Annotated in this window: 77 protein-coding genes (1 of these 77 cut by a window edge); 30 read left to right on the forward strand and 47 right to left on the reverse strand. The window is 68.0% G+C overall.

The annotated features are described in order from the left end of the window. A protein-coding gene (locus D6T64_RS14965) for a proton-conducting transporter transmembrane domain-containing protein (RefSeq protein WP_119975481.1) crosses the window boundary here: on the forward strand, positions 1 to 696 show its 3' portion. Its footprint begins 837 nt before the window's first position; the window shows 696 of its 1,533 coding nt (coding positions 838-1,533); its start codon lies off the left edge, out of view; the stop codon is at positions 694 to 696. Continuing rightward, a complete protein-coding gene (locus D6T64_RS14970) occupies positions 696 to 2,255 on the forward strand; it encodes a hydrogenase large subunit (protein WP_119975482.1) in 1,560 nt (519 codons plus the stop codon). The genes D6T64_RS14965 and D6T64_RS14970 overlap by 1 nt, the downstream gene beginning before the upstream one ends. A gap of 986 nt (positions 2,256 to 3,241) precedes the next feature. Here the strand turns inward: D6T64_RS14970 and D6T64_RS14975 are convergent. The 3 genes from D6T64_RS14975 to D6T64_RS14985 form a co-directional block, all read right to left on the reverse strand. After that, positions 3,242 to 3,583, reverse strand: coding sequence for an ArsR/SmtB family transcription factor (locus tag D6T64_RS14975; protein ID WP_119975483.1), 342 nt, complete (start codon positions 3,581 to 3,583; stop codon positions 3,242 to 3,244). Positions 3,584 to 3,685: 102 nt separating this feature from the next. After that, on the reverse strand, positions 3,686 to 4,594 hold the full coding sequence (locus tag D6T64_RS14980) for a GDSL-type esterase/lipase family protein (protein ID WP_119975484.1): 909 nt from the start codon (positions 4,592 to 4,594) through the stop codon (positions 3,686 to 3,688). A 141-nt stretch (positions 4,595 to 4,735) separates the two neighbouring features. Further along, positions 4,736 to 7,024, reverse strand: coding sequence for a polyribonucleotide nucleotidyltransferase (locus D6T64_RS14985; protein WP_119975485.1), 2,289 nt, complete (start codon positions 7,022 to 7,024; stop codon positions 4,736 to 4,738). 242 nt (positions 7,025 to 7,266) lie between these two features. On the opposite strand from D6T64_RS14985, the gene D6T64_RS14990 reads away from it, so the two are divergent. Then, positions 7,267 to 9,024, forward strand: a complete 1,758-nt coding sequence (locus tag D6T64_RS14990) for a glycoside hydrolase family 13 protein (RefSeq protein WP_119975486.1) — start codon at positions 7,267 to 7,269, stop codon at positions 9,022 to 9,024. 126 nt (positions 9,025 to 9,150) lie between these two features. Further along, positions 9,151 to 9,873, forward strand: coding sequence for an SGNH/GDSL hydrolase family protein (locus tag D6T64_RS14995; protein WP_119975487.1), 723 nt, complete (start codon positions 9,151 to 9,153; stop codon positions 9,871 to 9,873). Here D6T64_RS14995 and D6T64_RS15000 read toward each other — a convergent pair. The 4 genes from D6T64_RS15000 to D6T64_RS15015 form a co-directional block, all read right to left on the reverse strand. Further along, positions 9,845 to 11,422 (reverse strand): amino acid permease, encoded by a 1,578-nt coding sequence (locus D6T64_RS15000; RefSeq protein WP_119975488.1) that lies wholly within the window; start codon positions 11,420 to 11,422, stop codon positions 9,845 to 9,847. The genes D6T64_RS14995 and D6T64_RS15000 overlap by 29 nt on opposite strands. Positions 11,423 to 11,571: 149 nt before the next feature. Further along, positions 11,572 to 12,645, reverse strand: a complete 1,074-nt coding sequence (locus D6T64_RS15005) for an LLM class flavin-dependent oxidoreductase (protein WP_119975489.1) — start codon at positions 12,643 to 12,645, stop codon at positions 11,572 to 11,574. Positions 12,646 to 12,777: 132 nt separating this feature from the next. Next, on the reverse strand, positions 12,778 to 13,047 hold the full coding sequence (gene rpsO / locus D6T64_RS15010) for a 30S ribosomal protein S15 (protein WP_119975490.1): 270 nt from the start codon (positions 13,045 to 13,047) through the stop codon (positions 12,778 to 12,780). Positions 13,048 to 13,185: 138 nt separating this feature from the next. After that, positions 13,186 to 13,527: a hypothetical protein gene (locus D6T64_RS15015; protein ID WP_119975491.1), complete on the reverse strand. Its 342-nt coding sequence runs from the start codon at positions 13,525 to 13,527 to the stop codon at positions 13,186 to 13,188. Positions 13,528 to 13,740: 213 nt separating this feature from the next. Here D6T64_RS15015 and D6T64_RS22315 point away from each other — a divergent pair, with 213 nt between their 5' ends. The 5 genes from D6T64_RS22315 (at position 13,741) to D6T64_RS15035 (ending at position 22,513) form a co-directional block, all read left to right on the forward strand. After that, the gene (locus D6T64_RS22315) at positions 13,741 to 13,920 is read left to right on the forward strand and encodes a hypothetical protein (protein WP_147364582.1); all 180 of its coding nucleotides are present in this window, start codon (positions 13,741 to 13,743) and stop codon (positions 13,918 to 13,920) included. A 75-nt stretch (positions 13,921 to 13,995) separates the two neighbouring features. Beyond that, positions 13,996 to 14,349, forward strand: a complete 354-nt coding sequence (locus tag D6T64_RS15020) for a DUF7882 family protein (RefSeq protein WP_119975492.1) — start codon at positions 13,996 to 13,998, stop codon at positions 14,347 to 14,349. Beyond that, positions 14,346 to 15,311, forward strand: a complete 966-nt coding sequence (locus tag D6T64_RS15025; protein ID WP_158594898.1) for a bacteriorhodopsin — start codon at positions 14,346 to 14,348, stop codon at positions 15,309 to 15,311. Before D6T64_RS15020 ends, D6T64_RS15025 begins: the two co-directional genes overlap by 4 nt. Positions 15,312 to 15,386: 75 nt before the next feature. Then, positions 15,387 to 21,311: a DUF4011 domain-containing protein gene (locus D6T64_RS15030; RefSeq protein WP_119975494.1), complete on the forward strand. Its 5,925-nt coding sequence runs from the start codon at positions 15,387 to 15,389 to the stop codon at positions 21,309 to 21,311. Positions 21,312 to 21,457: 146 nt separating this feature from the next. Next, the gene (locus tag D6T64_RS15035) at positions 21,458 to 22,513 is read left to right on the forward strand and encodes a 2,3-butanediol dehydrogenase (protein WP_119975495.1); all 1,056 of its coding nucleotides are present in this window, start codon (positions 21,458 to 21,460) and stop codon (positions 22,511 to 22,513) included. 184 nt (positions 22,514 to 22,697) lie between these two features. On the opposite strand, the gene dhaK is transcribed toward D6T64_RS15035, so the two are convergent. The 5 genes from dhaK to D6T64_RS15060 all read right to left on the reverse strand — a co-directional run bounded on the left by dhaK (position 22,698) and on the right by D6T64_RS15060 (position 27,345). Then, positions 22,698 to 23,693 carry a dihydroxyacetone kinase subunit DhaK gene (gene dhaK / locus D6T64_RS15040; RefSeq protein WP_119975496.1) on the reverse strand — a complete coding sequence of 332 codons (996 nt, stop codon included), beginning with the start codon at positions 23,691 to 23,693 and terminating at the stop codon, positions 22,698 to 22,700. Between the two features lie 64 nt (positions 23,694 to 23,757). Further along, positions 23,758 to 24,396, reverse strand: a complete 639-nt coding sequence (gene dhaL / locus D6T64_RS15045; protein ID WP_119975497.1) for a dihydroxyacetone kinase subunit DhaL — start codon at positions 24,394 to 24,396, stop codon at positions 23,758 to 23,760. Next, positions 24,396 to 25,277: an HAD-IA family hydrolase gene (locus D6T64_RS15050; RefSeq protein ID WP_119975498.1), complete on the reverse strand. Its 882-nt coding sequence runs from the start codon at positions 25,275 to 25,277 to the stop codon at positions 24,396 to 24,398. Before D6T64_RS15050 ends, dhaL begins: the two co-directional genes overlap by 1 nt. Before the next feature lies 1 nt (position 25,278). Beyond that, complete coding sequence (locus tag D6T64_RS15055; protein WP_119975499.1) at positions 25,279 to 26,136, reverse strand: class II fructose-bisphosphate aldolase; 858 nt, start codon at positions 26,134 to 26,136, stop codon at positions 25,279 to 25,281. A gap of 99 nt (positions 26,137 to 26,235) precedes the next feature. Next, positions 26,236 to 27,345, reverse strand: coding sequence for an AI-2E family transporter (locus tag D6T64_RS15060; protein ID WP_119975500.1), 1,110 nt, complete (start codon positions 27,343 to 27,345; stop codon positions 26,236 to 26,238). Between the two features lie 170 nt (positions 27,346 to 27,515). On the opposite strand from D6T64_RS15060, the gene fdhA reads away from it, so the two are divergent. Continuing rightward, positions 27,516 to 28,739, forward strand: coding sequence for a formaldehyde dehydrogenase, glutathione-independent (fdhA, locus tag D6T64_RS15065; RefSeq protein WP_119975501.1), 1,224 nt, complete (start codon positions 27,516 to 27,518; stop codon positions 28,737 to 28,739). A 79-nt stretch (positions 28,740 to 28,818) separates the two neighbouring features. On the opposite strand, the gene D6T64_RS15070 is transcribed toward fdhA, so the two are convergent. Then, on the reverse strand, positions 28,819 to 29,748 hold the full coding sequence (locus tag D6T64_RS15070) for an LLM class flavin-dependent oxidoreductase (protein ID WP_119975502.1): 930 nt from the start codon (positions 29,746 to 29,748) through the stop codon (positions 28,819 to 28,821). A 75-nt stretch (positions 29,749 to 29,823) separates the two neighbouring features. On the opposite strand from D6T64_RS15070, the gene D6T64_RS15075 reads away from it, so the two are divergent. Continuing rightward, a complete protein-coding gene (locus tag D6T64_RS15075) occupies positions 29,824 to 30,939 on the forward strand; it encodes a M4 family metallopeptidase (protein WP_119975503.1) in 1,116 nt (371 codons plus the stop codon). Continuing rightward, entirely contained in the window at positions 30,936 to 31,205 is a 270-nt protein-coding gene (locus D6T64_RS15080) for a protealysin inhibitor emfourin (protein WP_147364584.1), read from the forward strand. Before D6T64_RS15075 ends, D6T64_RS15080 begins: the two co-directional genes overlap by 4 nt. Before the next feature lie 92 nt (positions 31,206 to 31,297). Here the strand turns inward: D6T64_RS15080 and D6T64_RS15085 are convergent, their stop codons facing one another. From D6T64_RS15085 to D6T64_RS15100, 4 genes are all read right to left on the reverse strand, one after another. Continuing rightward, on the reverse strand, positions 31,298 to 32,599 hold the full coding sequence (locus D6T64_RS15085) for a dihydrolipoamide acetyltransferase family protein (protein WP_119975505.1): 1,302 nt from the start codon (positions 32,597 to 32,599) through the stop codon (positions 31,298 to 31,300). A gap of 8 nt (positions 32,600 to 32,607) precedes the next feature. Beyond that, positions 32,608 to 33,639: an alpha-ketoacid dehydrogenase subunit beta gene (locus tag D6T64_RS15090; protein WP_119975506.1), complete on the reverse strand. Its 1,032-nt coding sequence runs from the start codon at positions 33,637 to 33,639 to the stop codon at positions 32,608 to 32,610. After that, complete coding sequence (gene pdhA / locus D6T64_RS15095; protein WP_119975507.1) at positions 33,636 to 34,712, reverse strand: pyruvate dehydrogenase (acetyl-transferring) E1 component subunit alpha; 1,077 nt, start codon at positions 34,710 to 34,712, stop codon at positions 33,636 to 33,638. Before pdhA ends, D6T64_RS15090 begins: the two co-directional genes overlap by 4 nt. A 178-nt stretch (positions 34,713 to 34,890) precedes the next feature. Then, positions 34,891 to 36,690, reverse strand: a complete 1,800-nt coding sequence (locus tag D6T64_RS15100) for a BCCT family transporter (protein ID WP_119975508.1) — start codon at positions 36,688 to 36,690, stop codon at positions 34,891 to 34,893. Positions 36,691 to 36,834: 144 nt separating this feature from the next. Between D6T64_RS15100 and D6T64_RS15105 the strand changes: the two genes are divergently transcribed. Continuing rightward, on the forward strand, positions 36,835 to 37,275 hold the full coding sequence (locus D6T64_RS15105) for a pyridoxamine 5'-phosphate oxidase family protein (protein ID WP_119975509.1): 441 nt from the start codon (positions 36,835 to 36,837) through the stop codon (positions 37,273 to 37,275). Between the two features lie 9 nt (positions 37,276 to 37,284). On the opposite strand, the gene D6T64_RS15110 is transcribed toward D6T64_RS15105, so the two are convergent. Then, a complete protein-coding gene (locus tag D6T64_RS15110) occupies positions 37,285 to 37,701 on the reverse strand; it encodes a hypothetical protein (protein ID WP_119975510.1) in 417 nt (138 codons plus the stop codon). A gap of 117 nt (positions 37,702 to 37,818) precedes the next feature. On the opposite strand from D6T64_RS15110, the gene D6T64_RS15115 reads away from it, so the two are divergent. Then, positions 37,819 to 38,037 (forward strand): DUF167 domain-containing protein, encoded by a 219-nt coding sequence (locus D6T64_RS15115; protein ID WP_119975511.1) that lies wholly within the window; start codon positions 37,819 to 37,821, stop codon positions 38,035 to 38,037. Positions 38,038 to 38,079: 42 nt separating this feature from the next. Here D6T64_RS15115 and D6T64_RS15120 read toward each other — a convergent pair whose 3' ends face one another. Further along, positions 38,080 to 38,451, reverse strand: a complete 372-nt coding sequence (locus D6T64_RS15120; RefSeq protein WP_119975512.1) for an FKBP-type peptidyl-prolyl cis-trans isomerase — start codon at positions 38,449 to 38,451, stop codon at positions 38,080 to 38,082. A gap of 45 nt (positions 38,452 to 38,496) precedes the next feature. Continuing rightward, entirely contained in the window at positions 38,497 to 39,981 is a 1,485-nt protein-coding gene (locus D6T64_RS15125) for an FAD-binding oxidoreductase (protein WP_119975513.1), read from the reverse strand. Positions 39,982 to 40,113: 132 nt separating this feature from the next. Here D6T64_RS15125 and D6T64_RS15130 point away from each other — a divergent pair, with 132 nt between their 5' ends. Next, positions 40,114 to 41,718, forward strand: a complete 1,605-nt coding sequence (locus D6T64_RS15130; RefSeq protein WP_119975514.1) for a DNA-3-methyladenine glycosylase 2 family protein — start codon at positions 40,114 to 40,116, stop codon at positions 41,716 to 41,718. 62 nt (positions 41,719 to 41,780) lie between these two features. After that, positions 41,781 to 42,656 (forward strand): fumarylacetoacetate hydrolase family protein, encoded by an 876-nt coding sequence (locus D6T64_RS15135; protein ID WP_233551218.1) that lies wholly within the window; start codon positions 41,781 to 41,783, stop codon positions 42,654 to 42,656. Between the two features lie 119 nt (positions 42,657 to 42,775). Here D6T64_RS15135 and D6T64_RS15140 read toward each other — a convergent pair whose 3' ends face one another. Next, positions 42,776 to 44,341 (reverse strand): amino acid permease, encoded by a 1,566-nt coding sequence (locus D6T64_RS15140; RefSeq protein WP_119975515.1) that lies wholly within the window; start codon positions 44,339 to 44,341, stop codon positions 42,776 to 42,778. A 163-nt stretch (positions 44,342 to 44,504) separates the two neighbouring features. Here D6T64_RS15140 and D6T64_RS15145 point away from each other — a divergent pair, with 163 nt between their 5' ends. From D6T64_RS15145 to D6T64_RS15160, 4 genes are all read left to right on the forward strand, one after another. Further along, a complete protein-coding gene (locus D6T64_RS15145) occupies positions 44,505 to 45,911 on the forward strand; it encodes a glutamine synthetase family protein (protein WP_119975559.1) in 1,407 nt (468 codons plus the stop codon). Further along, positions 45,898 to 46,719: a gamma-glutamyl-gamma-aminobutyrate hydrolase family protein gene (locus D6T64_RS15150; protein WP_199719180.1), complete on the forward strand. Its 822-nt coding sequence runs from the start codon at positions 45,898 to 45,900 to the stop codon at positions 46,717 to 46,719. The genes D6T64_RS15145 and D6T64_RS15150 overlap by 14 nt, the downstream gene beginning before the upstream one ends. Continuing rightward, a complete protein-coding gene (locus D6T64_RS15155; RefSeq protein ID WP_119975516.1) occupies positions 46,716 to 47,504 on the forward strand; it encodes a 3-oxoacyl-ACP reductase in 789 nt (262 codons plus the stop codon). The genes D6T64_RS15150 and D6T64_RS15155 overlap by 4 nt, the downstream gene beginning before the upstream one ends. A 144-nt stretch (positions 47,505 to 47,648) precedes the next feature. Next, positions 47,649 to 48,569, forward strand: coding sequence for a DUF559 domain-containing protein (locus D6T64_RS15160; protein ID WP_119975517.1), 921 nt, complete (start codon positions 47,649 to 47,651; stop codon positions 48,567 to 48,569). A gap of 56 nt (positions 48,570 to 48,625) precedes the next feature. Here the strand turns inward: D6T64_RS15160 and D6T64_RS15165 are convergent, their stop codons facing one another. Both D6T64_RS15165 and D6T64_RS15170 read right to left on the reverse strand, forming a co-directional pair. Further along, a complete protein-coding gene (locus tag D6T64_RS15165) occupies positions 48,626 to 49,963 on the reverse strand; it encodes an NCS2 family permease (RefSeq protein ID WP_233551224.1) in 1,338 nt (445 codons plus the stop codon). A gap of 325 nt (positions 49,964 to 50,288) precedes the next feature. Beyond that, complete coding sequence (locus tag D6T64_RS15170) at positions 50,289 to 51,839, reverse strand: carboxylesterase/lipase family protein (protein ID WP_199719181.1); 1,551 nt, start codon at positions 51,837 to 51,839, stop codon at positions 50,289 to 50,291. Between the two features lie 121 nt (positions 51,840 to 51,960). On the opposite strand from D6T64_RS15170, the gene D6T64_RS15175 reads away from it, so the two are divergent. From D6T64_RS15175 to D6T64_RS15185, 3 genes are read left to right on the forward strand one after another with little or no spacing between them, the layout of a single operon-like run. Next, positions 51,961 to 53,301, forward strand: a complete 1,341-nt coding sequence (locus tag D6T64_RS15175) for a uracil-xanthine permease family protein (RefSeq protein ID WP_119975519.1) — start codon at positions 51,961 to 51,963, stop codon at positions 53,299 to 53,301. Positions 53,302 to 53,333: 32 nt separating this feature from the next. Beyond that, complete coding sequence (locus D6T64_RS15180; protein ID WP_119975520.1) at positions 53,334 to 54,155, forward strand: alpha/beta fold hydrolase; 822 nt, start codon at positions 53,334 to 53,336, stop codon at positions 54,153 to 54,155. Next, a complete protein-coding gene (locus D6T64_RS15185; RefSeq protein WP_119975521.1) occupies positions 54,152 to 55,600 on the forward strand; it encodes a diguanylate cyclase domain-containing protein in 1,449 nt (482 codons plus the stop codon). Before D6T64_RS15180 ends, D6T64_RS15185 begins: the two co-directional genes overlap by 4 nt. A 26-nt stretch (positions 55,601 to 55,626) precedes the next feature. Here the strand turns inward: D6T64_RS15185 and D6T64_RS15190 are convergent, their stop codons facing one another. After that, positions 55,627 to 56,112, reverse strand: a complete 486-nt coding sequence (locus D6T64_RS15190; RefSeq protein WP_119975522.1) for an 8-oxo-dGTP diphosphatase — start codon at positions 56,110 to 56,112, stop codon at positions 55,627 to 55,629. Between the two features lie 91 nt (positions 56,113 to 56,203). Here D6T64_RS15190 and D6T64_RS15195 point away from each other — a divergent pair, with 91 nt between their 5' ends. Beyond that, positions 56,204 to 56,458, forward strand: a complete 255-nt coding sequence (locus tag D6T64_RS15195; protein ID WP_119975523.1) for a mycoredoxin — start codon at positions 56,204 to 56,206, stop codon at positions 56,456 to 56,458. A gap of 507 nt (positions 56,459 to 56,965) precedes the next feature. On the opposite strand, the gene D6T64_RS15200 is transcribed toward D6T64_RS15195, so the two are convergent. The 10 genes from D6T64_RS15200 to D6T64_RS15245 all read right to left on the reverse strand — a co-directional run bounded on the left by D6T64_RS15200 (position 56,966) and on the right by D6T64_RS15245 (position 70,485). Continuing rightward, positions 56,966 to 57,994 carry a 6-phosphofructokinase gene (locus tag D6T64_RS15200; protein ID WP_119975524.1) on the reverse strand — a complete coding sequence of 343 codons (1,029 nt, stop codon included), beginning with the start codon at positions 57,992 to 57,994 and terminating at the stop codon, positions 56,966 to 56,968. Between the two features lie 100 nt (positions 57,995 to 58,094). Next, positions 58,095 to 60,260 (reverse strand): DEAD/DEAH box helicase, encoded by a 2,166-nt coding sequence (locus D6T64_RS15205; protein WP_119975525.1) that lies wholly within the window; start codon positions 60,258 to 60,260, stop codon positions 58,095 to 58,097. A gap of 261 nt (positions 60,261 to 60,521) precedes the next feature. Beyond that, entirely contained in the window at positions 60,522 to 60,863 is a 342-nt protein-coding gene (locus tag D6T64_RS15210) for a DUF6804 family protein (RefSeq protein WP_119975526.1), read from the reverse strand. Further along, on the reverse strand, positions 60,863 to 62,728 hold the full coding sequence (locus D6T64_RS15215) for a DUF2207 domain-containing protein (RefSeq protein WP_119975527.1): 1,866 nt from the start codon (positions 62,726 to 62,728) through the stop codon (positions 60,863 to 60,865). The genes D6T64_RS15210 and D6T64_RS15215 overlap by 1 nt, the downstream gene beginning before the upstream one ends. Positions 62,729 to 62,813: 85 nt before the next feature. Then, a complete protein-coding gene (locus D6T64_RS15220) occupies positions 62,814 to 63,374 on the reverse strand; it encodes a GDSL-type esterase/lipase family protein (RefSeq protein ID WP_119975528.1) in 561 nt (186 codons plus the stop codon). Between the two features lie 67 nt (positions 63,375 to 63,441). Then, entirely contained in the window at positions 63,442 to 64,926 is a 1,485-nt protein-coding gene (locus D6T64_RS15225; RefSeq protein ID WP_119975529.1) for an SDR family oxidoreductase, read from the reverse strand. Between the two features lie 79 nt (positions 64,927 to 65,005). Then, on the reverse strand, positions 65,006 to 66,388 hold the full coding sequence (locus D6T64_RS15230) for an ABC transporter substrate-binding protein (protein WP_119975530.1): 1,383 nt from the start codon (positions 66,386 to 66,388) through the stop codon (positions 65,006 to 65,008). Next, entirely contained in the window at positions 66,385 to 67,221 is an 837-nt protein-coding gene (locus tag D6T64_RS15235) for a carbohydrate ABC transporter permease (RefSeq protein WP_119975561.1), read from the reverse strand. The genes D6T64_RS15230 and D6T64_RS15235 overlap by 4 nt, the downstream gene beginning before the upstream one ends. Positions 67,222 to 67,358: 137 nt before the next feature. Beyond that, positions 67,359 to 68,303: a carbohydrate ABC transporter permease gene (locus tag D6T64_RS15240; RefSeq protein ID WP_119975531.1), complete on the reverse strand. Its 945-nt coding sequence runs from the start codon at positions 68,301 to 68,303 to the stop codon at positions 67,359 to 67,361. Position 68,304: 1 nt separating this feature from the next. Further along, positions 68,305 to 70,485, reverse strand: coding sequence for an alpha-galactosidase (locus D6T64_RS15245; RefSeq protein WP_119975532.1), 2,181 nt, complete (start codon positions 70,483 to 70,485; stop codon positions 68,305 to 68,307). A gap of 221 nt (positions 70,486 to 70,706) precedes the next feature. Between D6T64_RS15245 and D6T64_RS15250 the strand changes: the two genes are divergently transcribed. Then, positions 70,707 to 71,852, forward strand: coding sequence for an ROK family transcriptional regulator (locus D6T64_RS15250; protein WP_158594899.1), 1,146 nt, complete (start codon positions 70,707 to 70,709; stop codon positions 71,850 to 71,852). 605 nt (positions 71,853 to 72,457) lie between these two features. On the opposite strand, the gene D6T64_RS15260 is transcribed toward D6T64_RS15250, so the two are convergent. The 4 genes from D6T64_RS15260 to D6T64_RS15275 all read right to left on the reverse strand — a co-directional run bounded on the left by D6T64_RS15260 (position 72,458) and on the right by D6T64_RS15275 (position 76,960). After that, entirely contained in the window at positions 72,458 to 73,312 is an 855-nt protein-coding gene (locus D6T64_RS15260; protein ID WP_119975535.1) for an aldehyde dehydrogenase family protein, read from the reverse strand. Beyond that, positions 73,309 to 74,865: an aldehyde dehydrogenase family protein gene (locus D6T64_RS15265; RefSeq protein WP_119975536.1), complete on the reverse strand. Its 1,557-nt coding sequence runs from the start codon at positions 74,863 to 74,865 to the stop codon at positions 73,309 to 73,311. The genes D6T64_RS15260 and D6T64_RS15265 overlap by 4 nt, the downstream gene beginning before the upstream one ends. 9 nt (positions 74,866 to 74,874) lie before the next feature. After that, complete coding sequence (gene deoC / locus D6T64_RS15270) at positions 74,875 to 75,900, reverse strand: deoxyribose-phosphate aldolase (protein WP_119975537.1); 1,026 nt, start codon at positions 75,898 to 75,900, stop codon at positions 74,875 to 74,877. An 85-nt stretch (positions 75,901 to 75,985) separates the two neighbouring features. Continuing rightward, positions 75,986 to 76,960 carry a sugar-binding transcriptional regulator gene (locus D6T64_RS15275; RefSeq protein ID WP_119975538.1) on the reverse strand — a complete coding sequence of 325 codons (975 nt, stop codon included), beginning with the start codon at positions 76,958 to 76,960 and terminating at the stop codon, positions 75,986 to 75,988. 144 nt (positions 76,961 to 77,104) lie between these two features. Between D6T64_RS15275 and D6T64_RS15280 the strand changes: the two genes are divergently transcribed. Next, the gene (locus D6T64_RS15280) at positions 77,105 to 78,037 is read left to right on the forward strand and encodes an ROK family protein (RefSeq protein WP_119975539.1); all 933 of its coding nucleotides are present in this window, start codon (positions 77,105 to 77,107) and stop codon (positions 78,035 to 78,037) included. Positions 78,038 to 78,058: 21 nt separating this feature from the next. Here D6T64_RS15280 and D6T64_RS15285 read toward each other — a convergent pair whose 3' ends face one another. After that, on the reverse strand, positions 78,059 to 79,282 hold the full coding sequence (locus D6T64_RS15285; protein WP_119975540.1) for an MFS transporter: 1,224 nt from the start codon (positions 79,280 to 79,282) through the stop codon (positions 78,059 to 78,061). A gap of 9 nt (positions 79,283 to 79,291) precedes the next feature. Next, complete coding sequence (locus tag D6T64_RS15290; protein ID WP_119975541.1) at positions 79,292 to 79,951, reverse strand: ScbR family autoregulator-binding transcription factor; 660 nt, start codon at positions 79,949 to 79,951, stop codon at positions 79,292 to 79,294. A 143-nt stretch (positions 79,952 to 80,094) separates the two neighbouring features. On the opposite strand from D6T64_RS15290, the gene D6T64_RS15295 reads away from it, so the two are divergent. Continuing rightward, the gene (locus tag D6T64_RS15295) at positions 80,095 to 80,316 is read left to right on the forward strand and encodes a hypothetical protein (protein WP_119975542.1); all 222 of its coding nucleotides are present in this window, start codon (positions 80,095 to 80,097) and stop codon (positions 80,314 to 80,316) included. On the opposite strand, the gene D6T64_RS15300 is transcribed toward D6T64_RS15295, so the two are convergent. Genes D6T64_RS15300 through truB form a run of 4 tightly spaced genes read right to left on the reverse strand, consistent with a single transcriptional unit; the run spans position 80,313 to position 83,287 of the window. Next, the gene (locus tag D6T64_RS15300) at positions 80,313 to 81,269 is read right to left on the reverse strand and encodes a bifunctional riboflavin kinase/FAD synthetase (RefSeq protein ID WP_119975562.1); all 957 of its coding nucleotides are present in this window, start codon (positions 81,267 to 81,269) and stop codon (positions 80,313 to 80,315) included. The genes D6T64_RS15295 and D6T64_RS15300 overlap by 4 nt on opposite strands. 14 nt (positions 81,270 to 81,283) lie before the next feature. Continuing rightward, positions 81,284 to 81,772, reverse strand: coding sequence for a hypothetical protein (locus D6T64_RS15305; RefSeq protein ID WP_233551220.1), 489 nt, complete (start codon positions 81,770 to 81,772; stop codon positions 81,284 to 81,286). A 58-nt stretch (positions 81,773 to 81,830) separates the two neighbouring features. Next, positions 81,831 to 82,199 carry a hypothetical protein gene (locus tag D6T64_RS15310; protein ID WP_119975543.1) on the reverse strand — a complete coding sequence of 123 codons (369 nt, stop codon included), beginning with the start codon at positions 82,197 to 82,199 and terminating at the stop codon, positions 81,831 to 81,833. After that, positions 82,196 to 83,287 (reverse strand): tRNA pseudouridine(55) synthase TruB, encoded by a 1,092-nt coding sequence (truB, locus tag D6T64_RS15315; RefSeq protein ID WP_199719182.1) that lies wholly within the window; start codon positions 83,285 to 83,287, stop codon positions 82,196 to 82,198. Before truB ends, D6T64_RS15310 begins: the two co-directional genes overlap by 4 nt. Before the next feature lie 228 nt (positions 83,288 to 83,515). Here truB and D6T64_RS15320 point away from each other — a divergent pair, with 228 nt between their 5' ends. Continuing rightward, positions 83,516 to 84,520, forward strand: a complete 1,005-nt coding sequence (locus tag D6T64_RS15320) for a ketopantoate reductase family protein (RefSeq protein ID WP_119975544.1) — start codon at positions 83,516 to 83,518, stop codon at positions 84,518 to 84,520. Between the two features lie 92 nt (positions 84,521 to 84,612). On the opposite strand, the gene D6T64_RS15325 is transcribed toward D6T64_RS15320, so the two are convergent. Then, positions 84,613 to 85,215, reverse strand: a complete 603-nt coding sequence (locus D6T64_RS15325; protein WP_119975545.1) for a nucleoside/nucleotide kinase family protein — start codon at positions 85,213 to 85,215, stop codon at positions 84,613 to 84,615. A gap of 52 nt (positions 85,216 to 85,267) precedes the next feature. Here D6T64_RS15325 and D6T64_RS15330 point away from each other — a divergent pair, with 52 nt between their 5' ends. Continuing rightward, positions 85,268 to 86,179, forward strand: coding sequence for an HhH-GPD family protein (locus D6T64_RS15330; protein WP_119975546.1), 912 nt, complete (start codon positions 85,268 to 85,270; stop codon positions 86,177 to 86,179). A gap of 62 nt (positions 86,180 to 86,241) precedes the next feature. Beyond that, positions 86,242 to 87,513 (forward strand): FAD-binding protein, encoded by a 1,272-nt coding sequence (locus D6T64_RS15335; RefSeq protein WP_158594900.1) that lies wholly within the window; start codon positions 86,242 to 86,244, stop codon positions 87,511 to 87,513. Positions 87,514 to 87,596: 83 nt separating this feature from the next. Here D6T64_RS15335 and rbfA read toward each other — a convergent pair whose 3' ends face one another. Then, a complete protein-coding gene (gene rbfA / locus D6T64_RS15340; protein ID WP_119975547.1) occupies positions 87,597 to 88,154 on the reverse strand; it encodes a 30S ribosome-binding factor RbfA in 558 nt (185 codons plus the stop codon). Between the two features lie 119 nt (positions 88,155 to 88,273). Continuing rightward, a partial coding sequence (gene infB, locus D6T64_RS15345; protein ID WP_119975566.1) for a translation initiation factor IF-2 occupies positions 88,274 to 90,305 on the reverse strand: 2,032 nt, incomplete at its 5' end.

Here is a 90,305-nt window from a genome sequence, read left to right on the forward strand (position 1 = left end):
TCGCTCGCGATCGCGGCCTCACTGCTCATCCGCCAGGTCGATTACAAGCGGATGCTGGCCTACTCCAGCATCGAACACATGGGCCTGATGGCCCTCGGCGTGGCCATCGGCCCCGCCGCGCTCCCCGCCGTGCTGCTGTACATGCTCGGTCACGGCCTGATCAAGGCGACCCTGTTCGTGATCTCCGGCCGCATCCTGCACATCGAGGGCACCCCGGTGATCGCCAACGTGCGGGCCCTCCTGGCCCGACGGCCGGGACTCGCGGTGCCGTGGCTCGTGGCGATGGCCGCCCTCGTCGGGTTTCCGCCGTTCAGCATCTTCTTCTCCGAGGTCGGCATCATCATGGCCGGCTGGGCCGAAGGCATGGGCCTCGTCGTCATGATCGCCCTGTTCCTGCTGCTCGTCATCTTCGCCGGCCTCACCCGACTGACCATGGGCATGGTGCTCGGCTCCCCGGCGCCGGTTGCCGAGGTCGCTTCCGCGACCGGTTCGATCCCCTCCGGGTCGACCCAGTCGATCACGACCATCCGGACCGGTTCGGGTGATGAGACCCTGCTGGTGCGGGATTTCTCCACCCACGGCCCGATCCTGCCGATCATTCTCGCCCTCGCTGTCACCGCGAGCGTCGCCTTTATCGCCCACCCGATCGGGGACCTCCTCGAACGTGCCGTCGCCGTTCTGGGAGGGACGAACTGATGCCCGAATCTCTGACCACGCCGCCGGCCCCGCCGGCTCCCCTGGTGGACCGCCGCTCGGTCAGCCGCGACGACCTCAGCGCCGCGGCATCCGGTCTGCTGAACGGCACGACGCCGGAAGACAGCTACCGCCTGGCACTCGTGGCCTGCCACGACGACGATGCCGAGTTCCGCATCGTCTACGTCTTCGCGGCCACCGCCCGGCTCGTCGAGCTGACCGTGCGCATTCCGAAAGCGGACGCTTGGATCCCCTCGCTCGCTCACCTCTCGCTCGCGGCAGGCAACTTCGAACGCGAGATGCGCGACCTCTTCGGCGTGCGCCCGCACAATCACCCCCAGCCGCACCGCCTCGTGCGCCACGGCCACTGGCCGCGCGGCTGGTACCCGATGCTGGCAGACCCGAACCCAATGCCGGAGTTCGAACCCGACGTCGAGTCGTTTCCGTTTGTGGAGGTCGAAGGCCCCGGCGTATACGAGATCGCCGTCGGGCCGATTCACGCGGGTGTCATCGAACCGGGCCATTTTCGGTTCTCGGTCGTCGGCGAGACGATCGTGCGCATGGAGGCCCGCCAGTACTACCTGCACCGCGGGATGGAGAAGCTGTTCCAGGGGCGCCTGCCCGCCGCCGGCATCGAACTGGCCGAGCAGATCAGCGGCGACACCGCGATCGGGCACTCGCTCGCCTACCTGATGGCCGTCGAGGCCGCGGCCGGCATCGAGGTCTCCGAACCCGACCGGCTCGTGCGCGCCCTGCTGCTCGAGCTGGAGCGCCTGTACAACCACGCGACCGACCTCGGGTCGCTCGCCAACGACACCGGCTTCGCCATCGTCGACGCCCACGCGCAGCAGCTGCGCGAGACGCTGCTGCGCATCAACAAGGCCGTGACCGGCCACCGACTGCTGCGCGGCGCGCTCAGCCTCGGCGGGGTGTCGGTGCACACCCTCCCGGACCCGATCGAATTGCGGCGGATCGCTGCGGCCCTGGCCGAGATCGTCGCCATCACGCTCAGCCACGCAATCGTGCGCGACCGGTTCACCGGCACCGCTGCGCTGCCCACCACGCAGGCCCGCACGATCGGAACCCTCGGCTACGTGGCCCGGGCCTCCGGCCTCGGCGTCGACGCCCGCCAGGACCACCCCTTCGTCGAGCTTGGCGACGCCTTCGCGGTCGTCACCGAGACCGGCGGGGATGTGCTCAGCCGGTACCAGGTGCGGGCGCGCGAGTTCCAGGTGTCGACGGCCGTCATCATCGGGCTCATCTCACGCCTCGATGTGGCGTTCCCCGAAAGCCGGCTCGGCAGCGGCCGCACGGCCGAGGCCGGTGCAGACACCTCGGGCGCCGGAATCCGGTCAGGGCTCGGGCTCGTCGAAGGATGGCGCGGCACGATCGCGCACCGCGTGGAGCTGGCCACCGACGGCACGATCGCCCGCGAAAAGGTCGTCGACCCGTCATTCCTGAACTGGCCATCGCTGCCGATCGCCCTGGCCGTGACGATCGTTCCCGACTTCCCCCTGGCGAACAAGAGCTTCAACCAGTCCTACGCCGGCAACGACCTGTAGCGGCCGCCGAGGTACCACAGGCGCCCGCGACGTTTCCGTTGAGGGACGATCGTGACGGGGACTGTCGTGAGTGGTCGCAAATGGTCCCTTGGCGGTCCATCTCCCGACGTGAGTGGTCGCAAATGGATACCTGCCGCAGAGGAGCCCGTCACCGACCGCAATCAAATCGTCCAATTCGAGAACGGATCCAAGCTCGCACCAGGCGCCAACCGGGGTCACCACCCTCAGGTCCCCGAGGAGCACCAGCGCGGGGCACAGGTCCACCCGGTGGCCGACAACGCCCGCCCCCCGCGGCGCGCGGATGGGTGCCACCACGCTCACATGAACACACGGTTCGGTCTCCAGACTTCTGGGAAGTGGCAGGCCGTGGAGCATGGCTGCCGTGGAATGACTGAAGAACCCAGCCCGGGGCATCCTCGTCTGATACGCCCGACACCGGTCGTGCAGGGTGCGCACCGAGCCCGCTCCGACCACGACTCCGTGAAACGGATGCTCGAGATCGCTCGATCGGAGGCGCTTGTCGCTGAGGCCCGCGGCACGCGCCTCAGCCGCGGTCACGGCGCCGAGCTCAAGGCCGGGAGGGAGCGCGCTGCGTTTGTGCATGGCACATCGTTTCAGAAAGCCGCGGGTGCCTGGGGAGTTATCCACAGGCCCATGTACCTGCGTGGCGGCGCGAGCCCACCTGACCTGCCACGAGTGGGCGCAAATCGCCCCATCAGACGCGCTCTACCCTCACGACTGGGCGCAAATGGCCCCATCAGACTCGTCAAGGGGCTATTTGCGCCCATTCACATCCGCCAAGGGGCGATCTGCGCCCACTCGTGAGGAGGGAGGCTGGAGGCTGGAGGCTGGAGGCGAAGACGCCCACGCGAGACGCCCGACGCCACCCCCGTGCATGGCTGATACTGGCGCCCTTGCCCCTGCCGATCAGGGTGACTCCATGCAGAGCAATACCTCGCTACGCGCAGCACGCAGCCCGCAGCGCGCTACTTCGGGTCCTGCTCCATCGTGCGCAATACCGCGTGGGAATCGGTGAGATTGGCCACGAGCATCCGCTTGGCAGCATCGAGCAGATCGGCGACGTTGCGGTCACGCAGCGTGTAGAAGATGGTGTTGCCTTCGCGCCGGGTGACGACCACGCCCGCGCGGCGAAGCACGCCGAGCTGCTGGGACAGGTTCGACAGCTCACAGCGGAGTTCTTCGGCGAGGCTGCCGACCGACCGCTCACCGTCGACGAGTTCTTCGAGGACCTGCACGCGTAACGGATGCCCGAGCGCCTTGAAAAGGTCGGACTTCAGTTGGGCGACGGGCTGGCCAGGAGATAACACAGTTTTAGCATATCGCTAACTTGCAAATCTTTCAACTAGGTCGCTCGTGGCCGGAGCCCCATTCCGGGCGCCCGGCCACTCTCCCCTGAGGGCGCGACCGCGCTACGGGCGTCGCAGCACGCCGTCGTTCACCAGCGCGCGGTAGTAGCCCAGCGAATTCCCGAGGGCATTCGGGTGGAAGTTCGCCGGCGCCGCAAGATCGGCCGGATTGAAGGCGATGTACGGGATTCGGGAACCGATGCCGTGGTTCCCGAATTCCTGCGTCGCATCGACGTAGACGACCCGTGGGTTCGCCAGGCTCGCGACAGCGCCCTGGATCGCCTGGTTCAGCAGCAACGTTCCCGCGTTGAACTTGTCCCCGAAAACGGATACGCCCGGCTGAAACTGCAGCGGGTAGTTCAGTACCGCGATCCGCGCCGAGGTCAGGGTCTGCGCGACGCCGGCATAGGTCCCGGCCAGCACCGGGACAAGACCCGGAAGGCTCGCAAGACTGGCTGTGATGGCTGCGTCACAGGCGGGCGCCAGGGGGTCGGGGGCACACGCGCCGACGATCACGTTGGATCCGGCGTCGATCCCGCCGATGGTCAGCGTCACAAGCTTCGTGTTCGCGCTCACCCCGACCAGCTGGGCGGGAATATCGCTGGTCCGGGCGCCGGAGCACGCCCGGTTCGCCGTGAGCCGGTAGGGGCTCAGCAGGCCCGTGACGGTCGGGTAGCCGCCGTAGCGACTCACGAGGCAGGCGCCGGATGCGATCGTGTACGGTGGCGCGCCCTGCCCGGACGTGAAGGAGTCGCCGAGGGCGACGTATCCGTTCGATGACGCAGAAGACGCCGACGCCGCCGACGACGCGGGAGCGGATGCCGCGGTCAGGCTGGCCGGTGCGGCCGTAGCCGGAACGGCCCCGACGCCGGCGACCAGGCCGAGAATGAGCAGACCGAGGCCGAGGGCCCCGCGGGCGCCGAAGCGCGATTGAGAATTTCGCGACTGAGAATTCGCTGAGTGTGATTTCATGCCGGCACCCTACTCCCACCCGGCCGGGTCCGAACGGGGTGCGAGCCCGGGGTGCGCAAAAGGCCCGCGCTGCCGAAGCAGTGCGGGCCTTTCGTCTTACCGGCTCACCTGGCGAGAGGTTGGCCGGCAGACCTTATCTGACTACGCTTCGACGGAATCGTCGGCGCCGACGGATGCCGCAGCGCGGCTGTCCGTGTCAGCAGATTCTTCGAGCACCGGGGCGAGCGAGAGCTTGCCACGGTCATCGATCTTGGTGATCTCAACGAGCACCTTCTGGCCGACGCCGAGAACGTCTTCGACGTTCTCAACACGCTTGCCACCAGCAAGCTTACGCACCTCAGAGATGTGCAGCAGACCATCCTTGCCCGGAAGCAGGGAAACGAAGGCTCCAAACGCGGCGATCTTGACGACGGTTCCGAGGAACTGCTCGCCAACCTCGGGGTTGGTCGGGTTCGCGATGGCGTTGACCTGGGCCCGAGCGGCCTCGGCCGACGGTCCGTCGACGGCGCCGATGTACACGGTGCCGTCTTCCTCGATCGAGATGTCGGCACCGGTGGTGTCCTGGATCGAGTTGATCGTCTTGCCCTTCGGGCCGATCAGCTCGCCGATCTTGTCGACCGGGATCTGCACGCTGATGACGCGGGGCGCGGTGGGCGCCATCTCGTCGGGAGCGTCGATCGCGGCGTTCAGCACGGAGAGGATCGTGGTGCGGGCTTCCTTCGCCTGCGTCAGCGCGCCGGCCAACACCTGCGCGGGGATTCCGTCGAGCTTGGTGTCGAGCTGGATCGCGGTGATGAATTCGCTCGTGCCGGCAACCTTGAAGTCCATGTCGCCGAGGGCGTCTTCGGCGCCGAGGATGTCGGTCAGGGCCGCGTAGCGGGTCTGGCCGTCAACGGTGTCGCTGATCAGGCCCATCGCGATGCCGGCGACCGGAGCGCGCAGCGGCACTCCGGCGTTCAGCAGCGAGAGGGTCGACGCGCAGACGGAACCCATCGAGGTGGAGCCGTTGGAGCTGAGCGCCTCGGAGACCTGACGGATGGCGTAGGGGAACTCCTCACGCGTCGGCAGCACGGGAACCAGGGCGCGCTCGGCGAGCGCTCCGTGGCCGATCTCGCGGCGCTTCGGCGTTCCGACGCGGCCGGTTTCACCGGTCGAGTAGGGAGGGAAGTTGTAGTTGTGCATGTAGCGCTTCTTCGTAACCGGGCTCAGCGAGTCGATCGACTGCTCGAGCTTCAGCATGTTCAGCGTGGTGACGCCCAGGATCTGGGTTTCGCCGCGCTGGAAGATGGCCGAACCGTGTACGCGCGGGATGACCGCAACCTCGGCGTCGAGCGGGCGGATGTCGGCAAGTCCCCGACCGTCGATGCGGATGCCTTCGTTGAGCACGCGCGAGCGCACGACGAGCTTGGTGACCGACTTGTACGCCGCGGAGACCTGGTTCAGGGCGCTGGCGTCGAGCGTGCCGGCCTCGACCTGGGCTGCGATGGCGTTCTTGACGGATGCCTTGAGCGCGTCATCGGCGTCCTGGCGGGCGACCTTGTCGGCGATCTGGTAGACGTCCTTCAGGGCGTCATACGACAGGGCGGCAACCGCGTCGTAGGTGGCCGGCTGGTAGGGCGGGAACAGGCTGTAGTTACCGGTGGGCTTGGCGGCCGCGTCGGCGACAACCTGCTGCGCGGCGATGAGCTGCTTGATGAACGGCTTCGAGGCTTCGATGCCGCCGGCGATGACCTCTTCGTTCGGCGCGATGGCGCCGCCCTTGATGAGCGTCCACGCGTTGTCGGTGGCTTCCGCCTCGATCATCATGATCGCGACGTCCTGGCTGCCATCAGCATCCGTCACCACGCGGCCGGCGACGACCATGCTGAAGACGGCATCGGAGAGCTGCGAGTGCTTCGGGAAGGCAACCCACTGGCCGCCACCATTGCTGTCGGGCATGAGTGCGACGCGAACGCCACCGATCGGGCCGGAGAACGGCAGGCCGGCGAGCTGGGTCGACATGGAGGCCGCGTTGATCGCGAGCACGTCGTAGAGTTCGTCGGGCTCGATCGCGAGGACCGTGATGACGACCTGGATCTCGTTGCGGAGGCCGTCGACGAACGACGGGCGCAGCGGCCGGTCGATCAGACGGCAGGTGAGGATCGCCTCGGTGGAGGGGCGACCTTCGCGACGGAAGAAGCTGCCCGGAATGCGGCCGGCAGCGTACATGCGCTCTTCAACGTCGATGGTGAGCGGGAAGAAGTCGAAGTTGTCCTTCGGCTGCTTGCTCGCACTCGTGGCGGAGAGCAGCATCGTCTCTTCGTCGATGTAGGCGGCGGCCGAGCCCTGCGCCTGCTGGGCGAGACGGCCGGTTTCGAATCGGATGGTGCGAGTGCCGAACTTACCGTTGTCGATAATGGTTTCGGCGAATGTGATTTCTGGACCCTCCATGCGGGGGTTCTCTCCTTTTTTTAGACTCGTTTGCCCGTGTGGCGTGCGAGTGGGGCACGGGGACGGGGAGCGGTCACTGCACAGTGCAAGTGGCTCAGTGCAGGTGCTTCCGGCCCGCCCAGGTGCTGCGGCTGGCCCATAATCGGGCCTCCGTAAGCCTAACAGACGCCTACCGAGCGTCTACCGGGACATTCCAGACGGATGCCCGTAGCGTTGAGGCCTGCCCCGGAAAGGACTGGTCCATGACGAACGCCGCCACTGCCGCCGTACACGGAGAGCACGACTCGAATCCCTGGTGGACCCGGGCGGTGGTCTACCAGGTGTACCCGCGCAGCTTCGCGGACTCGAACGGCGATGGCATCGGCGACCTGGGCGGCATCCGGTCGAAGCTCGACTACCTGGCCGAGCTGGGGGTGGATGCGATCTGGCTCTCGCCGGTCTACCCGTCGCCGCAGCACGACAACGGGTACGACATCAAGGACTACCAGGACATCGACCCCGTCTTCGGCAGCCTCGCCGAATTCGATGCCCTACTCACGGCAGCCCACAGCCGGGGCCTCAAAATCATCATGGATCTCGTCGTCAACCACACGAGCGATGAACACCCCTGGTTCGTCGAATCACGCTCCTCGAAGGACAATCCGAAACGAGACTGGTACTGGTGGCGGCCGACGGCCGACGCGTCATCCGCAGGGGCTGTCGGCGGTCCGCCGAACGGCTGGGGCAGCGCCTTCAGCGGCCCGGCATGGACCCTCGACCCGATCACCGATGAGTACTACCTGCACCTGTTCGCCCGCCAGCAGCCCGACCTCAACTGGGAGAACCCCGAGGTGCGCCGTGCCGTGTACACGATGATGAACTGGTGGCTCGACCGCGGCGTCGACGGTTTTCGCATGGACGTCATCAATTTCATCGCCAAGCGCGCCGAACTCGTCAGCGGGCCGCAGGCCAGCCTCGGCGGCGGCTCGCCGATGGGCCCGCAGATCCACGACTACCTGCAGGAGATGCACCGGGAGGTCTTCGCCGGGCGCACCGGCGAGCACCTCACCGTCGGCGAGATGCCCGGCGTCACGGTCGAAGATGCCCGGCTCTTCACCGATCCGGCCCGGGCCGAGGTCGACATGATTTTCCAGTTCGAGCATGTCTCCCTGGACCAGGGGCAAACGAAGTTCCACTTCCTCCCCCGCAGCCTGCCCGCCCTCAAGGCAAGCCTCGGGCGATGGCAGGGCGGGCTCGCCGAAACCGGCTGGAACAGCCTGTACCTGAACAACCACGACCAGCCCCGCCTGGTGTCGCGCTTCGGCAACGACAGCGAATTCCGCTTCGAGTCGGCGACCCTGTGGGCGCTCGTGCTGCACCTGCACCGCGGCACGCCTTACATCTACCAGGGCGAAGAAATCGGCATGACCAACGTGCACTTCGAGAGCATCACCGACTATCGCGACATCGAATCCCTCAACCACTACCGCGAGGCCGTTGCGGAGTTCGACCGCACCGGCCAGTTCGACCAGGCGCCGGCCACGGTGCTCGAGGGCGTGCACACGATGGGCCGGGACAACGCCCGCACCCCGATGCAGTGGGACGACTCCGCCCACGCCGGCTTCACTTCGGGCACGCCCTGGATCGCGGCGAACCCGAACTTCGCCGCGGTGAACGTGGCCGCAGATCGCGCCGCCAAACGGAGCGTCTTCCGCTTCTACCAGCGCCTGATCACGCTGCGGCACACACTGCCGACCGTCGCCCTGGGCGACTTCACGATGCTGGAACCGAACCACGAGGCGCTCTATGCCTTCACCCGCACCCTCGGCTCCGAGACCCTCCTGGTGGTAGCCAACGCAGCGGATGCCCCGCTCACCACGCCGCTTCCGGCCGACCTCTCCGGCGCCGAACTCCTGCTCGGCAACTATCCCGCGGCCGAGCAGACGGGCACCGGTGAAGCACCCCTGCGCGCCTGGGAAGCCCGCCTGTACCGGCTCGCAACGCGTACGGCGAACTCATAGGCCGTTCATAGCCCCCGTACAGAGGCAGAACGGCTGGGCACCCTCTAACTGGTGCCAGCCGCGCACGTTGTGTATGACGACAAACGGTCGTTCTGTCCCTACAGTTGGAGTGAACAGGGGGACGACATGCGCGAAGTTTTACGATTCATCCTGGCACCGCTCATACGTGCCTGGGCAGGGCTGGCCCTGCAAACCCAGGGCACCGTTCCTCGTCCGACCGACCACCCGCACTCGCACGCCACGGGACCCGACCACGACCGCGTACTCGTCTTCGGCAGCGGTCCGGCGACCGGCTGGGGCGTGCGCACCCACGACCTGGCGTTACCCGGGTCGCTTGCGCGGGCCCTGTCCGTGACCACCGGTCGCGGCGCCGATGTGAGCGTCGCGGCCAGCCCGCTCGGCTCGATCCGCCAGGGTTTTCACGACGTCGCCGAAATCGACCTCTCGGCTTACCACGCCGTCGTCGTGGCCCTCGGCGTGAACGACGCTATCGATTTCATCCCGCCCACGGTCTGGCGGTCGGAGCTGGCGCGCATCCTGACCCACATCTCCGAGCACACCGGGCCCCAGACCCACATCTACATGCTCGGGATCCAGCCGATCCGCACGATCCCGGTCTTCGACAATCGGTTATTCGGCGGCCTCGCGAACTGGCACGCCGCCGGGCTGAACCGCGTCACGTCAGACCAGTGCTCCCGCACTCCCCGCACCACGTTTGTGCCGTTGACGGGACGATCCTTCATCGTGGCCGGGCGCTACCGAACCTCAACGGATTACCAGCAGTGGGGCGAGTTCCTGGCCACCGAGATGGCCGACGACCTCACCGCGACGAGTCTGATTCGCCACTGACAACGGAGTCCGGCGCCGCATCACGCTTGCCAGCGGCGAGTATCGCAGCTTCCCGCTCGGCGGCCTCACGCTTGGCGGCCTTCAGCTTGAGGCCGAGCACGGAGTGCCGGCGTCCGTAGAGGAAGTACACGGCGAAGCCGATGATCAGCCACACGCCGAACCGCGCCCAGGTGAGCGTCGTCAGGTTCAGCATCAGCCAGACGCAGAGCACGGCGGACAGGATCGGCAGGAAGGGCGAGAACGGCACCTTGAACGCCCGCGGCAGGTCTGGGCGTTTTTTGCGCAACACGACGACGGCAATGCTGACCAGCACGAAGGCCGACAGGGTACCGATATTGATCATTTCCTCGAGCACACCCACGTCAGTGAGGCCGGCGATGAGGGCCACGGCCAGTCCGGAGATGATCTGGATGCGGGCCGGCGTGCGGCGCTTGTCGGAGGTGACACTGAGCCAGCGCGGCAGCAGTCCGTCGCGGCTCATCGCGAACAGCACCCGCGACAGCCCGAGCAGCAGCACCATGATCACGGTCGTGAGTCCCACGAGGATTCCCACCGAGATGATCTGCGCGGCCCAGCCTGCACCGACCGAGACGAACGCCGTGGCCAGGGACGCGTTCGGGTCGTCGGCGAGCACCGTGTAGGGCACCATCCCGGTCAGCACGAGGCTCACACCGATGTACAGCACGGTCACGATGGCGAGGCCGGCAAAGATGCCGCGCGGCAACGTCTTCTGCGGGTTCTTGACCTCTTCGGCGCTCGTCGCGACGACGTCGAAGCCGATGAAGGCGAAGAACACGAGTGAGGCACCGGCCAGCAGGCCGAACAACCCGTACTGCGCGGGGGCCGCACCGGTCATGAACGAGAAGAGTGACTGCATCCACACGTCACCCTCGCCCTCGGGAGTCGGCACCGATTCGGGGATGAACGGGGTGTAGTTCTCGACCTTGATGAAGAACGCACCGGCCACGATCACGAAGACCACGATCGCGACCTTGATGATCGTGAACACGCTCGCGACGCGGGCGGAGAGCTGGGTTCCGAGCACGAGCAGGGTGGTGAAGATCGCGACGATGACGAACGCGCCCCAGCTCACGTTGAGGCCGACCACGGTGATGGTCGCGGGAACGTCCCAGCCGGCGAGGTCGAAGACCGTGCTGAGGTAGATGCCCCAGTACTTCGCGATCACGGCCGCGGCGGTCAGCATCTCCAGGATCAGGTCCCAGCCGATGATCCAGGCGAGCAGCTCGCCGAGGGTGGCGTAGGTGAACGTGTACGCCGACCCGGCAACCGGAACGGCCGAGGCGAACTCGGCGTAGCACATGATCGCGAGGGCACAGGTGAAGGCGGCCAGCAGAAAGGCGAGGGTGACGGATGGCCCGGCGTAGCTTCCCGCGGCCTTGGCGCCGACCGAGAAGATCCCGGCCCCGACGGCGACCGCGACGCCCATGATCATGAGGTCCCAGGTACCGAGGGTGCGCTTGAGGCTGTGGCCCTTTTCGAGCGAGTCGGCTATCGAATCTTCAATACTCTTGGTGCGCCAGAGACTCATCGCTGCTGCGTCCGTCCGTTTCATTTGTTCCGAAGCCGGGCCGTGCCATCAGTAGCCGTGCCGTCCAGGTCACGCCGTCAGTGGCCGCGCCAAGGACTAATGCTAGCCCCCGCCGCGGTCTACTCCCGCTTCAGTGCGACCCTGCCGCGCTACCCGGCGAGAACCTCGGCGGCCAACAACTCGAGCGCGCGCACCCGGGCGGGGGCGGTGTCGAGGTCGTCGTGGGAATGCTCGGACGCCCCGGGAACGACCATGATCTCGTCGACGCCGAACCGGTCGGCGAGCGCGTGCAGGCGTGTCGCGGCGCCCGCGGGGGTGTCGATGACCCAGCCCCGCACCATCTGCTCGATGATCTCTGCCTGCGCGCCGGTCACGTCGGCGACCGCTGCCTGCTCCACGGTCAAGAGGGCCCCCATCGGCGCCCCGGTGCGCAGCCGGGCCATCAGCTGCAGCTGCGGCGTGGCCAGCGCGAGTGCCTCCTCGGCCGTGTCGGCGACGGACACGTTCACGGTCAGGAACGTGCGCGGTGCGGCGAGGTTCTCTGACGGGGTGAACTCCGTGCGGTACAGGTTCAGGGCATCCGTCGTACCGTCACCGGAGAAGTGATTGGCGAAGACGTAGGGCAGGCCGAGGCGCGCGGCGAGGTGCGCCGAGAACGAGCTTGATCCGAGCATCCAGACGACGGCGGAACCGGTCGCGGCGGGCGTCGCCCGCAAGACATAGTCCTGGCCCGAGGTGAGCCGCAGCGCGGCACCGTCGGGGTGCAGCAGGGCACCGATGTCCGCCACGTTGTGTTCGAAGGCGTCCACGTCGCTCACGGCGCCGCTGGAGCGCAGGTACGACGAGATGACGGGGTCACTGCCGGGCGCGCGGCCGAAGCCCACGTCGATGCGGCCGGGGAACGCCGCCTCGAGAATGCCGAGCTGCTCGGCGATGACCAGCGGCGAATGGTTGGGCAGCATGATGCCGCCCGATCCCACCCGGATCCGCTCGGTGCGCGCGGCGAGGATCCCCATCAGCACGGGCGGGTTGGTCGAGGCGACCGCCTGCATATTGTGGTGCTCGGCGACCCAGTAGCGCGTAAATCCCAGCCGATCGGCCATCTGGGCGAGTGCGACGGATGCCGCGAGCGCGTTGCCCGAGGTCTGCCCGCTGCGCACGGGAATCAGGTCGAGAACGGAGAGCGCGAGCGGGCGGTTCTGGTGTGTCTTTACAGGTGTCATCACTGGAGCGAACCGTCCGGCGTGCCGCGGTATTCCGGGGCGCGATGCCGCGCCGGGTATTCCACGCCGGGCGCCGGGGACGCAAAACGGGCCGCCACCCGAAGGTGACGGCCCGTTCTCAAGAAGTTCGCGTTATCGACGAAGTCCGAGCTGTTCGATCAGCTTGCGGTAACGACTGATGTCGATGTCCGAGAGGTAACCGAGCAGGCGGCGACGCTGACCAACCATGAGGAGCAGGCCACGACGCGAGTGGTGGTCGTGCTTGTGCTCCTTGAGGTGCTCCGTGAGGTCGAGAATACGTGCGGTGAGCATCGCAATCTGGACTTCGGGGGACCCGGTGTCACCAGGATGGGTAGCGTACTTTTCGATGATCGCCTTCTTAGCGGTGGGCTCGAGTGCCATAGATGGGATCCCCTTTCTCTCACTGCGCGGTGCCCTTGGCAGAATGCCTGAGCTCTCTTTGTCCGCGGCCGTTGAACGGCAACCTCAATACTTTAGCAGAATCTCGCGCCGGGCAGAATCTCGGGCCTGGGCAGAGCCTCAGCGCCGGGGCGGTGCGGCCGCGATGTTGAGGCGGCGCAACGGCTTCGCCGAGAGCGCGGCGACCGCTTCAGCCAGGCTCGGAAAGTTGCTGAACTCGATCTGGGAACCACCGATCCTGGTGACCTCGTAGTTCCCGGCGGTCAGTTGGATGAAGCCGAGGATAGCCGAGGACGTGCCGATGGCGGTGGTCGCGTCGGAGACCATCCACTCGGTCGGCGACAGGGCGGTCGCGCCGTCTGGGCTCCGGGTGGGCGGGGTGACGGGGGCGGTGCGCGTCGCACGCGCCGGGCGGGAATTCGGGCTGGAAACAGTGCGAATGGTCAGTCCGTGAAGAGGCATGAACAACTCCGATCTGCAGGTGAGAAATTGACATCCGCTGATGAGGACAGACTAGCCGAACGTCCCCGCCGCCGACATCTCGGAACCACCCCCCAAAATCCCGACTCGAATGGGGGGTCCACCGACCGGTGTCAACCCATACCGCTCCATGGAAAATCTCTGCATACTGAAATCCTTCTCACACAAGAGATCCTCATCAAAGGAGAACAATTCGTGCTGATGACCTGCCCGCACTGCAACGCCGCTGCCAAGCTCGCCCCGAACCCCGCCCGGGTCGGCTTCACATCCGCACCGCGTTACCGTCTGACCTGCTCGGGCTGCGCCGAGACCACCGTGGGGGATGCCGCGAACGCCGAGCGGAGCATCCGCTCGAATATTCTCACGGCGGCCTAACAGACAGGCCGGCATCGGGCTCGCCCCCCGCTGAGGCCCCCGCTCCCGATAAGGTGAGGCAACACTGGGGGCACGATGGGCACGCTGCTATACGGCAATTCGGGAATCGTCATCAGCTTCGACGATCGTGCGCTCATGCACCTGCAGATCGTGATCAGCGCCAAACTGCGCCGCCGGGAGAGCTTCGTGTTCTCGTGGATCGATGCGGCCGACGCCAACAGCGGGCGCAGCGCGATCTGGATCGACCCGGCCAGCACCCTCTACTATCGCTATTTCGGCAGCCGGGTTCCCACGATCAACCGCGAATGGATCGACGCCCTGATGCTGTCCGCCAACAGCGCCGGCGGGCTCGTCTTCATGACCGAGCCGGTGCCGACTCCGCCCGGCGTCGGCGCCCAGCATGCCACTCCGGGACCATCCATCCGATGAACACGACGATTGTGGCACCGTGGACGGCGACGCTCACCGAGTCCCAGTACATGCTCACGCAATATTTCCTCGTCATCGCCGCCCTGGCCTTGTTCGCCGGATTCGTGCGAACCTGGACGACCCGCGGCGAGGTCGGCGCCCGGTACCGGCCGGCCGTGGTCGCCCGGCTTTCCCTGATGGGCGTCGCCTTCCTCGGCTACGTCTATATGGTGATCAACTTTCGCTACGGGTACGACCTCACCGCAGCCGGGTACGTTCCCAACGAACTGGCCATCAACGCGATGGCGACGCGGTACATGGACTGGTCGCTGACCGTTCCCCTCCTGACCGTGGAGCTGCTGGCCGTCTGCACCGTCGTCGGCGCCGCGGCCAGGCGCGTTCGAATCTGGGCGGTGGCCGGCGCGTTCCTGATGATCTTCACCGGCTACCTCGGGGCGGTCGTGATCGGCGGCGGCACCAGCCTGCTGGCCCTGGTCGTCTGGGGCGGCATCAGCTGTGCGTTCTGGATCGCCACCATGCTCCTGCTGATCCGCGAGGTGCGGCGCTCTCTGCCCGAATTGACGACCGAATCCGCAACACTGCTACGGTCAGCCACATTCGTTCTGCTCGGCGGCTGGTTCATCTACCCCGTGATGTTCATGATCCCGCTGCTCGGTTCGGGCGGGGCCTTCACCACCGCCATGCAGATCGGTTATTGCATCGCCGACATCTTTGTCAAGGTGGTCTTCTGCGGGCTCATCCACCGGGTCGCCAAACTGCGCACCGCAGAAGACGTTCGATCGGGACTCGACGTGCACCACGAAGCGATTTGGATTTCTTCGGTCAAGCAGTCCGACGCCGGCCTGCCCCGTGAGGTTTACCTCGACGACGGCTCGACCGTGCACCACCGGCGCCCGCAACCGCCACTGAGTTCGGCGGTTCCCACCGCCCCCACGAAGATGCCCGGCTACATCGAACCCTGACGCTCCGGTCGCGAAAATCGCGCGGGCCCGTAGCGTCGCAGGGTGCGGAGCCGGTCGAAGTGGTTTCATTGAGGGATGCAGACTCGCCCGTTCGATCTTCACCTCGTCGCCACCCCGATCCTGAGTTATGCCCTCGCGCACAACCGCCAGAGCGTGGTCACGAGCGTCACGGTCGATAACACGGGGCCGGCCGTGCGGGCTGCCGTGCTGCGTATCAGTGTGGAGAGCGCCGGACAGCCCTTGGCGGCGGCCTGCGAGATCCTGGTGGACCTCGCGGCCGAACGTCCGGTCACTCTGACCGACCTGACCCTGCGCGGCGACCCCGCCGTCATGCTCACGGTCGAAGAGCAGCGCCCGGCCACCATCCGGGCAACATTGACCGTCGGCGGCGACGTCGTCGCCGAAGCCCGCCACGAGATCCAGCTGCTCGCTGCCCGGCAGTGGATCGCCCGTCCCGTCGAACTCGGCCTTGAGATGCTGTCCGCCCACGTGCTGCCGAACGACCCGGCCATCACGACCCTGCTGGGCGAGGCCGCCGACCTGCTCGAGAAGAGCACCGGCAGCGGCTCCCTGCAGGGCTACCAGACCGGGGACACACGCGTCGACCAGGTCGTCGAGTCGGTCTTCGCCGCGATGCGGGCCCGCGACATCCGGTACAGCACCCCGCCCGCGAGCTGGGACGTGGAGGGCCAGAAGATTCGCACCCCCGGCGAGGTGCTCGATGGGCGGGCCGGCACCTGCCTCGACACGACCGTGGTGATGGCGGCCGCCCTCGAACAGGCCGGCCTCCACCCCCTCATCTTCGTCGTCACCGGCCACGCGTTCCTCGGCTACTGGCGTGACGAGCAGACGCTCGGCTCCCCCGCGATCACCGACCTGGGCGACGTGATCAACCTCATCGACCTCGGCCTGATCTCACTCGTGGAGACGACGGCCGTGACGACCGACCGTTCCGGGCTCTCCTTCGCCGACGCGCAGCGAGCCCCCTACCTCGCGCACCTCGCCGGTGATCTTTCGGCCGTCGTCGGCGTCGCCGATGTCGTGCAGGCCAGGCTGGGCGGCATCATTCCGTTGCCGGCGCGCACGACGGATGCGGCCGGCACGGTCGTCGTGACCGAATACCGCCCGGCTTCCGCCGCCGTTCCCACAGTGGATCGCCCGGCCCGGCCCGGCCCGCTGACCGGCATACCCGGCGCCGCCGAGACCGATCCCGTTCCGCCACGGGTCGAGCAGTGGAAGAACGCGCTGCTCGACCTCAGCCTGCGCAACCGACTGATCAACTTCACCGATCGCGGCAGACTCGCCCTCACCGTTCCCGACCGGTCGCTCGGCGCGATCGAAGACCAGGTCAACGCCGGCACCGGTCTCACCCTGGTGCCGAGCGACCGGGTGTCGCAGATCGACCGGGAGCGGGGCATCCGCTTCGGCCGAGACCTGCCGCAGGAACAGCTCAGCTCGCTGCTGCAGGACAAACGGTCCGTCGTCGCCGACGTCACCGAGGCCGCCTACGACACCCGGCTGCGCGGCCTCGCCTACAAGGCCCGCACGATCGTGCAGGAGACCGGCGCGAACAACCTGTATCTCGCCTTCGGCACCCTGGTGTGGACCGTGGCCGACCGGGAGCTGCGCTCACCGCTCGTGCTCGTGCCGGTCGTGCTCGAACCCACCCGCGGGGGTTACTATATCGCGCTCGACGAGTCCGGTCAGTCCACCCCCAACTACTGCCTGCTCGAAAAACTGCGCCAGCTGCACGGCCTGCACATCCCGGGCCTCGAAACGCCGTCGGGCGACGAATCCGGCCTGGATCTCGAAGCCGCGTTCCGCGCCACCCGCGAGGCGCTGCACGGCGCAGGCCTCCCGTACCGAGTGGACGAGACCCTCGACCTGTCGATTCTTCAGTTCGCGAAGTTCCGGCTGTGGAAGGACCTCGACGACAACTGGCAGACCCTCGCCGAGAATTCGCTCGTCAGTCACCTCATCCACTCGCCGACCCTGCCGTTCGTCGACCCGGTTGTGGCCCCGCCCGCGCCCGACCTCGACGCCCTCGGTGCGGAGTGCCCGGTGCCGGGTGACTCGTCCCAGCTGGCGGCGGTCGCCGAGGCCGTGGCCGGCCGCACCTTCGTGCTCGAAGGCCCGCCCGGCACGGGCAAGAGCCAGACGATCACGAACCTGCTCACCCGCGCCGTCGCGGACGGCAAAAAGGTGCTTTTTGTCGCCGAGAAGCGGGCCGCGCTCCAGGTCGTGCAGAAACGCCTCGAGGAGGTCGGTATGGGTGCCTTCGCCCTCGACCTGCACGACAAAGCCAGCAAACCGCAACAGGCACGCGCCCAGATTCGGCGAGCGCTCGAACACCGCGTCGAGGTCGACGCGCAGGGCCTGAAAAGTGATCTCGACCAACTCGGCACCGCCCGCCGCAGCCTCGCCCGGTACGCCGAGCACCTGCACGAGCCCAACGCCGCCGGCCTGTCGTTCTACTCCGCGCGCACCCAGGCGCTGGCCGCCGCCGATGTGCCGTCCCTGCCGGTGCCGATCAGCCTGCCCGCCTCGGTGAGCGCCGAACAGCTCGCCGAGCTGCGGCTGACCCTGCGCGACCTGCCCGACGTGTCGGAGCCCGCGAACCCTCGCCGCGATCATGCCTGGGGCTTCATCGGGACGCGTTCCATCACAGCGGATGCCCTCGCCGCCGTCGATGCTGACACCGTCGCCGCCGTCGCGGCGGAACTTGATGCGGCCTGCGCCGCCCTCTGGGCGGCAGTGCCGACCGGTGATCCGGCCGCGGCGGTCGTGCAGACGCTGTCGAGTCCGGACCAGTTCGCGGCCCTCGGAGCCCTCGCGGGGTCCCCGCGTCCGCCGGTGGAGATACTGGACGCGACCCGCAGTCCGGAGTGGATCCGCGCGCACGCGGCCGCGACGCAGGCGGTGGATGCTTTCGCGGCGACCGCGCACCCCGCGCTGTTGCAGTGCACCCCGGCTGCGCTGCTGCTCGACGTGCACGCGATTCATGCTGCGGCGTTCGACGCGGATTCCTCGGGTTTTTTCGGGCGCAAGAAGCGCCGTCAGGCGGTGTTTGCCGAGCTGCAGGCGACGCTGCGGCCGGGCGCCGAGGTCAGCCTGCGGCACCTCTCGGTTCTCACCGGGCAACTGGCCGAAACCCGCGTTGAGCTCGATGCCCTGCGCGGCCAGGTGGCGGCCCTGCCCGGCGTGCGGCTCGCAGCCGACTGGAATCCGCTCATCGCGGCCGACGGAACCTCCTTGGCGATGCAGCTGGCCTGGCTTGTCTGGGCCGGGGGCGTCGTTGCGCCGTACGCCGAATCACAGGCCGCGACCGCTCGCGAAGACTTCGTGGTGGCCCTGCGCTCCTACCTCGCCGCGAACCCGGCGAGTGACGCAGAGTTCGGTGCGGCCGTCACCCGGGTCGCGAACGCCTGGCAACCCCTGGCCACCGCTACGAGCGCGAGCTCCGCGGACCTGTCGCGCTGGGCCGGGCGGGCCGGGCTGCTCGCCGCCTGGACGGCTGCCGGCTCCGAGCGGGCCATTGCCGCTCCCGGCGTTCCTTCACTGCGGCGGTGGCTGGCCCTGCTCGCGCAGCTGCAGCCGCTCAGCGCCCTCGGTCTCACCGAGGCCCGCACCATCATCCTGGAGGGCACCATCGATCCCGGCGACGCGACCCTCGCGTTCGAGAAGGGACTGGCCCGCGCTGCCCTCGACGAGCGCGGCGCGGCAACGGCCCTCGACCGGTTCGACACGGAGGCGCAGAACCGGGCGATCACTCGGTTCACCGGGGCATCCGCTGCCGTGCGGGCACACCTGCCGACCTTCATTCCCTCCACGGTGCTCGAGCAACGCACCTGCGGCGACGCCGTGAACACCGGCCAGATCGGGCTGCTGAAACGGCAGCTCGACCGCCAGCGCGGCGGCATGGGCGTGCGCGAACTCATGAGCACCTTCGGTGAGCTGATCACCGAGATCATGCCGTGCATGCTGATGAGCCCGGAGTCCGTGGCGCGATTCTTTCCCGCGCATGCTGAACTCTTCGACATCGTGGTGTTCGACGAGGCTTCCCAGGTGCGGGTGGCGGATGCCGTCGGCGCGATGGGCCGCGCACGCTCGGTCGTCGTCGTCGGGGACAGCAAACAGATGCCGCCGACCGCGTTCGCGGAGTCGAGCATCAGCTCGCTCGACGACGAAGCGGTGAACGTCGACTTCGTGCGTGACGAGGAGTCGGTCCTGTCGGAGTGCGTGCAGGCCCAGGTACCGAGCCGGTGGCTCTCGTGGCACTACCGCAGCCAGGACGAATCACTGATCGCGTTCAGCAACCGTGAGTATTACCGCGGCACCCTGTCGTCGTTCCCTGCACCTCGCCGCAGCGGCGGCACCGCCGAGACCGGCGACTCCCCGACCGGCGACTACGGCGTCAGCCTGCGCAGGGTCGACGGCACGTTCCTGCGCGGTGGTCTCGGCAAGGCGCTGCGCACCAACCCGGTCGAGGCCCACGCCGTGGTCGACGAGATCGTCCGGCGTTTCGCCGTCTCCCCGGTCGAGAGTCCCTCCATCGGGGTCGTCACCTTCAACCTGCAGCAGCGTGCCCTCATCGAGGGGCTGCTGCGCGACGGCGGAGACGACCGCATCACGACTGCCCTCGACGTGGACACCGACGGCCTGTTCGTGAAGAACCTCGAGAACGTGCAGGGCGACGAACGCGACACCATTCTGTTCTCGACCGCGTTCAGCGCCGATAAGACCGGCCGGCTGCCGCTCAACTTCGGCCCGCTCAACCTGCCGGGCGGGGAACGCCGACTCAACGTGGCCGTCACCCGGGCGCGCCGCCAGATCATCGTGTTCAGCAGCTTCGCCCCGACCGACCTGCGCAGCGAGGAGACGGTCTCGCTCGGCATCAAGCACCTGCGCAGGTACCTGGATATGGCGGCCCTCGCCGGCACCGATGCGTCGCAGCAGGAGGCCCGTCGCGGCACCGCCATCGACCGGCACCGCGAGGAGATCGCGACGGCCCTGCGCGCACGTGACCTCGTCGTGGCGACGGATGTCGGACTCAGCGACTTTCGCATCGACCTCAGCGTCGCCGCTCCCGGTGACCCGCAGCGGCCGCTCATGGCCGTGCTGCTCGACGGTCCGGCCTGGGCCGCTCGCCGCACGGTCTCCGATCGAGACGGCCTGCCCGTCGACGTGCTGTCACATCTGTTGGGCTGGCCGGCCGTGGAACGGGTCTGGATGCCCGCCTGGCTGGAGAACAGTACGGCCGTTCTCGACCACCTCACGGCCGCTCTTGACGCGGTTGCCGGAGCGGAGGCACCCGCACCGGCTCCGCCGGCCAGCGCGAGCTCGAGCGCGAGTGCCAGCCAGGCTCCGACCATCGCTGGTCTGCGGTCCGGCGGCGCAGCATCCGTCACCGCGGACGCGACGCGCCCCGCGCCGCGCCGCGCCGCCCTCGAGCGCGATTTCGAGCCCTGGCCCGAGCGTGCCCTGGGGCCGATCTCGGTGCTGGATGCCTTGCCCGGCCGCCGGTCGTCCGACGCGGTCGCGGTCGCCCTGCGCGAGATCGTCGAGGCCGAGGGACCGATCCACACCACCCGCCTCGCCAAACTGCTCGCGTCGGGTTTCGGGCTCGCCAAACTCAGCGCGGCGCGGTCCGCGTCCATCCTCGGGCAGCTGCCGAGCGACCTTGTCGGCGCGGATTCCTTCGCCTGGCCGAGCCAGCTCGATCCCGCACAGTGGCGCGGCTACCGGCGCACCCTGGCCGGCACGACCCGCCCGCTCGATCAGGTCAGCCCGCGCGAAATCGTCAACGCCATGGTCGAACTCGCCCATGTGTCCGCGGGAATGAACGAGGACGAACTGAAACGCGAGGCCCTCAGCGTGTTCGGCGGCACCCGAATGACGGCGGGCATCGTCTCCGTGCTCTCCAACGCCCTGCAGCAGGGCCTCGCCGAGAGTCGCCTCGAGATGACGCCCGCCGGGGTCATCGTCGCCGCCCCCGAATAGCCCTACCCTTCCGAAAACAGCGACCGCGAGATAAGCGCTGCGCTGAGAGTAGGCTGAAAGTACGCCGAGACGCCGCAGTTCGTGTCATTCGGACACGACGGTTGCAACACGTTTCGTCGCAGGAGAACACCATGCAGGCACCACTCATGAAGGCCGCGCGTTTTCACGGTCCGCACGACATCCGCATCGAAAATATCCCTGTCCCCGTATTGCGAGCGGGAGCCGTCGCCATCGACGTCGCCTGGTGCGGCATCTGCGGCACCGACCTGCACGAGTACCTCGACGGGCCGATCTTCATCCCGGCGGCCGGCCACCCGCATCCGCTCTCGCACGAAGAAGAACCGGTCACGCTCGGGCACGAATTCTCCGGAACGATCACCGCCCTCGGTGAAGGCGTGACCGGACTCACCGTCGGCGAGAACGTCGTCGTCGAACCCTACTTCGTCTGTGGCGAATGCGCCCAGTGTCTCGCCGGCAACTACCACCTCTGCGTCAAGATGGGCTTTATCGGCCTCGCCGGCGGTGGCGGCGGCCTGAGCGAGAAGGTCGTCATCGACCAGCGCTGGGTGCACCCCGTCGGCCAGATTCCCCTCGACCAGGCGGCCCTCATCGAACCGCTCTCCGTCGCCCACCACGCGTTCGTGCGCAGCGGCGCCAAGGCCGGAGATGTCGCCCTGATCGGCGGCGCCGGCCCCATCGGCCTGCTCGTCGCCGCGGTACTCAAGGCCAAGGGCGTCACGGTGATCATCTCCGAGCTGAGCGAGGCCCGTAAGGCGAAAGCCCTCGCCACCGGTGTCGCCGACTACGTGCTCGATCCGCGCGAAGCGGATGTCGCCACCCGCGTTCGCGAACTGACCAACGGCGTCGGCGCCGACGTCTGCTTCGAGTGCTCGAGCGTCAACGTGGTGCTCGACACCCTGTTCGACGCCGTGCGCCCGGCCGGGGTCATCGTCAACGTGTCGATCTGGGGCAAGCCGGCGAGCCTCGATATGCAGAAGCTCGTGCTCAAGGAGGTCGACCTGCGGGGCACCATCGCGTACGTGCGCGACCACCCGGCCACGATCAAGCTCGTGCAGGACGGATTGGTCGACCTCGCCCCGTTCATCACCGGCCGCATCGCCCTCGACGACCTGATCTCCGAAGGCTTCGACACGCTGATCAACCACAACGACACCGCGGTGAAGATCATCGTGCACCCGTAACACCTGCTCCTACGCTCGCAGGTCGGCCCGCCGGTTCTATCGGGGCCCTACCGTAGTGTGAAGGTCGACTCGCCTGGTTTCGACCGCTCCTTCGTCGCGGCTCAACCGGCGGGTTCCTCCGCTGGTTGAGCCGGCGCGCGAAGCGCGCCGGTCGAAACCCGGCGAGACGACCTACTGGGCCGCGCTAGAAGACGCGGGCGGCGATCTCGGCGGGGGCTTCCAGCAGGCGTTCGATCTCATCGTCGAGCTTGACCAGGGTCAGGCTCGCGCCGGCCATGTCGAGCGAGGTGCAGTACTCCCCCACATAACTGCGCCCCACGTCGATGCCGCGCTGCCGCAGCTGTTCGTGGGCCCGCCCGTACAGAATGTACAGCTCGCTGATCGGGGTGCCGCCGAGCCCATTGATCATCAGGGCGACCCGGTCGCCCGCCCGATACGGCAGGTCGCCCACGACCGCGTCGAGCAGCTCGTCGGTCATCTCGTCGGCGGTGGTCAGCTTCGCCCGGCGCCTGCCCGGTTCCCCGTGGATGCCCACGCCCACCTCGATCTCGTCGTCCCCGATCTCGAACAGCGGCGACCCCTTCGCCGGCGGGGTGCAGGAGGTCAGCGCGATGCCCATGGTGCGGGTGACGCTGTCGACCTTCTCGCCGATGCGAATCAGCTCGTCCAGATCTGCCCCGGCCTCCGACGCCGCACCGACCGCTTTCATCACGAAAAAGTTGCCGGCCACGCCCCGGCGGCCGACCGTGTAGGTCGAGTCCTGCACGGCGACATCATCGTCGATGAAGAGCGTTTTCACGTTGATGCCCTCGGCCGCGCTCATCTCCTGCGCCATCTCGAAGGCCATCCGGTCACCGGTGTAGTTGTTCACGAGCAGCAGCACGCCTTTCGGCGAGGCCATCAGCTTGGTGGTCTCGTAGACGTAGTCCATCGGCGGCGCGGCAAAGACATCGCCCGGACAGGCGGCATCGAGCATGCCCCGCCCGACCGTCATCACGTGCGCCGGTTCGTGACCGGAACCGGAGCCCTGGATGATGGAGACCTTGTTCGGGTTGGGGCCGTCGGCCCGCATGATCAGGTTGTACTCGGGTACATACCGCAGCTTGTCGGGGTTGGCCAGGGCGATGCCCTTGAGCATTTCGGGAACGTACTGCTTCGGGTCGTTCACAAACTTCTTCATCGTCCTGTTCCACCGTTTCCGTGTGCGTGTTCACCCGGGCCGGTCGGTCCGGGATCAGTGCCCCCTAGCTCAGCGACCATTCCGCGGCGAGCCGCTCGAGGATCACCGCGACGGCGACCGCTCCAGGGTCGGGAGATCCGATGCTGCGCTCGCCCGTGTAGCTGGCCCGACCCCGCCGGGCCTGCATCGACGTCGTCGCGTCGGCGCTCGCCCGCGCCACCACGGCCGCTCGCTCCAGCGCGGTCTGGGCATCCGTGCCGGCGATCAGCTCCGCCTCGAGGGCGTCGGTGGCCGGCACGAGCGCGTCGAGCAGGGTCTTGTCGCCCAGGTCGGACTTGCCGCGGGCTTTGATTCCCTCGATTGCGGCCCGCAGCATCGCGACGACATCGGCCCCGGTCAGCTGCTCCTTGTCTTTCACCGCCGCTGCCGCCCGCAGAAAGGCTGTGCCCCAGATCGGCCCCGAGGTGCCGCCGATGCGGCCCGCGATGACGAGGGCAACCTTCTGCAGGAACACCGACGGGGTAGTGCGGTCGAGCGCGTCCCATTCCTGTAGCACGATCTCGAAACCCCGCGCGAGGGAGAACCCGAAGTCACCGTCACCGACGACGGCATCGAGGTCGCCGAACTCTCTTTCCTTGTCGACCGCGGTCTGCGCGATGCTGTGCACCACGAACGCGGTGATCGTCACACTCGAACTGATCATCAGATCTCCACCTCACTGGCATGGTCATGGTCACGGCCCGGGTCATCTGGGGCGTGCGGGTCGGGGCTCGGGTCGGTCCTCGGGGTGCGGGCCAGAATCGCCTCGAGCACCCCGAGGTCCACCACGGCTCCGGGCTGGAGCCGAAACGGATCCGCGAGGGTGATTGTCTCCAACACGTCGGGGTCACCGAGCGAGGACACGACCAGCGCGGCCCCGGCAAAGTCATCGGCCACGGTGTATCCACTGACCGTGATGAGGGTGCGCAGGCCTGCGCCGAGGGCGGCCCGAAGCCCATTCGCGCTGTCTTCCACGACGACCACGCTGTCGGGATTGAGACCGCCGTTGTCCGCTCCGAGCGCATCGAGCGCATAGCGGTAGATGTCGGGGGCGGGCTTCTTCGCGGCCACGATGTCCCCCGCGAACACCGCGAACCGCGCCGCGAGGTCGCCTCCCACGGCGTGCTGCAGCACCGCGCGAACGGATGCCTCCGCCGATGTCGACGCGACGGCCAACCGCCACCCCGCCGCCGCCGCTTCACTGGCCAGTCGCAGCACACCCGGGCGCGCGGGAAGGTCCCCCGCCGCGACCCGCTCAGTGTAGATCTGCGTCTTGCGCTGGTGCCAGCGGGCGATCATGGCCGCCCGGGCGGCCGTGAAGTGCGGACTCATCGGGTCGAGCCCGAGCCGGTGGCAGAGGTCCGGGGTGAGGACGCTGAGCATCCGCTCTTTGCCGCCTCCGATCAGCAGCTTTTCGGCGTAGTCCGCATCGCTCCACTGCACGGGAACCGAAAACTCGACGAAGGTCTGGTTGAATGCGGGCAGGTGCCCAAAACGTTCGGTATCGGAGAGCACCCCGTCGCAGTCGAAGATCAGTGCCGGCATGTCAGGCCTTCCCGGCGCTGCCGAACTGCCGGGCCAGGTCCCGAGTGAGGGCGGCCACATCCGTGTGCACGTGCGCAAAGAGTGCCGGCGGATCCCACCTGTCTTTCGCCTCCGCCTCTTCGAGAAAGGCGAGGCTCGATTTCATGAAGGTGATCTTGAGGGCCGTTGAGATATTGACCTTGGCGCAGCCCCGGCGAATCAGGTCGGAGAACTGGGCCTGGGTCATGCCACTGCCCCCGTGCAGGGCGATCGGAATCGGGTGTTCGTCGACGATGTCGCTGACCCGTTGAAAGTCGAGAACGGGCTCGTGCCGGTAGACGCCGTGGGCGTTTCCGATGGCGGGTGCGAAGACGTCCACCCCGGTTTCCTCGATGAAGCGCAGGGCCACGTCGAGGTTCTGCCTGGCCGACTCGGTGTCGGAGCCGATGCCGTCCTCCACGCCGGTGATCGCTTCGATCTCCCCCTCCACGTGGGCGCCATGGGCCCGGGCTTCCCGTACGACCTCGATGGTCTGGCGCTGGTTCTCCTCCACGGGAAGCACCGACGCGTCGAAGAGCACCGAATTCCAGCCCCGGTCGAGGCACTCGGTGATCACCGCCCGGTCGGGACAGTGGTCGAGGTGCAGCACGACGGGCACCTCGATACCCGCCGTCATCGAGGTCCACATGCTGGCCAGAACGTTCGAGCCGAGCGCCTTCACGGTCTTCACCGACGTCTGCACGATCACCGGCGAGCGCGCCTCGACGGCCCCGGCCAGCACGGCCTCCATGGTCAGGTCGTTGACGATATTGATGGCCGGCACACCGTAACGCTCGGCGAAGGCCCGATCAACGACTTCCTTCAGGGTGGATACGGGCATCTCCAGCCTCCTTGCGCAGTTGCCGGACATCGTAGGCTCAAGCCACCTACTCGACAATGCCTTGAGACCGGGCGCGCGCGCCGGCGCCGCCGCCGGACGCTACTTCTTGCGGGGACGGCGCGGCGCCCTCACTGGGAGGGGCGCGGCTTCGCCGTTCCAGACCTTAGCGATCGCCCAGGCGACGGCCGCGATCGGCACCGCGACGACGGCACCGACGATGCCTCCGACAATAGTTCCGCCGGTCAGTGCCACCAGGATGACGAGCGGATGCAGGTTGAGCGACTGTGCCATCACCACCGGCTGCAGGAAGTTGCCCTCGAGCTGGTTGACCGCAACGACGATGATGATCACGATCAGGGCGGTGATCGGGCCGCTCGCCACCAGGGCCACGAGTGCGGCGAGGATCCCCGCGGCGGTGGCACCGATGAGCGGGATGAAGGCGCCGAGGAAGACGATGACAGCCAGCGGCAGCGCGAGGGGAACCTGCAGGATGGCCAGGCCGATGCCGATGAAGAGCGCGTCGACGAAGGCGATGATCGCGGTGCCGCGCACGTACCCGCCGAGCACTCCGACCGAGGTGGTGCCGATGCGGCGACCGCGGGCGAGGCGCTCGCCGTGGAAGGGCTTGAGGAAGAAGGCCCAGATCTTGTCGCCGTCTTTGAGGAAGAAGAAAAGGATCACGATCAGCAGCACGGCGGAGGTGATGATCTCGATGACGGCCGTGGCGCCGGCGAGGGCGCCGGTGCCGAACTGGCTGCTCGTGACGAAGTCCACGACCGCGTCGCGCACGCCGTTGATCTGCTCTTCATTGATCGGGATCGGCCCCTGCATCACGAAGTCGATGAGCTTGTCGATGCCGTCGGTGGCAGCCACGGCGAGCTCGTCGAATTGGTCCTGCACGGCGAAGACGATGAGGGTGATGATGCCGCCGAGGATACCGATGACGGCGAGCAGCGTGATCCACGTCGCCAGGATCGCTGCCATGCCGCGCCGCCGAAGCACGTTGACGATCGGGCTGAGGGCCGCAGCGAGAATGATGGCGAGCAGCACCGGGATGACGACGAGCTTGAGCTGCACCATGCCGTAGATGACCACGGCCGCGAGCGCGATGACGAGCAGAATCTGCCCGCTGCGCAGGCCCAACCAGCCCAGGTTGTCGGTGAGGGTCGTGCGCGGGACCGCCGGAGTCGTGGGTTCTTTTGCTCGCATCCCCCCAGCCTAGACACCTCCTGTGAGCCCCTTGTCAAGATCGAGGGTCAGGGGTCAAATGAACGTATCCCTCCCACCACGTTTCGTGCGCACCCGCGCGCAGTGCTGTGCACCAACGATGTCCTGCTCCAACGATGTCCTGCTCCAACGATGTATCTAGGAGGATACAAATGACAGGAAACATTGCAGTCGCTTACAAGGGTCCGGGCAAGGTCGAGGTCATCGACATCGACTACCCGAGCTTCGAATTGAAGGACGGACCGGGTGTCAACCCGGCGAACATCGGCCGGAAGGTGCCGCACGGCGTCATCCTGAAGACCGTGACCACCAACATCTGCGGATCTGACCAGCACATGGTTCGCGGTCGCACCACTGCCCCGAAAGACCTCGTGCTCGGGCACGAGATCACCGGCGAAGTCGTCGAGGTCGGCCCCGACGTGGAGTTCATCAAGGTCGGCGACATCGTCTCGGTGCCGTTCAACATCTCCTGCGGTCGCTGTCGTAACTGCAAGGAAGGCAAGACCGGCATCTGTCTCAACGTCAACCCCGACCGCCCCGGCAGCGCCTACGGTTACGTCGACATGGGCGGCTGGGTCGGCGGGCAGTCCCAGTTCGTGCTGGTGCCCTACGCCGACTGGAACCTGCTGAAGTTTCCCGACCGCGACCAGGCCCTCGAGAAGATCATGGACCTCACCATGCTCTCCGATATCTTCCCGACCGGGTTCCACGGCGCCGTGTCGGCCGGAGTCGGCGTCGGCTCGACGGTGTACATCGCGGGAGCCGGGCCGGTTGGCCTCGCGGCCGCGGCATCCGCTCAGCTGCTCGGAGCCGCCGTGGTCATCGTGGGCGACCTCAACGAAGATCGCCTCGCCCAGGCCCGCAGCTTCGGCTGCCAGACCGTCAACCTGACCCGCGGCGAGCCGCAAGACCAGATCGAGCAGATTCTCGGTGTTCCGGAGGTCGACGCTGCCGTCGACGCCGTGGGCTTCGAGGCTCACGGTCACGGCAAGAACTCGGGGACGGAGCAGCCCGCCGCCGTGCTCAACTCCCTGATGTCGATCACCGCGGCCGGTGGCGCGATGGGTATCCCCGGCCTGTACGTGACCGGCGACCCGGGAGCGAAGGACAAGGCAGCCCAGGAGGGCTCGCTGTCGCTGCGGCTGGGCCTCGGCTGGGCGAAGTCGCTCTCGTTCACGACCGGCCAGTGCCCCGTCATGCGCTACAACCGCAAGCTCATGATGGCGATCCTGAACGACAAGGTTCAGATCGCGCAGGCCGTCAACGCGAAGGCCATTCCGATCGAGGACGCTCCGCGGGGCTACGCCGAGTTTGATGCCGGCGCGGCCACCAAGTACGTGCTCGATCCGAACGGCTACGTGCTGAACCAGAAGTAGGTTGCCACCACGCCGACAGTGAGCCGGTCGACGGGCCGACCCGGGGCATCGCCCCTGGTCGGCCCGTTTTCCTGCGCGCCTATTCGGGCGTGGGTGGATCGGTGAGGCCGTAGACCAGGCTGCGGTTCGGCGTGACGAAGCGGGCGGCGACCTCGTCGAGAACGTCGTCGCTGCCGGCATGGATTCCCCCAGCGCGCGGCCAGTGGCTGATCACGTCACTGAATCCGAGCTCGGCGGCGCGTCCCACCGCGTCGTCGAAGGCAGCCAGGCTCTGCAACGAGTAGCTGCCGCCGCTGTCGAGGGACAGGTACCGGTCGATGCTGGCCAGCGTGCGCCCGTCGGCACCGGCGACATCTTCCAGTCGCCGCAGCAGGTCGCGCACGCTCGACCACCACTCGTCGCCGGTGACGCCGTCGCGCCCCGTGGTCACCCAGCCCTGGCCGAAGGTGCTGGCCAGGCGCAGGCCCTTCGGTCCGTTCGCGGCGATCACGAACGGCAGGCGCGGTGCCTGCGACGGGTGCCCGACCATGCGCGCGTTGACCGCGGTGAACCAGTCACCGGTGAAACTCATGCCGCCGGACCCCGCTTCCTCGAAACGCAGCAGCTTGTCGAGGCCGGTCACGAATTCCGCGAAGCGGGCGTGACGCTCGGCGGAGGTGTAGCCCGGCTGGCCGAGCACCGACGCGTCGAACCCGGTGCCCCCGGAGCCGACGCCGAGCAGAAACCGGCCCCCGGACACGTCATCGATCGTCGCGATGTCCTTGGCAAACGGCACGGGATGTCGAAAATTGGGCGATGCGACAAAGGTTCCCAGACGAATGTGCCGCGTGACCGCGGCAGCGGCCGTGAGGGTTGGCACGGTCGCCTGCCAAGGCTCGTCGGCGAGAGTTCGCCACGACAGGTGGTCGTAGGTCCAGGCGTGGGCGAACCCATATTCTTCGGCACGCTGCCACGTCGCGCGGGCGTCCTGCCAGGCGTCCTGGGGCAGGATGACAATTCCATAGCGCATGACGCGAGTCTACGAGCCGGTGCCCGGCCCGAAAAGTTCTGGTGCTGTGTCGGTGGTTGCTGGCAGACTCTGGCCATGACTGGCACAGGCTCCCCCTCCCCGGAATTTCGACCCCACCGCTGCGGCATCGTGCCGCCGTATCTGCTGCAACGGCTGGCCCAACTCGATGATCCCCGGTTCGCCGCCGCGACCGAGGCCGCCCGTCACTCTCTGCTGCAGGACACGCCTGTGCGCGAGCATCGTGCCCTGCTGGGCGAGGCGGTCAAGCCCCCGGTGCGCGCGGCTGCCGGTCGAGTGCCCGGGACCCCACACCGCACCATCTCCGATGCCGCACGGCTGACCCGACTGCCCGGGCGCCGGGTGCGCACCGAGGGCCAACCCGCGCTGACGGATGTCGCGGCCAACGAAGCGTACGACGGCCTCGGCCAGACCCAGGCCCTGTTCTGGACGGTTTTCGGCCGGGACTCCATCAACGGCGTCGGCCTGCCCCTCGATGCCACCGTGCACTACGGCCGGCAGTACGACAACGCGTTCTGGGACGGGGAGCGCATGGTGTTCGGCGATGGTGACGGCCAGGTCTTCACCCGTTTCACCGTGTCACTCTCGGTGATCGCGCACGAGCTCACCCACGGTGTCACGGAGTTCACGGCCGCCCTCGCGTACGAGGGCCAGTCCGGGGCGCTCAACGAGTCCGTGTCCGACGTGTTTGGCTGCCTCGTCGAGCAACACACGCGTGGGCAGAATGTGACCGAGGCGAGCTGGCTGGTCGGCGAGGGCCTCTTCACCGACCAGGTGCAGGGCCTGGCCCTGCGTTCGCTGCGCGCCCCGGGCACAGCGTACGACGATGACGTGCTGGGCGAAGACCCGCAACCCGACCATATGTCGGGCTTCATCGTCACCGACGACGACAACGGGGGCGTGCACCTCAACTCAGGAATCCCGAACCGTGCGTTCTACCTCGTTGCGGAGGCCCTCGGGGGTTATGCCTGGGAGCGGGCCGGCCGGATCTGGTTCGATACCCTCACGGGCGGGCTGCTGCGCCGCCACACGGATTTCGTCAGCTTCGCCGAAGCCACCCTCACGTGTGCCGCAGATCGGTACGGCTCCGACTCCGCCGAGTGGGCCGGGGTGCAGTCGGCCTGGAACCGGGTTGGGGTGGAGACCGCTGCGGGGGGTAACATCGCTGCATGAAAGTGATCGTCTCCCGGAGCGGCGGAACCGCCGGCATCCGTCTCACCTGGGAGGTACGTGTCGACGAGCAGGCCGACGCGCTCAACTGGGCCGATTTTCTCGGCTCGCTGCCGTGGAACGACGTGACCGACAGCGAGCCCGTGCCCGACCGGTACCTCTACCGCATCCGCTGCGCCCCACACGAAGTGGTACTCGCCGAACCCGAAGTCAACGGCCCCTGGCGGGACCTGATCGACCGCGTGCAGGCGGCCAACGGCCGCATGTAGCGCGGGTTAACCTCCGCGAGAGCGGGTGAATCGTCGGTTGGCCGGTGCCAGAACGACGTTTCACCCGCTCTCGCGGCAATTCAGGTCGTGCTTTAGATGACGATGCGCAGCGGTTCTTCGAGCAGCTTCGTCAGGTCGCGCAGGAACCCCGCGGCCACGGCCCCGTCGAGAACACGGTGGTCCACGGTGAGGGTGATCTTGACCTTGGGCACGGCCACCAGCACGCCGTCCCGAATGACGGGCACGTCGGTCGCCGCGCCGATGGCCAGAATCGCGGCCTCCGGCGGGTTGAGCACGGCCGTGAACGAGTCGATGCCGAACATTCCCAGGTTGCTGATCGAGAAGGTGCCGCCGGTCATGTCGGCCAGCCCGAGCGATCCGGTGCGCGCCTTGCCGGCCAGCGCCACACTCTCACCGGCGATCGTCGCGAGCGACTTGGTGTCGGTGTCGCGGATCACAGGAACCAACAGCCCGTCATCGGTCGCCACGGCGATGCCCACATTGACGTGCGGGTGACGCAGGATCGCGTCGCCACCCCAGGACGCGTTGACCTCGGGGTGCTGGCGCAGCGTGACGGCCGCGGCCCGCACGAACAGGTCGTTGATGCTGACCTTCTGACCGAGGGCCGCGAGCGAAACGTTGACCTCGGCGCGGAAGGCGACGAGACGTTCCACGTCGACCACACTGGTGAGGAAGAAGTGCGGAACGGCCTGGCTCTCGGTGAGGCGGCGCGCGGTGACCTTGCGAATCCGGCTGATGGCCACCACCTCGTCATCGGCTCCGGGGGTGATGACGGCCGCTGCCGGGGCAGCGGGAGCGACGACGGATGCGGCGGGTGCGGCAGGCTCAGCGGCCGTCCCGGCCTCGAGCTCCGTGATGCGCGCTTCGACGTCGGCGCGGGCGATCCGGCCCTGCGGGCCGGTCCCGGTGAGCGTTGCGATGTCGATGTTGTGCTCTTTGGCGATCTTGCGCGCGAGCGGCGAGGTGCGCAGATCCTTCGGAGCGACCGGAGCAGCGGCAGCCGGGACCGCCTCGGGCGCAGCGGGCGTCGCCGGGGCTTCCGCGGCCTTCTTCGTCGCCGGGGCGATCTTCGCGGGCGCCTCAGCGGCCGGAGCCTCGGCGGCGGGGGCTGCGGGGGCATCCGCTTCGACGATGTGGGTGCCATCTCCGATCACCGCGACGGCCTGGCCGATCGGCACGAGCGCGCCGGCCGGAACCAGCAACTGCTCGAGGATTCCGTCGTCGAAGGACTCCAGGTCCATCGTGGCCTTGTCGGTTTCGATTTCGGCGAGAACGTCACCCTTGTGGATGGTGTCGCCAACGTTCTTCAACCAGCGGCTGAGTTCGCCCTCTTCCATGGTGTCGGAGAGGCGGGGCATGATGACTTCAGGCATGAACGTTCCTACTTCTCGAGCGGTGCGACATTAAGGACCTCACGCACGACCTTGGCGAGTTCGGCGGCGTGGGGCAGCGCGGCGAGCTCAAGGGTCTTGGCGTAGGGCAGGGGAACCTCGGCGGCGGCGACACGGCGCACGGGGGCGTCGAGGAAGTCGAAGACACCCTCCCCGATCGTGGCCGAAATTTCGGCGCCGATTCCGTAGCTGAGCCAGTCGTCTTCGAAAACGACCGCGTGACCGGTCTTGCGCACGGAGGCGCAGATCGTTTCGCGGTCGAGCGGACGGAGGCTGCGCAGGTCGACGACCTCGATCGAGAGACCCTCCGCCTCGAGCTTGTGGGCAACCTCGAGGGCGGTCGTGGTGCCGCGGGAGTAGCTGACGATCGTGAGATCGGTGCCCTCCTTGACGACGGCGGCCTTGCCGATCTCGGCGATCTGTTCGCCGTCGGGCACCTCACCCTTGGAGCTGTACAGCGACAGGTTCTCGATGAAGATCACCGGGTCGTCGTCGCGGATCGCGGCGGTGAGCAGCGCCTTCGCGTCGGCCGGCGTCGACGGCGCGAGCACCTTGAGACCGGGGATGTGCGCGAACCAGACCTCGAGGTTCTGCGAGTGCGTTGCAGCGAGCTGCTGGCCGCCGCCACCGGGCATGCGGATGACCATCGGCACGGCGACCTGGCCGCCGAACATGGAACGCATCTTGGCGGCGTGGTTCACGATCTGGTCGATCGCGATCAGGCTGAAGTTGATCGTCATGATCTCGACGACCGGGCGCATGCCGATCATCGCGGCGCCGAGCGCGGCGCCGACGAATCCTTCTTCGGCGATCGGGGCGTCGACAACGCGGTCCGGGCCGAATTCGGTGAGCAATCCCGCGGTGATCTTGTAGGAGCCTTCGAAGACTCCGATTTCCTCGCCGATCAGAAAGACGTTCTCGTCGTGCAGAAGTTCGGCGCGCAGGGTCTCGTTGAGGGCCTGGCGGTAGGTGATGACGCGGGTGGCGGGCGGGTCAGTGACCGGCGCGGCTTCGATACTCATAGTGCTTCCATAACGGGGTCGCCGGGCAGAGCGGATGGCGCATTGGCCACGGGAGTCGCATACACGTACGCGAACAGGTCGGCAGGGTCGGGGTCGGGGCTCGCGTCACCGAACTCGACGGCGGCGTCGACGATGGCGTCGATCTCGGCGTCGATGGCGTCGGCCGCAGCATCGTCCAGGATGCCGGCCGCGATCAGCTGCGCACGGAAAACGGGCACCGGGTCGGACTTCTGGGCGATCGTGGTGTCCTCAGGCGAGCGGTAGCGCGCCGGGTCGACGACCGAGTGCCCGCGCAGGCGGTAACACATCAGCTCGAGCAGCACGGGCTGGCGTTCGGTGCGGGCACGCTCGAGGGCGGCAGCCGCCGCGTCACGAACCGCGAGCACGTCATCGCCGTCGACCCGGATGCCGGGGATGCGGTACGACGCGCCGCGCTTGTACAGGTCGGGTTCGGCCGAGGCGGCTTCGACGGTGGTGCCCATGCCGAGGCGGTTGTTGACGATCACGTAGACGATCGGCAGGTTCCACAGTCCGGCGAGGTTGAGCGCTTCGTGGAAGGCGCCGATGTTCGTCGTGCCGTCGCCGAGCAGGCACATGACCGCGTCGGAGTCCGGTCCGGATGCCTGCTTCTGCTTGATCGCCAGGGCGACGCCGGTGGCCGGGGGAATCTGCCCGCCGACGATGCCGTAGCCGCCGAAAAGGCGCGCCTGGCTGTCGAACATGTGCATCGAACCGCCGCGACCGCCGGACACGCCGGTGGTCTTGCCGAACAGCTCGGCCATGACCCGTCCGGGTTCGAGGTCGCGCATCAGCGCGTAGCCGTGATCCCGGTAGCCGGTGAAGAGGTAGTCGCCCGTGTTAATGGCGGCCATCAGGCCGACCACGGTCGCTTCCTCTCCCAGATTCAGGTGGCAGTAGCCGCCGATCTTCGCTCGCGCGTACATCTCACTCGATCGCAACTCGAAGTTGCGAATGAGCGACATGCTTCGGTAATACCCTCGCAGAACATCCGCGGGAGTATCGCCCGGGAATGCCTGCACTTCAGCTGTTCGTGCACGGGTTTTGGCCGCCATGAATCCGCCTCGCTTCCGACATAATGTCTCCGAAAAGCTTACGCCGAATACTTGCCTAACAAGTACACGCGTTGCATGCGCAGAGCGTCAACGCAAGCCGACGATGGCGAACCACGAGGAAAAGGGCCGAGCCGCGGGTGCGACTCAGCCCTGATCATCCGCTGTGAGGCGGTTGAACCTAGACCTGCGGGGGCTGCTTGCGACCGAGGCGCCAGCGTTTTTTCGCGTCGTCTGCCGTGCCGTCGGACAGTGCTGCGTCGGACAGCGTTGCATCGGCGAGGGCCGCATTGATGCGGTCATCGACCTGGTCACCGAAGTGCTCGTCGAAGTTCTCCTCGAGGTGCTCGGTGACCTTCTCGCCGATGCGGCGCGAGAGCTCGTTCTTGCGGGCACGACGTTCGGCCCGCACGAGAACCTGGTGTTCGGCGTTGAGCGCCTTGTACGTGGCGATACACATGCCGATCATGACGATGCTCACGGGGATGGCAGTGAGGATCGCGCCGGTCTGCAGCGCGGCCAGGCCGCCGGCCAGCAGCAGCGCGATCGCGACGAGTCCGCCGAGGCTCGCCCACATGATGCGGCTCCACTTGGGCGGGTTGGTGTCGCCACCGGAGGCGAGCATGTCGATCACGAGCGAGCCGGAGTCGGCCGAGGTGATGAAGAAGATCGCCACCACCAGCACCGCGAGCACCGAAAGGATCGCGCCGAAGGGCAGGCTGCCGAGGAAGTTGAACAGCACGTTTTCGGGGATGATGCCGACCTCGGGGTCGAAGAGTCCGCCGCCGTCACCCTCCCAGGCCTGGCGGATGGCGCTGCCACCCATGACCGCAAACCACACGAAGGTGACCAGGGTCGGAACGAGCAGCACGCCGGCGATGAACTGGCGCACCGTACGGCCGCGGGAGATGCGCGCGATGAACACGCCCACGAACGGGGCCCAGGAGATCCACCAGCCCCAGTAGAAGACCGTCCAGGCACCCTGGAAGTCGAGTCCCGCATCGCCGGTGAACGCTCCGGTGTCAAAGGTGAGTCCGACGACGTTCTGGAAGTACCCGCCGATCGACTGCACGAGCAGGCGCAGCAGGTACATCGTGGGGCCGAGCAACAGCACGGCGACGAGCAACAGGCCGGCCATGCCGAGGTTGATGTTGGAGAGCCACTTGATGCCCTTGCCGACACCACTGACCACCGAGGCGGTTGCGATGATGGTGATGACGACGATGAGAATCACGAGCAGGGTGTTGGTGACCTCGCCGACAACGCCGAGGTAGCTGAGTCCGGCGGCGATCTGCTTGACGCCGAGGCCGAGGGAGGTGGCGACACCGAACAGCGTGCCGACGATCGCGATGACGTCGATCGCATCGCCCAGGCGACCCTTGACGCGGCGGGTGCCGAGCAGCGGCTCGAGGGCCCAGCGGATGGACACCGGCCGGCCCTTGCGGTGGATGGAGTAGGCGAGGGCCAGGCCGACGACGGCGTAGATGGCCCACGCGTGGAAGCCCCAGTGCAGGAACGTCTGCGACATTGCCGCGGATGCGAGATCGGCGGAGTCTCCCTCGACACCGGGCTTCGGGGTGACGAAGAAGGTCAGGGGCTCGGAGGCTCCCCAAAAGACGAGGCCGATGCCCATTCCGGCAGCGAAAAGCATGGCGAACCAGCTCATGATGCCGAACTCGGGTTCGTCGTCGTCTTTGCCGAGTTTGATGTCGCCGAAGCGACTCAGGCCCATCCAGATGGCGAAGACCACAAAGGCGGCGACGATCACGACGTAGTACGGGCCGAGGCCGGCAACGACCCAGCCCTGGAGCAGGGCCAGCACGCTGCCGGTGCGCACCGGGAAGGCGATGGCGACGATGACCACGGCGAGGATGATGCCGAGGGCCGGGTAGAAGACCCGCGGTGCGGGCACGGCGAACCGTTTACGGGGTGCGGGAGGGTCGGATTCGACCGCCGGCAACGCGTCGGGAAGAGCGCTCATAGTGGAGCTTTCTGGTAGAGCGGGAGCGCAACAGACCCGAATCGGCCAGCTAGATGGCTGCACGTCCAATGGGCAAAGGACTAGTGTACCCCAAGCTAGGGGCAATCACGGGCTCAGGCCTCTGGGACGTGCAACGATGAAGCCATGAACATCGACGGCACGGGTCATGAGAACGACGCCCAGATCCACATTCTGACCGAAGACGAGTGTTGGGAGGCGCTCCTCTCCAGCAGCCTGGGCCGCCTCGCGGTGAGCGTGGGCGGCAACCCCGAGATCTTCCCGGTCAACTTCATCGCGGTCGACCGTCGCTTGCTGTTCCGCACCTCCCCCGGCACCAAGCTGGTCGAACTGACGGTCAACAACCGGGTGGCCTTCGAGACCGATGGCGTGGGTCGTGACGAGGCCTGGAGCGTGGTGATCAAGGGCGTCGCGTCGATTCTCGAACGCCAGCTGGACATCGACACGGCCGACATGCTGCCGCTCCGCCCGCTCATCCCCACGGTGAAGCACATCTACGTCGAGATCAAGCCCACGGAGCTGACCGGCCGACGTTTCCACCTCGGTCCGGAGCCGCTGCACTCCTAGAAAGCGCTGCTACACATCGGCGGTCTGCAGGCGCAGGACATGCAGCAGGGCCGTCGCGTAGGCATCCACTGCGCTGGATGCGGTGAATTCGGTGCGCCTGCCGCTCAGGTCGAGCTCGACCCGGTACCCGACCGGAGTGACGCGTTTCAGGCCATGGAAGGCCTCACCCAACAGGGTGCGCAGCTGGTCTTCCCTCGGCAGCCAGAGCGCGTGTTCGACGGCGAGCGAGTCGAGAGCCCACTCGGTTGTACCGTTGAAGCCGAGAATCGTACCGGTGTCGAATTCGTGGGGCTCGATCGTCATGTCGCTGACGTGGAACACGTCGCTATCGAGGTCGGGGCGTTCGATGCGGAAGGCGTCACCGGAGACTGGGCGCCACGCCAGTCCGGCCGAACGCAGGGACCGGGCAATATCGGTGGTGATCATGGATCATTATCTGCGCGAGAGTACCGTGGTAGCCAGAGCCACTGCGGAATATCCGCGACAATTCAGGCGGATCGTCGAGTCGACCAGAAAGTTGGGTGAGCCACGCTCAATCTCACGGTGCACGTCAAACCCGGCAGCCGCAAGGGTCCGCTCGTCGTCAACGACGAAGACGCGGATGATTCGGTGACCGTTTTTCTGCAGCAGCGCGCCGTTGAGGGCGCCGCCAACGATGCCCTGGTCAAGATCCTCGCCCAGCATTTCGGTGTGGCCAAGAGGGACGTCGACATCGTTCGCGGGCACGCGTCGCGCATCAAACACGTGAGGATCGACCGCTGAGCGCGGCCGATCCTCACGTGTGGCGCGTGCCTGTCCGGGTGGTTAGCTGACGCCGCGCAGGTCGATGATGAAGACCAGGGTCTGGCCGGAGAGGCGGTGGCCCGAACCGGCGGGGCCGTAAGCCAGGTGCGGCGGCACGACGAGCTTGCGACGGCCGCCGACCTTCATGCCGGGAATGCCCTGCTGCCAACCGGCGATGAGGGACGTGAGCGGAAAGTTGATGGTCTGGCCGCGGCTCCAGGAGGAGTCGAATTCCTCACCGGACTCATACTCGACACCGAGGTAGTGCACGTCGACGGTCGCGCCGGCGAGGGCTTCGGCGCCGTCACCTTCGACAATGTCGACGATTTCCAGCTGTTCGGGCGCGGGGCCCTCCGGGAAGTCGATTTCGGGCTTGGCATTGAGATCTGTCATCCCCCTATCCAAGCGGATTTCGCGCGTTCGCGCAGCCGTGATCGCTCAGGGCGTGATCGTGTGTGTGGCGATGATGCGCTCGATGACGTCGAACATCGTGCCCGGATTGAGCAGGCCATGGGGGTCGAAGACCGCTTTGAGACGGCGCTGCAGGTCGATGTTCGTCTCGCCGAGCTCGTCACGGAGCCAGCGGCGTTTGAGCACGCCCACCCCGTGCTCCCCCGTCAGCGTGCCGCCGAGGCGCAGGGCCGCCCGGAACATCTCGTCGGCGGCGGCCCACACCTCCTCCGGGATCGTGGGGTCCGGTTCGGCCGCACCATCGGCATCCGTTTCGACGCGGTGCGAAACGATGAAGTTGGGGTGCAGGTTGCCGTCGCCGGCGTGCGCCACCGTCGGGATGGCGATTCCGGTGCGGGCCGAGATCTCCGCGATGACGTCGAACATCTCCGCCATCCGGGAGCGTGGAACGCAGATGTCTTCGATCAGCACGGTTCCGTGCGCGGCCAGGGCGGGGTGCATCGCCCGGCGAATGGCGAGCAGGCGATCGGCCGCCAGCGGGTCGGACTCCATCCGCGCGTCACCGCCGGCGGCGCGCAGCACCGCGAGAGCCTGCTCCGCCTCGGTCAGTGCCGCCGGACGATCCGTTTGCAGCAGCAGGAACGCGCCGCCCGTGGGCAGCCCGGCCGTTGCCTCCGCGCCGAGGTAGCGGCGAATGAAACCGAGGGCGACGGGGTCGAGCAGTTCCATGACTGCGGGACGCAGCCGGCCGGCGGTGATGAGAGCGGATGCCGCCGCACCGGCCGCGACAGAGGGAAAGATCGCGCCAATGGTCACGGTCTGCCCCGTCATGATCGGCCGAACCTTCACGACCGCCTCGACGATCACGCCGAGGGTACCCTCCGAGCCGGTCAACAGCGCCGTGAGATCGTAGCCGGTCACGCCCTTCACCGTTCGCCGGCCGGTGCGCAGCAGGCTGCCGTCGGCCAGAACGACGGTCAGCCCGAGCACGGCTTCGCGGGTGACCCCGTATTTCGCACAGAGCAGGCCGCCGGCGTTCGTGGCGATGTTGCCGCCGATCGTCGAGATCGCCTTGCTGGCCGGATCGGGTGCGAACCACAGGCCGTGCGCGGCGAGGGCATCGTTCAGGTGCTGGTTGATGACGCCCGGCTCAACGACGGCGAGTTCGTCGTCGGGGTTGATTTCGAGGATGCGGTCCATCGCCGCCAGGCCCAGCACGATCGACCCGTCGGTGCCGCAGGCGCCGCCGGCGAGGCCGGTGCCGGCACCGCGCGTGACGACCGGCACCCGGAATTCGGTGGCGATGCGCAGGGCCACCTGCACGTCGGCCACCGAGCGCGCAGTCACGACGGCAAGCGGCACGCCCGGCGCCTGCCATCCCGATTTGTCGAAGCGGGCCGCGGCGAGCGCGGCCGCATCGACCGTGACCGCGGCGCCCAGCTCGGCGTGCAGGCGGCGCAGGGCCTGGTCTGCGGAGGCTGGATGGGTATCGGCCGGTGACGATGCTGTCATGGCTTCCACACTACTGAGCGCGGCCCTGCCCGGCACCGGGCGGCTACACTCGGCACCGCACGGCCTCGTCCGGCACCGCACGGTGTCCGATTTCCGCTACCCGCGGGCGGCGGCCCGTGGCAGGCTGGGACGATGCCCCCCACCCGTTCGACCTCGTCCGACCCCGCCGCGGATCCCGACTTCGCCGAACGATACCGCGCGATGTCCTCGCGGGATACCCGTTTCGATGGGCAGTTCATCACCGGTGTGCATTCGACCGGCATCTACTGCCGGCCAAGCTGCCCGGCGACGACCCCGAAGGCCGCGAATGTCTCGTTCTATCTGACGAGCGCCGCCGCCCACGAGGCTGGGCTGCGCGCCTGCAAACGCTGTCTCCCCGATGCGGTTCCCGGGTCGCCGGCCTGGAACCTACGCGATGACCTCGCCGGCCGTGCGATGCGCCTCATCGGCGACGGTCTCGTCGAGCGCGATGGTGTCGCCGGGCTCGCCGCCCGCCTCGGCTACACGCCCCGCCACCTCACCCGGGTGCTCGTCGCCGAACTCGGCGCCGGCCCCCTCGCCCTCGCCCGCGCCAATCGCGCCCAGACCGCCAGGATGCTGCTGGTGAACACCGAACTGCCCATCACCGACGTGGCCTTCGCCGCCGGGTTTGGCAGCGTGCGCCAGTTCAACGACACCATCACGGCCGTCTACGAACGCACGCCGACGGCGTTGCGACAGGGCGTGCGGCATCCGCTGCCCGCAGGCGCCGGCGGCCTGCGGGCCGGCGGTGATGAGACCGGCGGCACCGACACCGGCGGCACCCGCCTGACGATTCAGCTGCCCGTCCGAGGCCCGTTCGACGGCCTCGGCCTGTTGCGCTTTCTCGCGGCACGAGCGCTGCCCGGCATCGAGACCATCGAGCACACGGCGACGGATGCCGCCGCCCCCGTGACCGGCTACGGCCGCACGCTGCGCCTGCCGCACGGCCCGGCAACCATCGACCTGACGCTTGTTCCCGTCGGCGGTGGCACGGCCACCGCCCCGGGCGTGACCTGCTCCGTCTGGGTCAGCAGCCTGGCCGACCTGGCTCCGCTGGTCAGCCGGGTGCGTCGCCTGCTCGATCTCGACGCCGATGCGCTTGCCATTGACCGGGCGCTCGCGCAGGACCCGCTGCTGGCCCCGTTCGTCGCCCGCACCCCGGGCATCCGGGTTCCGGGCAGCACCGACCCGGAGGAGACGCTGTTTCGAGCGCTGATCGGCCAGCAGGTGTCGGTCGCGGCCGCCCGCACCGCGCTCTCCCGGCTGTCGGCCGAGCTCGGCGAGGATCTCCCGGCCCCCGCGCACCGCGCCGGGTCCGGTGCCGGCCCCGGCCTGGTGCGCCTGTTTCCGACGGCGACGGCGATCGCCGACCACGGGCGCGCGGTGCTGCGTGGCCCCGCCGCGCGGGTGGCCACGATCCTGCAGACGGCCGAGGCCCTCCGAACCGGAGAACTCGAGCTTTCGCCCGGCGACACCCGCGAAGACCTGTCGAAAAAGCTGCAGGCCCGGGCCGGAATCGGGCCGTGGACCGCCGGCTATGTCGCGATGCGGGTGCTCGGCAGCCCGGACATTCTGCTCACGAGCGACCTGGCCCTGCGCCAGGGCGCCGGGCGTATCGGCCTGCCGATCACGCCCGCTGCGCTCGCCGCCCACGGTGCCGCCTGGGCGCCGTGGCGCAGTTACGCCGGCATGCACCTGTGGAACGCCTACAAGTAGTAGGCCTCGCAGCTGTCGGGTTTCCACAGGTAACCACGTCGGGGGCCGGATAGCCTAGGTAAGTGAAGTTTGCGCACCTGAAAGTCGAAGGCCAGTCCGCACCGAGGTTGGCGGTGACGATCGGGGACGCAGCACTGTTCCTCGACGACGTCATGCAGAACGCCCCTCGCGACCTGCAAGACCTGCTCGAAAAGGGCAGCCCCGAATACGAACGGGTGCAGACCAGCACCGCCGCCGCGATCAACCGCGGTGCCGCCCTGACGCCGATCGACGAGCTGCGCCACGCCTCGGCCGTGTTACGTCCGCCGCAGATCATTGCGATCGGCGCGAACTACGCCGCCCACTCCTCCGAGCTGAGCCTGCGCCTCGAAACGGCGGCCACCGTGTTCTCGCTCTGGCCGAACTCGCTCACCGGGCACGGGGCCACCACGACCTGGCCCGCCGACCGCACCGGGCAGGTCGACTACGAGGCCGAACTCGGCGTCATCATCGGCCGCCCGGCACACCGTGTGTCGGTGGCGGATGCCCTCGACTACGTCTTCGGCTACACCGTCGTGAACGACATCACCGCGCGCGACCTGCAGTTCTCCGAAGCGCAGTGGTCCCGCTGCAAGTCCTTCGACGGGTTCACCCCCACCGGACCGATCGTCGTCACCGCCGACGAGATCGGCGACCCGCAGAACCTGTGGCTGACCACGCACGTCGACGGACGCCTGCTGCAGGACGCATCGAGCGGTGACATGGTGCGTACCGTCGCCGAGATCATCTCCTACCTCTCCCAGACGGCGACGCTGCTGCCCGGCACGCTCATCTCGACCGGCAGCCCGGGAGGCGCCGGGTACAGCCGCAAGCCCCCGGTTTTTCTGCGTGAGGGTTCCACCGTCACGGTGGCGATCGACAAGATCGGCCTCCTCACCACCCACTGCCGCGAAATCTAGCCCGCCCTCACTTCGCACCCTCCGTTTCTTGAGTGAGCAGATTTCGCGAGTGAGCAGTTTATGCACTTCCCGCGCTCGGGAAGTGCATAAACCGCTCACTCGCGAGAGTGTCAGCGCGCTCAGTCGCGATCGTCGGGGGCGCGGAAGACCTCTTTCTCCATCGCGTCGTACCCTTCGGCCTGCGGGTCGCGGTGTGCGCCGCCCGAAAGCGCGTACTCCTCCTCCGGGGAGAGCACCAGTCGGGTGCGCCCGAACAGGGCGAACAGGCCGAGTCCGATCACGTAGACCACGGCGATCGCCACGATCGCGGGGCGGAAGATGTCGTTGAGCAGAAAACCGAGGAAGATCGCGGCCGCGATCACCCCCGCGACGATGGCGCCCCAGACGCCGGTCGGGCTGCGGTACGGGCGCGGGGCATCCGCTAGATTGCGACGCAGCAGCACGAACGACACCATCTGCAGCAGGTAGGCGAGCACCGCGCCCCACACCGCGATGTTGAGCACGATCGCGCCGCCCGAGCCGGCCGCCCCGCCGGTGAACTGCACGACGAGCAGGGCGACGAATCCGATGAGCGCCCCGACCAGCAGCGCGACCCACGGGGTCTGCCGGGCACCGGTCAACGAGAGAACCTTGGGGTAGTACCCGGCGCGACTGAGCGAGTACATGTTGCGGCCGTAGGCGAACATGATGCCCTGAAGCGACGCGAGCAGCCCGATCAGAGCGAAGGCGCTGAGCACCGCGGCGAGCCCCTCGGGCAACACGGCACGAAATCCGTCGAGCAACGGTTCACCGGAGGTGCCGAGCGCAGCCGAACCGGTGAGCCCCGGATTCAGCACGAGCACCACCGCGCCGCAGGCCACGAGGGTGACCATGCCGAGCACGCCGGCGCGCGGAATGTCTCGGCTCGGATCGTGGGCCTCTTCGGCCGCGAGCGGTAACTCTTCAATGCCGAGGAAGAACCACATCGCAAACGGCAGGGCGAACAGGATCGGCAGCACGCCGTGCGGCAGAAACTCGCTCTGGCCGGGGTCCGGTGGAATATCGTACAGGTTCGCGACGCTCCACTGCCCCGAGAATACGGCGATGACGGCGAAGATTGCCAAGATGCCGATGGAGAGGAACGACACGATGATCGCAAAGCGGAACGACACGGATGCCCCGGCGGTGTTGAGCAGAATGAAGATCGCATAGAGCACAATCCACCACACCCACTCCGGCAGCACAAAGTTGAACAGCACCTCGGTGATGCCGTTGGCATAGGAGGCCGAGAAGAACACGATCACGGCGGTCGTGGCCACGTATTCGATGGTTTCGGCGAGGCCGGTCACGAAACCGCCCCACGGTCCCATCGCCGCGCGGGCGAAGGAGTACGCGCCGCCGGTGTGCGGCATCGCGGCGGACATCTCACCAATCGAGAACAGCATGGTGAAGTACATCACCACCACGATCACGAAGGCGATGAGCATGCCGCCGAACCCGGCGGAGTCGAGGCCGAAGTTCCAGCCCGAGAAATCGCCGGAGATGACCGCGGCGATGCCGATGCCCCAGATGCCCCAGAAGCCGGCCGTGCGCTTCAGGCTGCGCTTGTCGAAGTAGCCTGCCTCGGCCGGCCGGTAGCTGACACCCGACACGCTGCGCCCGGGGCGCGGTGTTCGGGCGGATTCCTCGGACGCTGGTGTGGACATGGAGTTCCTCACTGAAAGTCGGCGAGCACGGGGGTAACGGCCAAACCTGTTCTGCCCTTTCCTGCCGCCGAGTGTACGACGATCAGCCCGTCGCCGCGCGAATTCCTGTGCTGTAATGGTCGCGTTCCCGCCGTGCACCCGACTGCATTCCGAGGAGAAAATCATGCTGGATCCGCGTTCCGTCCCGGCCTATCGTGGCGAGGCCACGACCCGGCCGGGCTACCTCGGCCTCGACGCCCTGACCGACCTGGTCGCCGCCGGCACGATCGACACCGTGATCGTCGCCTTCACCGACATGCAGGGCCGGCTGGTCGGAAAACGCGTCTCGGCGCGGTTGTTCCTCGAGGAAGTGCGCGAACACGGCGCCGAATGCTGCAATTACCTGCTCGCCGTCGACGTGGACATGAACACCGTCGACGGCTACGCGATGTCCAGTTGGTCGCGCGGCTACGGCGACATGGCGATGATCCCCGACCTCACGACGCTGCGCCTGGCTCCCTGGCTCCCGGGCACGGCCCTCGTCACCGCCGACCTGCAGTGGCAGGACGCCCGGCCCGTCGTTGCCAGCCCGCGGCAGATCCTGCAGAAGCAGCTGGCCCGGCTGCACAGTCGCGGCCTGACCGCCCTGGTCGGCACGGAGCTCGAGTTCCTCGTTTTCGACGACGACTACCGCACGGCCTGGCGTAAGGGCTACCGCGACCTCACTCCCGGCAGCGACTACAACGTGGACTACGCCCTGCTCGCGTCGACGCGGATGGAACCACTGTTGCGGGACATCCGCCTCGCCATGGACGGCGCGGGAATGTACTGCGAGGGGGTGAAGGGCGAGTGCAATCTCGGCCAGCAGGAGATCGCGTTCCGCTACGCGGATGCCCTCACCACCTGCGACAACCACTCAATCTATAAAAATGGGGCAAAAGAGATCGCCGCTGAACACGGCAAGAGCCTCACCTTCATGGCCAAGTTCAACGAGCGCGAGGGCAACAGCTGTCACATCCACATCAGCCTGCGCGACGAGGACGGTTCACCGATTTTCGCTCAGGCGGATGCCGAACACGGCATGTCAACGCTGTTCCGGCAGTTTGTGGCCGGCCAGCTCGCCGCCATGCGCGAGCTCACCCTGTTCTCAGCCCCCAACATCAACTCGTACAAACGCTATGTCGACGGCAGCTTCGCGCCGACGGCGATCGTGTGGGGCCTCGACAATCGAACCTGCGCCCTGCGCGTGGTGGGCCACGGGGCGAGCCTGCGCGTGGAAAACCGGGTGCCGGGCGGCGACGTGAACCAGTACCTCGCGGTCAGCGCCCTCATCGCGGCCGGCCTGTACGGCATCGAGAACGAACTCGAGCTGGAGCCGGCGTTCCCCGGCAACGCATATTCGAGCGCGGCCGACCGCGTGCCGTCTACGCTGCGGGCCGCCGTCGGAGCCTTCGCCACCTCGACGGTGGCCCGGGAAGCGTTTGGCGATGAGGTCGTCGAGCACTACCTGAACAATGCCCGGGTGGAGCTGGCCGCCTTCGATGCGGCCGTGACGGACTGGGAGCGGGTGCGCGGTTTTGAACGGCTCTGAGCGGCGCCTCACTGAGGACGACACGCCGCTGATCGGCGTGACGACCTACCGCGAAATCGCGAGCACCGGGGTCTGGACCGTGCCGGCCGCCTTTCTGCCCGCCAGCTACCTCGATTCGGTCACCCGCGCGGGCGGCGTGGCGGTGCTGCTGCCGCCTCAGCCGACCTCCCCCGCAATCGTCGCCCGGGTGCTCGAGGGCCTCGATGGCCTGGTCTGTACCGGCGGTCGGGACATCGACCCGGCCCGCTACGGCAAGGTGAGGCATCCGCAGACCGACAGCCCGCGGCACGACCGCGACGCCTGGGAGGCTGAGCTGCTCAGCCAGGCCATCGCGCGCGACCTGCCCTTCCTCGGCATCTGCCGCGGCGCCCAGCTGCTCAACGTCGTGTGCCGCGGCACCCTGCACCAGCACGTGCCCGACATCGTCGGCACCGAGAGCTACCGGACCGGCGACGGGGTCTACGGCAGCGTGTCGGTCGACGTCGCCCCGGGCTCCCGGCTGCACGCCCTGATCGGAACGGATGCCGCACTTCCCACACCGGCGCAGGTTGCCGTCTACCATCACCAGGCCATCGACGAGCTTGGCGCCGACCTCACCGTCACCGCCCGCGCCGCTGACGGAATCGTGCAGGCGATCGAGCTGGCCGGAGCGACGTTTGGGATCGCGGTGCAGTGGCATCCCGAGGAACAGGCGGACGACATCCGCCTGTTCGTGGGCCTCGTGACGGCGGCTGCGACGTACCGGGCCCGGAAAGAGACGAATCAGGCACCGAATCAGGCACCGCTGACAGGCAGGAGTACACCATGAGCCCCTCCGCGAGCGATCTCACCCAGCGGCTGCGTGGCCGCATCGCCGTGATCACCGGCGGTGCCGGCGGAATCGGGCTCGCGACCGCGCGCCGGTTCGCGGCCGAAGGCGCCACCGTGGTGATCGGCGACGTCGACGAGACGGCCGGGCTGCGCGCCGCCGACCAGGTCAACGGGTTGTTCGTAAAGGTCGACGTGACCAGTCAGGACGAGGTCGACGCCCTGTTCGACACCACCTACCTGCTCTACGGAGCGGTGGACGTGGCGTTCAACAATGCCGGCATCTCCCCCACCGACGACGCCTCGATCGAGTCGACGGAGCTGCCGGCCTGGCAACGCGTGCAGGACGTCAATCTCACCTCGGTGTACCTCTGCTCCCGGGCGGCGCTGCGCTACATGACCCGGCAGGGTCGCGGATCGATCATCAACACCGCGAGTTTCGTGGCCGTGATGGGGTCAGCCACGAGCCAGATCTCCTACACGGCATCCAAGGGTGGAGTGCTCGCCCTCAGTCGCGAGCTCGGTGTGCAGTTCGCGCGCCGGGGCATCCGGGTGAATGCCCTCTGCCCGGGACCGGTGAATACGCCGCTGCTGCAGGAGTTGTTCGCGAAGGACCCCCAGGCGGCCGCCCGCCGCCTGGTGCACGTGCCGATGGGCCGCTTCGCCGAGCCAGAGGAGGTCGCCGCCGCCGTCGCATTCCTCGCAAGCGATGACAGCTCCTTCATCACGGCCAGCACCTTCTTGGTCGACGGCGGCATCAGTTCCGCGTACACCACCCCGTTCTAGAACGTCGTCCCAGTCTCGCGAGTGAGCAATAAATGCACTTCCCGTGCCCGGGAAGTGCATTTATTGCTCACTCGCGAAGTGGAGGCTCAGGTTGGGCTGTGGAGAACCGTCGTCGAACCGCCGCGCGGGGGCACTGTGGGTGGCATGCCTCGACTCGTTCCGCTCCCCGACGACTTTCGTTCGCGACCGTTCTCGACGCGGGAAGCGCGTGCACGCGGGGTTTCCCTCGGGCGGCTGCGCAGCGCCGACCTGCTCAAGCCCTTTCCGGCCGTTCGAGAGGTTCGGACACCGACGCCCTCGATCGATACCGCCTGCGCGAGCTACGGCGAGCGGATGCCGCCAAGCCAATCGTTCAGCCACGCCACGGCCGCACGGTTGCACGGCCTGCCGCTGCCGCGGCGGGTGCAGGCCGCGGGCGTGATCGAGGTGAGTGTGGAGCTACCGGGCCAGTGTCCGCGGGTCGTGGGGGTTCGCGGGCATCGGGTCACGGCGGGCAGCGTCAGAACGGTGCTGGTGCGGGGGTTCCGGGTGGCCGCGCCGGTGGACACGTGGTGCCAGCTCGCATCCGTTCTTTCGCTCGACGAATTGATCGTCGTCGGTGACGCACTCGTCCGGCGCCAGAGCCCGCCCGCCACGCTGCCAGAATTGCGAGCAGCCGTCGCGGACTTCGCCGGGCATCGCGGGGCGAAAAAACTGCGCGAGGCCCTGATCTGGGTGCGCGCCGGGGTGGATTCACCTCGGGAGACCGAGCTGCGCCTGCTGCTCGTGCGCGCAGGGCTGCCCGAACCCGAAATCAACGGCATCATCCGCAACCGGCTCGGCGTCAAGATCGCGACCGGAGACATCGTGTACCGGCGCTACAAAGTACTCGTGGAATATGACGGCGGCCAGCACCGCACCGACGAGGAGCAATATCACTGGGACGTCGACCGTCTCGATGCGATCATGGCCGAGGGGTGGCGGGTGATCCGCATCAACAAGTCCCACCTGCGCACACGCAACCGCGCCGTGTTCAAGGTCGAGAAAGCGCTCACGTCGGCGGGCTGGGTTCATGGCCGCGAGTGAGCAATAAATGCACTTCCCGAGCCCGGGAAGTGCATTTATTGCTCACTCGCGAGAAACTAGCCCGCGAGGAGCAGTTCGATCGGGCCGCGCACGAAGAAGAACACGAAGCCGAGGGCGACGACCCAGAGCAGCGGGCTGACCTCGCGGGCCTTGCCCGAGAAGCTGCGCACGAGAACCCAGGCGATGAAGCCGGCGCCGATGCCGTTGGCGATCGAGTAGGTCAGCGGCATCACGATGATGGTCAGGAACACCGGCAGCACGATCGAGAACTCGCTGAAGTCGATGTGCCGAATCTGCGACACCATGAGCGCACCGACGATGACGAGCGCGGCGGCGGCGACCTCGAGCGGCACGATCATGGTCAGCGGCGTGAAGAACATCGCGGCGATGAACAGCAGGCCGGTCACGACGTTCGCGAATCCGGTGCGCGCTCCTTCACCGATGCCGGCGCCCGATTCGATGAAGACGGTGTTCGACGAAGCGGATGCCGCGCCACCGGCGACCGCGCCGATCCCCTCCACGATGAGGGCGCTCTTCAGGCGCGGGAAATGGCCGTTCTTGTTGGCCAGGCCAGCCTCGGTGGCCAGGCCCGTCATGGTGCCCATGGCGTCGAAGAAGTTGGTGAAGACGAGCGTGAAGACGAGCATCACGCCGGCGAGCAGGCCGATGCGGTCGAAGGCGCCGAAGCTGACCTGGCCGAGCAGGCTGAGGTCGGGCACCGCGACGATCGACGACGGCAGCACGGGGGCGTTGAGGTTCCAGCCGGCCGGGTTGGTGCCGAGCGAGGGGCCGACCTTGAAGATGGCCTCGAGGATCACGGCGATGACGGTCGTGGTGACGATGCCGATCAAGAGCGCGGCCTTGACCTTACGGGCCAGCAGCACGCCGGTGATGATCAGGCCGAGCACGAAGACGGCCGTCGGCAGGGTCGCGACCGAGCCGGCATCGCCAAGCTGCACGGGCGGCGAGGCCGCGCCGCTGGCCCGCACGAATCCGGAGTCGACGAGGCCGATGAAGGCGATGAACAGGCCGATGCCGACGGTGATGGCAATTTTCAGTTGATGCGGGATGGCGTTGAAGATGAGTTCCCGCATGCCGGTCGAGGCCAGCAGCACGATGATGAGGCCGTTGATGACGACGAGTCCCATGGCCTCCGACCAGGTGACCTGGCCGACGACACTCACCGCGAGGAACGAGTTGATGCCGAGGCCGGCGGCGAACCCGAACGGAAGCCGGGCGATGACGCCGAACAGGATCGTCATGACCCCGGCGGTCAGGGCGGTCACCGCAGCAACCTGCGCGTTGGGCAGCCAGTTGCCGTTCACGTCGAGGGCAGCCTGGTCGGCGCTGAAACCGCCGAGGATCAGCGGGTTGAGAATGACGATGTACGCCATCGTGACGAAGGTGACGACGCCGCCGCGGGTTTCCCGGGCCCAGGTCGAGCCCCGACGGGTGATCTCGAAGTAGCGATCGACGCGGGCACGCAGGCCGGTGCGAGTGTCGGGCGCGGCATCCGCTGCAGCGGCGGTGGCATCCGGAGCGTCGGCGGGCAGACCGGTGGTGCTGGTGTTCTCAGAGCGTGAAATGGTGTTCTCCCGTGCCGGTTTCGGCGTGACCGGGTCGAACACGTCGCAGACAGATAAGTTTACGCCGTCCGGCCCCATTCGGGGAACGCATGGCCGGTGTTCGGCAGGCGTTCGAGGTGCTGTCGAGAATCGTTCAGACGTGCGGCACGAAAGCTCCCCACGCGAGGCGCCGCTCGGCCAGCGGGTCGGCCTCGATGCGGTCGACGGCATCGATGATGAGCGTCTCCCGGGAGGCCTCGTCGTAGCGCGGCCAGTCGGCATCCGGCACCCCGGTCGCGGCGAAGTTCAGCCACCAGTACTGCATGCGGGCACCGATCTGCTGGAACGTGCGACGCCCGCCGAGCGAGGTCATCGCCCGCCCGAACCAGCCGTCAAGCCGGTCGAACAGGGGAAACAGCTCGAGGCCGTGGGTGGCATCGAGGCCCATCCGCCGCACCAGCCGCGGAGCCGCGTCGAAGCGGTAGAAGAACACCGGAGCGTAGCGCGAGTGCCGCTCCCCCACCTTCACGCTCGGGTACCAGAACGAGTAGTCGCCGCCGAAATCGAGCGCCGGCCGCAGCGCCGGAATGCCGGGGTACTGCGCTTTCAGCGCCTTGCGGGCCTTCTTCTTGGTCTTCTTGAAAATGGCGCGGATGCGAGGGGGCGTCGTCGCGAGGATGTCGATGCGCCCGCTGAACAGCGAGCCCTCACGGGCATTGGTGCCGATAATCAGGGGCACCCGGTGGGCGCGACCGTCACGGAAGGCGTCAAGGGGGCGCTCGGGGAGAAAAACACCGTCGATGACCGGGCAGAGCGGAATCGTGCCCGGGTAGCGGTCGGGGCTCTGCACCGTGAACCGGGTCGTCAGTTCGGCCAGCCGGGCCGGAGTGGCCCCGAGCAGCAGGGCGGCGGCGGCCGCGGGTTCCCAGTCCCCGTCTTCGCCATCGGCGGCGAGGCTGTCGACGAATTCGCCGGCCCAGACGGCGGTGAGCGCCGGCGGGTAGACCGCGTTCGGCGGGGCGCTCTGCGCGATCGCGCGCTGGAAGAGCCCGGCCGCCGCCGGCACCGTCATGAGGGTCGTCACCGCGTTGCCGCCGGCTGATTCGCCGAACACCGTGACCTGGTTCGGGTCGCCGCCGAATGCGGCAATGTTGCCCTGCACCCACTGCAGCGCCGCGACCTGGTCGCGCACTCCGAGGTTGCTCTCGAACGGCCGTTCCGGCGTGGAATACCGGCTGAAATCGAGGTAGCCGAGCGCCCCCAGCCGATAGTTGAAGCTGACATAGAGGATGCCGCCGCGCCGCACGAGGCCCTCGCCCTGCCTGGGGACTTCCCGCGACGAGCCGACGCTGTATGCGCCGCCGTGGATGAAGACCATGACCGGCCGCAGGGCCCTGCTGGGGGCATCCGGTGCCAGCACGTTGAGGTTCAGGCAGTCTTCGCCCTGCGGGATGCGCGGGTGAGCGCCGATGAACTGCCCCTTGTGGCTCTGCGGGGCGACCGGCCCCCAGTCGCTGGCGTCGCGCACGCCGGGCCACGCCGCGGGCGGCTCCGGCGCCCGAAAGCGCAAGCGGCCGATCGGCGCCGCCGCATAGGGGATACCGCGCCAGGCCCGCACGCCGCGCTCACGGATGCCGCGGACCACCCCGGTTGCCACGGTCACGTCGAGCGGTTCCATGGTGCCCGTGCGGGCGAGTCGGCTCATGCTTCGATCCTATTTGTTCCGGGGATCGCGAAATTGTAACTACGATCGACAAGGATTGCACGAGCACGACGGTGCATGAACCGGCATTGCATCGACAGCGCAGCAAGCGGAACGAGACACCATGGCACGACCCATCCTCCCCTGGACCCTGCACGGCGACGGCAAGACCGTCGGTGAAGATGAGGTCGTCGCCCCCGGCGAACGCCTCAATTGGCCCCTGACCATTGGCATCGGCGCCCAGCACGTCGTCGCCATGTTCGGCGCCACGTTCCTCGTGCCGCTGCTCACCGACTTTCCGCCGAGCACGACGCTGCTGTTCTCCGGCATCGGCACGCTATTGTTCCTCATCATCACCGGCAACCGCCTGCCCAGCTACCTGGGGTCGTCGTTCGCGTTCATCGCCCCGATCACCGCGGCGACGGCATCCGCCGGCATGGGCAGCGCGCTGTTCGGCATTCTGGCCGTGGGCGTGCTGCTCGCCCTCGTCGGCGTGATCGTTCAGCTCACCGGCACCGGGTGGATCGACGCGCTGATGCCGCCGATCGTGTCGGGTGCGATCGTCGCCCTGATCGGCTTCAACCTGGCGCCGGTCGCCAAGGCGAACTTCGACCGCGCGCCCGTCACCGCGCTGATCACCCTGGTCGCGGTCATTCTCTGCACCGTTCTGTTCCGCGGCATTCTCGGCCGGCTGTCGATCTTCCTCGGCGTCATCGTGGGCTACGTGGCCGCGGTCGCGTTCGGCGAGGTCGACTTCAGCAAGGTCACCGATGCGCCGTGGGTCGGCCTGCCGCCGTTCATGCTGCCGACGAACCCACTCACGGACCCCGCCGTCTTCGGCGTGCTGCCGGCCTTCCTGCCTGTCGTGCTCGTATTGATCGCCGAGAACGTCGGCCACATTCGCGGCGTGGCCCAGATGACGGATGCGAAAGTGAACCGGGTCACCGGGCGAGCCCTGCTCGCCGACGGCCTGGCCACCATGCTCGCCGGCTTCAGTGGCGGCAGCGGCACCACCACCTACGGTGAGAACATCGGCGTGATGGCCGCGACCCGCATCTACTCGACGGCCGCCTACTGGGTCGCCGGCATCGTCGCGGTGCTGCTCGGCCTCTCCCCCAAGGTCGGCGCGGTCATCAACACCATTCCGGCCGGCGTGCTCGGCGGCGTGACGACGGCGCTCTACGGACTGATCGGCGTCATCGGCGTGAAGATCTGGCTCGACAACAGGGTCGACTTCACCAAGCCGGTCAACCAGTTCACCGCCGCGACCGCGTTGATCATCGGCATCGCCGACTTCACGCTGAATGCGGGCACGCTCAGCTTCAACGGCATCGCGCTCGGCACCGTCGCAGCCATCTCGATCTACCACCTGATGACGCTCATCACCCGGCTGCGCGCCCCGCGCCCGGGAGCGACCATCGAGCCGCCGGTCGGCACGACCGAGCCGGACCGCGCCGCGGTCTAGCCGCCCGCAACGGCAGAGACTACAGTCAAGAAATGGTCCAGAAAAACGGTTCTACCCCCGCCGGGGTGCGCCTTCGCAACAACGTGCACGTGTCGGGCAACCCCAGCGGGCGGCCGCTGATCTTCGCTCACGGCTTCGGCTGCAGCCAGGAAATGTGGCGTGACGTGGTGCCCGCCTTCGCCGCGGATTACTGCATCGTGCTGTTCGATCATGTCGGCGCCGGTGACTCCGATCTGTCCTCCTACGACTACGGCAAGTACGATTCGCTGCACGGCTACGCCGACGACGTTCTCGAGGTGATGGCGGAACTCGACCTGCACGACGCCGTCTACGTCGGGCACTCCGTGAGCTCCATGATCGGGGTTTTGGCCGCGACCCGCGACCCCGCACGGTTCGGCGCCCTCGCCCTGGTCTGCCCCTCCCCGCGCTATACCAATGTCGACGATTACGTCGGAGGGTTCGAGCAATCCGAAATCGACGGGCTGCTCGACGCCCTCGACTCGAACTACCTCGGCTGGTCGGCCACCATGGCGCCGGTCATGATGGGCAATGCCGACCGCCCCGAGCTCGGCCAGGAACTCACGACGAGCTTCTGCAAGACCGATCCGGACATCGCCAGCCACTTCGCGCACGTCACCTTCCTCTCCGACAATCGAAACGACCTGGGTCGGGTGAGCACTCCGACCCTGATCCTGCAGTCCGAGCACGACGTCATCGCGCCGCTTCCGGTGGGCGAGTACGTGCACGGGATGATCTCCGGCAGCACGTTCGTGGTACTGCCGATCTCGGGTCACTGCCCCAATCTGTCGGCGCCAGGCCTGCTCGCCACGGAAATTCGGGCCTTTCTCGCGTGACCGAGCACCGTTCGGCCGAGTCGCGGGCATCCCACGACGAGTGGTCAGACACACCGGAACAGCGCTACGCCGATGCGCCGTGCGGGTTGCTCACCACGACCCCGGACGGCATCCTGACCGAGGTCAATGACACTTTTCTGCGCTGGACCGGGTATTCCCGCACGAGCGTCATCGGGACCCCGTTCGAACAGCTGCTGACCGTAGGCAGTCACGTGTTCTACGAGACACGCTACCTGCCCGTGCTGCGGCTTGCCGGGGAGGTGCGGGAGCTCTCCCTGACCCTGCGCTGCGCCGGCGGCGGCACCCTGCCCGTGCTCGTGAACGCGACGACACACCTCGGCCCGGATGGTCGTCCCCGCCTGGTACGCACGGCCATCTTCGATTCCACCCAGCGGCATTCTCTGGAGCGCGAACTGCTGGTCGCCCGCCGGGTGGCGGAAGCCTCCGAAGCGCGCGTGCGGGTGCTGCAGGACGCCGGAGCAGCCTTCGGCGCCTGCGACTCGGAAGAAAGCGTGGCCGCGGCACTCGTGGACTGCGCACGCCAGGCCTTTCGCGCGACAGCGGCCGCAGTGGTGCTGATCGAGGAGTCCGGGGACATGCGGCTCGCCGCCGGGGACCATCCGCTCCTCGAAGCCCTCGCGGGCACCGTTGTGCGGCGCCCCGAAGCCGATGCGCTGAGCAATGGTCGAGCCGTCACGATCACGAGCCTCCAGGATGCCACCAGCCGGTTTCCCGACGTCGCCGATGCCTTGCGGGCGACGCGGTTGGAGGCCCTGTCCGTCATTCCGCTGATCGGCGGTGAACGGTCGGTCGGCCTGCTGCTCTGCTTCTATGGGCGTCAGCGCGGCTTCGACGACGACGTTCTCGCATTGCAGGCCGCGCTCGCCCTTCAGGCCGTGCAGGTCTTCGAACGGGTGCGGCTGCACGCCGAGCTCGAGAATCTCGCGCTCTATGACCCGCTCACGGGCCTCGCCAACCGCAAGCTGCTGCAGCACACGCTCGGCGCTGCGCTCGTCTCTGCCGAGCGCAAACACACCCCGATGGCGGTGGTTTTTCTCGACCTCGACGGCTTCAAGGCGGTCAACGACGGCCTGGGCCATCTGGCGGGTGACGCGGTGCTCGAACAGGTCGCCGACCGGCTGCGGGCCGTCGTGCGCGGCAGTGATACGGTCGCCCGGTTCGGCGGGGATGAGTTCGTGGTGGTCTGCGAAGACATCAATGAGCGCGACGCTCGTCAGCTGGCCGATCGCATCCGCCTGGCCGTTCGACGGCCGCTGCCGGGAGTTGCCGGCTCTTTCGCCGTGACAGCGAGCGTCGGCATCGCCCTGCACCGACCGGCCGCTGGCGCGGCAACGACCGTGGCCGATCTGCTTCAGGCGGCCGACTCGTCGATGTACGTGTCGAAGAGCGCCGGCAAGGACGGCATCACGGTCGTGACCGTCTGACCGGTGGCCTGCTGCCTGAGGCCCGCTCAACCGCGGGAGGACACCGAGGCCAGGTCGGCGGCGAAGGTGAACGTCTCCGTCACGGGCGTGCCGGCGAGCACGCCGGGCAGCCAGTGCCGGGCGTCGTCCCACATCTCATCGACCGGCAGCGTCGCCACGTCGAACCAGACCGGGTTGAGCTCGTCCGACTCCCGCGGCGTGCCGCTCCACTCGGTCACCGTGAAGACGTTCGACACCTGGCTCCACGCGGTTCGGTGCGGAAACAGGTAGGTCAGCACGCCCATCGGCACGAGAGCGGATGCCGCCACCACGAGCCCGGATTCCTCCTCGATTTCGCGCACCGCGGCATCCGTCGCCGTCTCGCCGGGTTCGAGCTTGCCGCCGAGGCCCACGATATTTCCCAGGCCGAGGCCTTTCTTCTTGCGGCCGAGGAGCACCTGTCGGTCGCCGGCCGGGGAGGTTCTCATGAGGTAGCAGACGCACACCTGGGGCAGCGCCGGGGAATCAGTCATGCCGAAAGCGTATCCCCCGAGCGGATCCCCCAGCGGATCCCCCAGCGGATCCCCCAGCGGATCCCCCAGCGGCGCAGCCTAAGCTGAGCCCATGGACTTTGTACCGAACACCGGAACCATCACCATGTTCACGACGAACTGGTGCGGCTATTGCAAGCGCCTGAAGGTGCAGCTCGACAAGGCCGGGATCGGCTACACCGAGGTGAACATCGAAGAGGTCGACGGCACGGCAGAGCTCGTGATGAGCCTGAACGACGGCAATCAGACCGTGCCCACGATTCTGTACCCCGACGGTTCCGCCGCAACGAACCCGTCGATCGCGCAGGTGCAGGCCAAACTGGCCTGACCGGGCTGAACGGCCTGCACCATTCGACGGAGTTCGGCTCGAAAAGCACTCTTCTCGGGCTGGCCTGACTGTGTTCTCGCGGTCACTCTCCGTCGAGAGGTGCGGGCCTGCCCGCGGGCAGCGGCGCGGTCGACGGATGTCGCGGCATCCGTCGTCGAATGCGGCGTGCCCGCCCAGCCGAACGCGGTACGGCGCCAGGCAGCGGCGCAACCACTGCGCAGCGGGTTATCTATGACGCGGCGCAACCACCGCGCAGCAGCGCAACTACCGCGCACCGGCCGACATACGACGCGGCGCCGGTGCGGGGCACCGGCGCAAGTACCGCGCAGCTGAGGCCTTTTCTTGCCTGCGGAGGGCGACGAGGGAGGTGCGCGGTAGGTGCGCCGCTACGCCGTTGGCACGCCTACCGCGCTGCGGCGCAGGTACCGCGCAGCGAATCTGAGCCACCGGAGCGGGCTGACCCGCGGCGGGCCGGAACGAAGCAGCGCGCTGGCCGCCCGAGCTCGATCAGCCGAACAGCACCGCGGCCTCGTCGTAGCGGGCCGGGGAGACCTTCTTGAGGCCGATCGTCGCGGCGGCGATGCTGACCACGTCGATCTCGGTGCCGCGCAGCGACACCATCGAGCCCCACTGTGAGTTCTGCACCGCGTCGATCGCGGCCATGCCGAGCCGGGTCGCGAGCACGCGGTCGTACGCCGACGGTGCACCGCCGCGCTGGGTGTGACCGAGCACGGTGGCACGGCTCTCGATGCCGGTGCGCTCCTCGATCATCGGCGCGATGAGTTCGCTGATGCCGCCGAGGCGGGGGCGGTCGAAGGCGTCGAGGCCCTTGTGCGAGTGGGCCTCCTCCATGCCGGCGAGCAGGAAGCCCTCGGAGACCACGATGACCGGGGCACGGCCGCGGTCGCGCACGTGCTCGACCCACTCGCAGATCTGCTCGATCGTCTTGGGCTGCTCGGGAATGAGAATGGCATGGGCTCCGCCGGCCATGCCGGAGTGCAGGGCGATCCAGCCGACGTGGCGGCCCATGACCTCGACGATCATGCAGCGGCCGTGTGACTCTGCGGTCGTGCGCAGCCGGTCGATGGCCTCGGTGGCGATCTCGACGGCGGTGTTGAAGCCGAAGGAGTAGTCGGTGGCCTCGAGGTCGTTGTCGATCGTCTTCGGCACGCCGATGATCTTGAGGCCGGCCTCGGTGAGGCGGTGCGCCGCGGTGAGGGTGCCCTCGCCGCCGATCGCGATGACGGCGTCGATGCCCTGGGCGTCGAGCGTGCGCTGGATGTTCTCCGGCCCGCCGTTCTCGCCCTCGAAGGGGTTGGTGCGGGAGCTGCCGAGGATGGTGCCGCCCTGACGGGAGAGGCCGCGCACGCTGTGCCGGTCGAGTTTCATGAAGTCGCCCTGCACGAGTCCGCGCCAGCCGTTGCGGATGCCGACGAACTCGGCATCGTGCGCGCGCACTCCCTTGAGCACGGCGCCGCGAATGACGGCGTTGAGCCCGGGGCAGTCGCCGCCGCTGGTGAGGATACCGATCTTCATGTGTGGCCGATCTTGTCAACAGCGGCAAACTGCCGCCCCCTAATGATGGGCCGGGGGGCGGCGGGACTCAAATCCGTTGTGTTGCGGGGTCGCCTTCGGGCTACAGGTTACCGTCGAGCGCCTGACCCAGCAGGTAGATCAGGGCGCTGGCCTGCACGGTCTCTTCCGGTCCGACCGGCTCGGTCGATCCGTCGAGCGCGCGGGCCGCGAGGCCCTCCTTGCTGCCGATGAGGTCGGCGATGCGCGCGTCGATTGTGTGGGCGGCGATGATGCGCCAGGCGGTGACGGGTTCGTCCTGCCCGATGCGGTGCACCCGGTCGATGGCCTGCGTCTGTTCGGCCGCAGTCCAGCTCAGCTCGGCGAGCACGACGTTCGAGGATGCCTGCAGGTTGACGCCGACACCGGCAGCGGTCAGCGAGCACACCGCGATGCTGACGTCGGGATCGTTGTTGAACGCGTCGATCGCAGCTTGGCGGGCCAGCGCGGTCTGGTCCCCGCGCAGCGACACCGTCTTCAGGTCACGCTTGGCGAAGATCTCCTCCGCGGCATCCATGACGTCGATGTGCTTGGCGAAGAAGACGACCTTGCCCACGGACCGCGCCAGCTGGGCGGCATAGTCGGCGGCGAGGCCGGCCTTGGCCTGGCCGATCTTGCGCACCATCGTGAAGACGTTCTCCCCGGTGGTCTGGCCCTTGGAATCTTCGAGTTCGGCGAGGGCGACCGCACGAATGTACGCGGTGCGGGTCTCCGCCGGGGACAGCGACGAGTCGCCGCGGTCCTTGCGGGCCGCGATGAGCGCCGTGTAGCGCTTGACCAGGCGGGCGCCGAGTTCACGTTCGGCCTGCCGGATGGAGCGGCCGAGGTCGTCGTCGAGTTCGACGGGAAGGTCGGCGACACGCTTGGCCGGCAGGTCGGTGGCGACGTCGACCTTGCGGCGACGAACGATGCCCATGTCGATGACCGAGGCGCGTGCTTCCGGGTAGAAACCGACATCCGCCGGCGTCAGGCCGGTGTCTTCGAGAGCCTGCAGCAGTTGGGGTGCGGGCTTGTCGCCCTCGATCCAGCCGAGGAACTGCCAGATCGCCCGAAAGTCGTCGACGTCGTTGATGAGCGGGGTTCCGGTGAGGGCCATCAGCAGCGGGTTCGGGGTGCGGCGGCGGATCTGCTCCGCGAGGGCCAGCACGTGCTTCGACCGCTGCGACTGCAGGTTCTTGATGAAGTGGGCTTCGTCGACGACCATGCCCTTGAACCCGAGCGAGCCGAGCCAGGCGAGGTGCCGGTCGAGCACGTCGTAGTTGACGACGACGACGTCGGCGAAGGCGTCGAGGGTGTCGCCGTCGCCGTGGATCACGGTCGCGCGGCGGTTGGGTGTCCACAGTTCGACCTCGCGGGCCCAGTTCATCTTGACGACGTTCGGCACGATGGCCAGCAGCGGGTAGGAATTGGTGACGGATGCCGCGAGCAGGCTCTGCGCGGTCTTGCCCAGTCCCGGCTCGTCGGCGAGCAGATAACTGCGGTGGCCCTGGCGTGCGCTCTCGATGAAACGCGCCTGGTGGCGCATGAGTTCCATTCCGGGGGGCGACAGCCGGTCGAGCCGGGGGGCTTCGGGCATGTCCATGCTCGCGGCCTGGCCACCGGAGCCGTACTCGAAGGATTTGAAGAGCGGGCCAAGCAGTTCCCAGTTGGCGAGCCGGCGGGCGCGGGAGACGGGCGGCGGCGCTGCCGCGCTGAAGTCGGGGGCGAGAAAGGGATTGGCGAGCTGGCGGGCCTTGACCGACTGGGGCACGACCTGGCCGACCGGCATGACCGGTTTGACCTCGGGTTCGCGGCTGATGATGAGTTCGTCGGGGCTGAGTGCGGCGCCGGATTCGAGCAGCCAGTCCCGACGGAAGCGCTGGGCGACCGTCGACACCGAGGCATCCGGTTCGAGCAGGGTGATCAGGCTGGTGTCGCGCGCTGCGGTGCGGGCGAGGATCTGGGCGATTCCGTCGAGGCGTTTCAGCAGTTCGGCGCGGTTGCCGTCGGTCTGGTCGCTGTCGCCCTTGACGCGGGCGCGTTCCTCGCGCATGAGCAGCGCGATGACCTGGAATTTGGTGCGATTGGTGGGGCCGAGCTTGCCGCCGGTCTGCGCCTTCGCCTCGACCTCGCGCACCTTGCGCGCGAGGATCGGGATGATCGGGGCGTCGTCGTCGCGCGAACGCGGACGGGTACGCCGGGGCGCATTGGTCCGGCCGGAGCCGGTGGTCTGGTGGCGAGTCTGGGCCATTGTTCTCCACTTCACAGCAGCACGGCACATGTGGACCGCGCTCGTCGGTGGCGGCGGCCGGGCACGAGGTTCCGTGGACGTCGACGCGATCGACACGCTGAACCCCGGATCGAGCATCGTGACGTCGGATCTGCAGTGACTACATGCGCAGTGACTGCATAAACAACGGCACGGTCGAATTGGTGATCGGGTTCTCCAAGCGCGGTTCCAGTGTACGCCCGCGAGGCGTTCCCGACCGACCGCCAGTCCGGCGGGTCCAGGCTATTTATGGACCGGCACTTTGGTACGCACGCCGACGACGATGAACACGATCGCGCCGGCCATCTGGGCGAAGGCCCACCCGGTTCCCTCCAACGGCAGGATCGCCACCGGGTTCCAGAGCACCGCGATCGGCACCAGGCCGAGGAGCCACCACCACGCTTTGGCCTGGATCACGAAGACACAGAGGATCAGCGCGAGGATGCTCGCCGCGTAGCGGATGACGATAAAGCCCTCGCTCTCGAGCAGGGCGATGCCGGCCAGCAACGCGATCGCTCCGAGCAGGCCGGGGGCCAGCGCTGCGCGGGTGAAGGTCGGTTCGAGGGGGGTTCCCATGCGTGTCATCAGTTACCGCCTCCCCCGCCGCCGCCACCGCCGCCGCCGGCGGATCCCCCGCTCATGCCCGAACTCGACGAGCTCGCCGCACTTCCCGACCAGGCGGCCGTGGTCGTGGCCGAGAATGCGCCGATGCCCGCCGCGAAGTAGAGGGCGTTGAAGCTGCCGCTTCCGACGTACCAGTCGGGCTGCGTCTCAGCGCCCTGATAGTACTCGCCGAGCACGCTCGACCACTCCTTCTCCTGGCCGAAGAGCACCGCGTAGGGCAGCACCCGCTCGTACAGCTTGAGCACCCGACTCGGGTCTGACCCGCCGTCGAAGCCGGGCCGCGGCCGACCCGGGGAGCGCAGCGCTCCCTCGGGACTCTGCAGGACACGAAGTCGATCGACTTCGGCGAGGGCAATATACAACTTGAGGCCTTTCAGGTAGTCGCGCAGTTCCGCGCCGGTCGCGGTGAGCGGGCGCACGGACCCGGCCACCACCACGGTCGTGATCGCGGTGAGGATTCCCACGATGACGGTCACGATCGGCCAGGCTCCACCGATCTCCGTCACCCCGGCGATGAAGCTCGCGATGGCCGCCACCCCGCCGAACACGCAGCCGAGCACGAGCAGCCAGGTGCGCAGGGCACCACCGGGCTGGGTGCGATACCCGGCCGTGAGCATGCCGCGACGCACGAATGCGGTCACCTTGAGCAGCGCCGCGGTGAGCTTCGCGTCCTTTGCCTGCAGGTCACGGCGACCGCCGGGTGCCATCCCGGGAAAGAGCAGGTTCAGGATGCCGCGCTCGGTCTCGTCGATACCGTCACTGCTCCGCAGTTCCAGCGCATAGTGCGGGGTCGCCGAGGCCTTCACTGCTCCGGCCTTCTTCTTGGCACCGGCCTTCGTGCCGATCGGCTCGGTCTCGATCACCCGGAGGTTGCCCCGAACAGCGAGGCTGAGGAACAGCGCGGCCATCGCCTTCGTGGTTCCGCCGGCCACGTCGCTCGCCTGCAGCAGGTTGACTCCGCGGGGCGGCAGGTACTCGGCGATGATCGTCGGGCGGCCCGGCGCGTGCCGCCAGGCTGTGGCGCGCGCGATGATCGCACCGATCATGACGAGCAGCGCGAGCAGCGCCGCCCCGGCTGCGATGCCGGGAAACGGGGTCGCCGTGAAGGAGTCGTCTCGCGGGGTGAAGGTATCCGCCGCGAACTCGGCGACGATCGTGAGGGTTTCGCGGGGGGCCAGGTCGGTCGCGGCGACGGTGACCGACGTGGCGGCATCCGCTTCGGAGAGATCCAGCGTGCCGCATCCCCGGGTGGAGCCCTGCGCGCCGCGATAACAGGCAGTGTTGCCGGTGAACGAGTCGGCGATCTCGTCGTCGAGGGTGACCGTCGCCGAGATCTCAGCGATCGGCTGGGTGAAGCCGGTGCCGTTGACGTCCCAGTAGAACTCCTGCTGGTCTGAATCGTCGGGGTTCAGCACGACGTGGGTCTGGCTGTACGTGATGACATAGGTCTGGGCGCCATGCACGAAGTCGTCGTCGCTGATCACGAGCAGTTCGAGGTCGTCGTCGGCTGACTCGGTCTCGAAGTCGCGGGGGACGCCGTTTTCGTCGGTCACGCTCTCGATCTCGAGACCGGTGGGGTCACCCTCATAGTGCGTGGGGATGGCACGGTTGAGGCCGTGGTTCTGGTCGCTCTCAGGAAAGCGGGCCACGATCGTTTCGACCGTATTCAGGGTGGAATACCCCTCGGCGGTGATCCCGAGCTCGAACTCGGAGTGCCACGAGTCGAAGGTGAAGTCATCAACGTCTGCAGAAGCGGCCGTCGGCACGGCGACGAGAGCGGCGCAGACCAGTGCCACCGCGATGACGAGGCGAATCGGTCGACGCATACCGTAAGTCTACCGAGCGGGTGCCGGTCGGGCCTCCCCCACCGGACGGACCCGGCGTCGCACGCGGGTGCGGATCTGTAGCAGCCTAGGCGTGCTGGATGGGGATCGACGTGGTCGACGGCGGCAGTTCGAAGAGCATCTCGAGTCCGGGACGCAGCTCAGCGACCCAGGCCTCGTAGCCGGCGTCGGTGAGGTGCAGTTGATCCTCGGTGAAGTCGGGGCCCAGCTCGCCGTCGGGCGTGGACAGGGCCGGCCACAGGTCGAGATAGCGCACATATTGGGTCGGGGCGTACTGCCAGATGTGCCGGTTGATGGACCTGATGGTCTCGGCGAAGTCCTTGCCGCGCGGCAGCAGTGATTGCACCAGGATGCGGGTCTCCGGCAGCCGTTTACGCAGGGAATGCATGATGGTCTCGAGGTTGCGCACGACGTACTCGTCGCTCTTGCGCCACCCGAGGTCATTGGTTCCGACGCCGATCACGATCGCGTCGGGTCGAAGCTCGACGACAGCGTCCAGTGCGCCGAGCACATCATCGGTGGTGTTGCCGGCGACCGCCAGATTGAGGATGTCGTACTCGGGAAACCAGTGTTCCCACTGGCCGCCCACGGTTAGTCCGTCGCCTAGAAAAGCAATTGAAACAGTCACAGTAGCCTCCCGATCGCTTCCATCATGCCTCGGAAGAGGGCATGCCCGCCAGTCTTCGCAGCCGATCCTAGGCTCGCAGCACCGGGCTCTCGGCCGCCGCGGTCGCGGTGATGCGATTGGCCATCCCGCTGAAAATCACACCGTGGAACGGCAGTATCGAGAACCAATACAGCCGGCCGCCGAGGCCGCGGGGAAAGAACACCGCGCGCTGACGGTACATCGAACCACCGTCATCCGCCGGCGTCACGGTCATTTCAAGCCAGGCCAGGCCGGGAACGCGCATCTCGGCGCGCAGGCGCAGAAAGCTGCCGTGGTCGATCTGTTCGACCCGCCAGAAATCGAGCACCTCGCCGGTGTGCAGCTCGTCGGGGTGACGGCGACCACGACGGAGACCAACCCCGCCGACGATCTTGTCCATCCAGCCGCGCACCGCCCAGGCCAAGGGGAAGGAGTACCAGCCGTTGTCGCCGCCGATACCCTCGATGACCCGCCAGAGGTCGGCCGGTTTCGCGGGGGTGTGCATCTCGCGCAGGTCGGTGTAGACGATGTGGCCGGCCCAATCGGGGTCGCTCGGCAGCGGGTTGCTCGACGCTCCTTCGATAGAGGAGTTGCGCCAGCTGGTCTCCACGTCGCCGACCTTCATGCGGCCCAGGGCCAGCTTGACCGCCGTGCGATAGCCCGTGAGACCTCCGGGCGGCGGCGGGATGACACCGTCGATGTCGTGTTCGTTCACGACGCAGTCGTACTGCAGCGAGGCGATGATCGGGATGGCCAGGCTGCGCGGGATCGGAGTGACGAGGTTCACCCACTGCGAGGCCAGCCACGGGGTCAGCACCGGCAGCGACGCGATCGCTCGCTGGCGCAGGCCGGCCTCGAGGGCGTAGCCGTTCATCATCTGCCCGTAGCGCAGCACGTCGGGGCCGCCGATGTCGAAGGTGCGGTTGATCTCCGGCGGGAGGCTTGCTGCGCTCAGCAGGTAGTAGAGCACGTCGCGCACGGCGATCGGCTGGATCTTGTTGCGCACCCACTTGGGCGCGGGCATGTAGGGCAACACGTCGGTGAGGTGCCGGATCATCTCGAACGACGTCGAGCCGCTGCCGATGACGACCCCGGCCTGGAACGCGACGGTCGGCACGCCCGAGTCGAGCAGGATACGACCGACCGCGGTGCGGGAGCGGAGGTGTTCGGACAGTTCGGCGGTGTCGGGGTGCAAGCCGCCGAGGTAGACGATGCGCTTCAGACCGGCCTGCCGTGCCGCCGCGGCGACGTTACGGGCGCTCGTCAGTTCAATCTGTTCGAAGTCACCGGCGGCGCCCATGGAGTGCACGAGGTAGTAGAAGACCTCGATACCCACGACCGCCCGGTCGACGGAGGCCCGGTCGGTGAGGTCTCCCTCGAAGATCTCGACCTGGTCGGCCCAGGGCACGTCACGGAGTTTCTCGGGCGTGCGCACGAGCACGCGCACCGTGTGCCCGGCCTCGAGCAGCCGGGGCACGAGGCGCCCGCCGATGTATCCCGTCGCGCCCGTTACCAGTACCGTTTCAGCAGTCATTTTCTTACCCTATCCGGATACCTTACCGAGTTAGCTGAACGCCTCCCGCCAAAGCGGCTCGACCGGCGAGCCCGCTGGACTAGTAGTCGTTGAGGAGCCCGTTCACCCGCTCATTGACCTCCGTCAGGTCCGACGGGTCCAGCCCGAACGACAGCACCCGGTCCATCGCGTTGGTCATGACCGCGTTGATCTCCACGGCAGCACCGGACAGCGGAAAGAGCACGGTCGTCTCATCGTCGATGTGCGTCGTGAAGGCGTCGATGTCGAACCCGGTCTCGGCGAAGGCCGCCTCGGCGTCGTCGCCGACCGAGCTGATCGACGGAAACACGACTCCGGCCTCCGCGACAACCTGCTGGCAGTCGGTCGAGGCCAGGTACTGCACCCATTCCCACGCCGCCGCCTTCTTGGTGGAGGACACGGAGATCGAGTCGGCCAGCGAGTTGAACATGCTCGCCCGCTCACCGTCGACGCCGGCCGGTGTGGCGGCCGTATTCAGGTTCACCCCCTGCAGTTTGTCGAAGGTGTTGATGTTCCATGCCCCGTCGGTGACCATGGCGTAGGAGCCGGCCTGCAACTGCGTGGACAGGCTCGCGCCCACGGTCTGCGCGAGCGGCGGCATGTAACCCTTCTCGATCAGCCCCCGCCACCAGGCGATGGTGTCCTGAAAGCGCTCGTCGTCGTAGTTGAGCGTGCTGCCCCAGGTCGGTTCGTCCATGGAGGTCCAGCCCGTCGTCGCCGCGAGCATCGACCAGCTGAGCTGCCCGTAACCGCCGCCGGAGTCGTCGAGCCCCAGCCCGAACGTCTCGACGCTGGTCTTGTCGAAGCCCGCTTCGTTGCCGCGCACCCCGTTGGTGTCGACGGTGAGGCTCGCGATCACCTGCTCATAGCTGCCGCCGTCGGTGGGGTTCCAGGTCATCGCGGCGAGGTCGGCGGCGCTGATTCCGGCATCCGTCGTCATGTCCTCGTTGTAGAAGATCGCGACGGTGTCCCAGTCCTTGGGCATGCCGTACTGGTTGCCGTCCCGTCCCTGCCAGAGTTCGAGGGTGCCGTCGACGAAGCGGGTCGTGTCGATGTCGGCGGCGTTGATCAGCGGATCGAGGTTCTCGATGAGGCCGCGTTCGGCGTAGTCGCCGTATTTCGAGCTGTGGTCCACGAACACGTCGGGCGCCGAGTTCGCGACGAACGAGGTCATCAGCTTGTTCCAGTAATCGTCGTAGCCGTACTGTTCGATGGCGATGGTGATATCGGGGTGCAGCAGCTCGAAATCATCGGCGCACTGCTGGTAGACGGGCATCTGGTTCGAGTCCCACATCCAGTAGCTCAGTTCGCCGGCCTCACCCCAGGCGCCCTCGGCGGTTCCGGCCTGGGCGCAGCCGGCGAGGGTCACGGTGACGGCAACGGCGATGACGGATGCCGCGGTGCGCCGAAAACGTCGGCGCGGCTGGTGCGTGTGGCTGGTCATTTGATCCCCGAGAATCCGATCGAGTTCACGATCTTTCGGCTGAAGACGATAAAGAGAAGGAGGATGGGCAACGCGGCGAGCAGGGCGGCGGCCATCAGGCCGGCCCAGTCCGGGGTGCCCTGCGGGGTCTGCGAGCGGAACACGCCGAGCGCGACGGTGAGCACGCGCACGCTGCTGTCGCTGCCGACCAGCAGCGGCCAGAAATATTCGTTCCAGGCCTGGATGTACTGCAAAATGGCGAGGGTCGCGAGGGGGCCGGTGCTCATCGGCAGGATGATGCGGAAGAAGATGCGCAGGTGGCCGGCCCCGTCGAGCCGGGCGGCTTCCTCGACCTCGCTGCTGATGCCCAGGAAGAACTGCCGCAGGAAGAAGATCGCGAACGGCGTCATGAAGAAGAAGGGCAGCACGATGCCGGCGTAGGTGTTGATCAGGCCGAGGTCGCGCATCAGCAGGAAGTTGGGCAGCTGGGTGAAGATCGGCGGCACCATCAGTGCGATGAGGAACAGGAAGAACACGGCGTTGCGGCCGGGCCAGCGCAGCCGCGCGAACGCGTAGGCGGCGAGCGCCCCGAAGAAGACCTGGCCGGCAGTGATGATCGTCGCCACGAGGACGGAGTTGAGCAGGTAGCCCCAGAAGTTGAGACTCGCCCCCGAGCCGCCCTGAGCCTGCGCCTCGGCGGTGGTGGCGAGGCCGAGCACCCGTTCGAAGGCTCCCCAGGTGAACTCGACCGGCAGGAGTGAGCCCGGGTCCGTCGCGAGGGCGGCGCCGTTGGACAGTGCCGTGCGCAGCATCCAATAGAAGGGGAAAAGGGTGATGAGCATGAAGGCGCCCATGGCGACCCAGGCGATGATCTTGCCGGTCGGGGGCCGCACGCGGCGGCGTTTGGTGGTGCCGGGTGTGGTGGCCGTGGATGTGGTGGCCGTGGTGGATGTGATGGGAGCGGGATCGGTGGTGGTGGTCACGGTGGGTCCTAGTTCAGGTCTGATTCGCCGGCCCGGGTGAGGCGCAGCTGCACCGCCGCGATCACCCCGAGCACCGCGAGGAGTACGACGGAAATAGCGGAGGCGTAGCCGAAGTCGAGGCGTTGGAAGGCCAGATCGAAGATGTAGTACTGCACGACCCGGGTGGCGTCGCCGGGGCCACCGCTCGTCGTGACGGCCACGGTGTCGAACACCTGGAACGACCCGATCATGGTGATCACGAAGACGAGGGCGAGCACCGGCCGCAGCAGCGGAACGGTGACGCGCCAGAACATCTGCCACTCGCTCGCGCCGTCGGTGCGGGCGGCCTCGTAGACATCCTTCGGAATCATCTGCAGCCCGGCGAAGATCAGCAGCGCCGTGTAGCCGAGGTGACGCCAGGTGTTGACGAGCGCGATCGTCGGGATAGCCCAGGTTTCGTCACCGAAGAAGGCGATGGCGTGGCCGCCGAGAGCCTGGATGCCCTCGTTGACGATGCCGATCTGAAAGTCGAGCATCCAGAACCAGACCAGCGCGACGACGACGTTGGCCACGAGGTAGGGCATCACGACGACGCTGCGGATGAAGGTCGACTGGGTGAGCCGGTGCATCAGCACCGCGAGGGCCAGCGCGAGGACGGTCTGCAGCGCGATGTTGATCGCGACGTACAGCAGCGTTGCCCGCGCGGAGTTGTGGAACGTCTCGTCGGTGAACAGCCGGGCATAGTTGTCGAGCCCCACCCACACCGGCGCCGTGAAGACGTCATAGTCGGTGAAGCTCAGATAGATGCCGCGCACGGTCGGCCAGAAGTAGAACACCGCGAAGCCGAGCAGCGAGGGCGCGATGAACGCGATGGCGACCCAGGTCTGTCGGCGTACCGCGCGCCTGTGGTTGCGTTTCGAATCCGGCCGGGCGGGGGCATCCGTCGTGGTCGGTGTCAGGGTGAGGGTGGACATCTCAGCCCACCCGGGTGACGCGCAGCAACAGCAGCTGTTCGGGGTGCAGGGCGGGCATCTGCAGTCCCGATTCGGCCAGCACCGAGCCGGGCAGGGTGACGCCGCCGTCGCCGAGCCAGGGCAGCGTCGTCGTCGACCGACAGTTTGGGCGGTCGCCGGGGTACTGGGCGGCCACCCGATAGGTGCCGGCCGGCTCGAGGCCCGGCAGCACGACCGGGCCCGAAATGGCGGTCAGCGGCGTGGTCAGCTGCACGAACGCGAACAGGGCGTCGGTCTCGCCCACGACACCGTGCAGCAGAGCGGATGCGTCGGCGTGGTCGGCGCGCACCACCCGGCCGGTGTGCAGCAGGCCACGGAGCTCCTTGTAGAGGGAAACCCAGTCGGCGAGTTCGGCGCGCTCGGCCTGGGTTGCCCGCGAGATGTCCCATTCGATGCCGAAGTGGCCGAAGAGGGCGGTTCCGGCGCGGAAGCTGAGCGCGTGACTGCGGCCGGTGGTGTGGGCCGTCGGCGAGCCGACGTGCGATCCGACGAGTTCGGGCGGCACGAGCTGGCCGGTCCAGCGCTGAATCTGCTGGCGTTCGAGCGGGTCGATCACGTCGCTGGCCCAGATGCGATCGGTGCGTTCGAGAATCCCGAGGTCGGCGCGACCGCCGCCCGACGAACAGGATTCGATCTCGACGCCCGGGTGGCGCTCGCGCAGTTCGTCGAGCAGGCGGTACACGGCGAGGGTCTGCTCGTGCACCCCGGCGGCCCCGGTCGGCGAATGGCCGGCCTCGACGAGGTCGCGGTTGTGGTCCCACTTCAGGTAGCCGATGCGGTTGCGGGTCAGGATCTCGTCGAGACGCTGCAGAATGTGGGCGAAGGCCTCCGGATGGCCGAGGTCGAGCACCTGCTGCTGGCGCGACGCTACCGGAAGCCGCCCGGCGGGGGCGAGCATCCATTCGGGGTGGGCTCGCGCGAGGTCGGAGTCGGGGTTGATCATCTCGGGTTCGACCCAGAGCCCGAATTGCAGGCCGAGGCCGGTCACCCTGTCGATCAGCGGGTCGAGGCCGTCGGGCCAAACCGTTTCATCGACGTACCAGTCGCCGAGGCCGGCGCTGTCGTCGCGGCGGTGGCGGAACCATCCGTCGTCGAGCACGAAGCGTTCGGCGCCCACCTCGGCGGCCGCCTCTGCCAGTTCGGTGAGGCGACCGAGGTCATGGTCGAAGTACACGGCCTCCCATGTGTTCAAGACGACCGGCCGCGGCGACGACGGATGCCCCGGGCGAGACCGCAGGTAATCATGGAACCGTTCGGCGACCTGGTCGAGGCCCCGGCCCCAGGAGGCGTAGACCCAGGGGCTGTCGTAACTGTCGCCGGCGGCCAGGCGCACCTCGCCGGGCAGCAGCAGCTCTCCCCCGCCGAGCACCTGGGTGCCGTTGGAGAGTCGTTCCGCGTATTCGCGGTGGTTGCCGCTCCAGCCCACGTGCAGGGCCCAGACCTCGCCGGCGTTGAACCCGAAGCCGGGGGTCCCGGCGGCGAGGATGAGGGCGGCGTCGGTGCCGGTGCGGCCGCGGCGGCTGTCGCGCAGGTGGGTGCCCACGGCGAACGGCAGACGTTGCGGGGTGCGTTCGTGGCCCCAGCGGCCGGCGAGGTCGAGCAGTTCGCTCGCTCGACGCGGAACGGGCAGGGCCAGCTGCAGGGAATCGAGCACGTACTCGGCTCCGGCGACCCGGGTCACCGTGGCGCGGTGGCGGAACAGGCCCGACGGCAGCAGCTCGAGCCGCAGAACCGTGCGGATGCCGGCTGCGGGGTCGATGGCGGTGGCGGTGAGCGCGACGGCCGTGTCGTCGATGCTGTCGACCGTGGCGGATTCGGCGGTGAACCGCAGGGTCCAGTCGGCCCCCTCCGTGTGACCCTCGATGCCGGGCTGGCCCCGCCAGCCGCCGGACGCGCCGGGCAGTACCTCGACGAGTTCGGGTACGTCGAGGTCGTTGGGAACGACGGCGGGAATACCGGCCCGCACCAGGGCGGCCAGGGAATCGATGCCGAGGTGGCCGAGGTCACCGCCCCAGTAGGCGACGACCGGCAATCGGCCGGCGGTGAGGTCGAGCACGACGCTCACGCCACCGCGGCGCAGGTGCACCACGCCGGTCGCAGGTGCAGTCGTGCCGGTGGGGGCGGGTTCGGTGTTCAGCGGCATTGCTTCTCCTCGACATCACAGCTTTGTGGTGGGCTCCTGATCGGTGAATGATCACGGGAACCCGTGACTTAGTATCACCATGAAACTATGTAGCTGTCAAGTGCACGAGCAGAGTCCGTTTTCGCCCTGGTTTCCCTGATTTTCTGGTAACTTCTTTGAATAGCGGTATTATGTGGCAGGCCCGCCTTCGCTGGCCCAGACGACAGGAATCGAGCGCACGCATGAGCTCACCGGTGACGCCGCCACTGCCGGTGCCGCTTGACGGCATGGCCCACTCGGTCGCCGTGGACGTGCTGCTCAACGGTCCGCTCAGTCGCAAGCAGCTCGCGACCCGACTCCGCATCTCGCCCGGAAGCGTGACCCGCGTCGTGAAGCCACTCGTCGAGTCCGGCCTGCTCGTCGAACTCGCGCCGGTGCCGACGGCGGGCATGGGACGCCCCGAGGAACCCCTCGACACCGAACTGCGCCGCGATTTCTACGTCGGGGTGAAGATCACCGAGACCGCGATCCACGCCGTGGTGACGACCCTGCGGGCGCAGGTTGTGGCCGAGACGACCCATCCGCTGGCGAGCCTTGAACCCGCCGAGGTGGCCCAGGACGTGGCGACGGTCATCGCCGAACTTGCTCAGCGCGGCTATGCGGTGCGCGCCGCCGGCGTGAGCCTCGGCGGCCCGGTTACCGCCGAGGGCTGGGTGTCGGGCGCACCGCTGCTGGGCTGGTATTCGGTGGACTTCGGGGCCCTTCTGCGGCCGCTCCTGAACATTCCCCTCGTCGTGGACAACGACCTTCTCGCGCTCGTGCGCGCCGAGAAATGGTTTGGCGCAGCGAAGTCCTACGACCACTTCGCACTGCTGACCATCGGCTCCGGCGTCGGCTACGGGCTCGTCGTGGGCGGACGCATCCTCGAGGGTCCCGACGCGGGCCTCAGCACGATCGCGCACCTGCCGCTCGACATCGGCGGCGGGGTCTGCGCCCAGGGCCACACCGGCTGCGCCGAAACCATCCTGACCACACCGGCGCTCCTCGGGCGGGCCAGGCTCGCGCTCGGCGATTCCATCACGCACGAGCAACTGCTCGCGCGGGCACCGTCGAACCCGGCGGCCGCAGCCATCGTCGAGACGGCCGCGTTCGCACTCGGCAAGCTCATCGCCTCGATCGCGAGCGTGGCGATGCCGCACAAGATCATTCTCACCGGCGACGGAATCGGCCTGGCCATCGCTGGCGCCGCGGCCCTGCAGCGTGGAATCGAGGCACATCGCGACCAGCGGGCGGCCCCGATCGACCTCGAAGTGCAGGTCATCGGCTTCACGGAGTGGGCGCGCGGCGCCGCCGTCTCGGCCATCGAAACCTTCGTCGTCGGCCGCTGACCCCAGGCTGCCCAGGCCGCCCAGGCCGCCCAGGCCGCCCAGCCCGCGAAGGCGGGTGAGGCGTCGGTCTGAGAACGGCAGACCGACGAGTCAGCCGCTTTCGCGCCTTCCACTGAATCGCCTGCGTTGCCGTGATGGTCGTGATAGTCGTGATGGTCGTGATGGTCGTGATGGTCGTGATGGTCGTGATGGTCGTGATGGTCGTGCGACACATAGTGGCAGCGGCGCAACATCGACACAGGGCCGCCACTCCCCAGTGGCGCGCTGACCGCCACCGCGAGTGGGCGCAAATCGTCCCATGAGGCACGCTGGCCGCACGCGAGTGGGCGCAAATGGCCCCATGACCGCCGGCGAAGGGGCCATTTGCGCCCACTCACATTCGCCAAGGGGCCATTTGCGCCCACTCGTGGCAGCCGCGAGCGCAACACCCGCGCAGCGAACGCCCAGCCCTGCCCCAACCCGCCGATCGGGCACCCCGGCACACCCATGCGCCCGAAAACTGCTCGTGCGCCTGGCAGGCCAGGAGCACGAGCAGTTTGTGGCAGCAGGAGCAGGTTTTCGACGCACGCCAGGTGGTCAGGCACACGCCGTTCCGGCAGTGATGACTAGAGCAGGGACTTGGTGTGCCAGACGGTCTTGGTCTCGGTGAAGGCGAGGATGCGGGCGAGGGAGGGCACGGCATCCGCTTCGGGCGGAAGCACGCGTTTCAGGGTGTCGGCGGCCGCGATCTGCAGGTCGACCCAGTCGAGGGCCCCGGCTCCCAGCAGGTCGAGGGCGTTCACGTCGCCGTGGCTGGCCAGCCACGGCGCGATCTCGGCCGGCGAGCCGGTGAGGATGTTCACCACTCCCCCGGGCACGTCGCTCGTGGCGAGCACCTCGCCCAGGCTGATCGCCGTCAGCGGCGCGGTCTCGTGGGCGATGACGACCACGGTGTTGCCGGCGACGAGGGCCGGGGCGATGGCACTCACGAAGCCGAGCAACGAGCCGCCGGTCTGCGGGGCGACGATGGCGACAACGCCGGTCGGCTCCGGCACCGACAGGTTGAAATACGGGCCCGACACGGGGTTGGCGTTGCCGGCGACCTGCACGTATTTGTCGGCCCAACCGGCGTACCAGACCCAGGCGTCGATCGCGTCGTCGACCTGGGCGGATGCGCCGGCCGCACTGGCCCCTTCGGCCTGCATGATCTCGTCCACGAACTGAGCGCGACGACCCTCGAGCAGTTCGGCGATGCGGTAGAGCACCTGGCCGCGGTTGTACGCGGTCGCCCCTGACCAGCCCTTCAGCGCCGCTCGGGCGGACACGACGGCATCGCGGGCGTCTTTACGAGACCCCTGCGCCGCGTTGGCGAGAAAGTCGCCGGCCGCGCTCGAGACGGCGTAGACGCGGCCGGACTCGCTGCGCGGAAACTTGCCGCCGATGTAGAGCTTGTAGGTCTTGGGAACGGTCAGGCGGGTCATTTGGTGGCCTTCTTTCGGGCGGAGGCGGCCTTGTCGGCGGATACTTTCGCGGTGTCGCCCTTCGCTGCGGCTGCTGCCGTGGTGACGGCGGCCGTCTTCGAGCGGCTGCCGGGGCGCACCGCCGGGGCCAGGTAGGCGGCGAGTCCGTGGCGGCCGCCCTCACGGCCGTAGCCGGATTCCTGGTAGCCGCCGAAGGGGCTGGCCGGGTCGAATTTGTTGAAGGTGTTCGCCCAGATCACCCCGGCGCGCAGCTTGTCGGCGACGGCGAGGATGCGGCTGCCCTTGTCACTCCAAATACCGGCGGACAGGCCGTACGGGGTGTTGTTGGCCTTGGCGATGGCCTCGGCGGGCGTGCGGAAGGTGAGCACCGACAGCACCGGGCCGAAGACCTCATCGCGGGCGATGCGGTGACTCGTCGACACGTTGGTGAAGATAGTGGGAGCGAACCAGAAACCCTCCTGGGGAAGCACGCAGTCGGGGCTCCAGCGTTCGGCGCCCTCCTGCACGCCGATGTCGGAGAGTTCGCGGATGCGCTGCAATTGCTCGGCGCTGTTGATCGCGCCGACGTCGGTGTTCTTGTCGAGCGGATCGCCGACCCGCAGGGTGTTCATGCGGGCCTTCAGCCGGTCGATGACCTCGTCGTGGATGCTCTCCTGCACCAGCAGGCGGCTGCCGGCGCAGCAGACGTGGCCCTGGTTGAAGAAGACACCGCTGATGATGCCCTCGATGGCCTGGTCGATCGGGGCGTCGTCGAAGACGATGTTCGCGCCCTTGCCGCCGAGCTCGAGGGTGAGCTTCTTGTCGGTGCCGGCGACGGACCGGGCGATCATGCGGCCCACGGCGGTCGATCCGGTGAAGGCGACCTTGTTCACGTCGGGGTGATTGACGAGGGCCTGGCCGGTGGCGCCGGCGCCGGTGATGATGTTGACCACACCGTTGGGCAGGTCGGCCTGCTGCAGGATCTCGGCGAACAGCATCGCGGTCAGCGAGGTGGTTTCGGCGGGCTTCAGCACGACGGTGTTGCCGGCGGCGAGGGCCGGTGCGATCTTCCACGCGAGCATCAGCAGCGGGAAGTTCCACGGGATCACCTGGGCGGCGACCCCGAGCGCGGCCGGGTTCGGGCCGACCCCGGCGTAGTCGAGTTTGTCGGCCCAGCCGGCGTAGTAGAAGAACCACGCGGCGGCCAGCGGCACATCGACGTCGCGGCTCTCGGTGATCGGCTTGCCGTTGTCGAGGCTCTCCGCCACGGCGAGTTCGCGGGCGCGCTCCTGCATGAGGCGGGCGATGCGGAAGAGGTACTTGCCCCGGTCGCTGCCGCTCAGGCGCGACCAGGTGCGATCGTAGGCGCGGCGGGCGGCGGCGACGGCGGTGTCGACATCCGCTTCAGTGGCGCTCGCGATCATCGCGATCTGCTTCTCGGTGGCCGGGGAGATGGTCGAAAACGGGGTTCCGTTGCCGAGCTGGAAATCGCCGTTGATGAACAGGCCATAGTCGGGCTTGAGGTTCAGCAGGGCCTGCGACTCGGGGGCGGGAGCGTAGTCAAGAAATTTCATTGTCGTTCCCTAATCGATCGTCACGTAGTCGGGTCCGGAGTAGTGTCCGGTGGTCATCTTTTGGCGCTGCAGCAGCACGTCGTTCAGCAGGCCGGAGGCCCCGAAGCGGAACAGCTGCGGGGTGAGCCATTCCTCCCCGACGGTCTCGGCCACGGTGACGAGGTATTTGATCGCGTCTTTCGAGGTGCGGATGCCGCCGGCCGGCTTCACGCCGATTCTCACGCCGGTGAGGCGGTGCCAGTCCCGCACGACCTCGAGCATCGAGAGGGTCACGGGCAGGGTTGCCGCCGGGGCGACCTTGCCGGTGGAGGTCTTGATGAAGTCGCCACCGGCGAGGATCGCGAGCCAGGAGGCGCGGCGCACGTTGTCGTACGTGTTGAGTTCGCCGGTTTCGAGGATCACCTTGAGGTGGGCGTCGGGGCCGCCCTCGCGGGCGCAGGCGGCCTTCACGGCGACGATCTCGTCGAAGACCTGGCCGTAGCGGCCGGAGAGGAACGCGCCGCGGTCGATGACCATGTCGATCTCGTCGGCGCCGGCGTTCACGGCATCGGCGACATCGGCGAGTTTCACGGCGAGCGAGGCCCGGCCGCTCGGGAACGCGGTGGCGACGGCGGCGACGCGGATGCCGGCATCCGGAGTCTCCGGGGTGCGCGCGGAGTGGGCCGAACCCAGGGCCTCGACGGCGGCACCGACCATATCGCCGTAGACGCAGACGGCGGCGACGCGGGGGCAGTCGGGGCTGCTCGGGTCGGGGGCGACGGCCTTGCCGACCAGGGAGCGCACCTTGCCGGGGGTGTCTGCGCCCTCGAGGGTGGTGAGGTCGATCAGGCTGACGATCTTGTCGATCGCCCAGCGCTTGGAGCTCGTCTTGATCGAGCGGGTGCCGAGGCCGGACGCGCGCTGTTCGAGGCCGACGGCGTCGATCCCCGGGATTCCGTGCAGGTAGCGGCGCAGGTTCGCGTCGGTCGCTTCGCCGCCGAGGATCGTCGTGGTGCGCTCCCGGGTGGCCAGAGCGGCGAATGCCGGTGAAGTCATGGGTTGTCCTTTGGAGTCGAGTCGGTGGCGGTCACGCAGATTACGGGGGAAGGCAAATTGGCGGCAGCCGGTCAGTTGTGGCGGGTCAGGTCTGGTCGAGCAGCTCGAGGGCAGTGTTTTCGTCGGTGATGAGAACCGTGCAGAGGCCGCTCGCGACGACGGTCCGGGCGATCTCGTGTTTCGCCGGCCCGGAGATCACCGCGATCGCCACCGCGGCGGCCCGCAGCTGTGCCAGGCGGATGCCGAGGGTGCGGTCGTCGAGGTCGTCATCGACGACACCGCCACTCGCGTCGATGAAACGGCCGACCACGTCGCCGACCGCGCCGGCCGCGACGAGCGCGGCCATTTCCTCAAGACTCAGGTAGCCGCTGGCCACGTGCACCGAACTCTCGTCGGCCGGCCCGGCGCTGAACAGGTAGGCGGAGGCACCGGCCGCTGCGGCCAAAACCTGCGCAACCGTGCGGTCGGATTCGATCGCCAGCCGGGTCTCCCGGCGCTCGAGGATCGCCGGGCTCGGCAGCAGGGTGGCCGTTCCAGCCCCCTTCTGGGCGATCGTGACCGCGGCCTGGGCGGCCACTCCGGCGCTGCGGGTGAGGCTGACGCTGCCGTTGATCTGCACGACGGAGACGCCGTGCGCCCAGCCCTGGCGCAGCTGCTGGGCGACGGCGTGCACGGTGTGGCCCCAGCTGACGCCAAGGCTGCGGGGAGACGGACGCAACAGGGTGAGGTACTCGGCGGCGGCGTGCGCCGTGCGGGACTGCATTTCGACGGCGGCGGCGGCCTCGCCGTCGAAGGCGTCGAGGCCGGCGGTCGAGACGACGATGGCGTCCTGCAGGCCAAACTTTTCGCGCAGTCGTCGTTCAAGGACGGGGCGGCGCGCACGCGGGTGCACGATTTCGATGCGGATGAAGCCGCTCGCCTTGGCCTGGGCGATCAACCGGCCGACCTTCCACCGGGTGAGGCTCAGGATGAGCCCGATCTCGTCCTGGGTCTTGTTCTCTTCGTAGTAGAGCTCGGCGGCACGAATCGAGAGCAGTTCGTCGGAGTCGACGTCGATCATGCGGTCCTTCCCCTCGGTACGCGTCTGGTGCGCTTCAGGCCAGCCTAGGTTGCGCCCCACGCTCCGGCAACAGCTGTTGCCGGTTTCGCTCAGATGAGCAGATCCACTGGCCCGCGCGCCGGAGCCACGAACTATGCTCAAGCCATGCATTCCAGCTACGCGCTCGCAGTCGATTTCGGTGGAACCAAGGTTGAGGCGGCCCTCGTCGACGAGCACGGCCTGGTGCTGAACAATTCCCGGCACCGCGCGCCGACCGGCCCGGCCGCCAGCAGCGACGAGCTCACGCTGAGCGTCACCCGTGCGGTGTCCCGCGCGCGGGCAGCGCTGCCCGAAGGCGCCGCATTGGCGGGAGTCGGCATCGGCTGCGCCGGGCCGATCGTGGTGGCCGAGGGCACCATCTCCCCGCTGAACCTTCCCGTCTGGCGCGGTTATCCGCTGCTCGACCTCGTGCAGGGCCTGGTACCGGATGCCCCCGCCCGGCTGCGCCTCGACGGCCTCTGCATCGCGCTCGCCGAGCACTGGGTGGGCGCTGGCCAGGGCATCGACAACCTGATGGGCATGATCGTCTCCACCGGGGTTGGCGGCGGCCTGATCGTGGGCGGCACCGCCGTCACCGGGCCGAGCGGCAACGCCGGCCACATCGGCCACATCGAAGTCGGCGGCTTCGACGACGCCTGCGCCTGTGGCGGCACCGGCTGCCTCGAGGCCGTGGCCTCGGGCCCGAAGACGGTCGCCTGGGCACGCGCCCAGGGCTTTGCCGGATTCACCGGCGAAGACCTCGCGGCCGCCTACGCGGCCGGCAATGACATTGCCCGGCGCGCCGTGCGCCGCAGCGGCCGGGCGCTCGGCCAGGCCATCGCATCCGCCACCAACCTGCTCGACCTCGACCTGGTAGCCGTGGGCGGCGGCTTCAGCCACGTCACCCCCGACCTGTTCACGTTCGCTCGCGAGGCCATCGCCGAGCGCACCGCCTTCGCCTTCGCGACCCGGGTGCAGGTCGTGCCGTCAACGCTGTCCGGCGCGGGCCCGCTGATCGGTGCCGCCGCGCTCGTGCACCGCGCGGAGCTTGTGGCCTGACCTGGCCGGGTTTCCCCGGCCTCAGGGACGGGCCAGGTCGTCTTCGAGCATGTGCGGACGGTTGATGACGGCGCCGGCGATCGTCACCAGCACCGCCGTCGCGAGCAGAAACAGCAGCGGCCACGTCCAGCCGCCGGTCATTTCGTGCAGCAGGGCCGTCGCGAGCGGGCCGAGGGCTCCGATCAGGTAACCGACGCTCTGCACGAAACCGCTCAGGGCCACCGCACCCTCGTGGGTTCGGGTGCGCAGGTTGATCAGCACGAGTGCGAGGGGAAAAAACAGCGGTCCGAGGCCCGCGAAACTCACCCAGAGCCAGGTCAGCGTTCCCGGCAACAGCAGCAGGCCGAGGTCGCCGGCGATGAAGAAGAACACGCCGAGGTAGACCAGCACCGCCACATTCTTCAGGCGGGCCGTCAGGACGGGAATGATGACCGCGCAGGGAAAACCCATCGCGGCGTAGAGGGACAGCATGATGCCCGCCTGGGTGGGGCTCACCCCGGCGCTGTCGATCAGCAGTTGCGGCAGCCACGCGAACATCGCGTAGGCATTGAGCGAACTCGCACCGAAGATCACGGCGATCGCCCACGCGATCGGGGAACCCCAGATGCGCCGCAGGAGCGTCGCGTCGGCTTCCTCCACGTGCCGGTCGACGGGTGCCCGCCGGTCGCGCACGATCATCATCACCCACGGCACGAGGGCGAAGAGGGTGAGCACGCCCCAGAGCCCCAGGGAGACGCGCCAGCCCGCGGCATCCGCTATTGGAACGGCCACGAGCGGCGGCACGAGCGCGCTGAGCGAGACGACCGTGACGTAGAGGGAGGTCACCAGCCCGATCCGGTCGGGAAAGTATTTCTTGACCAGGGGCGGCAGCAGCACGTTGGCCACCCCGAGTCCCGCGAAGGTCACGACGCTCGTCATGATGAACCAGCCGAACGAGCCCGCGCCGCCCCGACCGACGTGGCCGATCGCGAGGGCGATCAACGCGAGCACCAGCACGCGTTCCAGGCTCAGCCGGCGGGTGAACATCGGAGTGACGATGCCGAAAAGCGCGAAACACAGCGGCGGCAGCATGCCGAGCAGCCCGAGCGCCACGGCGCCGAGGGGAATGTCGACCTCGACGAGCGAGACGATGGGAGACAGCGCCGCGACGGCGGTGCGCAGGCTGCCGGCCGCGAGGACGATGCCGAGCAGCGCGAGCAGTCGGCCCGCCCAGAGACCGCGGGGAGGGAAAGCGGCGTCAGTCACCGAGCGCGTCTAGTGCTGGCCGAGGGCGGCCTGACGCGACGCCCGGATGCGTTCCGGCAGCGTGAGCAGGTCGGCAAGCCGATCGGTGGGCACCAGCCCGGGAAGCAGCATGTGCCACATCTCGACGAGGCGCTGCTGGATGTCTTCCCGGCGGGTGAGCACATCGGACACGACCTGCACCCCGGTGAACCCCGAGATGAGGAAGTGTGCCGCGCTGCAGACCTCGACCGTTTCGGTGATGTCGCCCTCGACTTGGCCCCGGCGCAGAAATACTTCGGCGGCCTTCATCCAGTCCAAGTAGGGGGCGTCGACGGGCGAGGCGAAATTCGCGGCTTCGATCGTGAGACGCACTCCCGCGCTGACGACCGGGTTGTTGTGGAGCTGATCGGCGATTTCGAGGGTCATCACGATCATGGCGTTCAGTCCGCGCATATTCGACGCGACCAGGTCCCGCCCGATCGCTGAGGACAGCTCGTGCTGGGACTCGATGATGGCCCGGGCCAAGGCTTCTTTCGAGTCGAAGTGAAAGTACAGCGCCCCCTTGGTGACGCCGGCCTCGGCACAGACGTCGGCGAGGGAGGTGCTCCCGTAACCGCGCTGCTGAAATACGGCGGCCGCGCCGCTGATGATCGCCGCCCGCGTGACGACCGCTCGAGCCTGTTGTGCCACTGCTACTCCTCAGGAAGAATTTACTCGATTTAGACTAGCGGGTTGCCACTCGACAAAAAACGGACTGATAGGTATGGTTATCTCAAGCGCCACGGTGTCGTGCCGCTGAACGAACTTCGGGGGAACAGTGTTTGGGGACCATCATGAATGACATCATCAGTACGGGCGCCTGGGTGGGCATCGGTGTCGGTCTCGGAGCCCTCGTCTTCATCGTGGCCCTGGTCATCGGTGCCCTCGTGCAGATCGGCCGCGCCGTGCACCTGCGCGAGACCGTGCGCACCAACTGGGTGCTCGCCGTCATCCTCGCCCCGGTCTTCGGTGCGATCGCCTGGTTCGCGGTCGGCAACCGGGTGCGGCTGAACTAGCCGATGGTGCGCTGCGTGGCCGGCTCGGCGAGAATCTGCCGCACGCGGGCGACGTCGTCGCGAATTTGCGCGATCAGCGGCTCAACGCCCTCGTAGGCGACCATGCCGCGAATGTGTTCCACGAACGCCACGTCAATGCGGTGGCCGTAGAGGTCGATGTCCTCGTCGAGCACGAAGGCCTCGACCTGCGTCTGAACGATGCCTTCGAAGGTGGGATTCTTGCCCACCGAAATGGCCGCCGGGTAACGAACACCGGCATCCGTCAGCCAGCCGGCGTAAACGCCGTCGGCAGGAGTGAGTCCCTCGGCCTCGGGCTCGAGGTTGGCCGTGGGAAAACCGAGCTCGCGGCCGCGCGCCGCGCCGTGCACGACGATTCCTCGCATGGTCGGCAGGTGGCCGAGCAGCCGGGATGCCGCAGCCACATCGCCGGCGGCAAGCAGCTCGCGAATCCACGTCGACGACACCCGTCGTGGCTGGCCCAGTCCGACGTCTTCAATCAGGTCGACGGCGAACCCGAAGCGGATGCCGAGCTTCCGCAGCAGCGCCACGTCGCCGGCGCCACGGTGCCCGAACCGAAAGTCCCGCCCCACGAGCACGTGCCGGGCGTGGAGGTCACTGACCAGGACGTTGCGCACGAAGTCTTCGGGTTCGAGGTCCGCCAGCTCCCGGGTGAATTCGAGCACGAGCGTCGCGTCGACGCCGGTCTCGGCGAGCAGGTCGAGCTTCTGGTCGGTGCTGACGAGGGCGTGCGGGCAGCGCTCCGGCGCCAGCAGGGCGAGCGGATGCCGATCGAAAGTCACGACAACGGTGCGGAGATCGTCGCGGGCGGCGAGCCGCTCGAGTTCGGCGATGACCGCGCGGTGTCCGGCATGCACGCCGTCGAATTTGCCGATGGTGACGGCGGAGGCCGGCCAGTCCGTCGGAATCGACGTCAGACCGCGGAAGACGTTCATGCGGCGGTCCGGCGTCATGGCGTCTTCCGGCCCGCGACGGCCTGAACGGCCGGGCGGTGCGTGTACAGCCACCACATGCCGAGCACCGGCAGCACCAGCGGAATAAAGAGGTAGCCACTGCCGAACACCGACCAGACGGTGGCGTGCTGGAACAGGGCCGGGTCGACCAGGCTCAGGGTGCCGACGACGAGCACGCCGAGCATCTCGAACCCGATCGTGGCCCACGCAACCCGGTACCAGAGCGCGCCCCGGTTGATGAGCGCGACGGTGGCGACGATGTAGACGACCGCGGCGAGGGCCGACAGCGAATAGGCGAGCGGCGCTTCGTCGAATTTCGACAGGATCTGCACGAACGAGCGACCCGTGGCCGCGAGGGCCAGCACGCCGTAAACGGCGATCAGCAGTCGCCCGATACCGGTCGCACGTGAGGCGGCCGGTCGGCCAGCGGCCGACGGGGATCGTGGCGGTTGCTGGGGATTCACGCCGGTCTGCTGTTCTGTCATCGCACGGCAATTATGCCAGCATTCGCTGACGACAGCCTCACCGGCGCCGACTCGGGCGTCATACCCCCTGCACGGTCCAGATCTGCACCATGCGGTACACCATCACGGCGACCGACAGGCACGCGACGCCGAGGATGACCGTGCTCCAGCGGCTGCGCTCAATGAGCGCCCAGAAGCCCGCGGCGACCGGCAGCAGGATCGCGCTGATCAGGTAGGTGTAAAACTCGAGCAGGCTGCCGGTCGCCTCGTTGCCCACCAGCGGGGCGACCAACGCCACCACCAGCTGCACGATGAGCAGCAGTTCCACGAGCAGGGTGGCGCCCATGGTGAGGTCGGTCGGTTTGCGCCCGAACAGGCCGAGCACCACGCAGAGCACTCCGGCGGGCACCATGACCGCGAGCTGGAGCCAGCTGAACCACTCGATCATCGGTTCTGGTCCGCCTCGGTGACGGATGCCGGGAGCTCGGCGGGCGCTGCGGGCTCGACCGGCACGTCGGGCACGTCGGACGCCGAGGCCTCGGCCGGCACGTCGGGCGGAAAGTTCAGCACCGACTTGGCGTGGTGCCCGCGCAGCTCGACGAGGCCCACGAGCCGGCCGTCCGGGGCGACGGCCGCGACCGGCACGACCGCCCCGGCGCCATCATGCCCCGACCCCGGACGGGCCTTGATCGCGGCGGCGAACGCGGGTTCCACGTCGATGCGCTTGCCGTGGCCCAGGTCGATGGCCTGCTGCGGTGTGAGGTCGAGACGAGCGAGCAGCCGGGTGGCGGCATCCGTCGGGGGGATGAGGTTCGCGGCGACGTCGAGCTCGTCGAGCAGTCGGGCGTCGTCGATGCGGAACGGGCCGATGCGGGTGCGGCGCAGCGCGGTGAGGTGGCCCCCCACTCCGAGCGCGGCGCCGAGGTCGCGGGCGAGGGCACGAATGTAGGTGCCGGAGCCGCAGTCGACGCGCACCTGGAGGTCGAGGAACCCGTCGACAGCAGTGCTCGTGAGCAGCTCGAAGGCGCTCACGGTCACCGGTCGGGGTGGCAGCTGCACGTCTTCACCGGCGCGCACGCGGGCGTACGCCCGCTGGCCGTCGATTTTGATGGCGCTCACGGCGCTCGGGCGCTGTTCGATGGCGCCGGTCAGGGCCGTCATGCCGGCGTGCACGACCTCGGCGGTCAGCGCGGCGACGGTTTCCGGCGTCGCGCGGCCGATCTCTTCGCCCTCCGCGTCATCCGTCGTCGTGGACGCGCCGAGGCGGATCGTGGCGAAATATTCCTTGTCGAGGCCCACGACGTAGGTCAGCAGCCGGGTCGAGCTGTTGATGCCGAGCACGAGCAGGCCGGTCGCCATCGGGTCGAGGGTGCCGGCATGGCCGACCTTGCGGGTGCCCGCCAGGCGCCGGGTGCGGGCGACGGCATCGTGGCTCGTCCAGCCCTGGATCTTGTCGACGAGCAGCAGGCCACTCGCGGTGATGCCCTGCGGGCGAGCTGGCCGGGGCTGGACCGGGCGGGTGGTGTCGGCGCTCATGCGCGGGCCTCCGAAGAAGTTGGGACGCCGGGAACGGGATGAGGTTTGGTGCCGAAGGCGCTGCGCACGACGCCAGTTTATCAGGCGCCGCGTGGCCAGCCGCCGGGGTGCCGGTCGTCGTGCCGCGCGGCGCGCACCGGCACCCTAGGCTGATCCCATGCTCACCCCGTTGCCGTCCGGCGCCCGCTCCTGCGCCCATTCCTGCGCTCCCTGCTGCAGCCTCTTACCGTGCAGATAGCCGTCATCGGCGCCGGGGCGCTCGGCAGCACCTTCGCGACGCTGCTCGCCCGAGCCGGACACCGGGTCACGGTGACCGCCCGCGGGCGTGCGCTCGACGTGATCCGGGAGGAGGGCATCCGCCTGTCTGGCGGGTTCGGGGACACGCACTGCCGACCGATCGCGCTCGAACGGCTCACCGAGACACCCGACCTGACCCTCGTCTGCACCAAGGCGCACGATGCGGAGGCCGCGATCACCGATAACGCGTCGGCCATCAACGGCTCCCCCGTGATCGTCGTGCAGAACGGCCTCGACGGGGTCACGACCGCGGCCCGGCTGCTGCCGGACTCCGAGTGTTTCGGCGCCCTCACCCTGATCGCCGCGCACTACGAGTCCCCCGGGGTCGTGCGGGTGACCACGGCGGCGCCGACCTATCTCGGTCGCGACTCCGGGGCAGCGGATGCCGCCACTCGGCACTGGCAGGCCGTGCTGGGCACCGCGGTTCCTACCTCTGCCGAGGGCAACTTCGTCGGCGCCCAGTGGACCAAGCTCGTGGTCAACATGCTCAACGCGTTGCCGGCGATCACCGGCCTCAGCGTGCAGGAGGTCATCGACCATCCCGGACTGCGCCGCGTGATGACGGCGAGCATGCGGGAAGCCGTGCGGGTCGCCCGTGCACGCGGCGTCACCTTCGGCCAGCTGCAGGGCCTCGACGACCGCCGACTGCGGGCCTTCGCCGTGCTGCCGCTCTGGGCCGGCCAACTGTTGCCGCTTCGTCTGCGGGCACGGATGGGCGCGGTGCCCAACCAGGGTTCGACGCTGCAGAGCCTCCAACGGGGACAGGTCACCGAGATCGACTACCTCAACGGCGCAATCGTGCGCGCGGCCACGTTGGCGGGAATCAGCGCACCGGTCAGCGCCGTGCTGACCGCCCTGGTGCACGAGGTCGAGGTGAGCGGGATCTCGCTGACGCCCGACGCGGTGCTCGCCCGATTCGCGGGCGGGTGTCGATAGGTGACAGCTGTGAGCTCGCGACCCCGCTAGAGCGATGTTGCTCGCTCACAGCTGTCACGTATCGACAGTGAAGCCGCGCACACCCCGCGCGCTCAGCAACGGTCGAGGAACCGCCGCACCGGGCCGGCCGGATCGGTGTTGTCGATGACCGCGGTGACGCTGTCCCGCGGCGACACCTCCGCCAGGTAGGCCGCGTGCGCCGGGGTCTCGGCAGCCGTCTCGAGCAGCACGCTGTACGACCACAGGTTGTGCACATCGGGCCGGTTCACGAACTCGCCGTCCAGGATGAGCACCGCGTCGTGCGGCGCGGTGTGCCAGTTCGGCTGGATCCACTCGCCGCTGGTGGGGTCGCGCTGCTTGAGCACGAAGCCCGTGCTGCCGCCCATCCGGAACGGTTCCACGAGCACGCGGCGCAACGCCGAATCGTCGAAACCGGAACGGTACAGGCGCAGCTGCGGGTCGGGTTCCGAGGAATCCTGTTCGTTGCCGGCCTTCTGAAAGTACCGCATCGACGCGCGAAAGACGTGGCGGTCGTTTTCGGTGAGCACCTCGGCCAGGTTGCCGGCGAAAGCGACCCGACCGGAGGCATCCGTGCCGTCAACGGCGATGATCGTGCGGCCGCGACCGTAATTGTGCATGATCTCCGCGGCCAGGGAACGCAGAAAGTCTGTGCGGGGTGTGGAAACGAGCTTCATGGGAAAAGCCTAAGCCTCCGGGCCACCGTGGTTGGCGATTAGATTGGAATGGATGACTGCCACGGCCCCCACCGACCTGCACCCTCCCCGACACCAGCCGGTGGGCGTCGTGCTCAACGCCTGGTTCCGTGCCGAGGCCCGCTCCCTGCCGTGGCGCCGGTCGGGCTTCGGTGCCTGGGGCATCCTGGTGAGCGAGTTCATGCTGCAGCAGACGCCGGTGAACCGGGTGATTCCCCGGCTCGAGGAGTGGCTGGCCCGCTGGCCGACCCCGGCAGACCTCGCCGCTGTGCCGGCGAGCGAAGCCGTGCGGGCCTGGGCGAGCCTCGGCTACCCCCGCCGCGCGCTGTGGTTGCACGCGGCCGCGGTGCAGATCACCGAGCAGCACGGCGGCGTCGTTCCGCACGACGTGGACACCCTGTTGGAGCTGACCGGCATCGGCGACTACACCGCCCGGGCGGTCGCCGTGTTCGCGTACGGGCATCGGCATCCGGTTGTGGACACCAACACCCGCCGGGTCATCGCCCGCGCGATCACCGGCCAGGCCGAGCCGGCGCCGCCCTCCCGCACCCGTGACCTCGAGGCCATGAATGCGCTGCTCCCGCCCGACGACACCGAGGCCGCGGTCTTCAACGCCGCCACGATGGAGCTCGGCGCGGTCGTCTGCACCGCGCGCACTCCACACTGCGACGACTGTCCGATTCGTAACACTTGCGCCTGGCGCGCCGCCGGCTACCCGGTTTACGACGGCCCGCGCAAGACCGTGCAGAAGAGCTTCGCGGGCAGCGACCGGCAGGTGCGCGGCCTGATCATGGCCGAGCTGCGCTCCACGCACCGACCGGTGACGGATGCCGAGATCACCACCCTCTGGCCCGACGCCACCCAGCGTGACCGCGCCCTGGCCGGGTTGCTCGTCGACGGCCTCGCGGTGGCTGCGCCCTCGGGCGGCTACCTGCTGCCAGACTAGAACGGAAGTTCAGCCTGAGGTTCGGGCTCGACACGCCTGCGTGACGCTCAACGGGGAGACAGATGACCAGCACCAACACGACCGCGCGCCTGCACAACTGGGCCGGCAACCTCACGTACGGAACGACCGACCTGCGGCAGCCGAGCACGGTGGCGGAACTCTGCGACATCGTCGCGACCAGCGGACGCGTGAAGGCGCTCGGCTCGCGGCATTCGTTCAACGATTCGGCAGACACGACCGGCACGCTCGTCGCTCTCGACCGGCTCGAGGGCGACATCGAACTCGATCCGGCCGCCGGCACGGTTCGTGTCGGCGCCGGCGTGACTCACGCGCAGCTCGCCGCGTTCCTCGAGCACCGCGGGTTCGCCCTGCACAACCTCGCATCGCTGCCGCACATCTCCGTCGCCGGCGCGATCCAGACCGGCACCCACGGATCCGGGGTGCGCAATGGGTCACTCGCGGCCAAGGTGCTCGCCTTCGACATCGTGCGGGCGTCGGGGACCCTCGAGACGCTGCGGCGCGGGGACGACCGGTTCGCGGCATCCGTCGTGGGCATCGGCGCCCTCGGCATCGTGACGAGCGTCACCCTCGAGGTGGAACCGAGCTTTCAGGTCACCCAGACCGTGCACGAGGACCTGCCGTGGGCGGCCGCACTGCCGCACTTTGCCGAGATCATGGCCGACGGCTACAGCGTGAGCGTGTTCACGACGTTCGTGGGCGCGAACACGCAGCAGATTCTGACCAAGCGCCGCGTGGGCGACGACGTGCCCGCCGTGGATCTGGCGGCGCTCGGCGGCTCGGCGGCGGCCGTCGCCGTGCATCCCCTGAAGGGCGCCGCCGCCGAGAACGTCACCGAGCAGCTCGGGGTGCCCGGCCCCTGGAACGAACGCCTGCCACACTTTCGCAGTGATTTTCAGCCGAGCCTCGGCACCGAGATCCAGTCCGAGTACCTCGTCGCGATCGAGCACGCCGAACCCGTCATCGAGGCCCTCCGGGCCATTGCGCACCTGATCGAGCCATTGCTGTACGTGGCCGAGCTGCGCACCGTCGCCGCGGATGCCGGCTGGCTCTCCCCCAGCTACGGCCGCGACAGCTTCGCGGTGCATTTCACCTGGCACCAGCGCTATCCGGAGGTGCTGGCCGTACTGCCGCACGTGGAGGCAGCCCTGGCCCCCTTCAATGCCCGCCCGCACTGGGGCAAGGTCTCGACGATGGCCGCCGGCGAGCTGCAGCGGGTCTACCAGCGGCTGGATGACTTCGCCCTCGAGGCGCTGCGCGTTGACCCGCACCGCCGGTTCGGCAATGCGTTCCTGGAACGCACCCTCGGCATTTAACGCCCGCACGGAGACACGGATGCCGACCCCCGGACCGGGGATCGGCATCCGCCAGCACGTCGTGACGGTACGACGCGGTGAGGCTACTTCGCGTCGTCGCCGGTCACGGTCGTGATGACCGAATCGTCGTCGGCATCGTCTTCATCGCTCGGCAGGTCATCGTCTGCGGCTTCGTCGTCTGCTGCTTCGGCCTCTTCGGCTTCGGCTTCTTCTGCGGCATAGTCGCGCGGCTTCTTGTACGGGTCAGCCTCGCCCGCATAGGTCGCGGTGCCCTTGCTGTCCTCGGTCGCGGTGTCGCGCTCGTGCGCTTCACGCAGCAGATCGTCGATGAGGGCAGCGTTCTCGGGGATCGCGTCGGCGATGAACTCGATCGACGGGGTCAGGCGGGCGGTGATGTTCTTACCGACCTCGCTGCGCATCATGCCGGTCGCGGCTTTCAGTGCCGCGGCGCTGTCGGTGCGTTCTTCGATCGACCCGTAGACGGTGTAGAAAACGGAGGCGTGCTGCAGGTCACCCGTCACCTTCACGTCAGTGATCGTCACGAAACCGAGCCGCGGGTCGCGGAGGCCGCGTTCGATGCGCTTGGCGACGATGACCTTGATGCGGTCCGCCATCTTTCTCGCGCGTTCCGGATCTGCCATGACTTGCTCCTTCTGGGATTGAATATCTGTGGTTAAAGACCACGGGTCTCCGCCCGATGCCCGGGGGCGAATCGAGCGAAGACCCGTGGTGGTGAAGCGATGAAGCGGTGAAACCGGGGTTAGACCCGCGGCTTCTCCTTCATTTCGATCGTCTCGATCTCGTCACCGATCTGGATGTCGTTGAACTTGCCGAGCCCGATACCGGCCTCGAAGTCCGTACGAACCTCGGTGACGTCGTCCTTGAAACGACGCAGCGATTCGATGCCCAGGTTGTCTCCCACGACGACGCCCTCGCGGATGACCCGCGCCTTGGCGTTTCGCGTGATCGTACCGGAGCGCACGATGACACCGGCGATGTTGCCGAACTTGGAGGAACGGAACACCTCGCGGATCTCGGCGATACCACTCTGCACCTCTTCGAACTCGGGCTTGAGCATTCCCTTGAGGGAGTTCTCAATGTCTTCGAGAGCGTTGTAGATGACGGAGTAGAAGCGCACGTCGACGCCTTCACGAGCCGCACGTTCGCGGGCCTTCGTGTCGGGGCGAACGTTGAATCCGATGATGATGGCGTTGTCGACGGTGGCGAGGTTGACGTCGCTCTCCGTGACCGCACCGACACCGCGGTGGATGATGCGCAGCTGCACGCTGTCGTCGACCTCGATCTTGAGGAGCGACTCTTCCAGGGCCTCAACGGCACCGGACACGTCACCCTTGATGATGAGGTTGAGCGATTCGACCTTGCCCTCTTCGAGTGCACGGGTGAAGTCTTCGAGGCTGATGCGCTTGCGGGCCTTGGCCAGCAGTGCGTTGCGCTCGGCGGCTTCACGCTTCTCGGCGATCTGACGTGCGGTGCGGTCTTCTTCGATGACGAGGAAGGTGTCACCGGCGCGCGGAACGCTCGAAAGGCCCTGCACCTGCACGGCACGCGACGGGGTCGCAGCCTGAACGGCGTTACCGTTCTCGTCGGCCATCGCACGAACGCGGCCGTAGGCCGTTCCCGCCACGATGGAGTCTCCGACGTGCAGCGTTCCGGACTGGATGAGCACGGTGGCAACCGCGCCGCGGCCCTTGTCGAGGCGGGCCTCGATGGCCACACCGCGAGCGTCCTTGTTGGGGTTGGCACGCATGTCGAGGCCGGCATCGGCGACCAGGAGCACGGCGTCAAGGATTTCCTTGATACCGGTCTTCTGGCGAGCCGAGACGTCGACGAACATGACGTCTCCACCGTATTCTTCGGCCACGAGGCCGAACTCGGTGAGCTGCTGACGCACCTTCTGCGGGTTGGCTCCGGGCTTGTCCACCTTGTTGACGGCAACCACGATCGGCACGTTGGCGGCCTGGGCGTGGTTGAGTGCCTCAATGGTCTGGGGCATGATGCCGTCATCGGCGGCAACAACGAGGATCGCGATGTCCGTCACCTGAGCACCACGAGCACGCATGGCGGTGAACGCCTCGTGGCCCGGTGTGTCAATGAAGGTGATGGCACGGTCGATGCCCTCGTGCTCGGTGATGATCTGGTACGCACCGATGTGCTGGGTGATACCGCCGGCTTCGCCTTCGGCCACCTTCGCGTTGCGGATCGCGTCAAGGAGCGCGGTCTTACCGTGGTCGACGTGACCCATGACGGTGACCACGGGAGGACGAACCTCGAGGTCTTCGTCGGTTTCGTCTTCCAGCTCCTGGTCGATGTCGATATCGAACGCGAGCAGCAGCTCACGGTCTTCGTCATCGGGAGAGACCATCTGGATCTTGTAGCCGAGCTCGTCGCCGAGCACACCGAAGGTCGCCTCGTCGAGGGACTCCGTAGCCGTCGCCATTTCACCGAGGTGGAACAACACGGTCACGAGGTTTCCGGGGCTCGCGTCAATCTTGTCGGCGAAGTCGGTGATCGATGCGCCGCGACGCAGGCGAACAACGGTTCCACCGTCGCCGCGGGGCACGGATACTCCACCCAGCGACGGAGCTTCGCGCAGTTCGAATTCTGCTCTCTTCGTGCGCTTCGACTTGCGGGCCTTGTTCTTGCCACCACCGCGACCGAAGGCACCAGCGGTACCGCCGCCGGGGCCGCGGCCACGACCGGCGCCACCACCAGCGGGGCGGGGCGGGCCGAAGCCGGGCGCTCCGGCCGGAGCTCCGCCTGGACGGGCACCG

Origin of the sequence: Cryobacterium melibiosiphilum (assembly GCF_003602235.1) — a bacterium.
GTDB lineage: Bacteria > Actinomycetota > Actinomycetes > Actinomycetales > Microbacteriaceae > Cryobacterium > Cryobacterium melibiosiphilum.

What these genes read in the sequence shown, in the direction of transcription:
- D6T64_RS14970 (WP_119975482.1), top strand. Translation starts at nt 696, where the DNA reads ATGCCCGAATCTCTGACCACGCCGCCGGCCCCGCCGGCTCCCCTGGTG.
- D6T64_RS14980 (WP_119975484.1), bottom strand. Translation starts at nt 4,594, where the DNA reads ATGAAATCACACTCAGCGAATTCTCAGTCGCGAAATTCTCAATCGCGC.
- D6T64_RS14985 (WP_119975485.1), bottom strand. Translation starts at nt 7,024, where the DNA reads ATGGAGGGTCCAGAAATCACATTCGCCGAAACCATTATCGACAACGGT.
- D6T64_RS14990 (WP_119975486.1), top strand. Translation starts at nt 7,267, where the DNA reads ATGACGAACGCCGCCACTGCCGCCGTACACGGAGAGCACGACTCGAAT.
- D6T64_RS14995 (WP_119975487.1), top strand. Translation starts at nt 9,151, where the DNA reads ATGCGCGAAGTTTTACGATTCATCCTGGCACCGCTCATACGTGCCTGG.
- D6T64_RS15000 (WP_119975488.1), bottom strand. Translation starts at nt 11,422, where the DNA reads ATGAGTCTCTGGCGCACCAAGAGTATTGAAGATTCGATAGCCGACTCG.
- D6T64_RS15005 (WP_119975489.1), bottom strand. Translation starts at nt 12,645, where the DNA reads ATGACACCTGTAAAGACACACCAGAACCGCCCGCTCGCGCTCTCCGTT.
- rpsO (WP_119975490.1), bottom strand. Translation starts at nt 13,047, where the DNA reads ATGGCACTCGAGCCCACCGCTAAGAAGGCGATCATCGAAAAGTACGCT.
- D6T64_RS15015 (WP_119975491.1), bottom strand. Translation starts at nt 13,527, where the DNA reads ATGCCTCTTCACGGACTGACCATTCGCACTGTTTCCAGCCCGAATTCC.
- D6T64_RS15020 (WP_119975492.1), top strand. Translation starts at nt 13,996, where the DNA reads ATGGGCACGCTGCTATACGGCAATTCGGGAATCGTCATCAGCTTCGAC.
- D6T64_RS15025 (WP_158594898.1), top strand. Translation starts at nt 14,346, where the DNA reads ATGAACACGACGATTGTGGCACCGTGGACGGCGACGCTCACCGAGTCC.
- D6T64_RS15030 (WP_119975494.1), top strand. Translation starts at nt 15,387, where the DNA reads ATGCAGACTCGCCCGTTCGATCTTCACCTCGTCGCCACCCCGATCCTG.
- D6T64_RS15035 (WP_119975495.1), top strand. Translation starts at nt 21,458, where the DNA reads ATGAAGGCCGCGCGTTTTCACGGTCCGCACGACATCCGCATCGAAAAT.
- dhaK (WP_119975496.1), bottom strand. Translation starts at nt 23,693, where the DNA reads ATGAAGAAGTTTGTGAACGACCCGAAGCAGTACGTTCCCGAAATGCTC.
- dhaL (WP_119975497.1), bottom strand. Translation starts at nt 24,396, where the DNA reads ATGATCAGTTCGAGTGTGACGATCACCGCGTTCGTGGTGCACAGCATC.
- D6T64_RS15050 (WP_119975498.1), bottom strand. Translation starts at nt 25,277, where the DNA reads ATGCCGGCACTGATCTTCGACTGCGACGGGGTGCTCTCCGATACCGAA.
- D6T64_RS15055 (WP_119975499.1), bottom strand. Translation starts at nt 26,136, where the DNA reads ATGCCCGTATCCACCCTGAAGGAAGTCGTTGATCGGGCCTTCGCCGAG.
- D6T64_RS15060 (WP_119975500.1), bottom strand. Translation starts at nt 27,345, where the DNA reads ATGCGAGCAAAAGAACCCACGACTCCGGCGGTCCCGCGCACGACCCTC.
- fdhA (WP_119975501.1), top strand. Translation starts at nt 27,516, where the DNA reads ATGACAGGAAACATTGCAGTCGCTTACAAGGGTCCGGGCAAGGTCGAG.
- D6T64_RS15070 (WP_119975502.1), bottom strand. Translation starts at nt 29,748, where the DNA reads ATGCGCTATGGAATTGTCATCCTGCCCCAGGACGCCTGGCAGGACGCC.
- D6T64_RS15075 (WP_119975503.1), top strand. Translation starts at nt 29,824, where the DNA reads ATGACTGGCACAGGCTCCCCCTCCCCGGAATTTCGACCCCACCGCTGC.
- D6T64_RS15080 (WP_147364584.1), top strand. Translation starts at nt 30,936, where the DNA reads ATGAAAGTGATCGTCTCCCGGAGCGGCGGAACCGCCGGCATCCGTCTC.
- D6T64_RS15085 (WP_119975505.1), bottom strand. Translation starts at nt 32,599, where the DNA reads ATGCCTGAAGTCATCATGCCCCGCCTCTCCGACACCATGGAAGAGGGC.
- D6T64_RS15090 (WP_119975506.1), bottom strand. Translation starts at nt 33,639, where the DNA reads ATGAGTATCGAAGCCGCGCCGGTCACTGACCCGCCCGCCACCCGCGTC.
- pdhA (WP_119975507.1), bottom strand. Translation starts at nt 34,712, where the DNA reads ATGGCGGCCAAAACCCGTGCACGAACAGCTGAAGTGCAGGCATTCCCG.
- D6T64_RS15100 (WP_119975508.1), bottom strand. Translation starts at nt 36,690, where the DNA reads ATGAGCGCTCTTCCCGACGCGTTGCCGGCGGTCGAATCCGACCCTCCC.
- D6T64_RS15105 (WP_119975509.1), top strand. Translation starts at nt 36,835, where the DNA reads ATGAACATCGACGGCACGGGTCATGAGAACGACGCCCAGATCCACATT.
- D6T64_RS15110 (WP_119975510.1), bottom strand. Translation starts at nt 37,701, where the DNA reads ATGATCACCACCGATATTGCCCGGTCCCTGCGTTCGGCCGGACTGGCG.
- D6T64_RS15120 (WP_119975512.1), bottom strand. Translation starts at nt 38,451, where the DNA reads ATGACAGATCTCAATGCCAAGCCCGAAATCGACTTCCCGGAGGGCCCC.
- D6T64_RS15125 (WP_119975513.1), bottom strand. Translation starts at nt 39,981, where the DNA reads ATGACAGCATCGTCACCGGCCGATACCCATCCAGCCTCCGCAGACCAG.
- D6T64_RS15130 (WP_119975514.1), top strand. Translation starts at nt 40,114, where the DNA reads ATGCCCCCCACCCGTTCGACCTCGTCCGACCCCGCCGCGGATCCCGAC.
- D6T64_RS15140 (WP_119975515.1), bottom strand. Translation starts at nt 44,341, where the DNA reads ATGTCCACACCAGCGTCCGAGGAATCCGCCCGAACACCGCGCCCCGGG.
- D6T64_RS15145 (WP_119975559.1), top strand. Translation starts at nt 44,505, where the DNA reads ATGCTGGATCCGCGTTCCGTCCCGGCCTATCGTGGCGAGGCCACGACC.
- D6T64_RS15155 (WP_119975516.1), top strand. Translation starts at nt 46,716, where the DNA reads ATGAGCCCCTCCGCGAGCGATCTCACCCAGCGGCTGCGTGGCCGCATC.
- D6T64_RS15160 (WP_119975517.1), top strand. Translation starts at nt 47,649, where the DNA reads ATGCCTCGACTCGTTCCGCTCCCCGACGACTTTCGTTCGCGACCGTTC.
- D6T64_RS15165 (WP_233551224.1), bottom strand. Translation starts at nt 49,963, where the DNA reads ATGGCGTACATCGTCATTCTCAACCCGCTGATCCTCGGCGGTTTCAGC.
- D6T64_RS15170 (WP_199719181.1), bottom strand. Translation starts at nt 51,839, where the DNA reads ATGAGCCGACTCGCCCGCACGGGCACCATGGAACCGCTCGACGTGACC.
- D6T64_RS15175 (WP_119975519.1), top strand. Translation starts at nt 51,961, where the DNA reads ATGGCACGACCCATCCTCCCCTGGACCCTGCACGGCGACGGCAAGACC.
- D6T64_RS15180 (WP_119975520.1), top strand. Translation starts at nt 53,334, where the DNA reads ATGGTCCAGAAAAACGGTTCTACCCCCGCCGGGGTGCGCCTTCGCAAC.
- D6T64_RS15190 (WP_119975522.1), bottom strand. Translation starts at nt 56,112, where the DNA reads ATGACTGATTCCCCGGCGCTGCCCCAGGTGTGCGTCTGCTACCTCATG.
- D6T64_RS15195 (WP_119975523.1), top strand. Translation starts at nt 56,204, where the DNA reads ATGGACTTTGTACCGAACACCGGAACCATCACCATGTTCACGACGAAC.
- D6T64_RS15200 (WP_119975524.1), bottom strand. Translation starts at nt 57,994, where the DNA reads ATGAAGATCGGTATCCTCACCAGCGGCGGCGACTGCCCCGGGCTCAAC.
- D6T64_RS15205 (WP_119975525.1), bottom strand. Translation starts at nt 60,260, where the DNA reads ATGGCCCAGACTCGCCACCAGACCACCGGCTCCGGCCGGACCAATGCG.
- D6T64_RS15210 (WP_119975526.1), bottom strand. Translation starts at nt 60,863, where the DNA reads ATGACACGCATGGGAACCCCCCTCGAACCGACCTTCACCCGCGCAGCG.
- D6T64_RS15215 (WP_119975527.1), bottom strand. Translation starts at nt 62,728, where the DNA reads ATGCGTCGACCGATTCGCCTCGTCATCGCGGTGGCACTGGTCTGCGCC.
- D6T64_RS15225 (WP_119975529.1), bottom strand. Translation starts at nt 64,926, where the DNA reads ATGACTGCTGAAACGGTACTGGTAACGGGCGCGACGGGATACATCGGC.
- D6T64_RS15230 (WP_119975530.1), bottom strand. Translation starts at nt 66,388, where the DNA reads ATGACCAGCCACACGCACCAGCCGCGCCGACGTTTTCGGCGCACCGCG.
- D6T64_RS15235 (WP_119975561.1), bottom strand. Translation starts at nt 67,221, where the DNA reads ATGGGCGCCTTCATGCTCATCACCCTTTTCCCCTTCTATTGGATGCTG.
- D6T64_RS15240 (WP_119975531.1), bottom strand. Translation starts at nt 68,303, where the DNA reads ATGTCCACCCTCACCCTGACACCGACCACGACGGATGCCCCCGCCCGG.
- D6T64_RS15245 (WP_119975532.1), bottom strand. Translation starts at nt 70,485, where the DNA reads ATGCCGCTGAACACCGAACCCGCCCCCACCGGCACGACTGCACCTGCG.
- D6T64_RS15250 (WP_158594899.1), top strand. Translation starts at nt 70,707, where the DNA reads ATGAGCTCACCGGTGACGCCGCCACTGCCGGTGCCGCTTGACGGCATG.
- D6T64_RS15260 (WP_119975535.1), bottom strand. Translation starts at nt 73,312, where the DNA reads ATGACCCGCCTGACCGTTCCCAAGACCTACAAGCTCTACATCGGCGGC.
- D6T64_RS15265 (WP_119975536.1), bottom strand. Translation starts at nt 74,865, where the DNA reads ATGAAATTTCTTGACTACGCTCCCGCCCCCGAGTCGCAGGCCCTGCTG.
- deoC (WP_119975537.1), bottom strand. Translation starts at nt 75,900, where the DNA reads ATGACTTCACCGGCATTCGCCGCTCTGGCCACCCGGGAGCGCACCACG.
- D6T64_RS15275 (WP_119975538.1), bottom strand. Translation starts at nt 76,960, where the DNA reads ATGATCGACGTCGACTCCGACGAACTGCTCTCGATTCGTGCCGCCGAG.
- D6T64_RS15280 (WP_119975539.1), top strand. Translation starts at nt 77,105, where the DNA reads ATGCATTCCAGCTACGCGCTCGCAGTCGATTTCGGTGGAACCAAGGTT.
- D6T64_RS15295 (WP_119975542.1), top strand. Translation starts at nt 80,095, where the DNA reads ATGAATGACATCATCAGTACGGGCGCCTGGGTGGGCATCGGTGTCGGT.
- D6T64_RS15300 (WP_119975562.1), bottom strand. Translation starts at nt 81,269, where the DNA reads ATGAACGTCTTCCGCGGTCTGACGTCGATTCCGACGGACTGGCCGGCC.
- D6T64_RS15305 (WP_233551220.1), bottom strand. Translation starts at nt 81,772, where the DNA reads ATGACAGAACAGCAGACCGGCGTGAATCCCCAGCAACCGCCACGATCC.
- D6T64_RS15310 (WP_119975543.1), bottom strand. Translation starts at nt 82,199, where the DNA reads ATGATCGAGTGGTTCAGCTGGCTCCAGCTCGCGGTCATGGTGCCCGCC.
- truB (WP_199719182.1), bottom strand. Translation starts at nt 83,287, where the DNA reads ATGAGCGCCGACACCACCCGCCCGGTCCAGCCCCGGCCAGCTCGCCCG.
- D6T64_RS15325 (WP_119975545.1), bottom strand. Translation starts at nt 85,215, where the DNA reads ATGAAGCTCGTTTCCACACCCCGCACAGACTTTCTGCGTTCCCTGGCC.
- D6T64_RS15330 (WP_119975546.1), top strand. Translation starts at nt 85,268, where the DNA reads ATGACTGCCACGGCCCCCACCGACCTGCACCCTCCCCGACACCAGCCG.
- D6T64_RS15335 (WP_158594900.1), top strand. Translation starts at nt 86,242, where the DNA reads ATGACCAGCACCAACACGACCGCGCGCCTGCACAACTGGGCCGGCAAC.
- rbfA (WP_119975547.1), bottom strand. Translation starts at nt 88,154, where the DNA reads ATGGCAGATCCGGAACGCGCGAGAAAGATGGCGGACCGCATCAAGGTC.